Here is a 115,343-nt window from a genome sequence, read left to right as displayed (position 1 = left end):
CGAATGCCAGAAGGTTCGCCAACACAACCACAACCATTATCGCCGGCTTACACACAGCCGGCTGTTGTTTCTCTGGCAACTCAAGTGCCGGTAGTTGACCCATGTTCATCCCTGGAGGCCAAAAAACCGGAGATTGAAACCATTGCCCGAATCATGGGTGAATTCGATGATACCAGTTATCTCATCCAATCCATTCCAGACAGCGGACAAATGGTACAGGTTATTCTGGTGTTACAGCGTATCCGCAGGGATGCCATTGATAATAAGCCGCCGGAATGCCTGAAAAAGTTAAAAGAAGCCCAGGTCAATTTTATGAGTGGTGTGGTGCTGACATCAATCTCCATTATGTCAAAATCGGATAAGGAAGCCATTCAAAAACAACTGGCGCAGACAAGAACCTACCGCAGTGTTTTTGACCAGGAATTAGCCAACCAGCTGGGTCTGAAATACATTACCGCCACACCGGTTCCCACCACGGCGCCTACAGCCGTACCGCCCACAAGCACGGTTTCTCCGGTGACCGCCACAACAGATCAGGATATTTACGTGGTGCAAGGTCCAGGTTTGACGTATCCGGCGGTGGGTACCTTCTTGAAAGGGCAGATCACCAATGTAATGGGCCGCAATGACAAGGGTGATTGGATCGAAATTGAGGTTCCCAGTAATCCGGGTTATGCCGGATGGGTACCCAAACAGTTGATCAAGCTCGCCGGACAGGAAAGCTCACTGCCTGTTATCAATATCCAGCCAACGCAGCCTGCTGCTCAATAAAACAAGTATTCCTTGATAATGGATAAGGCCGCCCTGACTTTTCGGGGCAGGGCGGCCTGTTTTCGTATTTATTCATCATAATGAACGAATTTATTTGTTTTCTTATTCGGAATGACGGGTGTCGGGCTTTTGATCGTCCTTATTTTCGAGCCTGACCCCTTCATTGGCGATTTCATTGGTCTGGATATAGCGCAGCGGCATGGCATAGCTGGCCCAACCGCCGGCATCCATCAAACGTTCCAGAGGGGTGTGTGCGCGGGATGCCTGGGTGGCCCAGGTATGGCGGCAATCGTGGGGTGAGAGATCAACAATACCAATTTGCCGGCCGAGCAGACGCACCCGGTTGAAGATGGCGCGGATACTCAAAACGCCGGTAAGAGTCCCGTTTTTAGAACTTCCGGCGAGCAGGGCGGGTGACGGTTTTCGCATAGCCAGTAAATCTTGCAGACAATACTGACGGGCAGCCTGAAGGGTATCTTCACTCAAACGATGAATCTGCCATTTATCCACTTTCGGGCGGTACACAGAAATGGTTCCGGCCTGAAGGTCAATATCTGCCGATTTGAGGGCGGCGGCTTCACCAACACGCAGGCCGTGATCCAGCAGCAGGCAGATTAATAACCGATCGCGGCGCCCTTGAGGAGTATCGGGTTGATCTTTAAGGGCGGCAATTTGAGCAGCAGTCAGCAGAACCGGTTCGGCTTTTTTGGCACCAATTCGGGTGGGGATATCTTCTTTGCGGCGTTGTTCATCAATGCGTTGACGGTCGCGCCGCTTGCTGCGGGCACGGACGGTTTCTATCAACTGGCTTTCCGCCGGGTCTACCGCACCGGCTTTTATGGCCAACCGGGCATAGGTTTTTATGGTAGACAGGTTGACATTGGCACTGCCCACTGAATAACCCTGCAGTAGCAGCCATTTGTAATATCCGTCTACAAGTCCCCAGGTGATTCCGCGCCAGGCGGCCGGGTCATCGTGCAGGTGAGCTGGCCGCAGTCCTTTTTCGCTCAGATATTCGGCAAAAAGCTCGAGGGCAGCCCGGTGACGGCGCAGCGTATTGGGAGCCAGTGCCAGGCGGTAATCATGGAAAGCACTGGCTGCAGCTGCCTGGTTGGCAGCCTGCGCCACAGAATCACGTAAATTCAACCCCGGGAGCATCACCGGCCTGGGAATATCTGTCATAATTTTCCTGTTGCAATGATTGTACCTTATTAATGCCGATTTGTATAATAAATCGGTATTAAAAACAATAGAAGAATCCTCACCAGAAAGGATTTATCACTCGCTTTCAGTGTTAGAAACGATTTCGTCCAGATTTTGGGTGAAAACCTCAACCACTTTCGGGTCGAAGTGTGTACCTGAATTCTTTATGATATGGTCCAAAACATCCCCGGGATCCCAGGCCGAACGGTATGGACGGTCGCTGGTCAAGGCATCCCACACATCCACAATGGCAAAAATGCGGGCCGCCATAGGGATCAACTCACCTGCCAGCATCTCCGGATATCCTGTTCCATCCCATTTTTCATGATGATATCTTGGTATCACCAGCGCCGGACGGAGGTAATCGATCTCTTTGAGCATCTCATATGCGTAGGTAGGATGTTTGCGCATGATCACCCATTCATTCGCATTTAATGAGCCTTTTTTGAAGAGAATCTCGTCGGGTATCCCCATTTTTCCAATATCATGCAACAAGGCGCCTCGCCGTAGATGAAGAAACTCGCTTGGTTCAATACCAATCTGCTGCGCCAGTCGTAACGTCATTAATGTGACCCGCAGGCTGTGCCCTTCGGTTTCCTTGTCGCGAAGATCAAGCGCTTTTGACCAACCCTCAATGGTGGCATCATACGCCTGAGCCAGTTCCACATTCGCCTGAACCGCCCGTTGTTCTGCCTTGATCCGGGCGGAAATTTCAATGGAAACACCCAGAACCTGATCCACATTTCCATCTGGCCCAAAGATGGGACGTTTGATAGATTGCATAAAATGTTCTGTGCCATGCGTATCTGTGATTCGCTCAACAGGGAGAAAAAGCTCCTGCTTGTTATCCATCACGTTGAGATCTTCATGCCGCCAGCGTAAAATTTGTGAGATCTCATGGTGAAGTTCGTTGTCTGTCTTTCCCATCACATCGTCCACCGTCAGACCTTCAAATCGGGCAGCGGCTTCATTGATCAGTGTATAACGGCCTTTACGGTCTCGGGCATAAATTAATGTCGGGTTTATATCCAACACCTGCCGGAGAAAGCGGGTTTGTTGGTCAAGTTCTCTCTGGGCTACTTCCCTATCCTTGATTTCAGAACGCAGTTCTGTATTCAATTTTTCCAATTCATGTGTACGTTCACGAATACGATTTTCCAGTGCACCCTGTGTGGCAGTCAGATCGCGTTCAGCCATGGCCCTTTTTTCCAGGTCGTTGCGGGCTCGTTCAATCAGATGGGCGTTCTCGATGGCAATAGCCGCCTGATTGGCGAAAATCCAAAGAGCCTGGGGACAAAACACATCGGCATTGGGTGACTCATTTTCGGGAAATTCTCTGCACGGCTCGCTGATTGGGTGGCTCACCCGCAGGTAACCTCCGGTGACGGCGCCATTAAGTTGCACCATTGCCAGAAAAGCACCATCAACTTTCCAGATACTGCCGGAAATACTGGCTGCCGGATCGGAATGTTGGTCATCCCCTGCTCCGAAGGAATCTGCCCCGAATTTGACGGGAATGCGGATTCCCCCAATTTTGACAAGATCATTCGGATTTCGGGTGACGGTCATCAGGATATCCCAGTCATTGCCCGGGTTGGATTGTTTGAAGGATTCATAATTGAGTTTGTTGTTGATATAAGTGGCTACGCGCATTCTATCAGCGTTCGGCTCTTTTAGATACAAACCAGTAAACCCAAAACCCAGCGATTCACCCACCACCCTTACGATCCTGTCTGTCACCTTGTTCAGATCGGTATACAGGCTGAACGTACGTCCCAGTTCAAGGATTTCTGCCAGACGTTTGTTCATCGTTTTCTGTCGGATATATGCCCGATGTAGCTCGTCTGTTTCCAGGCCCACCTGCGGAAGCCGGGTCATCAGGAACAAGAACTTGCCTTCTTCTTCAAGCGGTCCGCCATCCAATTGGATGGACACGTCAATTCCATCCAGACGATGCAACTCAACTGGCACTGTCTTTCGTTCGCCAGTATCAAGCATTTCAGCCAGCATTTGATCAAACGAACCACCATCTTTGGGTGTAATCAGTTCATCCAGATGGTTCTGTTTCAACTGTGCGGCAGTTTCTGCGCCAATAAGTTCGACCGCAATAGGGTTTGCATATTCAATCTGCCCTGCCCTGTTCAGGATAATCGATGCCGCCGGGAGAGAATCAAGAATAGACAAATGGCTGAATCTTTTGGCCATTGGTTTGTTCTTTACCCGCTCCCTGCGTTGAAGAACAGTCATTGGATTGGATCGTTCCCTTTGGGTCTTTCCATAGTGAAATAAGGCGATGATGCCTGGTGGTGGTTTCGGAGATTGGGATTACGTCCAACAGTCTTCCCCGTAACAGCAAACTCGTTGCATTTTCCGGGCCACACATCCCTCTACTAGCCGGAATCCAGATGGCTGCGACGGGCGACAAATGCTCCTATATCATACGTCAACACCCCATAAAATATCCATTAATTTTTGATAGAGAAATATATCAATCAATAGTCAAACCTGATCCTTTCTTCTATAATAATAAATATAACCACAGGTATTAACCTGAACAGGCGAAGTATTTCCATCATGGCCGTCAGGGGGCGAGAAACTTCTTTCCACTCGATAACAAGGAAGCAAAAGGCCATAGTAGAAGGAGTATTTTGCGAAAACCCTCTTCCTTAAGAATTCTTGTTGTAGAAGACGAAGCCATTGTCAACCGACTGATTCAAAGCCAGCTGCAACGTCTGGGGTATCAAATAGCCGGAGCGGCTTTTGATGCTGTCAGTGCCGTGCAAATGGCCGGTGACCTGAAACCCGGCCTGATTCTGATGGACCTGCACATGGCTGATCCAACCACGGGGGAAGATGATCCCGAAGCCGGGATTAAAGCAACCCTGGCCATTCAAAAGATCTGTCCCACACCTGTCATAATGTTGACAGCATACGAAAATCCTCCGCTCATCCAGCGTGCTGTTGAAGCCGGTGTAGGCGCCTACCTTCTCAAACCTGTTCAAGATTCCGAGCTGGAACGAGCCATTATCATCAGCCTGGCCCGTTTTGATGATATGCTCAGCCTGAAGCGAGTCAACTCGGAATTAAACCGGGCCAATCTGAATTTAATCAAAGAGGTGACCGCCCGTATGCAGGCGGAAGACGCTGCCCGGCGACGCGCCCAGCAAATGTCAACACTGTATGACACATCTCTGGTACTCACTTCACAAATTAACCTGGAAGACCTGCTTTCTACCATTGTCGAAAAAGCCGCCTCCCTTATTTATGCCAGTACGGCCGAATTGTATTTAATGGATGAAGATAACCGTAAGCTTAATCTTGTGGTTACGTACAACTATCCAGAAGATATCATGGAAAAAGGGCATGAACTCGGTGAACGGATTGCCGGCCGGGTGGCTGTGAGCGGGCAACCCTTTTTTGTGGAAGATCTGGCCAACTGGGATCAGCCTGCCGGTCACACGGTGACCACGAGTATTCACCGAGTGCTTTCCATTCCGCTAAAAATAGCGGGGCGGATACTGGGCGTTATTAACATCGGAGATACCGATAAGACCGGGCCTTTTACAGAAGAAGAAATCCACCTGATGCAATTGTTCGCCGATCAGACAGCTATCATTGTTGATAATGCCCGCCTGTATGCCAGTGTAATCCGTGAAAAGAACTTCAGAAAAGCCATTGAAGAATCAATCATGTCTGGCATTTCGGTCATTGGTTTGAATGGAAGGATCACCTACACCAATCCCGGATTCTGCCGTATGCTTGGTTACACCAGCACTGAATTGCAGGGAATTGCCTTCCCCTTCCCATTCTGGCCGCCCGAAGATATTGAGCGATTAACGGCGATTTACAAGTCTGCCATGGAAGATGATTATCCCGAATCTGGGGTAGAAGTGAAGCTGCTGCGCAAAGACGGCCAACGCTTCGATGTCCTTTTGTTGCTCTCCCCCACCCGAGATAATAAGGGGCAAACCAACGGCTGGCTGACGGCTGTCACAGACATTTCCGCATTGAAGAAGGCCCAGCAACAATTACGAGACAGTGAAGAACTGTACCGCACCCTGGCAGAAAACTTCCCCAATGGTGTGGTCGGCCTGTTTGACAGGGATTTACGGTGTACTCTCTTGACGGGTGAAGGAACCGCCTTCCTGAACCAGAATAAAATTCTCATGGAAGGAAAAACATTGACCGAAGTTCTACCCGTTGAAAACCATACGTCAGACATTCTGGAACATGCCATTCTGGATGCCTTCCATGGGAAACAAAACAACCATGAAGTGAGTATGTTCGGCCGGATTTTCAACTTCTTCTTTATTCCGGTCCGGTCAACAGCCGGTGTGGTAGACCAGGTCATGGTGATGAGCCAGGATATCACCGAACAACATGAAAGTCGTGAACGGCTTACCGCCAGTGAAGCCCGCTACCGTGCCATTGTGGAAGATCAGACGGACTTGATCTGCCGGATGCTTCCGGATGGAACCTTAACTTTTGTGAATAATGCTTTCTGTGAGTATTACGCCCATCCAACCGAACAATTGGTCGGTCAGTCTATTACCCCATTCCTGCCGCTGGTGATTCCACAGACAGGTGAGGCTTTTGAGACCCTGCTTACCAGCGATAATCCGGTTATCCGGATTGAACAAAGCCAGCATCAACCAGATGGACACATCCGTTGGCAGCAATGGTCCATCCACGGACTGTTTGGATCAAATGGGAATCTGGAGGAAATGCAGGCCGTCGGGCATGATATCACCGATCGAAAATTACTGGAAGAAAACCTGCGCATCCTGGGTTTGCATGATAATTTGACCGGCCTGTACAACCGGGCATACTTCAAAGCAGAAATGGATCGTCTGGCCAACAGCCGCAGTCACCCGGTGAGTATTATTCTGGGTGATGTTGACGGTCTAAAGTTCACCAATGACACCTACGGACACGCCGCTGGAGATGCCCTCTTGCGCCAGACAGCGAATATTTTGAAAAGCGCCTTCCGCCCTGAAGATGTGGTTGCGCGAATCGGGGGTGATGAATTTGCCATCCTGCTGCCGCATACCAATGACAAAATGGTTCTGGAAATACTCAAACGTGTGCGAATGCTGATTGAAAATTACAATAACGAGAACAAGCTGAAACCTAAGGGGAAGCAGCAGATCGAAATCCAGATCTCTCTGGGTGCTGCCACTTCGGAAAACGGGCAGACACTGGAACAGGTCATGGAACGGGCTGACCGGGAAATGTATATGGAAAAAGCCCGGCGGGGCGGCCGCGGGACTGGCCCTCTGCCCGATCACCAAATCACCCCGTTTGCCTGAAATCTCAAACGCTGATTTTATGCCCGTATTTTTCTGCCGCAGGAGTAGATATTACTTCTGCGGCAGGGATAATTTATTTTTCAAACCATTCAGGCGGTTTTTGCCTGAGATGGACCGCCCCAGGATAATGTGGCGCCGCATACCATGCATGTGGCTACATTGGTGCCGTCGTCCATTTTCTTGATTTCCACATCGCCGCCGCAAGAACATTTCCGTTTAACGGTAAGAATTTTTTCACCGAATGTGATGGTTTCCAATTCGCCTTTGGGGGTTGAACCAGTAGTCATATGTCTGCCTCACAACACTGTTGAGAATGAGGTACACAGTGGTACTCTTATTGTACTCCGTTTCAAATACCTGCACATGGATCATATGACATGATCAAACCCGGAACTTCCTCTTAACCCAAAGTTTAACCACTGTTAATCAATATCATCTATAATACAGGCAGTTATTCATCTTTTTTAATGTGCGTTGTTGACCCATTTGCAGCTGGCTGAATTCTCCCTTTCGGATTTTTTAATCATATATCAGACGGTAGATTCCTTCCGATCTGTTCCACTTAATACCCTGCCGCTTCTCCCCATGAGCAGAGGTGTTCAACACAACTTAATGGAGCCGTTGCATGTATACCCTGCAATTTGACGGGCTCTTTCGCCGGATTCATACGGAAACCAGCGAGTTTTCTGGCATTATGTGTTATGGATGGCTGATTTTCCAGGATGAACGGATGGTTGCCCAGGGACACGGAGGATATGCCCACTGGAAACTGGCCACATCGAATGGGGCGGAATACCTGGCACTTATTGCCGGTCTGGAAGCCCTCATGGAATTGAAAGCTTTCAATGAGTTGGTCATCATTCAAGGAGATGCCAAGAGCATCATTGAACAGATGCAAAACCAATCGCTGACCCACTCGCCGCGCATCGAACAATTCCACCGGCAGGCGCGAAAACTTTGCCGCAATTTTAAAAATGTACAGTGGAACTGGACGCCCCGCCGTGATAATCATCCTGCTGACCGGTTGACCCGCCAGGCTCTCAAACAAATCCGCTCCAGCGAACCCGTCTATTTTGCACCCAACGGTGATCAAATGGTGCCGCCAGAATCGCGCAAAGGTCTCAGACCCATTCTCTGTTTATCCACATTTGACCCTAATGCTGTTCTGCAATAACGCGCCTGCCGCAATTTCCCCGGCAGGCGCTTTCTTTCAAACATCAAATACTGTGGTCAGTCTGCGGTCGCAATCTGATAGACAATTTCCAGCGGCATATCGGCCATCCTTTCCGCCTGCTTCTACCCTGCAAAAGGAAATGGGATTTGTGCAGGGTAGAAGCAGGTAAGGAATACCTGTCTGGTCACCATTCCACCATGTAGGTACAAAAATCATAGCCATTTTTACGGCAATGATCGGGTGCCTCATGAGTCACTCGGACGTTTGTCGTTCCAACCGGTTTGTGTCTGAAAGCCACGGCATCGATGATTCCCCGGTCAAAATCACATGGATACGGATTGTGGCAAACCATCACCGCTCGATTGACGGCAATGCGTTTGTATAAATAGTGGCCAATCCCTTCTTTCATCTTTCCGGTCACTGAATCAAAAAGAATTTCACCATTCCGCCGGTGATTCATATGATAGGCCACATCTATAGACTTCAACGCCGCCTCTATACCATCCAGCTCTACAGGAAAATTGGCGCTCTCTGGGATCTTTCGTCCTATATAGGTTAATGTAACAGCGTGCAGTGCGGAAGAAATTTTCTTAAAGCTGTTCAACCAGGCTTGCTGGTCATACCATTCTCCCGCCTGCGGATTGATGATTCCATTTTCCGCCAGGATCTTAATGGCCGTATCCCGAAAATTGGCCATTCCATCCACGATAACAGAAATGGTTTCGCCATTCACTTCGACGCCATCTGAAAGAGTCATAAATTGCGCCAAAAATACGCTCCCCTGTTCCATCACTCTACCGGAATAATTGATCTCCCCGCTTAATCATCACCTGTACATCACCACAAATATGTGCCTATTATAGAATCCGAAAAGAGAAATGAAAAGTGTTTACCGGGGTAAATGTTTATACAAAAAGCCAGTTACAAATTTTTCGAAATAAAAGCCGCCCGTGGAAGGAACACCACAGGCGGCTCTATCGTTTTTTAATCAACTACAGTTTGAAATTTGCGGTAGAGATCTGCATTTCGCGGGCGATCAAACCCAACTTCTGGATGGACCCGGCCATCTGGGCAACCTTCTCATTGACTTCAATGGTGGAGGCGGCAATTTCTTCGGATGATGCCGCATTCTCTTCGCTGAAAGCCGCCACCGATTCCATGATTTCCAGCGTGTTGGAGGCATTTTGACTGATCTCTGCCGAAGAGGCGCTGTTTTGTTCGATTACGGCGGAGACCCGTTCGATGGCTGTATTCAACGATTCCATCACGCTAACCATGTCAGAATTAGCCTTGCTGGCTTCCGCCGATTGAGACTGCATTTCCGCCGCCGAGGTGACGAGTTTTTCCAGTGCCTCTCCGGAACTGGCAGCCAGGCTGCTTCCCCTGGTCACTCGTTCGATGGCAGTCTGCATAGACGTTACCGTTTCAGCAATGTTTTTCTGGGTATTCTGAACAATGGTGGCGATTTCGCGGGTGGCTTCGCCAGATTTTTCCGCCAATTTACGCACCTCACCGGCCACCACAGCAAAACCACGTCCCTGTTCTCCAGCGCGGGCGGCTTCAATGGCGGCGTTTAATGCCAGCAGGTTGGTCTGATCGGCAATATCGCGGATAGTCTCCACAATTTCACCGATCTGCTTGGAATACTGATCCATCAAGCGGATGGAACCGGCAGACGTTTCCACCGCCTGTTGGATGCTGCCCATCTGATCCAATGCCTGTCGGACAGAGGCGGCCCCTTCACGTGCCACCTCAACAGAATGGTCTGCTGTTCTGGCTACTCTTGAAATAGCTTCAGAGGTTTGCTCTACGGCTTTGGAGATTTGCATCGAAGCGGCTACGGCGCTTTCCGCCGCCTGCGATTGTTCCACAGCTCCGCGATTGATCTGCTGGATGTTATCCACAATGGTTTGTACACTATTGTTGGCCCGGCTCATCATAGCCGCTTCATCATTCACCGACTTGGTGATCTGCTGGATGGTGATGGCCACTGTGTCTGTGGCATGCTGGGCATCGCGTGAAACCGTATTCAGAATCTCGCTGGCCTCCAATAATTGGCGGGCGCGGTCTACCAACATCAGCATCAAACTTCGCATACTGCTAGTTTCGGCATTGAATGTGGCAATGGGGACACCCTTTGCCACCAGCTTATTGATGGTTTTATTGATTTCAGAATCAGCAACCATAACCCCGATGGCATCGTAGCCGCTGGCAGCCAGTTTCTCGAGGAATGGGCTGTAGATTTCAGATGAAACGGAAATTCCATGTTTGGTACGAGTTCCCGGCGGCAACAGCCAGTCAGCTTTCGCATTAAACGCTTTCAGTTCTTTAGAGGCAACTTCAACACCTTCACGGACATCATCAAAAAAGGCAAAATCTGCGCCAACCATGGCAATCTTGATGGGTTTATGGTTGGCATTCGGCAATGCTACCGGCCGGTGGGCAATGGCTTCTTCAGATTGAAAAGCTCCCTGGCCGATTTTCCAATATTTATTCAGGTTTTCCCGGTTGACAATATCCGGTTTAATCAACAAACGTTCCACTTGCGGAGTCCACCCGCCGACCAGATGATTGTACAGATGCACAACTGTGTCATATCCCTGGGCAAAGGGATTCTGGCAGACACTGACGGATATTGCACCATCCTGAATAAGCCGGGCAATTTCATCGGAAAGGTCATGGCTGACGATCTTGATCTTGCCTTCCATTCGGCTCTTTTTGACGTAGTGAACCATTGGCATGAACGATTCGATATCCGTCCCATAGAAACCGGCCAGATCCGGATGCTGATCAATCACGGATTGGATTTCTGCAATGATCTGATTTTCATCTTTTCCCGAGGAATCAAGAATATAAACAATTCGAGCCCCGGGGAAATTGGTGGTCAGTGATGTGGTAAACCCGTTAATGCGCAATTTCAAATTATCTTGATGCAGTGCGCTGGAAACCATCACCTTCGCCCGGCTGCCCACCAGATTGCCCATGGCATCACCGGCGGATAATCCTTCCTGAAAGGAATCTGTGCCTTTATAGAACATTCTTTTACAGGGCTCGTCAGTGATCCAGTTGTATGACCGGGCACATTCGCGCAGACTGGAGATGATGGCATTCATGGAACTCTGGAGATTCCGTCCGCGGGCGACTGAATCAGACAGATCTAAAAGCGGTGTTTCAATATGAACCCGATGGGTGAGGTCGCCAGTGGTAAGCGCAGAAAGGGATGACGCCAGTGCAGGGGTATCGACCTCAGCCAGTGAGACACTCATCGAGATGAGCTCTTTGGTTTGTGCGTCTGTTTTCCGTTCGTTTGCCCGCATGACCAGGCAGCTGGCAGCCGACCCCGCTGCTCCGAGGACGATCAAAATTCGGGCAGCCCATATTGTGATACTGTTCAGGGAATCAGATACCAGCGTTTTTTCGAGCAAAAATAGGCCAAAAATTGTGATGAAAATGCAAAGCACGGCCAGGACGGCTGGAATCCTTCCAGCGAATAGAGATACTGAATCTTTTTTCATCGCAGATGTTTTCTCCATCTCCATATCGCCCCTTTGTGTAATGTATTCGTGCAAACGCCAATGTACAGCGTCTGTTGTTAATCAGTATAAATACTTTCAAAAATGTAAGAATGTATTGAGTTTCGTTTCTTTTTGAAACAAATGTAATTTATATTTTTTTTACTATTGTTTGGTTTTGGTTGTTTTTACCGTTATTTTTTATCGCATGGAATACAGGTAAGTTTTCCCCCGATAACCGCAGCCAGATTGGCTTCTGCCTTTGGTGTGAGATGAATTGCGCTGTTTGTAAATTGGTCCATGGGGATCAAATCCCAGGCATCCAGATAGGGCCAATCAGACGAGTCGGTCAATTCCTGCAGGTTTGTACGGTAGGCATCGTATACCCAGCGGGGGTAATAAAAATTGTAACGAATCTGGCTGTTCTCGCCATTGGAAATCAATATGGGTTCGTTTACCAGTAGAACCGGTATGCCTGACCGGGCGGCCAGATCCATACCCTTTTGAAGAACATTCCATGAAAGCGCTGATTTAAGGTCGCTGCCCGGTTTCAAATCATAGTAGGTGTCGTCCGCTTCCAGGTCAATGTCCGCCGGGGTGAAATGGTCCGGGTAATCCTGGTCAACTCTGGTGGCTGCCCAGGGGATGCCGTAAAGCTGCAGCCGCGCCCAATCAGCAAATTCACGGCGGCGGCCAAAGAGAGTTGTACCCCAGAAGGAGACCGGCTCTTCTGCGGCCTTGCCGGAACCTCCCAGAATAGGTTCAACCAGCGCCCGGTTGTTTTCTGCCAGCGGGGAGGCGTATTGTTTATTGACTGGAAAGGCTTCGAGTGTGGTGACCCAGATCACCAAATCTGGCTTTTCCTGCATGGCGCGCTGCAAGATCAATACATCTTTGGTCAGGGAGATGGTCGGGTATCCCAGGTTAAAAAACCGCACCGGTTTCCCGCATTGCTGCAGGGATAGAGCGTTCAAACGCCCGGTCAGGGTTTCCTCCGGTTTGAGCAGTGTTCCCCAGACGGACGAATCTCCCAGTACGATCACACGATATTCCTTCCCCGAATTGGCTTCTCCTTCTATTTCGTGCGATTGAAACATGGCCTCCAGGTTGTAAAGGCTTAAGTTATAGGAACGCTGAGGGGTTTCTCCAAAGGGAAATCGCGGCCTTCCGGGAACCAGATGGTTATAGATGGAAAGCTGACCGAGTGAACTGGCAGGAATATCGCCAATGATCACGGTCAACATCAAGAAGATCACCAGACCTTTGAAGGCTACATTGCGCAGGAAGGAAAATTTCACGCCCGGAATTATACGCGATTCGGGAGGTTCTCCATGATTTCGGTATCCCTTTATTCATCAGGCTGTTTCACCATGCCGGATCGTTCCCTGATCATCGGGAGAAGGTTAATTTATAGATCTTTTATTCAAATAGCAGAATCCTTAACACAGGATTAACACCGGCAGGGATATAAAACAATTGATGAAACACTAAAGGAGCCGCCATGAATGATGTCATCATCCTGGGTTTTTTTCTTTCTATTCTTTTTCTCACAGTTGCCTTTTTCCGTTTATTGGAAAAATTGAAGGACACAAAATGATGTACTGGATTATTGGCATTATCGTGGCCGCTGCCCTGGTGTATCTCTTTATCGCCCTGCTCAAACCGGAGATTTTCTAATGACTTTCATCGGCTGGCAGCAAATCTTATTGTATTTTATCCTTGTGATCCTGCTGGTGAAACCGGTGGGGATCTACCTGGCGCGGGTATTTTCAGGTGAAAAAAACCTTCTCTCGCCGGTGATCCGGCCGGTTGAAGCTTTTTTTTACCGGTTAGCCGATGTTTCCGTAGAAAACGAAATGGATTGGAAAGAATATGGCAAGAGTGTTCTGGTTTTCAATATTGCCGGGATTATCTTTCTTTATGTTATCTTGCGAATTCAACATCTTCTTCCAGTCTCCCTTGGTGTCCCAGAGCCGCTCTCCCCTGACCTGGCCTTTAACACAGCCGTCAGTTTTGTCACCAACACGAACTGGCAATCGTATTCGGGCGAATCAACCCTGGGGATCTTTTCTCAGACAATCGGGCTGACCGTTCAGAATTTTCTATCGGCAGCCACAGGGATGGCCGTTCTGCTGGCGTTTATCCGGGGATTTACCCGCCGGCAGACCAGTCTGCTGGGCAATTTCTGGGTAGACCTGACCCGCAGTGTTCTTTATGTGCTGCTGCCTCTTTCCATCGTACTGAGCCTGTGCCTGGTCGGGCTGGGCAGTGTACAGACTCTGCAGCCTTCCATTTTGTTCACCACGCTCGAAAACCACGCGACGCAATCCATACCAGCCGGTCCGGTAGCCTCTCAGATTGCCATTAAACATCTGGGTACCAATGGCGGTGGTTACTACAATGCAAATGCCGCCCATCCGTTTGAAAATCCCTCTCCGATGTCAAATCTGCTGCTCATGCTGGCAGAGACGGTCATCCCGTTCTCGTTGACCTATATATTTGGCAGGCTGATTGGAGATACCCGTCAGGGTTGGGCAATTTTAATCGTTATGTTGATCTTGCTGCTCCCCTTCACCGGGTTGGCCTATGCCAGTGAATCTGCTGGAAACCCGATCCTCCAACACCTGGCAGCCCCAACCAGTTCCACACCGGCGGCACCTGCCGGGAATATGGAAGGCAAGGAAGTCCGTTTTGGCGTGGCCACATCATCCCTGTTTACCACATTGACCACATCCACCTCATCCGGGGCTGTGATCAGTCTGCATGATTCCTACACGCCGCTGGGTGGAATGGCTGCCCTGGTTTTGATGGAGCTGGGTGAAGTTGCTCCCGGTGGAATTGGCTCCGGATTATACGGTATGCTGGTTTTTGTGCTGGTGGCTGTATTCATTGCCGGTCTGATGGTGGGGCGCACACCCGAGTATCTGGGCAAAAAGATTGAGCCATTTGAAATGAAAATGGCCGCCCTTCTCATCTTGATCATGCCGCTTCTGGTACTTTCACTTACAGCGTTGGCAGTTTCAACTCAAGCCGGCCTGTCTGGCATCACCAACCCCGGGCCGCACGGATTCAGTCAGGTGCTGTATGCCTTTTCGTCAATGGGGAATAACAACGGATCGGCATTTGCCGGAATATCCGCCAATTCACCTTTCTATAACCTGGCCGGGGCTTTCATCATGTTTGCTTCCCGATTCTGGTTGATTCTACCCACCCTTGCCCTGGCCGGTTCACTGGCAGAAAAGAAAAAAGTCCCGGTGGGAGCCGGAACACTGCCCACCACATCCCCGTTGTTCATCATCTGGCTTGTGCTCATTGTTCTGGTGGTGGGTGCTTTGAACTTTCTCCCTGCTCTGGCGATCGGTCCGATCATTGAGCACATCATGATGGCAGGTATGTAATGAAACCCACAGCAACCCTTCATATATCAAAGAAACACATGCCCGGTCTCATCCAGCAGGCTGTCTTTGATGCGTTTATCAAACTGAACCCTTTACGCATGATCCATAACCCGGTTATGTTCATCGTCGAAATCGGCAGCCTCATCACCACCCTCCTGTGGTTGCAGGCGTTATCTGCCAGGGGGGAAGCTCCGGCCTGGTTCATCGGTACAATCGCCGCCTGGTTGTGGTTCACTGTTCTGTTTGCCAACTTCTCGGAAGCGCTGGCGGAAGGCCGGGGGAAAGCCCAGGCTGAAGCCTTAAGGAAAACACGGCAAGACACACAGGCAAAGCGACTTTCCAGTCTTCCCAAAGGACAGACCAAACCGCAGGATTTTTCTCTGACCGTTTCCACAAAACTGCGCCGCGGTGACATGTATCTGGTCGAAACCGGCGATATTCTTCCATCAGACGGTGAAATTGTTCTGGGGATCGCATCGGTGGATGAAAGCGCCGTCACCGGAGAATCCGCCCCGGTGATCCGTGAAGCCGGCGGTGACCGCTCGGCAGTGACCGGTGGCACCCGACTGCTTTCTGACTGGCTGGTTGTCAAAGTGACCTCCGACCCCGGTGAAGGTTTTTTGGACAAGATGATCAACCTGGTGGAAGGCGCAAAACGATCGAAAACACCGAACGAAATCGCCCTGAATATTCTGCTGGCCTCGTTCACCATCATCTTTCTGGTCGTCTGCGCCACACTGCTGCCTTTCTCAATTTACAGCGTCAATCAGGCGGGTCAGGGCAGCCCGATTTCCATCACCATCCTGATCGCCCTGCTCGTTTGCCTGATCCCCACCACGATCGGTGGATTGATTTCATCCATTGGCATCGCCGGGATGGACCGCCTGATCCAGCGGAATGTGATTGCCCTTTCCGGCCGGGCTGTGGAGGCAGCCGGTGATATTGATGTTCTCCTTCTGGATAAGACTGGAACCATCACCCTGGGAAACCGTCAGGCGGTTGAATTCCTGCCTGTGCACGGTGTAAAGGAAGTGGAACTGGCAGAAGCCGCCCAACTGGCATCACTCGCCGATGAGACTCCTGAAGGCCGCAGTGTGGTCATTCTGGCAAAAGAGCGATTCAATATGCGTGGACGCACTTTTTCTTCTTCAGGTGAATACCCTGAAGGCATGAAATTCATGCTATTCTCAGCACAAACCCGCATGAGCGGCGTTGACCTCGACCATACCCGCATTCGCAAGGGCGCCCCCGATACCATGTTCGATCTGCTGGAAACTAATGGAGGATCCGTCCCTGCGGATCTTAAAACCATTGTGGAAGAAATTGCCCATGCGGGTGGAACTCCCCTTGTAGTCACTAAAAATGAAAGACCTTTGGGAGTGATCCATTTGAAAGATATTGTCAAAGGCGGGTTGAAAGAACGTTTTGCCCAGTTGCGCAAGATGGGAATCAAGACGGTGATGATCACTGGCGATAACCCGTTGACAGCTGCCGCCATTGCCGCCGAAGCCGGGGTGGATGATTTTCTGGCGCAGGCCACCCCGGAAAACAAGCTGAAATTGATCCGCGAATATCAGGCAGACGGCCGTCTGGTAGCCATGACCGGTGACGGCACCAACGATGCCCCCGCACTGGCCCAGGCAGATGTGGCTGTGGCCATGAATACCGGCACGCAACCTGCCCGCGAAGCCGCCAATATGATCGACCTGGAATCCAACCCGACCAAGTTGATTGAGATTGTTGAGATCGGCAAGCAGCTGCTGATGACCCGCGGTTCATTGACCACGTTCAGCATATCCAATGATATCGCCAAATACTTTGCCATTATCCCGGCAGCTTTTGCCAACACCTACCCGCAGCTCGGAATATTGAATTTTATCGGTCTGTCTTCCCCGTATAACGCCATACTCTCTGCCGTGATTTTCAATGCCATCATCATTGTGTTGTTGATCCCGCTGGCTCTGAAAGGGATCCCTTATCGGGCTGTTGGTGCGGCAAAGTTGTTGCGAGACAATCTGTTGATCTATGGTCTGGGCGGCATCATTGCTCCGTTTATCGGTATCAAATTGATTGACCTTTTCCTGGTCTTATTGGGTATTCACTGATCGGCAGGACACATCATGAAACTCCAGCTGTTTATCTCCAAATGTATGTTCTGGATGACCATTCCTGCTGTGGCCGGTCTGGAGTATTGGGAGCATTTTTTAACGATTTCCAACCAATCCCATCTATTCATTCAGGCTGCTGTCCTTCTGTCCACCTGCCTGTGGGTAATTTACTGGGACAGGCATATTTTCAGGCTCAATTTGCAGAGAGCTCTGGAGAAAGAAAACCAATTTTCTTCCCGGCAGGGGAAGGAGAAAATTTCAAAATGAACTGGCGAATTGTCAAACAATCCCTCGTATTCCTCTTATCCTTTGCAATCCTGACGGGGTTGGTCTATCCGGCTTTGATCACGGGAATCGCACAGGTGGTTTTCCCCTGGCAATCCAACGGAAGCCCGGTTAAAACAGCCGGTGGTGAAACCATCGGACTGCAGAATATCGGGCAATCCTTCACAGGCCCGGCATATTTCTGGAGCCGCCCATCTTCGACCGAAGGCAGTCCATACAATGCCGGGGCATCCGGCGGATCCAACTGGAGCGCCCTTAACCCGAAACTAAAGGAAGCCGCCAGCCAGCACTTGATGGATCTTGAGGACGGAAACGGGTCAATCAGCCTGTCTGTCCCCATGGATATGCTCACATCTTCGGCCAGCGGTCTTGACCCGCATATTTCTCCGGCGGCGGCATTAATTCAGGTGAGCCGGGTGGCTCGCGCCCGCGGGTTGACGGAAGAACAGGTCCGCAATCTGGTGTATAGTCATATTGAAAACCGCGATTTTTACCTTTTGGGAGAACCGCGGGTAAATGTACTGCAATTGAACCTGGCTTTGGATGCATTGAAATAAACCCATGAACGAAAACGAACGGCCTGATCCAGACGCGCTTCTGGCAAAAATACAATCCGAAGAACAACAAAAAGCTTCAGGAAAATTGAAGATTTTCCTGGGGTATGCCGCCGGTGTGGGAAAAACCTTTGCCATGCTGGAAGCCGCTCAACAGAGAAAAGAACAGAACATTGATGTTGTCATCGGGCTGGTGGAAACCCACGGACGCAAGGATACGGAAGCCCGGCTCGCAGGGTTGGAGGTCATCCCGAGAAAACAGATCAACTACCACGGTACACGTCTCACAGAAATGGACCTCGATGCCATTCTGGAACGCAAACCGCAGTTGGTGATTGTGGACGAACTCGCCCATACCAATGTGACTGGTTCGCGTCATCCCAAACGACATAATGATGTAGAAGAATTGCTCTCCGCCGGGATTGATGTTTATACATCCGTTAACGTCCAGCACTTTGAGAGTATGAATGATATTGTCCGTCAGATCACCGGCGTGACCGTGCGTGAAACAGTTCCGGATAGTCTGCTGGACGAAGCCAATGAGATAGAGGTGATCGACCTCCCTCCCGATGAATTGATACAGCGGCTGAAGGAAGGGAAAGTCTATATCCCTGAGCAGGCCAGCCGCGCCATCGAGAAATTTTTCCGCAAAGGTAACCTGACCGCTCTGCGTGAGATCAGCCTGCGCCGGGCGGCCGAGCGGGTTGACAACCAGATGCGCACCTATATGCGCGACGAGTCCATCTCCGGCCCCTGGCCGGCCGGAGACCGCATTCTGGTGTGCATCAGCTCTCATCCGCTGGGTGAACGCCTTATCCGCGCCGGACGCAAACTCTCAGATGATCTGGATGCCGAATGGATTGTCGCCTTCGTTGAAACCCCGGGTCATACCCATATGCCAGCAGAGAACCATGACCGTATTATTCGAAATCTCAGTCTGGCGGAACAATTGGGAGCCCGCATTGAATATCTCTTCGGGACAACAGTAGCCCGGGCGGTTGTTGATTTTGCCAAAGCCAATAACATCACTAAAATTATCGCCGGGAAACCGTTGCGTCCCCGTTGGTTTGAAATTCTTCGCGGCGGTTCAGTGGTTGACCAGATCATCCGGGAAAGCGGCACAATTGATATCTATGTGATCAGCGAAGAACATAGTGAACCCGTCTCATTCACCCCGTCGACGAATTTCTTTCGATGGAAATGGGAAAATTACCTGAAAAGCATTTTGCTGGTAGGGATGGTAACAGCGGTCAACGCGATGTTTTTCAAAGAGCTGGAGCCCACCAATCTGGTCATGTTTTACCTGGCATCGGTGGTGATATCAGCTCTGTACTGGGGCAGGGGCCCATCCATTCTGGCTTCGCTGGTCAGCGTTCTGACATTTGACTTCTTTTTTATTCACCCCCAGTTCAGTTTTGCGGTAACGGATACCGAATATATCGTAACGTTTGTGGGTCTGCTAAGCGTAGGCCTCATTATCAGTTCGTTTGGCTCCCAGGTGCGCGATCAGGTTGACCAGCTCCGCAAACGGGAAAGAAATGCCCAGGCGATCAACGCCATGAGCAAAGAACTCACGGCAGCCGTAAACCTTGATGGTGTTTTGAATATCGTCGAGAAGAAGCTCAGTCAGACCTTTGATTGTAGTGTCGTCATCCTTCTTCCTGATGAAACATCTCTGCAGATTAAAAAGGCTTCCACGGATTTCGTACTGGAGCAGAATGAAAATGCCGTAGCCCGATGGACGTATCAAAACAGGCGGGTAGCCGGGATGGGAACGGATACCCTGCCCGCTTCCACGATTCGCTGCCTGCCATTGATAACCTCGCGCGGTATAGTGGGTGTGCTGGGATTAAAACCCCTGAACCACAACCATAAGGTTTTCTCCAACGATCGGATGCTGCTGGAAAATTTCACCAACCTGGCAGCGCTGGCTGTAGAGCGGGCCATTTTTGCCGATCAAGCCAGCCAGACTGAATCGTTAAGAGCTACAGAACGCCTGCAATCTGCCCTGTTAAACTCGATCTCACATGAACTTCGCACTCCTCTGGCTTCGATCATGGGTGTATTGACCAGCCTTGAAGATGATGAAAATGATGAAAACGGCGATAAGATGAACCGGGATACCCGGATTGAACTGATTCGATCCGCTGCCGGCCAGACCCGGCAGTTGAACCGACTGGTGGGCAATCTGCTGGATATGACCCGTCTCCAATCCGGCACCGTCAAACTGAACCGCAGCCCGGTGGATGTGCAGGATTTAATAGGTGCCGTTCTCAACCAGATGGAAAACAGGCTGAAAAATCGCCAGATTGACATTCAGATCCCTGAAAATTTTCCGGTCATTCACATGGATATGGTGCTCATTGGACAGGCTTTGGTCAACCTGCTGGATAATGCGGATAAGTTTTCCCCGCCCGAAAGACCTATTTCCATTCTCTGTGAACACGATAGCAATTATGTCAGAATCAATGTTGTGGATCACGGTGCAGGTGTTCCAGAAGAAGAACGGGAAAAAATCTTCGATAAGTTCTATCGGGGCAGCACCACCGGGACATCCACAGGAACCGGGTTGGGTCTTTCCATCTGCAAGGGAATTGTGGAAGCCCATCAGGGTAGAATATGGGCAAAGAATAATCCCGGAGGAGGATTGACGGTCACCATTTCTCTTCCTTTAACATAATGAGCTGGCAGGGAGTTCTTTACGAATGACAGACAGCCTGCGAATTCTGATAGTTGATGATGAAATTGAAATCCGAAGGTTCCTCAGGGCAACCTTATCGGCCCATGGAAATACCATTTTCGAAGCCAACTGCGGTCAAGACGCCATTGAAATGGTCGTGAACCGTCGACCGGATCTTCTAATTCTCGATCTCGGTTTGCCAGATTTGGATGGTGTGGAGGTAACGCGGCGGCTGCGGGAATGGAGCCAGATACCCATCATTATCTTATCGGTGCGCAATCAGGAACAGGACAAGGTTCAGGCGCTGGATGCTGGCGCTGACGATTATCTGACCAAACCTTTTGGCGTGGGGGAACTCATGGCACGCATCCGCGTGGTGATGCGCCGGGTTGTCACCCCGGAGGGAACATCCACCTATTCGGTCGGCGGTTTACAGATCGATTTGGCACGTCACCGGGTGAACCTCGCGGGTCAGGATATCACCCTGACTCCCACCGAATTTGACCTTCTTAAAACCCTCGCACAAAATTCAGGCAAAGTGATGACCCACCGGCAGCTCATCACACAGGTCTGGGGAACCGCCTATGAAGATGAAGACCGGCTCCTGCGGGTGAATATTGCCAACTTGCGTCGAAAACTGGAAAGCAATCCCTCAAAACCCGAATACATCCTCACGGAACTGGGCGTGGGATACCGGTTAAGATCGCTCGAATAAACCTTCAGGCCATCTTCAGCTCTTTTTGAAAGAAAACATCAAGCCGCGCTTCTGTTACATCAACAAACCTGACAAGGCATGGATCCTTCAACCGGTCCAGAATTAACCGGGCTCGGGCGATCATTTCTTTGCTGCAGGTGTAGGTGTCTCGAATGTGCTTTTGATCTTCCCGAAGAATCCGGGCGGTTTTTCCGGGATCATCGTGAAGATTGAGGTATTCAACCCCCAGCGTCACATAGGAATAATGCCCGTTTGCCAGATCATCTTCCAGATCATTCCAGTCATCAATCATCTGAATTGCCGCGCCAAAGAGTAAAAATACTTCCCAGTAATCATCCACCAGAGCGGCTTTGCCAAGTCTCTCCAGGCTGAGCATAAAAGGGGTGACAGAATTGGCGCCTTTGGCTCCAAGTTCTTCCGGTTTGTCCAAACGATATGGACTGGCCACACCTCGCATGGATTTTTCCCTGATCTCTGCTTCCAGGAAAAGTGTGCGCATTCGCTGCATGATATCCAGATTCACACGAGAAATTCCAAAGATTCGCAAGGCCAGGGTTTCATATTCCGAAATCAGAGCCTGAGCCGTCAGAATTTCCACCGGTGAGGGAGACCGGCTGTCTACATTGACATCCAGGATGCCATAACCGGCTACAGCATAGACACCGGCACGTAAAATATCGACAAAATTTTCCAGCAGCTCATCAAGCCCTTCTTCGTCCATCCACACCGCCAGAAAGGCAAACACGGGATAGGCATCTTTGAAATATTGGAGTCGGTTACTCTCCCACGTTGTCACATCCAACCCGAGCGGGGCGCTAAAATCACGCAATACCTGTTTTGCCTGATCATCCAACCCCTTGAATGCAGAGAGAAGCCCGATATCCACTCTCGCATTCTGCAGCCAGGATACAAACGTGGTTTGATTGACCAGGAAAGGCGCCATGATGGCCGCCCAGAAGGCTTCCCTGTTGCGATGAAAGACCTGTAGTATTGCCGGGGCGAACTTTTCAAATGCCGTTTTTTGTGTCATTTTTCTCTCCCCATAAAACCGGATCCCGTAGATTCGCTCTGGAAACCACTTCCAGAAATTACGGCACCCGGCGTTTCGGTTTGGGGTACGGAAGGGTGAAGGCTTCAGTGTCTTTTTCCTGCACCTGCCCCTTTCCATTCACCGCCGCTTCCAGAGACCGGATGACCAGTTCCCGCAGCAGCGCCGGATCGGTTTCAGCGCGTGCATTAAGGAGGAGATTCAGCTCTTTGCCGTGCATATCGGGGATCTGCGCCCGCCAACCTGCCGTATCACCGGCCGTCAGGCTGACCCTTGATTCCGTGTGGCCGCACTTCAACATAATCTTAATATGCCCCACCCCGATGGAATGGTTATGCAATTCACGGTTCAAGCCCGCCACCCAGTCCACCATCAACTGACGCAGGTCTGTATACGACGTCATTGAAATTTGCAGCCGGCTGTCAAGCCAGCCAATCGCCGTCAGACTGGCGGCATAACGGTTGTAGTCAATCTGCAGGGAAGCCGGGGCTATGCCTTGCCGTGCCTGGTTGGATAGTTCGTCCAGCCAGGCATCCACTTGCAGCAGGTCCAGCGAATTCTGGAGGCGGATGGATTTCCCCGGGAATCGACTGCGGGCTGCCTCCATCGTCAAACGGGCTTTCTCCGGTGACACCAGATTGCGTTTGTTCAACACCAGCAATCCGGCTTCTTCGATCTGTTTGCTGTAAAGGTACATGACCGGCTCGCTGAATGGAGTTTCACGGCCGTCCAGCCAATCGGAGCAAAGGCGTGTATCAGCGAACACCGAGTAGGTAGCCTTGCTGCCGATGGTTTTTTCCAGCTCATGCAAGGGTTTGATCACCGTGGCCACCACATCGGCACAGGAACCCACCGCTTCGGCAAAGACCACATCAGGCTGCACGGTGTGAACCAGACGGTCGAGCTTGCTGTTCAGGTCATCATAGTTGCAGCAAAAACAACCGCCGGTTACCTGCACGGCCGGGATTTTCAGCATGTCATAGAAGGCGGTATCCACCAGGTATTTCCCCTGGTCATTGGTGATCACACCGGCCGTCAATTTGCGGGCGGCCAGCGATTTGCAGGCCGTAGCAATGGCTGTCGATTTGCCGCTTCCCAGAAATCCCCCGACCACATGTAGCTGCATGGTTATCTCCCCGATGAATCATTTTGATGCAAATCCAATAATTATGACAAAATTGTACCGCAACCGCCCGTCTGATCAGACCATTCAATAATATCCAGTGTAACAAATATCCATGAAATTTAAGTTGCCGGGTGATGTTTCTGTGACTTTCATCTCTTCGTTTATTCCTATAATGAATAAAGCAACATGTATTTGTTACTTAGTGTCTATACGCAATATCAGAACATCATCTTATTCACAGTTATTTGGTAGAAAAGAGGACACTGGTATGAAGATCGTATGCATGTGCGGTATGGGTGTCGGCAGCAGTTTACTGGTAAAGATGGGGATTGAGAGAGTTCTCGCCCGCCACGGCTATAATGAACGCGATTTCGAATATGAACAGGCAGACCTGCAAACCGGCCGAGGGATCGCCAATTTCAGCGACTTGATCGTCACCACGCCAGCCTTCGAATCATCGCTGGATAAAAACGGCACACCCTATGTGCTGATCAATAACCTGTTCAGTGAGAAAGAAATCGAAGAAAAACTGATCCCGGTTGTGGAACAGATTTTGCAGAAAAAACAATAGAACCGGTTTGTCCGGTTCTATTGTACAGGAAACAAGATTCTCCCTGCCCCGCCTTACCGCAGGGAAGGATCATACATGGCCAGAACATTTTCCAGCGGAGTATCACCCTGCAGGTGATGTGAAGGCGCCAGAATGTAGCCTCCGTCATGCCCGAGGATGTTCACCAGGTCTTTCACACCCTGCCGCACATCCTCAACCGTCCCCTTTGGCAGCAGGTTGACAATATCCACCCCGCCGTGAAAACTGAGCCTGTCGCCAAACTTTTCCTTGAGGCTGGCGGCAGACATATCTCTGGCATTTACCTGAATGGGATTCAACAGCGTAACTCCCAGATCTATCAGGTCAGGAATCAGCTTGATGATAGAGCCGTCGCAATGGTACATCACCGGCAGGTTGTATGACCGCGCCGCCTCAAGCAGTTTTTCCTGCCGGGGTTTAATGATCCGCCGGTAGGCCGCCGGACTCATCAGCAGGTTTTCCATACTGGCCAGGTCATCGTAGTAGTACACCATATCCAGCCGGCCGCCAGATGCCCTGACAGCAGCATCCAGGTTGGCCAGATGCACTTCGAGAATGCGGTCCATCAAATAACCCGGTATGTCGGGTGATTCCGCCAGGTCTATCAGTGTTTGCTCGAATCCGCGCAGTGACCAGGCGGTCTCAAACAGTGAACCGATACGGTAGCGGATGTGAACTTCCCCGGCAGAGTCCAGCTCTTTAATTTCCGCCGATAATCCCGAAAAATCAAACCAATCCGGCGACGGCCATTCATAGGCGGCCAGATCCGCAATCGAATCAGCTTTGGCAAGCGGATATTCCGCCAGTTCCTCATAGACACCGAATGGATTCTCCGCCAACCGGCGGCAGGCACCCCAGATGTCCATCAGACGGTCATTTTTTCGCAGCCGGTAGACCCGCTCCGTGGTGGTACAGGCCGGATGGTCCGTCCAGTCAACCACCCCGCCGGCGGTTACCCGCTCCGGCGGAATGGCATATGAATCATAAGAAACCCGGCGGCAATCCACCTGCAAAGCCCGGAGGACTTCCTCGCGGTTGTGCACATTAAAATGTGCCATCAATTTGTCCCAGATGGATGGGACGGCCAACAGGTCAACCGGCGTACGGTCAGGCTGCCGGTGACTTAATGCGGTCAGAACACGGTTTCGGCTGGTTGTCATGATATTGATTGTAGCCCGGCAGCGGCGAGTTCACCACCATTTTGGCCTGATCATTTGGTCATCCGGGCCAACAGGCGAAAACAGGATCGCACATTGTTTCCGGTTTAATTTTGTATAATCAGACCAGTGAATCCTCAAATAAATGAAATAGCCAGTCTGATACCTGTTTCCACAAAGCTCTACCGACCCGCCCTTCAACCCGGGCGGGTGGTGCGCGACCGACTGATCCGCCGATTAAATGAGGGATTACAGGACGGCCGCCCATTGACTCTGGTATCCGCTCCGGCAGGTTTTGGGAAGACCACCTGCGTCGTCGAGTGGCTGCAAACGGTTGACCGCCCGGTTACGTGGCTTTCTCTGGATGCGTCAGATGATGATCCACGAAATTTTCTCTATTACCTGGTGTCTGCTCTGCAGGCGGTTAAAGCTTCGATCGGCACCGGTTTGGGAAATTTTCAGGCCATCGAAACCCTTCCTCCGGCACTGCACATTGCTTCGATTCTACAGAGAGATATACTTACCTGTGAAAAACCATTTCTTCTGGTGCTGGATGATTTTCACCTGATCCAGAATAATTTCTTGATGGACGTGCTGGAAAATTTGATCTCACGTCAGCCGCCCAATCTCCACCTGGTAGTCATCACGCGGGAAGACCCATTGCTTCCCCTTTCGCGCCACCGCGCCAATAACCAGATCACAGAAATCCGTGCAGATGACCTGCGGTTTACCCGGCAGGAAACCGGAGCTTTCTTTCACGAAATGATGGAGTTGCCTCTATCGGTGGACGAAGTAAATTCACTGGAAGATCGGACGGAAGGATGGGTCGCCGGACTTCAGCTTGTAGGGCTCTCTCTGCGCGGTCAAACCGAACCCGGCAGGATCATCCATTCATTGGGAGGCAGCAAACGGTTCATTTTAAGCTATCTGACCGAAGAAGTGCTCAACCGTCAGACGGAAGAAATTCAGTCTTTCTTATTAAGAATAGCCATCCTTGAGCGATTAAACGGTGATCTGTGCAATGCACTTACCGGCCGGATCGATGGTCAAGCCCTGTTGCAGCACCTGTTCTCCACCAATCTGTTCCTGGTTCAACTGGACGATGAACAGCACTGGTTCCGGTTTCATCACCTGTTCGCCGAATTTCTGCGAAACCAGCAAAACCGTCTACCGCCCGAAGAAGTGGCCAGCCTGCACCGGCGCGCCAGCCAATGGTATGAAAACAACAATATGCTTCAGGAAGCCATCCAGCATGCCCTGGTTGTGCAAGATTATGCTCGTGTTATGGATCTGCTGGAAAAATCGGCGCCCGAAATGATGCTGTACGGGTATGCCCGCCGTCTGGACGATTGGTTGAAACTGATTCCGGCAGAATGGCATAGTCGAAGTCCAAAAACGAACCTGTCATTTGCCTGGATGTATCTGCTCCGCGGAAAATATGCCCTGGTGGAAGAATACCTTGGTATAACTGATTCCGCCATTTCTGCCCTTGAAAATTCTGACGGTCATTCCTCCAGAGAAGCTGTCAAATTGCGGGCCGAATGGTCTGCCCTGCAATCCAACCTCCTGCAATCCATAAAAGGAAAAGTGGATCAAGCCCGGCTGATGGCCGAAAAGGCACTGGAGTTATGCAGGGAAGAGGATAGCTACATCCGGGGAGTGGCATACCTGGGACTGGGGAGTTCCTACCGCCAACTGGGTGAATTTCAAAAAGCTGTGGATGCCTACCAGCAGTCTATGTATTTCAGCCGGCTCAAAGGGAGTATGGTTTCTGAAATACTGGCAGCCTCATATCTCAGTATGATGGGTATACAGTACGGCCGGTTGCAATTTGCCGCCCGGGTGGCAAGTCAGGTCATTGAACGGGTGGAAGCAATTGGTGATAAACAGATACCCATTCTGGGGGCCATTCATTCATCCCTGGGGAGCGTCTATTATGATTGGAACCGGTTGGAGGATGCCCGCCGGGAATTGGAAAAGTGTATTACTTTAAGCACGTTATCAGGCCACAATGCCACTCTGATCGCCGGAAAAGCCGCCCTGTGCCGCATCTTTCTTGCTGAAGGCGACCTGCAAGCAGCGCGGGAGGTTTTTCGCGAAGCAGCTGACCTGATTCCGTTTGGGGTTCCGCAATGGTACCTCCCTGATCTTCTTTACCTTCAGGTTGACCTTGCCCTGGCAGAAAATGACGATCTTTCCGCCGAAATGTTGATCCATCCATACCAGAGACGCCTCGAAGACCGTCCCATCCACCCGGATGAAAACGTTTTTCTGGCAGCGCTCAAACTGGCCATTTACCGGGCTCAACACACCCCGGCCGGAGAGAGGCATTCTTCTGCTGACCTTGCCTCCGCCATGTCATTGGCAGACAGTCTGATGGCTGAAACATCAGCGGCCCAACGCAACGGCTTCTATCTGCATGCCTGCCTGTTGCGTGCCATCCTGCACAGCCTTGCCGGGCAGTCCGAGTCTGCGATGGATGATTTAGACCGGGCGGTCGATCTGGCCGAACCGGAAGGGTATCGCCAGGTATTTCTGGAAGAACAGGCAGTGATTTCCCCGCTTCTAAAACGACTGGTCTCTTTAGAATCAGGAGACCCCCAGAAACGGGCATTTGTCGAATCGCTCGTAAACCTCTGTCGTCCCGTCAACGAAGCAGCTCAGGTTGTGCCGCATCCGTCCAACCTGACACAATCGGTTGATGAACATGATGTACTCACCATCCGCGAATTGGATGTGCTGCGACTGATCGCGGCCGGTTTGACCTATGAGGAAACGGCTGAAAGACTCTTTATCAGCAAAAACACCGTGAGATTCTTTGTGAAAGAAATCTACCGGAAACTGGGAGTTGATAACCGCATGAACGCCGTTGACTATGCCCGTCAGCGGGGATGGTTATCATAAAGGTTCCCTTTTTAAAACTACATTCCTTTCCCTGAAAAAACTACATCTTGATGTAGCCCGCCCTCCGACAGAGACTCGTAAGATTCCAGTATCAAATCTGTATGAGTAAATCGGAGAAATGATGTCAAGGAAAATATTAATAACTTATGCTACAAAAGCCGGTTCGACAAAAAAAGTTGCCGCCCGCATGGCAGAACTGGCTTCTCAACACGGCTTTTCCGCCGACCTGCTGCCGGTTTCAGCCGTCAAATCCATTGATTCTTATGATACAGTCGTGCTCGGCAGTGCCGTCCGGATGGGACGTGTATTGCCGGAAGCACAGTCTTTTGTGGAGAAAAATCAGGCTGGTTTAAAACAAAAAGAGTTCGATACCTTTGCGCTGTGCATGACCCTTTCAACGGTCAACGAAGAGAACCTGAAAAAATCCAATGCCTTCCTCGATCCGATCAAAATGGTGGTGGAACCGGCGCATGCGGCCGTCTTTCCCGGGGAAATCAACCTGAAATCCCTGGGTTGGCTGGATCGAAAGATTATCGGTATGGTCAAATCTCAGGTGGGCGATTTTCAGGACTGGATTGCCATGGAAACATGGATGGAAAGTGTCCTCCAGTCTGATTCACCCAGTGTACGGGCATAAAGCGTGGACGATGTTCGCAGGTACCGCGTTCTGATCCCCGGCGAACTTCGGGCGGCTGATATCGATGCGTTTTGCGTTCCGGGGTATCAGATCAAGCCGGAGGACGGCGGCAACACCGGCCTGTATTTTCAAACAGACCAGGCCGGGATGATCGGTTTGATCCGCCACCTTCATGGGATCGGTCTGGTATTGCTTTCAATTGAAATCTTATCTCAGGAAAATTGAGAATTATCCAAAGGAGGAAAAATGGCAGAGAATAATTCACGACGTAAATTTCTAAAAACTGGATGCCTCACAGCATTGGCCGTAGGTGTGACGGTATGCGGAGGCGGGGCGCTGATAGCCAATATCAAACCCAAAATTGACCTGCCCCAGGTGACATCCCCAGATTCTGGTTCCGGCAAACGGGTCCTGATCGCGTATGCCACCAAAGCGGGTTCCACAGCAGAAACAGCCGCCCGCATGGCAGAAACCCTAACCAAAAAGGGATTGTCTGTCGATGTGCTGCCCATCGACAGAGTAAACGATATTTCACCATATGAGACCGTCATCGCCGGCAGCGCCATTCGCATGGGGAATGTGCTGCCCGAATTTAAGACATTTATTGAAGCCAACAAGGCAGCTCTGGAGAAAAAGACCTTTGGCCTATTCATCATGTGCCTGACCTTAAAGGAAACGGATGAAGCATCCCGAAAGAAAGCAGATACCTTCCTTGATCCGATTCGCGCCATTATTAAACCGAACAGCGAAGGCCAGTTTGCCGGCGTGATGAATCCGGATAACCTGACGTTGATGGACCGCACCATTGCCGTCACCATGATGAAATCTCCGGTCGGCGATTTCCGTGATTGGAATCAGATCGATGGTTGGGTGGATGCCCTGGCCTGACAAAGGTCAATAATCGGTTCTACCCTGCTTCTACCGGTGCCCTGCCCTCACATTCCCCCGGTAGAAGCAGGCCGAAATATTACCCCTTTCCCATCCATCGAACCTCACCGCCTGCTTCTACCCTACGTAAAAAAAACGACACCTGTGTAGGGTAGAAGCAACCGGAATACATCTTATCTATTCACAACCAACCCGTCTCCGGTTGCTTCTACCGGTGCCCTGCCCTAAACCTGACCCCGGTAGAAGCAGGCCGAAATATTACCCCTTTTCCATCCATCGAACCCCGCCGCCTGCTTCTACCCTGCACAGGGTAAATAGAAAAACTAGGCCACCAACAGGCAGATAAATTGATAGGGACTCATCTGAAAATCCACCGGAGGAAACGGGTTGCCGGATAGAAGGTCTGTATACAGGTAACCAAGCCCATACAACCGCAGCAGGTTGGCCGGAACAGGCTGTTCGTGCTCGCTGAAATTGGCCAATATCAACGCCCGCTGATCATCCCCAATTCGCAGAAACCCAAACACATGCGGATTCCCTGTATCGATGATTTCTGTCTGATGGCCGGCAAACACTGAATTGTTCTTGCGGATTTCGACCAATTTCTTCAAACCGGTAAATACCCGCCCGGTGGGTGTAGATGTATTATTGCGGTCTTCGGTTTTTTTCCAATCAAACGACGGACGATGCACCCAGCGGCTGTCCTGTACTTTATGCGGATCGTTCCTGAAGGCATAATCATTGATGGTGGCCAACTCATCACCCAGATAGATCAATGGGATGCCACCGATGGTCATGATAATAGAATGAATCAACAGGATGCGTTTGACGGCCAGGTCAATCGCTTCTTGATTTTGCTCTGCCTCAGCCTGTTCCAAACCGGCCAGCGAAGCGCATGTCCCCGAAATACGGCAGTCACCTGTTTTGGGATTTTCCTGAAAAGGCAGTCCGCGGGCAAAGGAGCCCTCAAACCGGCCGGTATAAAAATCGTTCAAGAAACGTCGGTGATCATACCCGTTCATCCCCAGGTGACCGGCATCTTCGTCAGAAAAGGTCCAGCCGATATCATCATGGCAGCGGACGTAGTTCACCCAGGCACAGGCTGGATCGATGGCAAAACGCCCGCGCATCGAAGCCGTCAGCAAACTCACCTTGCGGGTAGCCAGGCTTTCCCACAGAAGAGCCATCAGAAGCGGATTATAGGAGAGTTGACATTCACGAGGCTTGATATACCTCGCCACCTCATCAGGGTGCACAATGGCTTCTGATTTAAACAACATGGCCGGCGCAGCAATCCGGGCACAGGCGTTGAAAGCCTGAATTAATAAATGCGCCTGGGGCAGGTTCTCGCAGGAAGTCCCCATTTGTTTCCAGATAAATGCTACGGCATCCAGACGCAAAATTTCCACCCCGGCATTGGCCAGACCAAGCATCTCTTGAGCCATGGCAATAAAAACTTCCGGATTAGCATAGTTGAGATCCCATTGATACGAATGGAATGTTGTCCAGACCCAGCGTTTGACATCAGGGAACCAGGTGAAAGCCCCCGGGTGTTCGTCTGGGAAGATTTCACGCAGGGTGCGCTCGTAAGCATCGGGTTTTGATCGGTCAGGGAACATGTAATAATATTGCTGGAATAATGGATCTCCCGACCGGGCTTTAAGCGCCCACTCGTGTTCGTGCGATGTATGGTTGAAGACAAAATCCAATACCAGACTGATCCCATTTTCCCGCAATTTCGCAGCCAGGTCCGTCAATTCCTGCATAGAGCCAATATCTGGATTTACATCCCGGTAGCTGCTGATGGCATAACCACCGTCATTTTCGCCAGCCGGACACTTAAAAAGCGGCATCAAATGTAAATACGTGAGACCTAACTCTTTGAAATAAGGGATCCTGGACATCACTCCAGACAGATCGCCGGAAAAGAGATCGACATAGCAGACACCGCCTATCTGCCGGTTGGACTGGAACCACATTGGTTCCGTCTGGCGAAGACGATCAAGATGTTTAAGATCCGCCGGGCGGCGGCACCAGCTTTCTGCCAGTGCTACCAGCAGTGACTCAAGATGATAATAAAAATCATACTGATCGCCGTAAACCTGTATCAGGGCGTTAAACAGAGCATTAAAATTGCCCGTCAACTGGCGGGTAAATCGTTCCCAGTCTTCCGGAAAACTCTGACGGTATTCTCCGAAGGCGGCTTCTACTCGCGGAAACAGCCGGGCAAAGGTCCGCTCGGCTGCATCCAAAGGAAAGGAGGAAGGATCAGGCATTAACCTGAATTTATCCCTTTACTGAGCCTGCCATCAAGCCGCGTACAAAGTACCGCTGCAGGGCAAAGAAGATGACCAGCGGCAGGACCATACTGATGAAAGCGCCAGATGTGAGCAGGTGCCAGTCTGCACCTTTTTCGCCCACCATGGCCGCCAGCGCCACCGTGACCACGCGATTCTTGTCACCCAGGAAGACCAGAGCCACCAGGTAGTCATTCCAGACCCACAGAAACTGGAAAATGGCGAATGAAGCCAGCGCCGGCACAGACAGGGGGAAGATCAACTGGGTGAAGATGGTGAAGTTCGACGCCCCGTCAATAAAAGCAGATTCAAGGATGTCTCGCGGGATGGTGGAAATATAGTTAAACAAGAGGTAGATAGCCAACGGTAGACCAAAGCCCGTGTGCGCCAGCCACATGGCCATATAGGTACCGTTCAGGCCCAACACAGTGTAATCTTGAAGAATAGGAACCAGCGCCAATTGCAAAGGAACCACGAGCAGCGCCACCACCAGGGTAAAGAAAAACTTGCGGCCGGGAAAGTTTATCCACGCAAAGCCATAGGCAGCAAAAGCAGCAATCAAAATGGGGATGATGGTGGAAGGCACAGTCACCGCAATAGAGTTCAGGAACGCCGCGCTAAAATTACTGCCCTTGCGAATAATGGTATTTCCTTCGGCATCCTTGTAACTGATATCCTGTCCGGTAATTACGTTCTTGTAGTTATCCAGTGTCAAATTGGCACCGAACCAGATCCATTTTGATTCCTGCACATGCAGGGTGCGGGTGCGTTTATTGCCATACCAGGTGATGATGCGTTTATCGGGCATGGTGACGCCCTGCCGCCATTCGGCGAAGGTATGGGTAACCCCGTCGATGGTGATAGGGCCGTTTACATCCACATCTGGCGCAATTTTGATCTCACCGGCATCCACCACACCCCTGTGGGGAAGAACCGTCCACCAGCCGGTTGTAAAGATATCGCGGCTGTCTCGGAACGAGGTGACCAGAACGCCGATGGTCGGGATGGTCCACAGGAGGCAGATCAAAATGAGGACGCCGTTGACAATGATATTGGAGGTGCGTTGTTGACCTGATTTACTTGCAGTTCTGGCAGCCATTAGAACGCCTTCCTTTCGCGGAATTGCCGCAGGTTGTAGACCATCACCGGAATAACGGCAATCAAGAGCACAATGGCGATGGCGGAGGCACGTCCGGGGCTGTTATACGTAAACCTTTCAATATAAAACTCGTTGGCAATCACATTGGTTCCGTTGTTACCGCCGGTCATCACGCGTACGATATCAAACAGCTTGAGACTGAAGATCAAAATGGTGGTTGTAACAGTAATGATCGTCCCCTGAATATAAGGAATGGTGATCTTGAAGAAGGCCTGCACTTCGGAAGCGCCGTCAACCCGCGCGGCTTCCAGCAATTCGGCCGGAATGCCCTTGATGGCAGAAGAGAGCAGTACCATGGCATAACCGGTCTGCATCCATACCATGATGACGATCAACAGAAAATTATTCCACGGCGGGTTAAGCAGCCAGGCCTGGGCCTGTCCGCCACAGGCCACAACAATGGCATTTAGCAGGCCGATTTCCTGAATTCCCACCCCTTCACCTTTGTAGGCGTACACAAATTTCCAGATGACACCTGAACCGACGAATGAAATGGCCATCGGCAGGAAAATGATCGATTTATAGATCGATTCATATTTGGTGCGGTCGGCCAGTACGGCAATCAACAGGCCGAGCACCACGCACACGCTGGTACCCACTATCATCCACAACAGGTTATTGCGGAAGGCTTCGAGCATGATGCGGTCGGTGAACGCATATTTATAATTTTCCAATCCGACGAATTTTGTGCTTGTTTCATCCAGAAGTGACAGGTAGAGAGTGCGGAGGACAGGAAGCGCGAGAAACCAGCCAAGCAGGGCAAGCCCGGGGCCTACAAATACGAATGGCTGGATTCGCCGTACCCAACTGCCGGGAAGTTTCTCAACCAGCCAATTGGTAACATAGAAGAGCAGGGCTACGCCTCCAACCCCCCAGATAATGGCGATTGTCGCGATCACCAGCTTGGGTGCGTCTGAATCACGCAAAAAAATGTATCCCTGCCACAGGATGACGAAAGTTAAGATGGGAACGATCAGGGATACCAGAATTCGCCCAAGGTTCGCACCGATCCAGGTTAATGGACCGGTTTTACCGTTTGGTATCTCGTTGGGATTTTGCATGCCTGCCTCCTGTTTAGTTCGGAATTACAGTAGGTAGAATAGGTCGCGTAGTTTGGAATGAAAGAAAAGGGATAAGTTCAGTATAGCAAAAGTGAGTGAACGCGGCCGGCCAGCATAAGGGATAAAACAAAAAAAATCAGGGGGATTTTGGGGACAGGGAAAAATCCTTCCCTGTCCCCGACGAAATTGTTTACATCAACCGCTCAAACGATTATTTCGGCCAGGAGGCGTCAATATCTTTGAGGGCGGTATCCAGATCAATGGAACCGCTGACGTAGGAGGTCATTTCTTTCCAGAAGGAACCAGCACCCACGGCACCCGGCATCAGGTCTGAACCATCAAAGCGGACGGAGGTGGCATCCATGATCATCTTGGCAATACCACGGTCCACATCATTGGTGTACCATTCCAGTTTGGAGTCTTTGTGCGGAGAGATGGCGCCACCGGCTTTTACCCAACCCTCAACAGAAGCACCGGTCGAGAAGTATTCCATGACGGCGCGGACTTCGGGGCGGTCATTGAACATGGCGTAGATGTCGCCAGCGACCAGAACGGGGCTGCCGTACTTGGGATCAATTCCGGGCAGATAGAAGAAGTCATAATCCACACCAGCTTTAGCTTCCTTGGGGAAGAAGGTGGTGATGAAGTTGCCCTGCTTGTGCAGCCAGCACTTCGGAGGATTCTCGAACATGGGTTTGGGGGCATCACCGAAGGCGGTGGTGGCGATGGCTTTGCGGCCGCCGTACACATTGCCTTCACCGAACCACAGGTCAGAGACTTTCTGGACGGCATTCTTGACTTCGGGGGAGCTGAATTTCAGTTCGCCTTTTACCCACTTGTCATAGTTCTCAAGTGAGGTGGTGCGCAGCATGAACTCTTCGATCCAGTCGGTCATGGCCCAACCAGTGGCAGCGCCGGATTCAATACCAACGCACCAGGGGGTGTCACCATCTTTTTTGATCTGTTCGGTCAGAGCCATCAGTTCGTCCCAGGTCTTTGGCACTTTGTAACCGGCTTCATCGAAGGCTTTCTTGGGATACCAGACAGCGGATTTGCCATTCACACGGCCCCAGACACCGGCCAGAACCTTGCCATTAGGTCCATCCATGGTTCCCATATCGATCCAGGATTGGATGTAATTGGCTTTCAATTTGTCCAGATCCATTACCTTGTTCAGGTCAACAACTTTGCCTTTTTTGACAAACGTAGCCAGCAAACCAGGCTGCGGGAAATCTACGATATCGGGGGGATTGTTGCCTTCAATGGCGATGCCGATGGAGGCTTCGAATTCCTTGGAACCGGAATACTGAATATCAATACCGGTCTTGGATTCGAAATCTTTCATAGAATCATCAAATTTGACGGCATCATTGTCGGTGAAAGGACCGGCCATGGTGACCACTTTGCCTTTGAACTTACCGGCAAAAGCATCTGCCAATTCGGTGCCCTGTTTCTGGGCTGCTACAGGAGCGACCGGCGCGAAGACGGCCAGAACCATAGTAGCAATGATAAGACTGCTGATAACCATTGCAATGCGCTTCATACTTTTCTCCTTAAGGATTTGTTGATAGTTTCCCACTACACATCTCAGGATTACAGATTAAGAATGCGCCTGACGAAACAACCACCTCCTCTCATGCTGTGCCTCTTTCTATGATTTCCAGAGGCAGTTTGGATATCTGTACCGGGCGACCCGGATTGTTTAGACGCGAAAGCAGCATCTCGACAGCAATCTGTCCAGATTCGTCTAGATGCTGCCGGATGGTTGTCAGATTAAAGTATTCAGCCATATCCAGGTCATCAAACCCGATGACGGCAAGATCTTCAGGGATTTTCAGGTCTAATTGCCTGGCGGCCTGGATGATGGATATTGCCTGCAAATCGGTGGCTGCAAAGATCGCCAAGGGGAGTTCCTGATTCTGAAGAAACTGCACAGCCTGTTCGCGAGTCTTGTTAATATCATACGGCGCAATTAAAATTTGGCAATCCGGCAATTTTGCCCCCAACCGGGTCAATTCTTTCCGAAAACCGTTCAGGCGCAACGAAATAGGATGGATACCATATTCGGCTGTGGAAGTATCGCCTACAAAGGCGAAACGACGCAGCCCTTTTTTGTAGAAGTATCCGGCAGCTTGCTTACCGCCATCTTCGTTATCGATTTCTACACTGCAAAGCAGGTCATGCGGATATTCGACCAGCACAGTTTCCAGGTGATAATCCAGCAGACGCTGCACATAATGGTCAGTGAGTTCCAGTGAAAGGATGATCAACCCATCCAGATTGCCCGTCAGGGGAAGGGTATCAAGATAACTGTTCAGGTGTTTGCTGTTGGTGACCGTGTAAATCACCAGTTCATATGGGGTAGGCCCCAGTGCCGCCGCCACCCCGCGCAAACGTTGAACGAATGAAGGTGCGGTGAAGAACGGGGTAATCACTCCAATACGCCGCTGCGTACGAATGGCGCGGGCGCGGGCATCTGCTTTGGGGACAAAACCGAGCGCATCGATGGCTTCCAGAACGGCTGCGCGGGTTTCAGGTTTGACTTTTTCCAGGTTGTTGATCACCCGGGATACTGTGGCAATGCTGACATGCGCAGCCGTGGCGACATCGTAGATAGTTGGGGTCAAGTTCTTTGTCAAAGTGTTATCCGAGTTATACCTGAATATACTTTTATGAAAGGACTTACATAGTATATAGTACAGATTTAATAAGGCAGAGTCAATAGGCAATTTGTCATTGACATGTCACAGGAATTAGAAACCGGCGATTGTGTTTTTGCGTAGGGTAGAAGCAGGCGGTGCAATTGTATGAATGGTAAACGGCCACCATTTCCGCCTGCTTCTACCGGGGGCATGTAAAGGCAGGCATCGTGCGCAAATGTCGGCAGGGCACCGGTAGAAGCAACCGGTGACGGAGCATCTATTAATAGACGAGATGTGTTCCGGTTCCTTCTACCCTGCGTAAATTCCATTATTTTCGCATGGTATTTTTCGGATCGGTTTATTTGGTATGATTAATTCAACTTTCTCATTGTTAATCTGCTCTACCTTTTTTCCACAGGAGAAACCCCATGAAAATCGCTGTTACCGGTGCCCAGGGTCTTCTGGGTGAAGAATTTATCCGTACTTTGGGGACGGAACACACCATGCTGCCGCTCCCATCTCACCGCGAACTTGACCTGGTGGACTTCCACGCCACCCGAAAATGGCTGCTGGATGCCCATCCGGATGTCATCATCCACACGGCAGCCAACCGCGATCCGGATCCGTGTGAAAAGGATCCCGACCTGGCCTGGACGTCAAACACTCTGGTGACCTACAACGTGGTCAATGCCGCCCGCGAATTGAATGCCGTTTTTGTACATGCCTCCTCTGACAGCGTTTTTCCGGGCGACCGCGACGAACCCTACCATGAATTCGACGAAGCCATCAACCCGCCAAACATCTACGGGCAGACGAAACTTGCCTCTGAAAAACTGGTGCTCCAATACCTGCCCAAACACTTCAACCTGCGCCTGCCGCTGCTTATCGGCCGCACCGGCGGACCGACCCGCAACAATCTGCTGAAGGTCAGGCATACGGCCATGTCAGGTCAGAAGGTCGTGGCGGCCGGAGACGCCGTCTCCACTGTGTGCTCGGTGAGAGATGTCGCCCGCTCTGTGGCCATCATGCTCAAAACACCGTTTTATGGAACCTACCATTTTGCCAATGCGGGCGAAATTTCCCGGGCGGGAATCCTTCAGGCTTTCCTGAAAGCCATCGGAATGGACCCAGACTGGGTGACGGTCAGTTCGATCAGTGAAATGAAAAAGCCGGCCAAGCGCAACCATCACATCTGCCTCACCAGCAAACTGCTTCAACCTGTATTCGGCATCACACTCCAGCCGCTTCAATCTGCCCTCGATGAAGTTGTCGCCGACATGAAGGCTGACGGTACCATCTAGCATACTGTCGAATAAATTGATCTCATCCCCGTGGTTCGAAATCCCGTCAAAAGGCGGCATGCGAAAATACATCCCTGTACTCATCCTCCTGCTGGCGCTGACCGCCCGCCTGATCCCCGGACCGCGGGTGATTGACGATGCCTACATCACTTTTCGGTATGCCCGCAACCTGATCGAAGGCCAGGGTCTGGTGTACAACCCCGGCGAACGCGTACTGGGAACAACCACTCCCCTGTTCAGTCTGATCATGGCCGGTTTCGGTATAGTTGGTGGGGAACAAACTCCGTATCCGTGGCTTGCCCTTGTGGTTTCCGCCGCGGCTGACTGCCTGACCTGCCTTCTTTTGCTGCACCTCGGCAGAATCACCTCGTTTGAAAAAGCCGGGCTGGCAGCTGCCTTCATCTGGGCGATCCATCCGTATGCCGTCACATTTGCCATTGGCGGGATGGAAACCAGCCTGTTTGTATTTCTACTCATGGCATCAGGCACAGCCCATGCAGAGAAACGCCGCATACCGGCCGCCCTGTGTGCCTCGCTGGCCTTCATCACCCGGCCGGATGCCGCCATTCTGATCGGGTTTCTCGTGCTGGACCGCCTGTGGGGTATTCTCCGCCGCAAAGAAGAATGGCCTGCCTTCACGGAATGGCTGGCATTGCTTTTGCCGGCCGCTGGCTGGTACGCCTTTGCCTGGTTGTATTACGGCTCTCCTCTACCGCATTCCATCACGGCCAAAATGGCCGCCTACCGGCTGGGAGAAAACGCCGCCTTCATCCGCCTGGTGCAACACTATGCGCAACCGTTCATGGGCAACCGGCTGACCGGTCCCATCGGGATCGGGCTGGGACTGGTGTTCTTCCCGGTGTTTTTCATGCTGGGTGCCCGGCCATTCCTCAAAAAGCTGCCCGCCGCCTGGCCGCTGGTGCTCTACCCCTGGGTGTATCTGGTCGTCTTCTCCCTTCCCAATCCACTGATCTTCCGCTGGTACCTTACCCCTCCCCTGCCCATGCTGATGCTGGTCATCTTGATCGGCATCGAGCGGATCATCAACGGGCTGGCTTTTCTGCAGAAATCCCCGGCGAGCCAAAAATTGGTCAGCATCGTCTGTCTTTTTCTTCTCCCGTTTTGTTCCATTGCCAGCGAGTGGGTGGCCGTTCCAGATCACGGTAACCGCACTCCCTGCCCCGATATGGCCTGGACGAAACTGGAGGATTTATATTCGCAGGCGGCGGATGTTGTTTTGCAAGATTACCGCCCCGGTGATGTGGTGGCTGCCGGAGATGTGGGGGTGCTGGGATGGAAAACCCGCGCGCCTATTCTGGATCTGGTCGGGTTGAATTCACCCGTCACCGGAAAGTATTATCCTCTTCCGGCGGAAGACTACGTTATTAACTACGCCGTTCCGTCTGACCTGATATTGGATGAAAAGCCGGCATATGTGGTGATCCTTGAAGTGTACGGCCGCCTGACCCTGCTGAAAGATGAACGCTTTGGCGCGCAATACCATTTGCTGGAAAAGATTCCCACCGACTTCTACGGTTCAGATGGACTGCTGGTATACGAAGTCAACCGTTGAGGTAACCATACCCGCTGTATCAGAATGTGTGTCAACCATGATCCAAGATATTAAAGCCATTCTCCTTGATTCCGGCCGGGTAATGAACCGACCGGCAACCGGTCACTGGTTCATACCGCCGAATTTCTTCCAGTTCATTCATCCGGATAATTTTGAGAAAATCCGCGATATTGAAAAGAATGCCGCCTTTGCCCAGGCAGCCGAACAATTGACGTTCTACCCGCTGGTGCGGACAAAAGAAGAAGAATTTAACGTTTTTATGGAGTATTACCGGATTTTCTTTATGAGCATTCCCCGCCTGAAGGCCACCAACGAACAGGTGGAAGGGATCGCCCGCGATCTCGTCTACAATCCGGAAAAATATGAGTTCATTCCAGACGCGTTGGATACGATCCCCCGCCTGGCAAAATCGTATAAGCTGGCTATTGTGTCAGATGCCTGGCCTTCGCTGGAAGATGTTTACACCCATGCCGGAATGCGCGATTATTTTTCGGCGTTCATCCTCTCGTCACAAATCGGGGTGAACAAACCGGACCCGTTTATTTACCATGCCGCCCTTGATGCGCTGGGGGTGAATCCGCAAGAAGCGCTTTTTGTGGATGATAATCCCAAAAATTGTGACGGCGCCCGTCAACTGGGAATTCACACCGCATTATTATGCCGCGATAGAACAGAGTATTACCTTATGCGTCTCATCCGCCGGAATCACCCTGTAATTCACAGTCTTTCAGATTTACCGGGATTGCTGAAATCGTAAAATCGATTTTTACCAAAATTCACAGGTCATTTTATACCACCCGGTTGATTTAAACGCGTCCTGGGGCTTCCTGTGAGGCGTTTTTTGACCCTGCCAGAGTGGAAATAGCCAGCCCTGTCCACCTGGATCACAATTACCAGGTGTCTGTGATGGGAATAACGGGGTAATATCAGATCGAAAAACAACCTGACAGGTTTAGAGAGACATAGGGTGGGATCGCTTTTGATCCCACCAAACCATTATTCACCCTGGTACTTGTCCATTAATCGTATTCCGCGAGTGTGTGGTGGGTTGACCGCACAACCAGCCTGGCAGGAATATGCCGAACAGACGGGATATCCGTCAAACCGTTCAACCCACCCTATCGATATGATGAAACGGTCGAATTTTTAAGACATAGGGTGGGATCGCTTTTGATCCCACCAAACCATTATTCACCCAGGTACTTGTCCATTAATCGTATGTCGGCAGTGTGTGGTGGGTTGACCGCACAACCAGCCTGGCAGGAACATGCCGAACAGACGGGATATCCGTCAAACCGTTCAACCCACCCTATCGATAGGTATAAAACGGTCGAATTTTTAAGACATAGGGTGGGATCGCTTTTGATCCCACCAAACCATTATTCACCCTGGTACTTGTCCATTAATCGTATTCCGCGAGTGTGTGGTGGGTTGACCGCACAACCAGCCTGGCAGGAACATGCCGAACAGACGGGATATCTGTCAAACCGTTCAACCCACCCTATCAATAGGTATGAAACGGTCGAATTTTTAAGACATACGGTGGGATCGCTTTTGATCCCACCAAACCATTATTCACCCAGGTCTTTGTCCATTAATCGTATATCAGCCTTGCCACCCCAATCTGACGAATATATTCCTTTTTTTCTATATCCATTAAATGTTGACCACGGCCATTCTGAAACCTGATGCACCAATCTGTGTTTCAGTGGATTGATATGGATGTAATCGATATGATTGTTCAGGTCGTCCTGATCAAGAATAAGATGAGCCCAATACCGACGCTGCCAGATAGCCGCTTCACCCTGAAAAATGCGTGACTCGTTTCGTACACCCCCCGGACCAACTTCTCGCAAATACTCTCTGGTAAAAATCCGTTTAATCTCTTTCCATCGCATCGGGTAATCGGCATCTTCTTCGGGCATTTTCCAGATGACATGAATATGCTCTGGCAGCAAACATAAAGCAATGGTTTCGAATGGATGACACGATTGTACATTCACCCAGGCGGAATGAAGAATATCCCGGCATTGTTGAGATAAAAAAAGCGGTTGCCGGTTATATGTGACGACGGTAAAGAAATAGGTTCCTCCCGGTTGCATAATGCGGCGGTATTCAGGCATGATTAATTGTATGCATAAATTTTGACTGGAGAGTACACATAGGATGGGATCGCTTTCGATCCCACATTACCCCATTGTTCACTCGGCAATCCGGTGGGTTGACCGCACAACCGCCCGGGTGAAAGTATTTCAAAAAGACGGGATATCCGTCAAACCGTTCAACTCACCCTATCGATAAAAATGCAACGGTCAAATTTTTAGGGCACAACATGGGGTGGGATCGCTTTTGATCCCACCAAACCATTATTCATACATGTCCTTGTCCATTAATCGTATTCCGCGAGTGTGTGGTGGGTTGACCGCACAACCGCCCGGGCAGGAGCATTTCGAACGGACAGGAGATCTGTCAATGCGTTCAACCCACCCTATCGATAAAAATGCAACGGTCAAATTTTTAGGGCACAACATGGGGTGGGATCGCTTTTGATCCCACCAAACCATTATTCATACATGTCCTTGTCCATTAATCGTATTCCGCGAGTGTGTGGTGGGTTGACCGCACTACCTGCCTGGCAGGAACATGCCGAATGGACGGGATATCTGTCAAACCGTTCAACCCACCCTATCGATAGGTATAAAACGGTCGAATTTTTAAGACATAGGGTGGGATCGCTTTTGATCCCACCAAACCATTATTCACTCAATACGGTGGGTTGACCGCACAACCGCCCGGGTGAAAGTATTTCGAATGGACGGGATATCTATCAATGCGTTCAACCCACCCTATCGATAAAAATGCAACGGTAAAAATATTTAAGCAAACCGTTTAGTTCGGTTTCGATGAAAATAGTACAATGGAAAAGGTTATCCTGAAATCTGACCGGACTATCGGTATATGAGTGGGATTTTATTCACAGGCGAATTTTCAGGTAACTGATGTGATATCCACGAATCAGGCAGCTGGTATTTCACTGATTGAGAGAGGCGATTATGAATACGGCTTCAGCCAGAAAAGTGTTATCCATTCTCTTTATCGGAACCATCATCGGAGGCCTGCTTTCCGGCTTCAACCTGCCCGGTGAGTATGAGAATGGGCATCCTGTGGGTTATCCTGACCAGAGGAACCAGACCGATTCCACTCCCACTCCCACACCCACAGTCGAAGCCCCCACCCGCTATTTCATGCAATATGACGATATCTCTTTTTACTACATCTCTTCCGTAGCCAGCAAAGTAACCGGTTCGACACTGGATAAGAACCTGGATGTCAACAACCCCATTACCCCGAAATTGGACCAGTTTGAATTCCAGAATTATGCCGCCATTTCTCAACTGAAACCCCGGATTACAGTTTTCGCCCTGCAGGATCTTAAAGATCTGGGCGGTGAATCCGTCAACCGGCAGGCAGACAAATTGAAACAATTGCTCAGTTCACTAACGGCCAACCCGGCCGGTGACCTGCCCATGCTGCTGGGCGAACCGGCCGTCCAGCTGATGCGTGCCAACCTGGAATCTGTCAAATTCCAGAACGGCAGCGGGATTCGGTACATTACCCAGTACGGCGAACAACCCTGGCCGTTCGACAACAGCCGGCTCTTTTACACGTATCAGGGATTGACGGATGACGGCGCCTATTACGTCAGTGCGGTGCTGCCGGTCAACCATGCAGCCCTGGAAGGGGACGACGGCCTGGCCCGTATGCAGGAAGATTATGGCCAGTTCCAGTCCAATTACCCGGCCTATATTGATTACATCCAGAAACAGTTGAATGCTGAACAGCCGAATTCCTTCTCCCCCAGTCTGGCTTCGTTGGACGCCATGATTAAGAGTCTGGTCATTGAGAAAAAGGCGCCGGCCGCAGGCAAACCCACCATCCAGCCGACTGTTACCGTAACGAACTCTCCATCCGGCTGTACGAATCTGGCGGGGTTTGTCGCCGATATTACCGTGCCAGACAATACCACATTTGAGCCGGGAGCTGCTTTTAAAAAGGTATGGCGCCTGAAGAATATCGGCACCTGCACCTGGACCACAGATTACCGGCTTGTGTTCCTGTCTGGCGATGCCATGGGGGCACAGGCGGCCTCCAAATTAACAAATGCCAGCGTGCCACCTAACGGCAATCTGGATGTGTCCGTCTCATTGACGGCACCGGAAAATCCTGGATCGTATCAGGGCTATTTTAAGATGCGGGCTCCCGGCGGTGCGGTTTTTGGAATTCAGCCGAATGGAAGTAATGCCTTCTGGGTGTTGATCAATGTTGCACTCCCGGAGGAAGGGGAAACACCTTCTGCGCCGCTCAAACCCATCAAACCCAAATTGACTCTGATTGTGCCAACAAAACTGGTTCCAATTAAACCTTAAAAACAATATGACAGGCAGGTAAGGGCAAAGTATCCGGAGTAAAGTAAACCTCTTCAGACAGGTCTCATTCCGGATGCTTTGCCCCTATGAAGGGTTATTTCCATCTCTTTAAGCCATTAAGACAAAATCGGGCTCGCCGTCTGCTTCTTCCCCACTTCCATCCGGTAGGCAATAAAAGCCGCCGCCAGATAGGCACAGGTTTTTGGGATCATCAACATCCCCAGTAATGGAACACGGGCAGACCACAGGATTACCGGTGTATAGAAAAGATACGACAGGGCGATCATCCAGCCAATACGTTCAAAGGACCTGTCACCGCTTTTGCGGGCATCCCGCAGGATCAGGTACATGATTCCCACACCCTGATAGACGAGAAACGCATTCCTGAGCAGGCTCCAGTTATAAGGCGGCACCAGAGCCTCCCACTGGTTTTGTGGAAAGAACAAAACAATCAGACGGATTACTCCAGCGGCGATCAGTGACCAGCCAAAGGCGTCCATTTTCTTCCCGAACCGTATACGCCAGACATCCACCAGGATCATGTAGAAGAAGGTCACTGTGATGGCTGTGCTCAACGAACCCAGACCCACCAGTCCGGCATTTGCTTCGAGCCCACCGCGCAGGTAAGCGATCACCCGGAAACCAACATGACCGGTATCGCCCAGAGCCAGCAGGGCAAACATGATAATCATGCGTTGTATCACGGGCCGGTCTGCCCGCTCTGTACCATTAAACTTCTGCAGCATTAAAACCACCAGCGTCCAGATAACCAGCAGGTATGAAATATTAAACGTAATTTCTACAACAGTACGTAATTCTTCCGACATTTCTCAATTCTCCGATCCAGGTTTCCAGGGGGCAACCGACTTCATCTTGACGCCGGAATCATCTGCCTTGTTTCCAGTCAGTTTATGCAGGCCTTCCCGCAACAAGCCCATCAGCATGACGGAGGTTGTAAAGACATTGGCTTCCAGACCGGTTTTTCCATCAGTAGCCGATGATGCCAGCCAGACCGCCTTGCGAGCGGGCACTTCTCCCGGTTTCGCCCACATCCGCACCACAGTGGGAAAGGCTTTCAAACGATCTTCCGAACCGGCAATAACATCATTATGAATAAGCAGGTCGGTCAGAACCATCCCTGGGTTAAGGGCAAATACACCCACACCCGGGCAGTCTTTGTTTTCTTCCGCCAGTGCTTTGGTGAAATGCCGTATCCACACCTTACTTGAACCGTACACGTTCTGCCAGGGGGCCGGTTTGTTATATCCCATCCCCAGCATATTGATCAACTTGCCCGATCCCTGCCGGCGGAAGATATGCATGGCCGTTATCGAGCCGTGATACGTCCCCATGATATTCGTCTGAACTACACCCGCAAAGACAGATGGATCCATCTGAACTGTCGGTCCATATGGACCGGTGGTACCGGCATTATTAACCCAGATATCAATATGACCGCAGGTTTGAATGGCGCGATCTGCCAACAATTGCACCTGGCGAAGGTCAGCCACATCCACAGCCAGACCGGCAGCCTTCCACCCTTCCGCATTCATCGATTCGACTGTCTGTTTAACGCTGTCTGCAGACCGGGAGGAAATGAACACAAATGCTCCTTCGGCGGCATACGCCCGGGCAATGGCCAGACCAAGCCCGCGGGTGCTTCCAGTGATTACGGCAACTTTTCCATCCAGACTACCCATGACAATTCCTTTCTACTAATCCTCTCCAACAACCTGAACAGAGTTCGGAATACGCTCTGAAAAAGAATCGGTGAAAAATTTCAAAGTCAAAATAAGGGCGACAAGTTGGATCAGGGCTCCAGACCAGAAGGACAGTGTTGAATAAAGATCATAGGCAAAGCCAGCCCATAAAGGTCCAATGCCCCTACCGAGCGCCTGAAAGGAATTATTCAATCCCATCGCCTCACCCTGCCCTGACTTTGCCCGTTTGGAAACCAGCGATGTAACCGAAGGTGCCAGTAATACATTCCCCATATTGAACACCAGCGAACTGATGACCAGACCAGCTTTGAATTTAAGCAGCGCCATACCGAGAAAACCGATCACGCTGACCAGCAAGCCGCCCTGGATGATTCGGATTTCCCCGAACTTCCGCGTGAGCGGTCCAATGGCCGCGCCCTGCTCGATGACGGATATGATCCCCAGTCCACCCATGAGCAGTCCGATTTCAGACGGCCCCATGGAAAAATGTTGACCACCGTACAATGCCAACACAGATTCCATATTAGCCAGAGCAAAAGCCAACAGAAAAGCCAGGGCAAGCAAAAAACCGGAAGGTCCTTTCAAGCCGGCAAAAAGCAAAGTCAACCGTGATGTACGCCGGTCAACCTTCTCATGTTTTCGATTCTGTGGAGGTAGTGATTCTGGCAGAAAAACCATAATGAAGGGAACAGCCAGCAGAGCCAGCAGCGCACTGGCAAAAAAAGGAATGGAAAGGTTGATCAATTTTCCGGTTGAAACATCGGTGGTGACCTGCAACAATGGACGAATCCATTCCGGCATCGGAAGAGCAAGTCCGGTCAATAGGCCGCCCAGCATGGGACCGAAAATCATGCCAATTCCCATGGCGGCTCCCATAAGCCCAACCCCTTTGGACCGATCTTCCAGGGGAGTGATATCTGCCACATAAGCCATTGCCGTAGGCAGTGTAGCCGATGAGAGGATTCCCGCCAGAGTTCGGGAAAACGTAAACTCGAACAGGTTTTGTGAAAGACCCTGCAGAATGAAGGCCAGAAAATATCCGCCGATACCGATCAAGATGACCGGTTTGCGGCCGATCCGGTCAGAAAGGCGGCCCCACATAGGTGCAAACAGAAATTGCATCAATGAATAGAGCGACATCATCAAGCCCAGTGCGCTTCCCGATGCTTTAAAATGGATGATATAGAAAGGCATCAAAGGGATGGCAATACCAAATCCGAGCATTACAATAACCAGTGATGCCGCCAGAATTATCTTGGATGTTTTTTGTTGTTCCGATTTCATTTCATTACCTGCAAAGACCAAATTTAGTTAACAATCTTGAATAGTTAAGTAATGTTATATATAATCTGTCTATGGAATCCTGTCAAGAGAATGGTGTATTAGAAAAAGATATGAACTCGATTGAATCAGCCATTATGGATTGGACAGCTATTATTACCCGGTTATGGATGCATGACATCAATCAGTTCACCCGTACATCCGGCCTGTCTTTCGGTCAGATGAATTTGATGCTGCATATCCATTACCGCGGAGCCTGTGAAGTCAGCGGTGTATCTGATCTGATGCAAATGACACCGGCCGGTGCCAGTCAAATGGTGGAACGCATGGTACAGCAGGGGTTGGTCACCCGCAACGAAGTCCCCGGTGACCGACGCATCCGGTTGGTCCATCTGACCAGGCAGGGGGAAGAAATGGTACAGGGATGCATCAGACTCCATGAAAAATGGGTGCATGAACTGGCGGAAACCCTGTCATCGGATGAACAGGCAGAGGCGGAACGGATTCTTATGAGGTTGACGGAAATCGCAGGGCGGTCATAAGAAAATCCCTATTTTTCTGTCGTCTCAAATTTGAATCCAGGTTGGTTAAAGGCACTCATCTGGTATATTTTTATCAATTTCAGTAGGTATTGGCTTGTTTTTCAGTCGGTCGCGGGTAGTAGATTATCCATGCGCTTCAAAATTGTAAGTCCTTACCTGTAATTCCCCGTAGCAGCTTACATTTTTGTCCCATTTTTTGGCATTTTTGAGGCAAAATAAGCATTTTCTTAATATTTTTTTCCCGAAAAAGCACTATTCTATAGTTAATTCTTAATCTTTCCCGACAGCGATTATCGGAGGTATCGGTAAAATGGTCTGCCAGGGATCTTTTATTCACCCGATCACGAATTTTCAGGGGCGTGAGTACGTATTGGGTCAATTGCAGGCAGTCACAGTTTCCGTTTTCCGGTTTATTGGGTTTTGCAGGGTTTTCCGCTCATCTTACAGGTATCCGAATTTTATCCTCCCCGGAGTTATCCGGGCTGCCTTCTTTTCTTTAATGCTGCAGGAATGTCTCATTGGAAAGAAGGGGTTGTATCGGCCTCTGGAGATGATGCCAATGCCGATTTTGCCGGATGTGCCGGACTGAAATTCCTTATCATTAGGAAGAAAACACCAGGATTGGAGAGTCTTATGCAAACACAAGTAAATCCAAGACATAATTCAAAATTAATATTGAAACAACCTTCTGAATACTATGCACAGGTATTCGATACATTGGCTCAATTGGCTCACTGTAAGACAGAAACAGAAGCTATACAGATAATTAACAAGATTTTTTCCACCGTCTTCCAGACGAATAAAACCACCTATATTTCCCTGATGGGTGACCTGATCCTTTCTGTCAACCCGCGTGTGCCGCCGGAGGTTTCCCAGGTGTTGATCCAGCAAGCCCGTGACATACTGACGGGAAAACGTCCATCAGACCTCACGGACAACCCGGTCTTTGCCATTGCCAACGAAGACGATCTCATGGGTGTTCTGGCCATCCAAACCGGCGGCGTGCCTGCATCCGATCTAGAGATTCTGGAAATCGGGCACAGGTTGTCTGTTTATACCGGAGTGGTGATTTCGAATATCCGCTCGCGGCAGAAACTGGTGGAAGATGAACGTCTGCTTCAACAATCCACATCTGCAGATGGTATGACCGGCCTTTCGAGCCGCAGATATTTCTTTGAAATTGCCGAAGCGGAATTTAAGCGCTCAAAACGTTACAACCGCCCCCTGAGCGCCATTCTGGTGGGTATTGATGATTTCAACAACCTGAACAAGATGCACGGCGCTCACACCGGCGACCGGGTATTGATGGAAATATCACGGATTTTCAATAAAGAACTGCGCGACTCAGACATCCGGGTGCGGATGGGTGGTGAAGAATTGCTCATCCTGCTGCCTGAAACCACCCTCAGGTATGCCCAGTCACTCGCTGAACGCCTGCGCCTGCGGATCGCCGATTTCCCATTTGAGGTCGATTCCGTCCCACTGCCCGTTACCATCAGTCTGGGGGTGGTCGGTTTGGACCCCTCCGTCCGGTCGTTGGAAGAATTTATTAATAATGGCGATCATGCCCTCTACCAGGCCAGGAAACGCGGCAATAACCAGGTAGCCGCCTGGGGCAAATCAATTCCAGAATACGAACCGGTTTTTCATATTAAAAAAGAGACCGATCATCGGATTGGATTCTATTGATCGGATTTCCACTTCACCATCTGTTTCTATCTGGTTAAAATAGACTGGTTTTCACTCCCCTGAAACGAATTAGCGTTTTAGAGGATGTTACACTATACGCAATATGCGTTGAATAATTATTTCGTCTGTTGAGAACCCGCAGAAGAGAAAAAGAGGGGAAAAAGCCATTAATTTCATCACTTCGCGGTATGCTTAATAAAATTTCTTTCAAGGATACCTGCCATGACAACCATCCCCGACCGGATTCTTCAAACCGTTGCTCTCGCCCGCCCCTGCCTGCTGTCTATTCCACCTGAAACCGCCCGGATAAAACCGGCGCCCTCTGAATGGTCAAAACAGGAAATCCTCGGTCACCTGATCGATTCGGCTATGAATAACATCCAGCGGCTGGTGCGTGGTTCATACAATGCAGCCAGAGATTTCCCGCCCTACCGGCAGGATGACTGGGTAGCCATTCAGGGGTACAACGAACGAGACTGGCACGAGATCATTGAAATGTGGGTGATGACCAACCGGCATCTGTGCGCCGTAATGGAACGGCTGCCGGAAGAATGCCTGCAAAATCTATGTGGTATCGGCCGCGACGAGCCGGTCACCCTGGACTTTGTCATCACCGATTATTTGCGTCATATGAATATGCACCTGAACCAGGTATTGGATCAGGGTCAAGATAACGGATAGAAATAGAGAACAACAGCACCGGTTGTTCTGCCAGTGTTGTTCATGACTGGAAATGCCAAAGACGGACCCGCGGGATGGATTTATACACCTCCATCCCGCTATAGGAAATCATCTTGCACAAACCGTCTTGATAATGACCTGGTATGGTTTTAACCCCCAACGTACTCTTTCCATAGGTAGTAATAATGATTGCCTGATATTTAGATTACGCAGTCTAACTTGATCGTATCTTTGCCAGAAAGCACAATAGCTAATTCTTTTTTGTGCAATACTATCCATGTCATTGGATAGATCGTGACAAATTTGAGAGTAAAGGATTAATCATGGCAGACAATTCGATCATTATTATTGGCGGTGGAATCGCAGGACTGGCGGCCGGCGTTTACGGCCAGATGAACGGCTATAAAACCCGTATTTTTGAAATGCATTCCCTGCCCGGCGGCCTGTGCACCTCCTGGCAACGCAAAGGATTCACCATTGATGGGTGCATCCACTGGTTGGTCGGTACCAATCCAAAATCCAGTTCCCATGTGATGTGGGAAGAATTGGGTGCATTGAAAGATGTTGAAATCGTAAACCACGAAGAATTCATGTCATTTTACGATTCTGACGGCAAGGCATTCCACCTGTATAACGATATCGACCGCCTGGAAAAACACATGCTCGAGCTTTCGCCGGTGGATGTAAAGGTGATCAAAGAGCTCTGCTCTGTCATCCGCAAAGTGAGCGCGCTGGATATGTCACCAGATTCCGGACCGGGCAGCCTGAAAAAAACGATTTCCATGATGACCATCTATATGAAATTCGGCAAAATGTCTGTGGCAGATTTTGCCGCAAAGTTGAAGGATCCCTTCCTTAAAGAAGCCTGGCAGACATTCTTTGATATGCCTGACTTTCCCATGATGGGGCTCATCTTTACCCTGGGATGGATGAATCAGAAAGATGCCGGTTATCCGATTGGTGGAAGTCTGGCTTTCTCCAAATCCATCGAAAAACGGTATAAAGACCTGGGCGGAGAGATTCTTTATAACGCCCGGGTAGAAAAAATTCTGGTGGAAGATGGTCAGGCTGCAGGCATCCGCCTGACGGATGGGCAAGAGTTCCGAGCAGACCGGGTCATCTCGGCGGCTGACGGTTTCAACACCATTTATAAAATGCTCGACGGCAAATTCCTTGAACCCGAATTGCAGGAATATTATAGGAAGAGTGAGATCTTTGAACCGCTGGTGATGGTCACACTGGGTGTGAACCGCGACCTCTCAGACCAGCCTCATACGGCCATTCATTCACTGAAAACACCCATCACCATTGCCGGCAATGAGGAGACATACATCCAGGTGAAACACTATGGGTATGACCCGACGCTCGCCCCGAAAGGGAAGTCGGTGGTGATGTCTATGTTTAGCTCCACGTACGACTACTGGAAAAAACTGGCGGAAGATCCCGAACGATATGACGCCGAAAAGAAACAGGCCGCCCTGACGGTCATTTCGACCATCGAAAAGATCATTCCCGGCTTTGAGAAAGACGTGGAAATGGTGGACGTGGCTACCCCGCTGACAACCGAGCGGTATACCGGCAACTGGCAGGGATCGTTCGAAGGCTGGCGGATCACGACGAAGAACATGAATAAATCTATCTCCGGTGGTCTGGCACATACCCTGCCGGGGTTGAAGAATTTTTACATGGTCGGTCAGTGGGTTGAACCGGGCGGCGGTTTACCCACGGCGGGCATGTCAGGTCGCAATATGATCAAACGAATCTGCAAAGAAGACGGAAAAACCTTTACAACCACACGGGTTTAAGCCCGAACAAAATACACCTTGCAGGGCAGAAGCAACCGGACGAAACCTCGTTCAATCAAAGGCACCTCGTCTCCGGTTGCTTCCACCGGCCCCCTGCCCTCACATGCCTCCGGTAGAAGCAGGCGAAATCATTGACCCGTTCCCATCCATGAGAACCTCCCGCCTGCTTCTACCCTGCGCAGGGTGTGAGAAAAACACTCCCTTCTATTTCGACAAAATGGAGATGGCTTATTCCCTGTCAAAATAAAAATGATCGCAACAATCGCTGCCTTCCATTAATGTCTTTGTACGTTTAAAACCAATCTGCGGATTAAACGCCGCCGTTAAATCGGCATCGGCCGCACAATAGAGCGCGTATCCCCATTCTGTACCGCCCATCGCTTTATACATGGCGGCAAATGGACAGGCTGTGCAATGCATCTGAATTCCCGTCCCTGTGTTTTCACGGGTGAAAACATATCCCTTTTGTCTCAATGGTTCCCATAATGCATCCACGAGGTCATCTATGGAACGTTTTCCGCTTTTTTCTGCCAGTTCATGATACACCGCGCAAACATCCCGGCTGCCAGCCTGACGAACCACCTCAACCACGCGCGGACCAAATTCTGCCTTCAGGGCATTCAGCAGCGAAATTTGCTGCCCGATATACATGCCGTGCACTGCCTTCAATGCCTGCTTCAATCCATCTTCACCGGTTTTCTGGTCTGACATATTTCATCCCTCCACGTTTTTCGCCAACTATACGGGAGGGTTGAAAAACTGTCATTTACATTTGTTGAGACATTTTGACAGATTTCTCCGGAGAATTGCGGATGCGGCTTAACTGGGTGGGAGTCACCCCGATATAAGACGCCACCAGATATTGCGGGATGTTTTCTTCCAGGTCTCCAAATGTGGATTGAAACAGGCTGTACCGTCCGCGGGCATCCAGTGTTGACATTTCTTCCAATCGGTCGCATATAGCCTGATACCGATGCTGCATCCCCCGCTCTGCCAGAAAATGGAATTCCGGAAAGCGCTCGTTTAACATCTGGATGTCTGAATAACGGGCTTCCAGAATCCGTGACTCCTGCAGCGCCTGAATGGTCACCAGATTCTCGGATTGCGGGTCAAATGTGGCCAGCAGAAAATCGCCTTCCTTCAGAAAATCTTTGATATAGGCGGGAAGCCCCGGCCTCTCAACCTGCATGGCAAACAGCCCGTTGACCACGAACCCCAGGCGGTCTTTGATCTCCCCCGATCGGGCAAAATACGCGTTCCGCGCCAGGACTTTGATCGAAAAACAATTCAGCACACTCTCCACCGCCTCTTTTGACAGGGGCAGGTTGAGTAGATACCGCTCCAAAGCCAGAAAAGCGCTGTTCATCTACAATTCACATCCCAACAGAAATCTGTTCCCATTTTACCGGAAAGCATCCGTTTACACAGCAAAGCGGGCTGCCAAATGACCCCGGCAGCCCGCATAGTCTCTGCAATCTGTAGATTTTCAAGCGGCACAATACATACAGCCGCGTTTTTCCGCATCGACAATAGCCTGGTCTGCCGACCAGAAGATATTTTCCGCGCCGATCTGGTCTTCAAGACCGCCGCGAATCAACATCTTATGTACGGCGGGCTGTACACTGGCAAGCATCAACACAATCCCGGCTTTTCTTAAAGTCTGGTGCAATGTGTTCAATGCCTGCATTCCTGAAGTGTCAATTAATGGAACACCCCGCATTGAAAGGATAAGGACATGGGTATCTGTGATGTTGGCAAAGGCTTCATTAAAATTCCCTGTTGCCGCAAAAAAGAGCGGACCGGTCAGGTAAGCTACGCGGACGTGCCGGCAATGACCGGCATTTTCAATCCCGCGCGCACGGAGTTTGCCGGGGTCAACTTCCTGGATTTGAATATCCATGCTGGCACTGTCATTAAGAAAGATCATGGCTGAAAGCAAAGCGCCCATCATAATGGCCTGGGTCAGGTCAAGCGCCACGGTTGCCAGCAAAGTGACAAGAAACGTAATGATAGCTGTTTTGAATCGATTGCGGAAAATATATCGGATGGCTTCCCACTCGTTCATCCGCCAGGCTGTCACCACCAGTACGCCGGCCAGGGCGGCCAGCGGTATGCGCGACATTACCGGTGCCAGGAAGAACATGGAAGCCATTAACACCAGGGCATGTACCAGACTGACCATGCGCGTCTTGCCGCCCGATTTGATGCCCACACTGCTGCGGGCAATGGCAGCCGTGGCAGGAACACCGCCAAAGAAGGGAATGATCAGATTGCCCACCCCCTGAGCGATCAATTCCTGGTTGGCCTGCAAGCGGATACCCGTCATATTGCTGGCTACAGCCCCGCATAACAGGCTTTCAACGGCACCCAGGGCGGTAATCGTCAGCGCCGAGCCGATGAATTCCTGAAGATGACCCCAGGGAATCGTCTGAAATGTCAGGCGGTCTTCCAGAAGCAGAGATTGCGGGATCGCACCGATCACCGCTACCGGCCAGTTGACCAGGGCATTCAATCCGGTGGCGGCTATGATTCCCACCAGTGATGACGGGAAATGTGCGTTCCATTTTTTTGGCCAGGCAACCATCACAACCATCACCACAGCACTGATCACCAGGGTATGCCAATCGGGCATATACCCGCCTTTGAAATACCCCAGCAGCTTAACCGCCGATGAATCGCTGGCGGCCGTCTTGACCCCCAGCAGGTTATCAATCTGTCCGATGGCGATAATGGCAGCTATACCGGAGGTGAATCCGGTGATGACCGGCGCCGGGATGTAGGCAATGAAGCGCCCCAGCCGCAGCAAACCGATGATGAGCAGGGCAATACCAGCCATGACACCCGCCACCCAAACGCCGGGAAGGCCGTACTTCTGGGCCAGCACAATCAGAACAGCGCTCATGGCGCCGGTGGGACCTGAAATCTGGTACGGAGCGCCGGAAAGCCCGCCGATGATCAGGCCAGAAAGGATGGCCGTAACCATCCCGGCAGATGCCGTGGCTCCGGAAACCACTCCGAAAGCCAGCGCAAGCGGCAGGGCTACGGCAGCCACCGTCAGCCCGGCCAGGAGGTCTTGCCGGAACTTGTGTAATGTATATCCGGTGAATTCCTCCCTGTACATTTGAATCAAAGTTCGTTTAGTCATGTCTCTTCCCATGGTTAATAAGCCAATTTGTCATTGGCTCGTGATATGTTGTGTAATATGAATCGTATTTTTCCCATCAGCCGTGCAAAAACACGCATCTTTACAGAAATCAATTGAACATCGAATCAATTGACCGGCCAATTTCAGTATTTTTCTGCATCTTCCATTAGCGAGATCTGCCTGTCCGTCTGTAGTGGGGCACCCCGCTGAACACGGATAGGGCATTTCTCGAAGTTTTCCCGATCAAAACCGGAACATCCGGCCAAGTTTATCACCAAATTATGCGGTCAACAGGATTTCAAGAGTATTTTTTTATATTTATCTGGAAATTCGAGAACCCCCATCCTGATTTTCCTCCAAAACCAGAAAGTGGGTCTGGAGGATGTGATTTTCTTTTTCGTTATTAACCAGATTACCGGCCGTTCTGCCGGATCCATTCCTCCACCTGTCCAAGGTGTTCAAGTTCCACAAATCGGTCTGACAGGCCTTCAGGAAGATCGCGGTGTTCATGTACCCAGATCAATTTGCTGGGGACGTAAATGGCATGCCCGCCTAATTCCAACACCGGCAGAATATCAGATCGCATGGAATTTCCGATCATCAGAAAGCGGTCCGGGGTAAGATGATGCCGTTCAAAGATGGCACGATATACCTCCGGGGTTTTATCTGCCACCACCTCCACATGTTTGAAATATCCGCTCAGGCCAGAACGCGTCAGTTTGTTCTGCTGGTGCATCAGATCGCCTTTGGTGATGAGCATTAACGGATAGGATTCAGATAAATGCCGCAGAGTGGGTTCCACATGGTCAAACAGATCAACCCGGGCATCCAGCATATTTTTGGCAATGTCTAAGATCCGCTGGATATCCGCCGCAGAGACAGTTTGTTCTGTAACCGAAATGGCCGTTTCAATCAGAGAAAAGACAAAACTGGTCACGCCATATCCGAAATATGGGATGTTGCGGTTTTCTGTGGCATCGAGGCGGTCATCCAGATCGGCCGGCAACGGATACGATGCCAGAATCTGATGGAAGGTCTCGCGGCCTGATCGGTAATACGCTTCGTTTTCCCACAGGGTATCATCAGCATCAAAAGCAATGACTTCAAACACAGGCGGCTCCTTAATACTGTCAGAACGGGTACAAATACTGTTTCTTCAAAGCGTTATCCACAGGCAAGGTGCTTGTATTGTATCCGATGATCTATTGGAAAAAAAAGCAACTCCCCGAATTAAATCAGGGAGTTGTGAATTGTTGATGTCTGATGGAAAAACTTCGCCGGCTGGATCAGTGCTTTTTCAGGAACTCACGGGCTGTGCCGGCAATTCCATTCGCATCCATCTTGTAGAGCGCCAGCAGCTCGGGGTACGGTGCTGCCGTGGTGAAGTGATCGTAGATGCCATGCCGTTTGAAGGGAATGGCGACACCCGCCTCCGCCAGAACTTCGGCCACAGCCGTGCCCAGTCCGCCGATGATATTATGCTCTTCAACCGTCATGATGGCAGAAGAATTCTTCGCAGCTTCCAACACGGCGTCAATATCCAGCGGTTTAATGGTGGCCATATCCACCACCCCGGCGTGAATGCCATCCGCCTTCAGTAGTTCAGCGGCGTTAAGAGAGTATCCCACTGAACCGCCATAGGCGATAAACGTCAGGTCTTTACCGGTGGTAACACGGCGGGCTTTCCCAATGGCGAATGGTTCATATGTGGTGTAAACAGTGGGTTCTGTCGGGCGGCTCAGGCGAATATACGAAGGGCCGGGCAGGTCCATCACAGCGCGGACGGCTGCCGAGGCTTCCACTCCGTCAGCCGGAACGATGACCGTCATCCCTGGCATGTTCCTGTAGATGGCTATATCTTCCAATGCATGGTGGGTGGCACCACCGACCGCCAGACCAAACCCACCGTGACTGGCGCAAATGCGCACCGGCAGGCTGTTGTAGGCAATATCGGTGCGAGCCTGTTCGGCTGCCCGCAGCGAGGCGAACACGGCAAAGGTGGTCACAAAGGGGATTTTGCCCGAAAGTGCCAGACCGGCTGCCGCGCCCATCATATCTTGTTCGGCAATACCAAAGTTGAAGACCCGTTCAGGGGCAATTTTGATCATATCTGCCAGACGCACAGATGCGGCCAGGTCGGCCGTCAATGCCACAATGCGCGGGTCATTTTGAGCCAGGTCAGCCAGAGTCAAACCAAAGGCGTCACGGCTGGAAATACCAATAAGTTTTTCAGTATCGATCATGGGTTCCTCCGTTATTTTATCGCCGCACGGGCAGCAGCCAGCTCTTCAAGAGCGATGGCAGCTTTATCTGGCTTCAACTGGGTGAAATGGGCACCAGCCGTATTTTCGAGGAAGGAGACACCCTTTCCTTTTACCGTATTGCACACAATCACGCGCGGACGGTCGTCACCGGGTGCTTTATCGGCAAAGGCTTTAAGCAGGGCGACTACATCATGCCCATCAACAGAAATCACCCGCCAACCAAAGGCGCGCAATTTATCTTCAAATGGTTCCAGGCTCATGATAGTTTCGGTAGGCCCATCGAGGCAGAAACGGTTGCGGTCCATTACCATGGTCAGATTGTTCAACTTGTAATGGGCGGCCGCCATCATGGCTTCCCAGCAGGAGCCTTCCATGATCTCGCCATCGGAAACGATAGCAAAAACCCGCCAGGGGGCTTTGTCCAGTTTACCCGCCAGTGCCATACCCACAGCCACAGGGAGCCCGTGCCCGAGTGAACCGGAACTGATCTCCACGCCCGGCATGCGATGCATGTCTACATGCATGCTCAACGGAGCGCCCAACTGGTCAAACCGTTTCAATTCATCCACTGAAAAGAATCCCCGGTGCGCCATGGCTGACGATAAACCGATATTGGCATGCCCTTTGCTGAGAACCAGCCGGTCGCGGTTGGGATCCTTTGGATCTTTTGGGTTTACTTTTAATTCAGAGAAAAATAATACCGATAAGACTTCTGCCAGCGATAAACTTCCCCCGGCATGAACACCCTCGGCGCAGTCGCGCGCTGTGGTCACAATATCCACCCGAATGGTATTGGCCATCAATCGCAAATCACGTATTCGTTTGTCATCTTCTGCCATTAGGATTTCCTCCAGGTAAGAGGTATATAAAGGTTCATATACTACTCTACCACAAAACAGGATGACTCACAATGCAATTAGTCGCCGAATCGAATGACAAGCATCCACAATGTCATTGGAGTATGTATAATAGTCTTACATCATTATTGCTTCCTTAACGTTTTTGCTTTTGATAATTTTCTGCAATAACTACATCCTTTTTTTCATTGACCAACCGTATCAATCATCGTTGGTCTGATATTCACTCTCACACGATGTACAGCATCCCCTTCCAGGCCTGTCTTATCTGATGGGCATTGCTCGCAAGGATCCGGTATATGCACAAGATACCTGAAAAGACGCTGTACCATTCAACCTATCCTGACCTTCGGAAACACTTCTGGGATCAGAATCCGTTTATTTTTCGCTATGTATTCCTGTCCTTTTCGGATGCCTGGCAGCTGATTCTTGCTGTCGGGTGCGCCTGTCTGTTTTCTTATTATTTCTCCCACTATTCCATCCCGATGGATCTTCCAATGGTTGTGTCATTGGTAGTTCTCTTCATTTTCATCTTATGGATAGCCGGGGCATATTCTATAGACATTTCCCCCATTCAGGAATTGCAGCGAATCACTCTTGGAATCCTGTTCTTTTTTCTATTGATAGCGTTTTACTTCAACTTAACGGTAATGAAAGATGAAAGATTTCTACTTTTTTTGATTTCTGGCTGGGTATTTTCTGTCATACTTATTCCTTTCGGGCGCGAAATTACCCGACGGATCTTTTCCGGTAGTTCCCTGTGGAATATCCCGGTGGTGATATTCGGGTACGGACCCGCCGGGTATGAAATTGCTGATTACCTCATCCAAAATTCCACCTCCGGGCTCTTTCCTGTTATTGTTGTCGACCGGCGGATGTATGACCGCAATGAATCACCCCGGGTTCCCCTGATTCGATCCGCCGATTTATTGGAACATCCCGAGATGGTCGAGCTATTCAAAGCCGTCCCGATAGCCATTCTGGTGACCGGTGAGATCAATGAAGAATTCGTCACGATGATTCAATTGGAAAAGAGGTTGCGTTTCCGGCATCTGGTGATCGTCTCTCAGGCAAACCAGATTAAAAGCCTGTGGCTGCGGCCATACAATATTGGCGAGATGCTCGGGTATGAAATTGGTCAGAATCTTCTGGGTCTCTGGGGAAAAACAGTCAAACGGCTGGGTGATCTTTTGATACTCCTGCTCACCCTTCCTGTATTCATCCCCGTTTTCCTTATCCTTTGCCTGCTTTTGAAGCTGGAATCTCCGCGCGGCATTTTCCGCTCCCGCTCCATCATCGGGCGTAACGGAAAAATGATAAAAATCCGATTGTTCCGGACGTCTCTGGTTGACCGGTCCGATAATCTGCCGGATACAGATATGGAAACCTCCGCGCGATTTTCAAGGCAGGCTACCAGCAATCCACCGGAGAATACGCCACCCTCCACACGCCTGGGCAGGTTTTTACTCCGCTCCAGGCTCGTGACCCTGCCACAATGGTGGAATGTTGCCAAAGGCGAAATGAGTCTGACCGGACCAGGCTATTTGACCGTTGATTCATCTATCTTAAAGGAGTACCATAATCTTTATAAAGAAGTCCTGCCTGGCATCAACAGTCTGGCGGATTGTACGGGCAGTCAGAGACTGACCGCAGCAACCCGCATACACCTTGACGAATATTACATCCGCAACTGGTCTGTCTGGATGGATTATTACATTCTATTCCAATCCACTGTACGAACCGTTCTGTGCAAACACGCAGAATGAGTTTTTTACACCGGTATTATGGTTTATCCCTCTTACGGGTTGGTACAATAAAAGTCAGCCTCTAGCAGGCAAAAGTACTTTAATGAAAATAAGGACGTGCGGATGGATTCTCACCCTCATGGATGCAAGTTTTTCCCGGCAATTCTGATCGTTCTACTTCTTTTGATTTCCGGTTGTTTATTGGAAACTTCGCAACAACCACCGCAACCATCGCAACAGGCAACGGAACAACCTATCAGAAAAACCCCCATACCTTCGATAAAGCCAACTGTTGCGGATGCCACAGTGCCTCATCCCACACTGCAACCACCAACACCGGTCGTAAACTATGGAAATGATTACAGGGCGATCCAACTGGCCTGGTTCTACAACAGTCCATCCAACAGTGACCTGGCGGCAGTGGCACAGACATATTCCAGGTTTATCCTTACACACGGAGACGAAAATATCCGTGATACCATGAAATTGGCGGGTATAAAGACGCCCATTCTGCAATACCTCTATCTTGCTGCCATTAAAAATCCAGGATCCTGCACATCTGGGCCTTCACCAGATCAGGTGGCAACAGAAAGGGGTGATTACTGCCAGATCCTTCAGCAACATCCTGACTGGTTCTTGAAGAGTGCGTCAGGCGAAATCATTGACAAGCACAATGGCAGTGTCTTAATGGACCCATCCAACCAGGGTTGGCGGGATTTCTGGCTGCAGCGCGCCAGGGTGTTCATGGAACAATACGGTTGGGACGGAGTATTTCTGGATAACGTGGAAGCCAGTATTTACAAACCGTATGAATACGGATCAGAACCCGATCCTTCCCTCACAGACGCATCTTATGTGGATATGATCGAAGATAACCTCCGGTTTCTCTATACAGGGTATTTCCAGCCGAACAACCGTCCGTTATATGCCAACATTATTGCGGTTAAAGATCCATCCGTCTGGTTGCGGTATATGCAATATCTTGACGGCGCCATGCTGGAAGATTTCGCTGTCGGATGGAACGACGAGTACAGGGATCCACTGGAATGGCAGATGCAATTGGATTTGGCCGAGAAAACCCAGGCTATGGGAAAGACGATCATTCTGGTCTCACAGGGTGAACAATCTGACACCTCAAGACAGGTATTTTCTTTAGCCTCATACCTGCTGGTGAACAATGGAAATGCATATTTCCGGTATATTAATGGCTCATCGTACAATCACAACTGGTACTACGATAATTACAGTTACAATCTGGGCGTTCCACTGGGTCCCTATCAGTCTGACGGCCAGACCTGGAGCCGGGATTTTACCAACGGCAAAGTATGGGTTAATCCGTACAGTCACGCAGCCGAGATTAATCCAAAATAGATAGAAATCTTTAAGAAGACATCCAATTGATCAATGGGGTCAATCGCAGGTGAAACTGCGGCAAGGTCTGATCTGGCCACATAGCCAGCCGCGGGAGGGTGTGGAATCTGTTTTCGGGATGCAATCTGGCACGCCCATCCTGTAAAAGGAAGACCAGTTCAAAGCCTTCAGAATTCAACATGTCGATCAGGTTTTGATTAACCGCCCGCATCTTTCCATCTGGAAAGGCAAAAACCGGCAGAGCTGTACCGAGCTCCCTCTTTATCAATTCTTGAGAAACTTTAACTTCTCGCCGGGCTTCTTCCAATGAGATGCGAGTCAATAAGGGATGGGTATGGGTGTGAGATGCCACAGCCACGCCTTTGGCACGCAGTTCACGTAATTCATCCCATGTAACAGTATTGTGTTCCTGGTCTTCAGAAAGATGCACGAGTTCCGAATGGATTGGATCCACCCATTCGGTTAATTGGCTGAAGGAAACATTTTTTAATGCCTGCAATAATTCCCGCAAGACATACTGTTTTTCCTTCAACGTAGCAATAGACCGCCGTCCGATGGGAGTATCCAACTCATTAAGACCGGAAAGAAAAACTATCTGATAAACCTTATCCCACCAGAATGTTCCTTTTTCAACAAAAGCAGTGGAAACGAATAATAATGGTGAAATACCGTAGGTCTGGCACACGGGTTGAATGGTGTCATAAAAACTACGGTAGCCGTCATCCACCGTCACCAGAACAGCATCTCCGGGCAGCGGGGTCCCTCCATGCGCGGCATCCAACACCTCTTCGATGGACACAGGATGGTACCTGGCTGATAGAAACTTCATCTGTTCTTCAAACATTTCGGGGGTTACGTTGATATCAGCCTCACTTAACCACGGTATTTCAGCAGGCCTTTCCACCCGATGGTAGGTCAATATGTAAAGAGAATTGCGGTCATTCGACCCGGTTCTTTGAAGAAGGTTAATCACACCCACCCGTTCCATTATGGATAGGAGTGAATTTTTCCAGGCGCTTGTTGTCATGTTGTTCTCTTCGTTAATATAAAGATTGGAATAGTCTCCAGTCATTGGACTGGAGACTATTACGTACTATTGATTATATATAGTTTTTACAGGTTCTTTCGCCTGGATGTCAGAATAACAACAACGATGATCAGCACAGTCAAAATGGAGAAACCAGCTACAGCCGGTAAAATCCAATCTGTACGGTTCGCAAATGGAATCGCTTCCTTTGGTGCCAGTGTGGGCAGGTCGGTGGGAACCTGAGTCAGTATGGTGGCTCCAGGTATCAGTGTGGATGAAATGTTGCCGGTTCCAGTACCCAGGCGCGTATCGCCGGTGAGAACCTGATCATTACGAATAACGGCAAAATTGCCACCCAGTTTCTTCTGGGTTTGATCTACCAGCAGTGCATTGGCAGAGTAACCCAGACCTTCATCTGTTGATCCAAGAACTGCCAGAATGTTGCGCGCCGAATTCCACGGGGTTGCAAGTAATTCCAGGTACCCGACACTGATATTGGGCGGAATTCGATAAATAACCCGGAACACCGTTTCCTGGGCTACATCACTTCCCTTATCAAACTGGGCCGGGAGGTTGCTTCCCAGATCAGCCAGAATAGGCAACTGACTGGCTCTTCCAATAATGACAAGGTCGTGATCTTTTTTGAATTCCTCCGGAACAGCATCTGCATAGGCCGCATCCAATTCCACCATGTCACCAGTCATCACGCTGCCAAGTTGATAGGCAATCTGGGCAGCCGTTTTAATCGCATCGGGAGAATTTTTGGCCACAATAAATCCGGTCGATTCCAACGTGGGCGAAGTGCTCAAGAAATCAAGGAAATTGGCCAGGGTGGTTTGCTTGACAATTCCCGGCGTCACCGGAGTAAGGGGAATATGCAGGAGTGATTGGTTGGAGATGCTCGTCCAAAGATTGGAGGTAACTGAACCAGAGCAGTAATTCATCGGTTTGTGATCTGTTTCTATGGTTAACTGGTTCATACCGGCCCGCAGAAGGTAACCGGGAATGTTGATCTGTTCTGTTACAATGGACCGTGAGCTTTCAACCGAGTAACGAACTCCGCCGATAGCCTGGTTATTGATATACACAGATAATGCCGATTGGCCCTGGTCAAGGAACGGAGAATTCGTGAAAGACAGCTTCAGGTAAGCATCATTCCGCAGCATCTGTCCCGGTGGAATCAGGAACAGATATTTGTAGTTACGCACCCCGGTTCCATCCAGCCTGATAGTGTCATACTTGAGATCCGCCAGTGTGCGATCATCATTGACGGTGGTTATCAGCTTGCCCGGGATGACGTTGGATACAATCGCCAGATCATTGCGGTCACTCGGCATGATGACACCTGAACTGACCGCTTTGGCCGCCTTCAAGATACCGGCATCACTGTCACCACTCACAATCAAGATTACTTTCGATGTATCCCACGGCGATACCACTTCCGGAATCAAGCCGTCATCTGCCACAGCTTTCGGGGTTTTAAACGAAACGCCATCATACACTGTTGGCAGATTGGCACTCTTTAATACAGAAAATTCAGGTCCCTTTCCCACAAAAATCAAGTGGGCAGATTTCTTGATGTCTTCAGTCAATTTGCTGATGGGTATGGTGGTCAGCGGTAAATTGCCGTTAGAAATTCTTCCAAGTCCGGCATTGATGATCAACGCCGATTGCAGCTCGGCCAGATCCGGGTTGTCGCGTGTGACCATTACGGCGGGGGGTACAGCAACCTGGGTGGTGGCACTGAACAGGCCTGTATTAATATTCTGGCCGTTCAGGCTGGCCGTCGGGGTAGGCGCAGCGGCGGCAGAAGGTGCAATAATGGTATTGGCAAAGAAGGCGCTGTCTTGATACAAAGGGATGGGGAATTGCGAAAGGTTCACCTTCGGCACAACCATATCATGAGACAATTTCAGGCTTGAATCTGACAGTACTGCCACAGTAGTCTGATGATCGATGTTGCAGTCAATGGCCGCATTCAGGTAAAGAGCTACATAATGTTGACCATTGGTGCTGTTGAAAATGGAACGGGGGCTGATGGGAACATTGATTACTTTTTCTCCGCTCCAGTTGAGCAGCAACGTTGTCAACCATACACCATTGAATTCAACGTCTAGGGTGGCACCCGTGGCTTTAATCAGTTCAGCTTCACTTAATGTTGACGATGTGTTGAAGCTGTTATTCAAATGCAATTGAATGGAAGCACCATCGTTTAATTGCCAGTTGTTGGGTACGCTGAAATTAACCCACAGGGAATCGTACGGTCCATTCATAATCTGATCAATCTTGCCCAGATTGCTGAATGAATATACATCCGTACCCTGTTGCAGCGGGAATTTTGTGGGAGTTGGGCTTACCCCGGGTGTTGGTGTAGAAATCGGCACCTGGGCGGCAGCAGGTACAACAGAAAAGACCAGGAGTACCAAAATTGTAATAATAGAAATTGGGATTATTCTTCTCATATTCTTCCTGCGTTTTTATACGCACCTCCCGTTTGAGTCAATTTATGAACGAATGGCCGATATGACAATTGGAACCAATTTTTTTGAAACAACTTCCCATGTATACAGCGTTTCAACACGCTCGCGAGCGGCAGAACCATATTGTCTGGCATTCTCCCTGTTTGATAGCAGCCATAGGAGAGCTTTTTCCAATGCGTCTTCATCGTTAGGAGGAATGACCAACCCGGTTCTGCCGTCTTCAATAATCTCACTCATGGCTTCTCCGGAAACCCCGATGCACGGTAGTCCAAAAGACATGGCTTCCAGAATGACATCACCCCATGTTTCCAGACGTGAGGGCAGGACAAAACAATCTGCTCCACGGTATAACTCACAGATCTTTTCGCGGTTCCAGGTGGGTTCAATGATTTCAACCCCGGTCAGATCATACTGCTCCTGTGGGATTCCGGCCGTCATCATCACCAGCCGGGCATCCGGTGCTGATTTGCGGACTTTCTGAAAAGCACGAATAAGCACATCTCCACCTTTACGAAGAAAATCTTTGCCAATAAACAAAATGGTCGGTGAAGACGATAAAGGTCTGTTGGATGGTTCAGGAAGGGCACCAAAATTGACCCCTCCGCCAATGGCGGTTACTTTTGTTTCTGGAATTCCATAATCGTTGATGACAGATTGGCGCACATATTGACCACGTGTGCAAATGTGGGATGACCGCTGGTAGGCCTTCTTCTCCATTGACAGCCAGGCTGCCAGATCAGCCGGGCTCAAAGGGCTGCGTCCCCATTCGGGTTTACGGCTGGCCAGAGTGCTCGTGTAATCTGTGTAAATCACACTGGGTATCGGAGCATCCTTCCACAGGGTATCCCATAAAACACCGATCTGGAAAATGGCATCCACACGGCCGATTTCCTTTTTCAGGGCGGCGGCCATTTTTTCAGAGCGCATTTTGAACGCAGGCACATTTTGATAAAACCGCTCTTTCCACAGGGTTATATCAGGATGGAAAACCTGCATCTGATTGACTAACCGTGGAAATCCGCGGAGGGTGGCATCATAAACGACCAGTTTAAATTGGGTTTCTAACGCTTTCAAGAAATGCCCATACTTCACCTGGGCAGAAGGTTCATTCTGAATATCACCGATTAATGAAACAAACAACCGCGGAGTTGAACTAGGCATTGATCTGTTCCCCATTGTCAGCCCGCTTCACCTTTTCCCATAAAGCGGTCTCATTACCCTTAATGAATTGAAGGAAGCCTTGAAATGAGGCAATATTGCTATTTACCAGAAACGTGGGTAGATAAACGAGTTTCCCCTGCTTACCGGCAGATATGTTTCCGATGACAGACAGTAGATAAAACAGGCTTTGTATACTAAAGATTATCCAATTAAAAGGAAATGTCAACCGTAAGATAGAAGGTTCGCCCTTACTTAACCCGGGAACAAGCGCCAGTCCGTTGGTTAAGAAGGCGACAATCATGGCAAATGGCAGCAGCAGGCGGAAAACTTTGTGAGAAATCACCTGCCACATGAGCCGTGGATATTTAAGGGGAAAGATCTGTCTGAAATACCGCAAAGCCTGGTAACGGCCAGCGTTGATGCGTTTGCGGCGGATGATCTCATCTTTTTTCGAGTAAGATGTCCGTTCAAAGGATCGGGCCTGAGGCACATAGACAATGCGATATCCCCGGCGTAACAAACGCATGGCCAGGTAGAAATCATCATTGATGATGTGGCGGGGCGCCGGCTCATACAAAGCCCGCCGGATGGCGAAGATTTCTCCGCTCACACCGCTACAAGAACCCAGGCGGGTTTCCTGCTTCTTTATGAAGGATTCATATTTCCAATACAGTCCTTCTGATTCTCCCAGTGTATTTTCATCCTTGATGATATGTTTGGCTCCACTCACTCCACCAACAGTTGGATCAGAGAATGGAACAACCAGGGATTTCAACGTTCCCGGTTCATAAATATTGTTTGCATCAGAAAACAGGACAATATCTCCCCGGGCAAAAGCCATAGCCCGGTCAATGGCAGCCAGTTTTCCCTGCCGCTGAGGTTGGAAACACAGTTCCACATGCCTGCTTTCATAGGTTTGCACAATTTCGGCTGTTTTATCTGTCGAACCATCTGCCACAACCAGAATCTGTAACTTTTCTGACGGATAATCCAGGTTGAGAGAATTATCCAATTTGCGGCGGATAAAATCTTCCTCATTATAGGCAGCAATTAACAATGTGATGGATGGTTCGTAGTCTTCATATTCCTTCGTTTTCCTGCAGGCTTTTCCCAGTAGATAGAGCAAAGCCGGGTAACCGGCATAGGTATAGACAATGATGAAGATGGATAACCAGAAAAAGAACACGATCATGGCATCCCCCTGTTGGCAATCAATGTTTCATAAAGGCTCTTCAAACGAAGCGCCATAGTATCAACGGTGTATTTTTCAAGAATAGTTTCCCGCGCATGTTTGCCTAATGCCAGCCGCAATGCCGGATCATTGAACAACAATTGCACAGCCAGTTGAACGGCTTCAACATCACCAGCCGGAACCAGCCATCCGGATTTCTCATGGGTGATGACATCGGGGATACCCCCAACGGCAGTGGCCAGGCAGGGCAATTCGCAAGACATGGCCTCTAAAAGAGACACTGGAATGCCTTCTGAATCAGACGTCAGGATAAACAGGTCAGATGCTTGAAGGTAGGGTGCCACATCTTCATGGCTGCCGCAGAAAAGCACACCGGCAGGTGCATCTTTTTTCAATTCGTCTTCCAACGGTCCACTGCCTATCAGCAAGAGCAGCGCCTGTGGATCTATGCGGTTCACATTTTTCCATGCAGCAAGAAGAATATCAATGCGTTTGATGGGAACCAGCCTGCCGACAAACACCGCAATCCGGCTGTCTGCCGGTAAACCCAGTTTCCGTCGGCATTCCAATCGTTCGGCATCATCAAGTTTCTTAAACCGTCGGCTGTCAATGCCATTTGAGATTTGCAGCCGCCGGGATCGGGGAACCCCCAGACCGGCCAGTTCGGCATCAATCTCGCCGCTGATCGCAATGAAAGCAGCGGCTTCCTGGCAAAACTGCTTTAGCCGCCATTGCCCCAGAAATTTGTGATTCATTTTTTGAACATCACCAAATGGCCCGCTTGAATGCGGATTAAGGACAATGGGTTTTTTAAACAGGTAATGCGCCAGTAATGCTGTAGTGGATGGAGAAATCAACTCATGGGCATGAATAATATCAGGGTTAATTTTTCTCAGTGTCTTCAAACCGAAAAAGGTGAATGCCAGGGAGGCCAGTGCTTTGAATCCTGGTACGGGCAGACGGTATACCGGTACACCGTCTATCACTTCGTATGGTTCAGTTCCCGGAAGTTGACGGGTAAGTACAGAAACATCTATTCCTTTTTCCTTAAGCACAGGAGCAACCGCACCCAACTGACGTTCGGCTCCTCCAATTCTGGGTGCATATCCGTGTGAAATCATGGCAACTTTCATTTGTTTAGTCTCTCAATGGGTACTGGCTCTCTAAAGTTGCATAGTAGCAGAAAATTGATCGTCAGGATAAAGAAAAAATTCTCCGAAATGTGGCAAAACTTTCCTGAACAATGGAATGGTCCTGCCAGTTGAGCATTACCCCGTAAACTCCCAGGCCAACCAGGATGGATACAATGATCTGTGCAAGAGGAGCAATGGAACCACAGATTTGAAGAAGCCCCCAGACAACAATTGACATGACCAGAGTGCTGATAACGGATGGCTGCATGATTTTCATGATTTCATGGATCGAAATCTTGATGAGCTTCGTTGTAACCACCATGTTAATCACGCAAAGGATGAACGCCGCCCCGGCCTGTGCCCAGGCGACGGCTTCAATAGAACGGATCACTGTGGTGGCAAAGTAAAGGGCGGGAGCAATCATAATCAACCGGATCAGGTAGAGCTTGATCATGGTTCGCAGTTTTCCCATGGTTTTGTAAACCGATTCCGATCCAATCACCAGAGTAACCATGATGGTGTACACAGTGATGATGCTCATAACAGGCACCGCTTCAAGCCATGTATCAGGAAAGAAGGTTCGCCAGAAAGGTTCAGATACAAGAATAATTCCAGCTCCGGTCGGCAGAATCGCCGCACAGATAAACTTCAATGTAATAACAAATCCATGTGCCAGACTCTGTTCCTGATCACGGATATTAACAAATGCCGGGAATGTGACTCTGTTAATTACCACACCAAACTGAGTAATGATCATGTCTGGGATGCGGAAAGCCAGTGTATAAACACCCAACTCTTCCGCGCCCAGATAATGCCCGGTGAAAAGATAGTCAATGTTAAGAAGCAGGGCGATCATTAAATTCAAAAAAGATGTTTTTATCCCGTAAAGGAGCAGGGATGGCACCAGCGATCGGTTGATTGTGAAAACAGGACGCCAGGGAACCACAACCCAATAAGCAATTGTTGAAACTACGGCACCGATCACTTGCCCGAAAATGATGCTCCAGTACCCAAAACCAAGGAGAGCCAGAACGATGGAAATAATCCCTTTCACCAGAGAACTGGCTATTGTAGGAACCATATTCTGTTTGAAGGCAAGGCGTTTGCGAAGGATAAACTCATGGGTATTCCCAAGTGCTGTGACCGGGAAAAAGACAGAATAAATATGAATGACATCGATGGCCCGGTTATCATTAAAATAAGCGGCCACCAGGGGGGCGGTGATCCAGACGATTAAAGCGACCAGCAGAGAATATAAGACCGTCAACCAGAAGGCTGTATCGGCCAGACCATCTTCATCTTTATGATAGATATATGCCGCTCCAATCCCCAGATCATAGATTGAATCCAGAACACTGGTGATGATGAAGGTGTAACCGATTACGCCAAAATCGCTCTTGGTGATCAGGTTGGCCAGAATGATGGTGGTGATAAAAACAAGTACTTTGCTGGCATAGGTTGCCAGGTAAATCCACAACGCGCCGCTAACTATTTTGTCAACCAGTTCATGTTTTTCACTCATTTAGGCTTCCATCGATGACAGGTGTTGTTATCCCAATCTGAGGATTTTTAATTTCATTATCAGCAATCTTTTCGAGCGAGAAAGCAATTCCAATCAACATCCACAGATAATACGGAAAAATATTGTGCAGAAAAATTGACGCCGTGCAATATCCGGCAAATCCAATCATAAGGGCGATGGACATATCGGCTAATCCCGGTTGGTTTAATTTTTTAAACTTGCGTGATGATCGGACCAAGCCGGCAAACACGGAATAGAGAATGAACAGAAAGATTGTCAATCCTACAATTCCCTGTTCAGAGGCCACCTCAAGGTAGAGATTGTGCGCACCACGGGCTTCTACCCGCGGATCCCACCCCAGTTGGCGTGAATAATTCATATATTCAGAATTGTAATTGCCTGGCCCAACACCAATGATCGGATGATCGCGGAACATAATCCAGGCTACACCGGCTTCGCTGAAACGTCCACGGAACGACACCTCATTACGCATTTCAGTTGTATCCTGGCTGAATACATCTGTCAGGGTAGCCATGCGCTGAGTGTATGACGGCGGAAGGATCGAGAAACTCAGAATGAATAAGACCAGCCCTATTAACAGGTACGTCAACGGTGGCTTCTTCCATAGAACCAGAAAACCAATCACTACCAGCAGTGAAAGAAATCCGCCTCGTGAAAAAGTAAAAACGATGGTCATTACAATCACAATCAAAGCATATATGGCCAGGATTTTTAATATTTTTTTCTTTTCTGTAAACGCCCTTTCCAAAGCCAGCGGAACCAGTACAACCATGACCATGGCAAACAGATTGGGATCTCCCAGTGACCCTGACAGGCGGTAATCATTGGTACCACCCACAATATTTTCGACAACGGCCGTACCAAATCCCCAGAAATCATTGGTAAAGGAAGAGGTTAAATACTGGAAAACACTGACTGAACCGAGGATACCTCCGACCAGGACTAAGGTCCATACGATTCCCCGCATATATTCCTTTTTGGTAAAAATTAAGCCAACAATTACGGCGACGCTTCCTCCTTTAATAAATGTTTCCAGAGCATCCTGGGCATCTACCATGTTTCCTGCATACAGATAAGACAGAAACGTACTCACTCCAAAAATGGAAAAAAGCACCACCAGCTTTATAGAAATTTCGGGAAAATGCCGTTCAATGACCCAGTGAATCAGAATCAAGAGAACTAAGAATGCCATAAACGGTAATTGTAACGAAGGGCCGCCATGTAATTCTATGATGTTATACAGCCGGATATAGGTCATGAAGACAAAGGCCAGCAACCCGAATTCAAGGTTGGCCAGGGTAAGAATCGCCACAATAAAACCCACAGCAGCCGCAATGGGTAAATACACATTCGGCGAATACCCCACAATCATCCCAATGAATGCGCCAAAGCTGATAGCCAGCACACCGATGACGATTATCGGCCACTTAAGCGACGATGATTTCTCCCATGGTTGTATTGTCATATTATCCCTCCCCGGCAGTTCTCCAGGAAAGATCAGCCTGGATTATCTAGGGGTTTTTTCGATGGGAGCTCGGCGGGGTGCGAGCAGAGCTTCAGCTCGTTCAGTTACGTCAGCAGTTGTATCCCCTGCATGATACGATGAAACACTGACACAGGGATCAAGTTCAATGGTTTCACCATAGTTTTCCAATGTCACAGGTTTGTCCAATGCCAGACGGATACGCTCCATAGTCCGTTGCGCAGCCGTCTCATTGGTTGACGGCAGTAACAAGGAGAAGGTTGTCTCATTCCAGCGGCCTACGAGATCGCTTCCGCGCAATTCCTTGAGGAGTGTTGCGGCCACCTGACGCATGAGTTGTTGGACAACATTTTGCGGCATGATATCGATTAGATCTCTCAGGTTGTTCAAACGGACCAGACCGACGGAAACAGCCTCAGATGGATTGCTGGCAATTAATTCATCAATCCGGCTGACAAAATAGCGGTGATTCAAAACCATCGAAACCGGATCAAGACTGGCACGCTGACGGTATGATTCAAGGGGAAGGCGGATCTGCTCACTGGAAATAGCCAGCGCAGCACCAATAACCAGACCGAGAAGAGCGGCTACACCGGCATCTTGAAGGGGTTTCGGTGAAATGGGGATGGTGGGCACCAGTGCAGGATCCAGCACATTGATGTCATAGACCTTGTAGAGCTGCTTAATATGCGTGATGGCATTCAGGCCAGTATTATTTGCCAGTAATGCCACCAGTTTGGGGTCATATCCCTGCATTGTCAACTCAAGGATGTTGGCATCAGGAAGAACCACCGTTGTTCGCGTGTAATCATTAAGACTGGCTGGATCAAGGTTCATGGATTTTACGGTTTCGTCGTAAATTCGATCGCTGTTGAGGAATTCAGCAAATGTTTGTACTATGGTTCGAGAATCAAGTGTTCCGAGGCTGTCAAGTGTTTCCTGCCCTGTAGCCATTTCTGTTGCACTTGGACTGATGGAAAAACGGACGCTGGTCTTGTAGATCGGTTTAGTAAAATAAGCAGAAATAAGAGCTACATTCAAGGCCACCAGAATTGTGATCAACACAACCCACCATCGCCGTTGAAGCATTTTTAGATAGAATTTAATTTCCATTTTACGCTCCGTTGCAACCTGACAAAAAGGAAAACCCTTACAAGAAACCCTGGTACGAATACCCTGGATAATTTGAATAAAACGAATTTATTACCGAACTACCTGCCTTTCTGCGTTATTGTCATCGTCAAACTTTCTTAAAACTTGAACTGTTTTTTTCGAAAACCAGCCGGATTAACTTTCTTTTTATGGTAACATTTTGAAGAAAATACTATTGTAAAATTGGGTGCTTTGTTAAATCACAAATAGAACTCATTCAAAACCCTGCTTATGTCTGCATCAGTTCAGAGACGAGTCCTATTCGAAGTTTTCTGCTACGTCGATCGGTTCCTCGATAACAAGTATCAATTTCTATCAACTTGCATTTTATTCCGGGAACCAACAAATCATTGCATCCTCATTACAAAGTTGATGGCGTGGAAATTGAAAACCCAAATCCTATTATCCACTGCTGTCTACCTATTCACCAACTGTCGATTTAACCTTCAAAAAAGGTGAAAGCTGGTTATATAACACTTGCAGCATTATCTATATGTAATTGTCTTCGTACTAGTGAATCTTCTCCAACAATATTTTACATTAAAACTAGTCAACGCACAACTTAAATTCAATTCTGTATAACGTCAATACATCCTGAATTAAATAATTACCCTTTAATTTATCCGATTCGTTTGATTATTTGAAATATTTCTGCTTTACTGAAGACAGTTACCGTATAAAGATCAGCTGATGGATGCATGCATGAGAGTTGTTGTATGTATAATTACCAGAGAAGTAAAATCTGGTAGATGGTTTCTTCTTTCATTATCTGGCAATACCGGGTAGATAGTACTGAATTGGGTAAACTTTCCTCGATGTGCGGATAATAACTTTTTATATAGAAGTACTACGATCTATTGCGGGGTTTTATTTTATGGAAATAAGAGAGATACCTTATAGCGAAATTACTCTCTGGGACAATCTGGTCTCATCTTCTCCTGAACAATCTGTCTTTCTTTCAGATAGTTTTCTGAAAACCTGGGAAAAAACTGATCCAGAATTAAATCTATTCAGACTTGGGTGTTATAAAGATGGTGAATTGGTGGGTGGAATTGCCATTCTTCATAAAAAAGCTTTAAAAAAGATCCGAATTCAAAACATACTGAGTATTTTCTACACCAGTTCCCCGATTATTTCGGGGAATTATCCCAACCATAGTGCCGGGTATTACGAAATCCTATCGAACCTGGCAAGCGGGATACGAAAATTTTTCCCATATCTTCGTTTGGAATGCAGTCCGCATTTAGACGATGCCTCTGCTTTCTTTGATCAGGGTTGGAATGGAAAACCGCGCTATGCCCATATGTGGGATATCCGCGATCCAGAAGAAATGCTCAATACCATGCATCGGAAAAAACGTTACGTCCGGCGTGCTATGAAAGATTATCTATTTTCTGTTGAACAGGAAGGGGATTTTGAGGACTTCTTGTCCCTTTACCTTCGCGACCTTGACCGGTTTTCCTGGCAGCCGACTAACAGTTGGATTAAAGCATTTCGTGCACGCGTCGAATGGATGAAATCTCAAGGAATTTTCCGTCTTTACACCTGTCGAACACAAGAAGGTCAACTGGCCAATTCCATAGCCTGCATTCTCAGTCCGTGCAACAAAACTGCCTACGGCTGGCTTGTTGCTTATGACCGCACGATTCAAGATAATGCAATTTCGCCCTAAATATATTACTTCGCAGCACTTGATCTGTGCCGAGACTATACCTGTCTTGATATTGGTGAAGCAGCGAATCAGTCTATCTATTCTTATAAAGATTCAATGGGAACTTCCATGCACCCATTCTGGGTTTTAGAAACTCCCAATGCCCAAAAATGGTTGTCATTATATAAGAATCTCCAGAGAGCAAAATGGGCTCTTACCCGGCAATCTGAACGGTGAGGTTTTGCAATGAAGTGTAACTTTCCTGAAATTGATCCATCGCTTCAAGAGAAATGGGATTTGCTTCTGCAAACCTCTCCTCAGGCTACATTGTTTCATTCACCAGAATGGTTCCAGATGCTTATTGAAACCGAACCCGAGGCAAGTTCGGTTCACCCATTTTTTTATGAAAACGAGGGGAACCTTTCTGGAGGCCTGATTTTAAGGTCAACTGTCCGCCGGGGAAAGAAAATCGCTGATCTGCACTCGTGCGGATACAACGGACCGTTATTCAGTCCTGAAATCCACTATCAAGAAACATCTCACACGTATGCATCTTTTTGTGTTTTTTCCTGCCTGCTACAAGACGCTGCGAAAGAATTGGAAACTATTGTCATTGAAAATTCCCCGGACATATGGAATGTAAGTCCATACAATTTCAACCAGTGGAAGATAGTGCCCTCTTACAACCATATATGGGAGAAAAAGTCTGAGGAAGAAGCATGGCAGGCTATTAATCCACTACAGCAGGAAAAAATCCGGGGTATTGAAAACAGATATCATTTCGATGAGGATCAATCAGACCGGCGTTACAATGAATTGTTTACACGACTCACCCTTCGGAGTGAATTGACGTGTGGGATTTTTAAAGGAAATGTTCAGGTTTTAAGAAATAGGATTCAATGGATGAGAGATCACAACCTCTCTCATTTATATTCACTGGTGGATCAATCTGGTAACAGCGTTGAGACTATCCTCACAGTACATAGTCCTCACAATGGCGCAGTCTATCTGTTGTGTGATTTCTCTGCAATCAGGGATTACACTCCAGAAATTCTGGCTGCCCTTTACTGGAAAACATACACCCACCTGGAAGATACCACCCGGTTTTTTGATCTGGGGAAATCGCACAGTCCGGTGTGCGCTCAATTGCGCAACGACCTGGGATGCCGGTTGGTTCCCCGATTCACATGTAAGTATTTCGCAAAGAATTAATCGCTTTGAATCATCCGCCTATAGGGGTGAAACTCCAAGCGAATCATTTATCGGCGTGGTGGGGAATCGCCCGAAAATCAGTACTCTCTGGTAATCGATCTTTGTTGAGTTGAAATCCCTGCAGCATGTTCAAGAAATAACCGACTTTGTTATTTAGCCGTATTCGAGCATTCCGTATATACCGCAGGTTGTGCTCCTGGCTGCCTGGTGGAACAATCTCATAATATGGTTCGAGGTCAGTTCCCATCCGGTCTTTGAAAATACTTTGCCCGTGTGTCATCCCTTCTTACCAATCGATCCGTGTACAATCTTCTGGAACAGCCTGGTAAGATTTATAACACAGGGCAGGCATTATGCCATCTTTAATGTAATCTGGATCATAGGTAATCTTCCAAAAATACGCTGTATGATCTTCGTTACTTACAATACATATTATTGCACCGATTAATACTCCGGTACAGTCACGAGCCGTTATGATGCGGCTGATGTTATGGGTATCCATCCATTTCATGCGTTCGCAAAAGATATCCATCCATGTTTTTCCCGGTGTCCATCCCAGGCGTTGATAACAGATTTTTAAAGTACGCAAGAATTCAACCTTTACTTCATTCCAACACTCAGTATTAAACGTAAATTTCTCTTCTCCTGTTTTAATCATTCGGCGTTCACACCGACGGATACGATTCCAAACATCACGATCTTGCTCAAGGTGCCAAACATGGGTGTAATGTAAATTTGCTTTCCACCCGAGTCGAATGAGGGGACGAAGATCTGTTATGGATGGGTGGGTCACATGGGAAATATGAGGAAACCGGCGGCTTATTTCATTTCCGAGCAGGGTCAGATAAGTGTTTTCAATCTCTGCTTTTTGAGCTCGGCTGTCATAGTTGACTAGTGGAAGAATCGGTCCATTGTAGAAAAAAGAGGAATCATAACCAATGCATATTCCCAAAAAGTTACGATACACCAGAGCCTGACCGGCTCTCAAATCTCCCTTAGAAGTAAAGCATCCGATAATCTTCAGGTTCAATGTTGGATCAGATTGACAGAGCATCTGCAAAAAATCAGACCGCAGGAAAACAGAACCCTGTGAAGATCGGCGAATTAAATCATCCCACTGAGGGAATTCAGAAGACAATACATCTCTCACAAATAATTCATCCATTTTTTCACATCCACCGTAATTTTAAGATAATTCCCCCTGGCTGGAATGTGATTTTTGATGTGATGTAGTTTTTCAGTTTGAGATGGGGGTCGTCATTGATTCTTGAATCAGCGACGCCAACTTTTGTACATTCGATATCAGTGAAAATTCCCTCAATACCAACTGCCGGCCATTTTCGGCCATTTCGCTGGCTTTCATGCGATCATTATATATGGTTTGTATAGCGGTAACAAGTGCTTCTTCGTTTTCAGGTGGAATCAGCAATCCCGTTTTCTGATCTTGCACCAGTTCAGGAACACCGGAAATATTTGTGGCGATGACGGGCACTTTACAGACCAGAGCTTCCATCAGGCTGACAGGGATTCCTTCCATCTTCCCGCTGGGTGTGATGATGCTGGGTTGGATATAACAATCCGCCCGGGGCAGCATTTCTGCCACCTCCTCCTGAGTGCGGGCGCCCGCAAGTTCAACTGTTTTTTCCAGATGCAGAGATGAAATCAGTGCGGCTAATTCATCTTTTAATTCTCCGCCGCCAATTATCGTGCAATGGATGGGAATGCCCTGTTTAACCAGACTGGCACACCCGCGAATAAGATACTTCTGGCCTTTGTACGGCTGCAATGACCCGATATTCAGTACGTGAAAAACATTATCAGACGTGTTCTCTTGATGTATGGAATAGTCATCGGGATTTACCCCGCAGTGAATTACGTGGATTTTTTCCCGGATTGAGTTTCCAAGATAATTGGTTATGTAGTCACGATTGAATTGAGAGATGGCCACAATAAAGGCGGCATCTCTCAATTTGGTTCCCAGCATTGGTTTTTCTACATAAATATCATGCGCATGCGCGGTTACACTGTAGGGAATGCCCGTTAATTGGTGGATAATCCAGGCAGCCAGAGCCGGGTGAGTGGCATAGTGGGCGTGAATATGCTGAATCCCCTCTTTTTTCATCAGCCTGGCCATAAGCACACATTTGGGGAATACAGCCAGAGCCCGAATAAGGAACTTGACACTTGATATATTCCCGTGGATTATGGACCCAAAGATACGAAAATATCGAATGGGATGACGAATCAGTTCGGAAAAATTGGCGAAAAGGATGGTGCCTGAGATAAACGGCAGTCGATGGGCACGCGCCTCAAATTTACTGACCGCCGGGTGAGAAACTGGCTGTTTCTGTACGACCAGCGGGTAGAGGGCAATCTCCCAGCCCAGGTTCTCCATTTCGAGCATTTCACGAAGTATGAAGGTTTCCGGCAGATGGGGAAACCTTGACATGATGTAGGCCACTTTCCCTGTGGTCAATGAGCACCCCGTTGTGAAAATACCGCCCAGACAGTTTCAAACAGGATGTTGATATCCATCCAGATCGAGCGTCTGTCAATATAAGCGATATCCAGGCGCAGACGGTCATCAAATTCATACGCAGCCCGGCCAAAGATTTGCCAGAGACCGGTTAACCCGGGGGTCACGTCCAATCGTTCGGTCTGCCATAGTCGGTACGTCTTTGCACTGAATGAGGTAGGCCGCGGACCGACCAGGCTCATTTCGCCTTTAATGATGTTAAACAACTGGGGTGTTTCGTCAAGGCTTGTTTTCCGAAGGAATTTTCCAACCCTGGTGATACGAGGGTCGTTTGTGATCTTAAAATCGGGCCATTGCAGTTCATTGCGGTCGGCATATTTAATTTTCAACTCTTCTGCATTGGGTACCATTGTGCGGAATTTATACATTTTTATCCGGCGCCCGCCTTTTCCAGTACGCTCTTGAATAAAGAGAACTGGTGCGCCGGGAGAATCAATTTTTATGGCGAGTGCTACCAATGCCAGAACAGGTATCCAGAAAGGGGCTGAAAGAAAGATTATGGATAAATCCATAATCCGCTTAAGTACCAGATATGTTTTCCCTTTAAACATTCTCTTTTCAGGAGGGAATTTATCTAACCAGGCTGCAATGGCTTCCGGTGGAAGAGGCTGCTTTTTACTCATTACTTGATTATAAGGGGAAAAAGATTATTTGATTCTGTTCGCTTCCTCGTAGACAAGGGAAGAAGGCTCAACGACCTTAATATCGGTGGGAACATTATTCATCTGGAATATGGCTCGTTGAACCATTTCTTCAAAGGTATAGGCTTCTTCGGGGAATGAAGCCATCCCGTAATTAATTTGCAAACCCAGGTGCTTTTCGGCTGCCTTTCGGATACGCTCTGCGAGGACGAGGCTGCTGGTCCCCTTGGTTTCCGGGCACAGAATCAGGAATTGACCGTCTTCTTCACGGCTTATGATCAGGTCAGACCGGCGGGCTTCACTGGTGATGATTTTCGCAAGACTGGCGGAAATAAATCGACTGGTCATATGACGTTGAATTTCTGCCACAGTCCTTTTAATCTCTTCCTCGTCTTTTTTCGAGGATGAAGAAGGCTGAACGGCGAGCAGAGCCATGGGTGTTTGATGCCGCCGGCTGCGAATGAATTCTGTCTTTACTTCCTCAGAAGCCGATTCCATGTTGAGAATCCGTTTCCCGAGATTGGGAATGTAAACTTCTTCCACAAACTTCTCAAATTCCCCCATATATTTTGTGCAACGGTAAGCCAGTGTTATTCCCAAAATCAAAAAGGCTAATTCCGTTATGGTCACATACGTTGACATGCCCTCAAAGATGGGAGCATCGTTGAAAAACGTAAGTCTCAAGGCAAAATATACAACCGAAGTAAGGAAGAAGAAAATAAAGATCGAGAACCGCTGGATCTGTGGAACAAGGAATATCACCAAAATGGCGGAAATTAAAAGGGCATAGACAAAAGAATGCACACCCACACCGCTGAATCCGGCCTTATACTCCAACCGCTCAAAATTGAAGGTTAGAGTCAGATAAATTAATAATACAACCAGAGACAGCTTTAGTTTTCTCAACTTGATTTCCCAGCCATTTAAGAATCCCGTAGATGGAATCTCATTATAGGATTAATTCTGCCAAGATGCAAGAACCCACTTCTAACCAATTTTAGCGGGTAGAAATCTGGTTTGTTACTATTTGCTATCAAATTACTATTAATATCTATCCATAACCATATATTTCAATACCAGGCTAACCTGTTAATGGTTATATTTCTGTTGTTTTTTCATTGTCTCTTACAAAATCAACTCACGCAATTTATCCACCACCATGTTCAGATACCTGTCTTTCATCATGGTGTTATGGTTGCCTTCAATTTCGATAATCTTGATATCGCCTGTGACGTACTTCCCCCAGCCCATCGTCGGGTCAGGAATGCATCCTTCGGGTTGCAACTTGGCTTTGAAAACTACAATATCTCCCGAATACCCCTTCAAGTGATATCGATCAACCGCGTCTAATAACGTCTGCCGTACCACAATATACCGTACGCTGTGCGGCATGGTCATGTTTAATTTCTGCATGACAGCGCCGATGATTGGAAAGAATGTCACCTGGAGTCTGTCTTTTGTGCGGTGCGAAAAATAGACGAACTTTTCCCGCATATTTTTCAACCCGAGCGAGATTAAATGCACGCTGATCTTATGCCAGATTTTCGCAGACTGACGGGGGAATTTCGGATAATCGGGACTCCCGGCATCAAAGAAGGCCACCAGCCTGACTTCTTCACCAGCCTCGCGGAGCTGCCGGGCCATTTCGTAAATAAACGCGCCGCCCAGAGAAAATCCACACAAATGATATGGACCGTGAGGCTGCACGGTTCGCATCTCGGTGATATAGTGCCCGGCAATTTCCTCTACACTCCCCAGGGGTTCAGTTTTCCCGTCCAATCCCTGCGCCTGCAAACCGTAAACTGGATAATCTTCACCGAGCAACTTGGCGATGGAACGGTATATTAACACGCCGCCGTCTGCATGGACACAGTATAGAGGATGTTTTGTCCCTTTCACCTGGATGGGTACCAGTGATGACCAGGTTCCCTGTGTTTTCTCTCCCCGCAGGATTTCGGCTAATTTCGCCACGGTATCTGCCTGGAAGATGATATCAATAGGCAGATCGCGGCCGAATTCACTTTCTACCTGCACCAATATGCATATGACTGACAGCGAATCACCACCCAGATCGAAAACACTGTCATTGGTGCTGATTGGATGGATTCCCAAGATCTCTTCCCAGATTTTCAGCAGCTTTTCTTCCGTTTGATCTTTGGGAGGAATGATGACAGTATCTTTTTGTATCTGTTCAATCTGCGGTTCCGGCAATTGTTTGCGGTCTACCTTTCCATTGGGATTCAATGGAAAGGCTTCCATGGGAATAATGAATGCAGGTATCGCATATTCTGGCAGACGGGATTCCAGAAAATCGCGGATTTCTTTACCCGATTCTGTATGTCCAGACTGCCGGACAATATAAGCAACCAGCCGGTCAAAACCAGTTTGTTGGTTGGGTGATTTGTACGGGACAACGACAACTTCTTTGACTGCCGGATGCTGGCGGATTTCACCTTCAACTTCCTGAAGCTCTACCCGGAAGCCGCGAATCTTTACCTGGAAATCCTTGCGCCCCATATACTCGATATTGCCGTCAGGCAAATACCGACCCAGATCGCCCGTTCTGAAGAGCTTGTTGTTGTCTCCCGGTACAAACAAATCGTCAATAAACCGTTGGGCATTTATCTCTGGAAGATTCAGGTATCCTCGGGCAATTCCGTTACCGCCGATGCAGATCTCGCCGATTACCCCCACCGGCACTGGTTGGAGGGCAGAATTCAGGAGATATACACGCACATTCGGTGCCGCTCTCCCGATGGGAGGGTTAGAAGAAAATGGGTGAGCCTTACCGGTATCAAACAAAGTTCCATCTCCTTCGGTAAGGCCATAGTAATTAATCAGTCTGGCGTGGGGAAGCTGCCTGTGAAATTCCTGCGAGAGGGCTTCTTCCAACATTTCTCCACCGATGATCCAGTTAGTAAGGCGTTTTAATCGGGTTTCCACATCTTCAGTAATTTCAAGGATCATCCGCAGCAGTGAGGGTACCAGCAATATATGGGTGACCGCCCGTTTTTCGAGAATCTGTACCAGCAACCGCGGATCCTTTACTGCCCCACCTGACACAATGGATGTGGATGCACCCCAGAAAAGCGGAAACAGGATTTCATCGATGGCGTCAATCGAACTCAGGGGAGATGACTGCACAAACACATCCGTCTCTGTCATGGGAACATTGCCCATCAGAGAATAGAACCGGTTGATGATGTTCCTGTGGGTGTGCAGTACACCTTTTGGTTTTCCTGTAGAACCGGACGTGAACAGGATAAAACAGATATCTGCGGGACTGACGGGATTTTCAGGAATCTGATTTTGATCGGGATCATGGTTGAACGATTCAGAGGAGAAATCGATGGGTTCTATAATCTTAATTTCCTGATCGCGCAGACTGGAAGGTTTTATCTGACCGGAAACAAGAAAACGGACATCTGCTTCCTTTAATATAAGGTTTGTACGGGCATCCGGTTGAGCGGGGTCAAGCAGCACAAAAGCGGCGCCATTCATCATCACAGCCAGCATGGAACCGATCATCTCGATCGATGATTCAAAATTCAACCCGATGATCTGACCCGATGTGATGCCTTCCAATTTTAATTTTTCAGCCATTCGGCAGGCATATCCCCATAATTCCCTGTAGGTGGCTTTACGATATTCTTCTTGTATGGCTGTATTGTCGGGGGTAAGGTGAACCTGACGGGCGATGTGTTGATGAATCGTAGTCTCAGACTCCGGCAACGCAGATTCAGTATTGTTCCATTGATGGATGATTTTGTCCCATTCATCGTGTGTCAAAAGGGGATATCGGATAACGCTCAGAGATTCTGTAGAAGTGATTCCCTGCAAGAGAACCGAGAGATGCCCGGCCGCCTCATCTGCCGTTATGAAGGGATTGATTCCGGCAGTTTTTTGAATTCCGACGCTCCAATTTTTCGTTAAATCATGAAGGATCAGGTCAAAGCCCTGGTCAGAATGGATGACCTGTTCCATCGCTGTAGAATTTGCTTCTGCGAAAGGTCGGAACTGATCCAGAAGACCAGAAAAAAGAGTGTCATCCGAGAGGCTGATAATCGTTGGTTTTTCGTCCGTTTGCTCTGCTGTGCCGCAACCTGTGAGAGCAATGTTCTCGTTGCCAGTATACCGGTATAACAGGGCAGAAAAAGCAGCTACCAGAAGTTGCATCAGGCTGATGCTATTCGTCTGGCAATAGCGCACTATCGCCGATTTTTCGAGATCTGTAAGCCTCAATGTGGATGGTATTGATGCCATATGCCCGATTTTCGACCCTTCTTAATGACCGATTGTCAACATAAAACCTACGGATTACGTATTATAACCAGTATTGCGTGCTGTGATTCTGATGAGAACACCGTGTAAAATGTTTTCACCCGGTTTTTTGTGCCAGCATCGTTTAGAATAATCAGATATCCGCCGGTTTCAATGATGGCGGTCATATCTTCTGAAATGGTCAGGTGATTTCAATGGCATTTTACAATGTATCTGCCCGATGGAATAACTATCTGTTTACCAGCGGCCTGTCACGGCTGGCCAGACCGTTTGCTCCGTATATGGGTGCCTTATTAATGTTCCATCGAGTGGTCGTGCCTGATGGATTGCCGCGCATCCGCCTCAACCAGACATATGAGGTGACTCCCGATCATCTCCGAACGGTGATCGCTTTTTACCGCCAGCGGGAATTTGATTTCATCTCTCTGGATGACATGATAGAGCGGTTGCAGAAAAAAGAAAAATCCCCCCGGTTTGTCTGTTTCACATTTGACGATGGGTACGCCGATACCCTGACCACAGCCTATCCTATATTAAAGGAAGAAGGCATTCCTTTCTGCATCTATCTCACGACAGATTTCCCCGATCGTAAAGCCCGATTCTGGTGGAATATTCTCGAAGACACTCTACTTAGCAGGCCGGAAATCCATTTTTCTCTCGATGGGAAAGAACACACCATTATCTGCAACTCGCTGGAAGAAAAAGAGACAGCCTTCCAGTCCATCTGTCAGATTGTGCTGAAAGCCGGCTGTGGAGTCTCGGCAGCCTGGAGGGCTGTCTTTGAACCATTGAGCATTGATGTTGAATCAGCCACTCAAAAACTGGCCTTATCCTGGGAACAAATCAATACTCTGGGGCATGATCCTCTGGTGACCATAGGAGCGCATACCTGTTCTCACCCACCTCTCGCCGGATTGACTGAACAGGAGGCGCAGGATGAGATGCAGAATTCCAGGCAGATCATCTGGGAGAAGACGGGCCTGCGGGCAGAACACTTTGCCTATCCGTACGGTTCCCCGCTGGAAGTGACTGACCGTGAGATAAAACTGGCCTCCCGGTTGGGTTTCAAAACAGCAGCCACCACAAATCAAGGGAATGTGTATGCCTATCACCGGAATAGATTACTGCAGCTGCCGCGAATTAACATCAATGAATCAGAAGGGCTACAAACTTTGACTTTGGCAGCCGATGGTTGCATTGCTCAAACAATCAGACGGTTCTGAAATGATCGTCACTTCTTCCTTTTAAATATATATTTCAACATACCCTTCACCAACCTGATAATTGCTGGTGTCAGCAACGTAAATTGCCCGTAGCGATCGCGAAACATTTTAATACGCAAAAACAACGGCCTTTCCCCCCGGCCGTTGTTTTTCGCGCTCCCCCCTGAAATCGTCTTGTCCGGAACGATCAGGAAGCTTTTTTCTTACCACCCAATTGGAAGAGCATCTGAATGCCGATGAATAGCAGCGTCAAAACACCGACGCCAATGCGTGTCCACCAGGAGCTCAGAGTTCCATTGAATTGCAGTACACTCACAATCGTTCCATTGATCAATACACCAAACAAAGTACCAATCACATTGCCCACACCACCGGTCAACAGAGTGCCGCCCATAACCACCGAAGCGATGGCATCCATCTCCATGGTGGGTGCATACTGACCATAACCAGAAAGCAGGGCCAGGCTGAAGGCAATTCCGCCCAATGACGAGCAGAAACCGCTGAAGGCATACACCAGGATACGGGTGCGTTCCACCGGCAGACCCATCAACCGGGCACTCTGTTCATTGTTCCCAATGGCGTACATGGTGCGGCCAAACCGTGTGTATTTGGCAATGTAGATGGCGGCCAGAAAAACGATGATGGCCACTACAGAATACAAATACACGTAGGTTTTTCCAAAACCGGGGATCAATACTTTTTGCAGACCCAGCGATTTGTAAACCGGATCTGTAATTGTGACGGAGGTCAAACTGATGATATAGGCCATACCTCGGCAGAAGAAACTGCCCATCAGGGTCACCACAAAGGCTTCTACCTTCAAGCGCTGAATAATGAAGCCCTGAAAAGCGCCGAATGAAATACCCATCACCAGCATGAGGGGCATGATGACGTAAGGGTTGACATTGGCCTTTAATAAAGCCGCCGAGGCAACTGTGGTTAATGCCAGCATGGAAGCCACAGAAAGATCAATGCCATTTGAGATCACCACAAACGTCATACCGATGGCCAAAAGCAAAAGACTGGCATTGTTGATGAACAGGTTGAAAAACACTTGCGGCTTCTGCATAGCCGGGTAGATACGGCCGCAGATGAAGTAACCGACCACAAAAATTAAGATTGTGAACAGTAATGTACCGTTGTTCAGGAGGAAGAGTTTAATTCGATTCCACATTGCTTCCACCTTTCTTTGTTCCCAGACGGTTAATCAAGCCGCGAACCTGGTCTGAATAAAGCAGAATGACGACCATGACGAGAACAGCTTTGGCAGCCAGCAGCGTATTTGCCGGAATACCAATTGTGTACATCGTTAAGGTAAATGTCCAGATGATCATGGCACCCAGAATGCTGGAAGCCATTGAAAAACGTCCGCCGGCCATTAGTGTTCCGCCGATAACCACCGAGAGGATGGCGTCCAATTCATACGCCAGACCGATGTTGTTGGCATCGCAGCTATGCACATAAGAACTTAAGATCAGACCGGCGATAGAACCACAAAATCCGCAGAAAGTATAGGCAAACAGTTTTACGTTCTTTTCACTGATGCCGCTATAGTGAGTGGACCGCGAATTGATACCCACCGATTCGATGAACAGACCGATGGACGTCTTACGCACCAATAACCAGGCTATCACGAACACCAGCGCCACAATATATATGGAAACCGGCAAACCCAGGATAAACCCGTTCCCGAACCAGAAGTATGGTGTGTAATAAATCGTCATGATCTGGCCGTTGGTGATTAGCTGGGCAATCCCACGGCCTGCCACCATCAGGATCAATGTGGCAACCATCGGTTGAATGCGAACACGGGAAACCAGCAGGCCGTTCCACAAACCACATAATGTACCGGCTGCTATGTCAGCCAGAACAATCAACCCGAGGGGGGTATTTGTTCTGTCGGCGGTGAGGATGTCATTGGTGATCAATTGATTTCCCAGAGCCGGGTTAATCAAAACGGCACCCATGGCGGCAGAAATGGCAATCACAGCACCCACAGAAAGGTCAACACCACCCGTGGCAATGACCAGTGTCATACCGATGGCCACAATCGCAAGAGGTGCGCCGTCGTTCAACACATCAATCAGGTTTCCGTACAGGTGACCGTTTAAAACGCCGATCTTAAAAAAGGAAGGGGCATAGAAGGCATCAAAGATCAATAGAATGGTCAGAGCCATCAACGGCCAGAAAAGCCGGCTGTGGCGGAATTTATCAAACAAATTGCTTTTTTTCATAGATCACCTGCCATGGTGTGCATAATGGTTTGATCATCCACTTCTTCGCCAAACTCAGCAACCAGTTTGTGATCACGGAGAACCATCACGCGGTGACTGCAGCGTAAAACCTCTTCAAGTTCAGATGAAATGAAGATGCATGATTTTCCCTGACCGGCCAGGTCAAGCACCAGTTTCTGAATTTCGGTTTTGGCGCCTACGTCAATACCGCGGGTGGGTTCATCCAAAATGAGCACCTGCGGATCGGTGGCCAGCCAGCGGGCAAGGATGACTTTCTGCTGGTTGCCGCCGCTGAGGTTTTTCGTCAACTGGTCGGGTGAAGGGGTGACGATACCCAGCAGTTTGATATACCGGTCAGCGATTTCATATTGCTTCTGTAATGGAATGAATTTAAACCAACCATACCTGGCCTGTAACGCCAGGATAATATTCTCGCGAATTGTCAGGTCGCCGACAATACCCGCCGCCTTGCGGTCTTCCGGGCACAGGGCGATCCCATTTTTTAGTGAATCCAGCGGTGAAAAACTGGTGACTTTCTTGCCATTGATCAGCAATTCACCGGTATCAGGTGTTTCAATGCCAAAAATCAAATTGGCCAATTCTGTACGGCCCGAACCAAGCAGGCCGGCCAGGCCAACAACTTCGTTTTTCTGCAGACAAAGATCGGTGGGCTCAAGATAATTCGCCTTACCCATCTCTTTTGTTTCAAGAACCGCCTGACCTGCCTCAACTTTTGTAACCTTCTGTTTGCTTCTGGAAAGGTCATCCAGGTCAGAAACACTGCGGCCAAGCATATTGGCAATTAGCTTCACCCGGGGAAGCGAGGAGGTTTCAAATGTTCCCACATATCTTCCATTGCGAAGAACAGTAATTCGATCTGTCACTTCGTATACCTGGTCAAGGAAGTGTGTGATGAAAACAATACCGATACCTTCGCTTTTTAACTTGCGCATTACATCAAAGAGCTGTTTTGTTTCATGGGCATCCAGCGAAGATGTTGGTTCATCAAGGATCAGCACTTTTGCCGACTGGAATTCCAGGGCGCGGGTGATGGCCACCATCTGTTGAATGGCCACGGAATATATGCCTAACGGTTTTGTCACATCAATAGCGACGCCCAATTTAGAGAGCGATTGGGCAGCCTGCTCATTCATTTTCTTCCAGCTGATATTACCCAGAACGCCTTTGGGTTCATGCCCGAGCATCACGTTCTCAGCCACAGAAATATTGGTGCACAGGTTCACTTCCTGGTACACCGTGGCGATCCCAATTTCCTGGGCATGCTGCGGAGAATGAACTACAACCGCGGCCCCATCGAACTCAATAGTTCCCTTATCGGGTTGTTCTACACCCGTAAGGCATTTGATTAGAGTCGATTTTCCTGCCCCATTTTCACCCATCAAAGCGTGAACTTCACCGCGCTTGAGTGAGAAATCCACGTTTTCCAGAGCCTGAACCCCTGGGAAGGTTTTCGTAATACCTTTTGCACTCAATATATAAGGAGTTTCCATCATAACGTCTGCCTTTTGAAGCTATTCGATTATTTCGTGTATGCCGGGGATTTCCGTAGAGAAGCGGCGTTGGGTTTGGCAACACCGCTTCTCTTATTATAGGAACAACCTTACTGTAAAGCTACAACGTTGCGAGGAAATTCTAGTACTTGCGGGAAGGAAGCAGTTCGGCAGCCTTGTCAGGATAGTAGACTTCTTCTTTGGTCAGGGTTTCAGCATCGAAGGGTTTGCCGTTGAGGATGTTCAAAGCAAGTTCCATGGTCTGGGGGCCAAGGAGGGGATTGCATTCGACATCAGCCTGCACCCAGCCATCCACCATAGCCTGGAAACCACCGCGGGTACCGTCAACAGAGACGATCTTGATATCGCCCGGTTTGAAACCGGCGGCTTTGATAGCTTCGATAGCGCCAATGGCCATGTCATCATTGTGAATGAAGGCACCTTTGATGTCTTTGCCATATTTCTTCAAGAAGGCTTCCATAACGGGTTTGCCTTCGGCGCGGGTGAAGTTACCGGTCTGGGAATCGATGATTTCGATGTTCTTATTCAGGGTCTTGCGGAAACCTTCAGCACGGCCAGTGGCAGCGCCGGAACCGGTTGTACCGGAGAGTTCAACGATCTTGCCGCCATCGGGCAGGAGTTTGTTCATTTCGTTACCGGCTTTTTCGCCTTCCTGAACCATGTTGGAGCCGATGTGGGCAGCGTACATGGATTTGTCAGCTTTGACGGAGCGGTCGACAATGATCACGGGGATACCGGCATCTTTGGCTTCCTGGAGAACAGCGTCCCAACCATCTTCCACTACAGGAGGCAGAGCGATGATATCAACACCCTGCTGGATGCAGGCGCGCATAGCGGAGATCTGGTTTTCCTGTTTCTGCTGGGCATCGGAGAAGATCAAGCGGACACCAAGTTCACCGGCGGTTTCCTTGAAGGAAGCGGTGTTGGCTGTGCGCCAGTCAGATTCAGCACCCAACTGCGGGTAGCACATGGTCATGGTGCTGTAGGTGAATTCTTTCTTTTCTGCTTTGGTAGGTTCAGCAGCGGCAGGTGCAGCGGCTTCGGGGGCTTTGGTGGGTTCTACCTTGGCGGGTTCAGCAGCAGCGGGGGCAGCAGGTGCGGGGGTCGCAGGGGCTGCGCAGGCAACCAGTGAAAAAGCTAAGACGGTCAGTAAAGCAATGTTCGCAAAAACTTTCAAGACTTTCATCCCATTTCTCCTTCATAGATTACGTACGAGTTTAAAGTGTTTCATGCAATGAATGATGAGCAAGTCGTATCGTGTTCTCTCTTTTTTCCTCCTCCCGAGTTTTTCGGAATACTCAGAAAACCTTTTGCCTGCGGTTGTGTCAGCGTTGACAGGAAAGTTGCCGCAAGACAACAGAACTGACAAATGAGACTGCTTATAAAGTTGTGGAGTGGAAAAGCACTAAACCACCCGATCACCTTGCGATGAAATCCATTTTGAAGTCCCGAAAAATGCCGGGGTAAATCACTCCCTGATGTTTAGTACTACCGTCTGGGCTTTCGGATATCAGAAAACCAATTCTGTTATCCATTGTGATACATCGTTGATAACGATCCCGTTATCGTTCACATTGAGATATTAGCAAATGAAAACAGCAATGTCAATAGGATTCCTTTGAAATCCTGACCTTTGTAATGAAAATCCTGATTTTAATCACCTCTTTAACACACTTTTGTCAGCTTTTCTTGGGTTTTGTCCCGTATACAGGGACATTCTAGGCTTATTTCAGGGTATAACCCCCCACAAATGGTGATATTTCTCCCTTTCTTATGATAAGATAACTTGACAAACGAAAACGCATTTGCTACGATGTTATCGTTCCCGTGACCGTTACCGGGAATTTTCAGCAGGAAGGGACTGCGCTTTGTATTTCACCAAACGACCCACAATTAAGGAAGTTGCCCAGGCAGCGGGTGTTTCTACCCAGACTGTTTCCCGTGTTATCAATGACCGGCCGGATGTGGCGGAGGATACCCGCGAGAAAATCCACCAGGTCATTGAAAAACTCGGGTACCAGCCCAGTGCCCTCGCCCGCAGCCTGATCCAGCAGCGTTCCTATACGCTGGGGGTGGTCACCGCCGGCCTTAAATTCAATGGCCCTTCCCGCACATTGAACGGTATTACCTTCCAATCGGAAAAGATGGGGTATTCTCTCCTGTTAAAAGAACTTCCTCGATTCGATACGGAAGACATTAAACCCCTGTTGCAGAATTTGACCGCCCACCACGTAGATGGGATCATCTGGGCTGTTCCTCAAGTGGGCGATAACCGCTCATGGATCGATGAGGAACTCAACGATCTCCCTATTCCCATTGTTTTCCTTACAATGGAAAACCACCCCGGGCTGACGATCATCAGTTTTGATAATTATCTGGGTGGAAGAATGGCCACCGAACACCTGCTTCAACAGGGTTACCGCCATATCGGCCATATCACCGGTCCGATGGACTGGTGGGAAAGCCGCCAGCGTAAAGCCGGTTGGAAAGCCGCTCTTGAAAGTGCCGGCTTGAGTCCACAGGATCATCACAGTACAGAAGGCAACTGGTCGTCTTCCAGCGGTGAGGTGGCATTCAAACAACTGTTAAATCAATACCCTGAAATGGATGCCGTTTTTGTCGCCAACGACCAGATGGCACTGAGTGTCATCCAGGTATCAGATCGGGGCAATGTGAATATCCCCGACAGGCTTGGCGTTGTGGGTATGGATGGTATGCCCGAAGCTGCCTATTTCAAAACCCCGCTCAGCACAATTGTTTTAGACCAGTACCTTCTGGGATGCACGGCCGTCGAAGAGATCGTGCATTCTATTGAAAAATCTCGTGAACACTCTGAACATGAAAACCAGCGGACGATCATCCTCAGCCCGGAATTGCTGATCAGAGAAAGCTCCGTGCGATCTTCACGATTTGATATTGAATCCCCATGAAAACTATCCGCATTGTTTCCACTGGCAACCTGCAACAATTTGAAGAACCCATTCCCGCCCCTCGCGGGAATGAAAGTTTATTGCAGGTAAAGTCAGTGGGAATATGCGGTTCAGACCTTCACTGGTTCACAAACGGCGGGACGGGGGGAAATGCCAGGCTTGACCGGCCGCTGGTGCTGGGCCATGAATTTTCTGGTGTAACAGAAGACGGAAAACGTGTGGCCGTCAATCCGGCCATTCCCTGTGGAACCTGTGAGCAATGCCGTAACGGACACCCGAATATCTGCCCGCATGTCATTTTTGCCGGCCATGCCGGGCAAGATGGCGCTCTGCGCGAATGGATGACCTGGGATACAACCCGCCTGCATGAACTTCCCGAATCAATCAGCCATGACGAAGGCACTCTGCTTGAACCACTGGGTATCGCCTTGCATGCCCTTGACCTGGCTCATGTCAAAATCGGGATGACGGTCGGCGTTTTTGGTTGTGGACCCATCGGGCTGCTCATTATTCAACTGGCCCGGTTGGCGGGCACCCGGCAGATTATTGCCACTGATCCTTTACCCCACAGGGTGGAAGCCGCCCTCAAGTTTGGTGCAGACCGGGCGTTTCAAGTTCATTCAACCACCTGCATTGACGAATTGTTTGATGCTACCGGCGGCCGCGGAGTGGATGCGGCTTTTGATGCCTCCGGCGAGGCAGATGCCGTCAACACGGCCTTTCATCTGGCCGTTCCGGGCGGCAAGGTCATGCTGGTGGGCATCCCTGAAGATGACCATACTGAATTCAATGCCTCCCTCGCCCGCCGCAAAGGTTTGACCATCAAGATGGTACGGCGTATGAAAGATTCATACCCACGAGCCATTGAGCTTGTGGCTTCAAAAAAGGTGGATGTGGCATCCCTGGTCACCCACCGGTTTCCGCTCGATCAGAGCAATCAGGCATTTCAACTGGCTTCCCGGCGGGAAGGGTTAAAAATCATTATTTCTGTATAGGAGGGTCTATGCCCAGATACACCATTGGAGTTGATTTTGGAAGTGAATCCGGACGGGCAGTTCTGGTGGATATCAGTAACGGGAAAGAAATTGCCACATCTGTCTATCCGTATTCTCATAGCGTAATTGATGAAAAATTACCCGATTCGGATATTCGATTAGACCTTGATTGGGCGCTTCAGGACCCGGATGACTATATCCGCACCTTTCAAAAGACCATTCCAGACGTATTGCGCACCTCTGGAGTAAAGCCAGAAGATGTAATCGGTCTGGGCATCGATTTCACCGCCTGCACCATGCTGCCCACAAAGGCAGATGGCACTCCCCTGTGTGACCTCCCCGAATATCGCAAAAATCCCCATGCCTGGGTGAAGCTCTGGAAACACCACGCTGCCCAACCCGAAGCAGATTTGATCAACAAGACAGCCCGTGAAATGGGCGAATCCTGGCTTGACAGGTATGGCGGAAAAATTTCTTCCGAGTGGTTCTTCTCCAAAGCCCTTCAAATCGCCAATGAAGCTCCAGACATCTATAAAGCCGCTGACCGGCTTATTGAAGCCGCCGACTGGGTGGTATGGCGTCTGACCGGTGTTGAAACCCGCAATTCCTGCACAGCCGGCTATAAAGCCATCTGGTCAAAACGTGAGGGATTCCCCTCCAAAAAGTTCTTTAAAGCCCTGAATCCTTTGATCGAGAATATTGTGGAAGAAAAAATGTCTACACATATCGTTCCTATCGGTCAAAAAGCCGGCGGGTTGAGTGATGAAGCGGCTGCCTGGACCGGATTGATTCCGGGAACGGCCGTAGCTGTGGCGAATGTGGATGCTCATGTGGCCGTTCCCGCCGCCACGGTGACCGAACCAGGCCGCATGGTGATGATCATGGGAACATCCACCTGCGATATGGTGCTGGGAACCGAAGAACACATTGTCCCCGGTATGTGCGGCTACGTGGAAGATGGCATCATCCCCGGGTATTTTGGCTACGAAGCCGGTCAATCCTGCGTGGGGGATCATTTTGCCTGGTTTGTTGAGAACTGTGTTCCAGCCGCTTACCAGCAGGAAGCCGCCGAACGCAAGATCGATATCCACAATCTGCTCGAAGAAAAAGCCGCCCGGTTGAAACCCGGCGAAAGCGGCCTGGTCGCCCTGGATTGGTGGAACGGAAACCGCTCTGTGCTGGTAGATGTCAACCTCACTGGTTTGATGCTGGGTATGACTCTGTCGACCAAACCCGAAGAAATGTACCGGGCACTCATCGAAGCCACCGCTTACGGCAAACGCATGATCATCGAGACCTTCCAGAAAAATGGTGTACCGATCAAAGAACTGGTGGCCTGCGGCGGGCTGCCGGATAAAAACCATCTGCTGATGCAGATTTATGCAGATGTGATCGGCGTTCCGTTGAAGGTCAGTGCGTCCAAACAGACTCCTGCTCTGGGTTCTGCCATGTTTGGCGCTGTGGCAGCCGGTAAGACAGCCGGCGGATATGCCAGCATTGTGGATGCCGCCAAAGCCATGGCCGCCATCAAAGATGTTGTGTACACACCTATCCCTGAAAACCAGAAAGTGTACGAAAAGCTCTACAGTGAGTACGTAATTTTGCATGACTATTTCGGCCGCGGTGCGAATGACGCCATGAAACGGTTAAAAGCTATTAAAGCCAGTGTTCATTAGCCGTAAAGGAGAATTTAATGTTAGAAAACTTGAAAAAAGAACTGGTTGATCTGCACATGAAGCTTGTCGAAAACCATCTGGTTGTCTGGACGGGCGGCAATGTTTCCGCCCGTGACCCGGAGACCGGATTGATCGTAATCAAAGCCTCTGGTGTGCCCTATGAAGGCATGGGGCCAGAACATATGGTGGTGATGGATCTGGATGGCAAAGTGGTTGAAGGCAAGTACAAACCATCGTCTGATGCATTCAGTCATATTTATGTTTACAAACACCGGGCAGACGTTTTTGGCATGGTACATACACATTCCAACTATGCCACCGCTTTTGCCGCCGTCGGGCAACCCATTCCCTGTGTCCTTACCTCTATGGGAGACGAATTCGGCTGCGATATTCCCTGCGGCGGTTTTGTGCTGATCGGGGATGATGCCATAGGCAAGGAAGTTCTGGATAACATTGGCATGTCAACCGCCTGCCTGATTCAGAATCATGGTGTATTCACCATTGGAGATTCCGCCAGGGCGGCTGTCAAGAGTGCCGTGATGGTAGAAGATGCCGCTCACACCGTTTGGATCGCGAAACAATTGGGATCGGTCATTCCGATCTCAAAGGAAAATGTGGAAAAATTGCATTACCGCTACACGCATATCTATGGCCAGTAGGCGAGTGAGGAAATGATGATCGATCTAAAACAATATGAAGTTTGGTTCGTAACCGGCAGCCAGCACCTCTATGGACCAGAGGTATTGAACGAAATCGCTGCCCACTCCAAAGAAATGGCTGCTGCTTTAGATGCCAGCGCCGTGATCCCCACACGGGTAATCTACAAACCTGTAATGACCACTGTGGAAGATATCACCCGTTTGTGCCTTGAAGCCAATGCCGATGACAAATGCGCCGGCATTATCACCTGGATGCACACCTTCTCACCGGCCAAGAAATGGATCAACGGCTTGAAGGTTTTGCAGAAACCCATGGCTCACCTGCACACCCAGTATTACCGTGAAATCCCCTGGTCAGAAATTGACATGGATTACATGAACCTGCACCAGTCTGCCCACGGCGACCGCGAATTCGGGTTCATCGGTGCACGCATGCGCCTTGACCGCCATGTCATCGTCGGCCACTGGCAGGATCAAGCTGTGCAAAAAGAAATCGGAGACTGGAGCCGCTCTGCCTGCGCCCTGGCTGATGCCAAAAAGATGAAACTGGCCCGTTTCGGCGATAACATGCGCGAAGTGGCCGTCACAGAAGGCAACAAGGTTTCCGCTCAGATCCAATTCGGGTATTGCGTAAACGGATATGGCATTGGTGATCTGGTCAAAGTGGTGAACGAAGCCAGCGATGCCGATGTTGATAAATTGGTTAAAGAATACCTGGATACCTACGAAGTCGCCCCCAACCTCATGCCCGGCAAAGAAAAACATGCCTCTGTGCGGGAAGCCGCCCGGATCGAGATTGGAATGCGCCGCTTCCTGGAAGCCGGTGGATTCACCGCTTTCACCACCACATTTGAAGACCTGCACGGACTGGTACAGCTGCCCGGTATTGCCTGCCAGCGTTTGATGGCCGATGGATATGGTTTCGGTGCAGAAGGCGATTGGAAAACTGCCGCCCTGGTACGTACCATGAAAGTGATGAATGCCGGTCTCAAAGGCGGCGTCAGCTTTATGGAAGATTACACCTACCACTTCAGCCCCAAAGGCGACCGCATTCTGGGCGCACACATGCTGGAAGTCTGCCCCTCCATTGCCACCGGAAAACCCCGGCTGGAAGTTCTTCCCCTGGGTATTGGCGGCAAGGCTGACCCCGCCCGTCTGATCTTCGATTCACAAACCGGCCCGGCTGTGGCTGCCTCTCTCATCGATCTGGGTGACCGCTTCCGTCTGATCGTCAGCCAGGTAGACGTGGTTCCCACCGAGCATCCGCTGCCTAAACTGCCGGTTGCCCGCGCCCTGTGGGCTCCCCAGCCCGACCTTAAGCGCGCCGCTGCCGCCTGGATCTATGCCGGCGGTGCCCATCACACCAGCTTCAGCTATTCACTCACCCAGCAGCACCTGCGTGATTTCGCTGACATGGCCGGAATTGAATATGTAGGCATTGATAACAGCCTAGACCTCGACCGCTTCAAACAAGAATTGAAATGGAATGACCTGTATTATCATCTGGCCAAAGGACTCTGATCTTCCTCTTGAAGAATATTGACCTCGCTGGATGATGGTATATAAAAGGGAGTGCAGACAGAGTGCACTCCCTTTTTCTTTAAATCATCGGGAATTAAACATATCAGCCCGGCTGACTACCGGGCTGATGTAGAGGGAACCAACACCTGATGTTGTGAAATGGTTAGACCTGATAAGGTACCTCAATAATAACCAGGCCAGGTTTAAAAATGAAACCCATGCGCAGCATCAGCGCCGTCTGGTTATGCAGGAAGTTTTCCCACCAGTGTTTGGGTACAAATTGAGGAACCACAACGGTAACAATCTCATTCGGCTGGCGCATTTCTAGCAGTTTTGAAATATAGTCCATCACCGGCTCCACCAACAGGCGGTAAGGGGAATCAAGTATCACCAGCCGCGTACCTTCGCCATACAATTCCCATTTTTCTTTTACTTTTTTGGATTCCACAGGATCGGTTGATACGTGTACAGAAGTCACATCTTCAGACAGAGTGCGTGCGTAGGATAAGGCTGCCAGAGAGCCGCGGTGAACACCGGCAATCAAAACGATCACACGGTGGCGTTTTATGGTCGTCGAATGATAGTTTTGCAATGAGAGCTTCTTCGCCAGATTCTTATAATGATGATGGATTGAGAAAAAGATGGTCACAAGTACGGGGATGAGAATAATGATGATCCAGGCGCCGTCTTTAAATTTTGTAATTCCAAACACCACCATCACTACAAAGGTGCAGAGGGAACCGAAACCATTAATAAAGAGTTTCCCCAGCCATTTCTCATCGTGGGTGACAATGGAACCAGGCTCGACAATCTGTTCACCATCTTTCAGGTGACCGGATTTCCACCAGCGCAAGGCCATACCTGCCTGTGACAGAGAGAAGGAGAGGAATACGCCGATGGCATACAGGGGAATCAGCCGGGTAACACTGGCCTGAAAAATAATGATGAGCATGCTGGATACAGCAGCCAGAGTGATGATTCCGCGGGAATACACCAGGCGGCTCCCGCGAAAGGTCATCTGCCGGGGCAGGAAGCCGTCTCCCGCATGCAGAGCGGAAAGCCGCGGAAAATCTGCAAAAGCCGTGTTGGCAGCCATGATCAAAATAACGGCCGTTCCAGAGATAAGCGCCAGATAAAGCGGACCCTGGCCATCAAACACAGTACGGGCAAGCTGCGAAATCACCGTTTCTGATTCCGATGGAACAGCATGGATCGGGCTTACCAGGAAGGATATCCCCAGGAAGAGTGTAGCCAGAATGGATGACATCCAGATCAATGTGATGCCGGCATTCTTGCTGCGCGGTTCCTTAAATGCAGTAATGCCGTTGGAAATGGCTTCAATACCGGTAAGGGCAGAAGTGCCGCTGGAGAAGGCATGTAATAACAGGAAGGGAGTTACAGCCGTCAGGAGACCGGCAGTTTCAAATGCAGGCGGGTTGACAACAGTTCCCAGAGTGCCGGTGAGATACTTGAAGAACCCGACACCCACAGTGATGAACATGGTTATGACAAAGAAATAGGTAGGGATGGCAAAAGCCGTTCCTGATTCCTTTACGCCGCGCAAATTGATCAGCATTACAAACAGAACCATACCTACCGCAATTTCAACGCGGAAGGGGAATAATACCGGGAACGCCGATGTGATCTGCGCCACCCCGGAAGAGATGGAAACAGCCACCGTAAGGATGTAATCTGTCAAAAGTGCTGCACCGGCCGTCTGCGCAGGGAGTTCGCCCAGGTTGTCACGAGCTACAATATAGGCACCACCGCCACCCGGATAGGCATGGATAGTCTGCTCGTAAGAAATGGACACAATGACCATTAACGTCACGATCGCCAGCGAAATCGGGAATACATACGTTAAAGCCGATGCACCGGCGTACGCCAGGATCATCAGGATTTCCTGGGTGGCATAGGCGGTGGAAGACAGGGCATCAGAGGCAAAAACCGCCAGACCAATCAATTTGCCGATAGTCTGATTGGGTGCATCCGCTGTTTGGAGTGGATTTCCAATCAGCCAGTTACGCCAGGTTTTTGGAGGTTTGGTAAAACTACCGGGCTCCAGAATTATGGCTCCATTCGTACTTTCAATTTCCATAACAGATAATTCTTTCTTGTTCTACTGGTATTCTTGACCAGAGTAATTCAAATGCAGAATGTTTCAACACATTATGCTAACCCGCCGATATAAAGACGGCATGAGGGGTTTGACAAAAAATATAAAGAAAAAATAAAGATTAGAACCGGTTAATAATCTGGCATATTAAGGATATAAACTGGTTTTTCCGATAAAATCCATATCAGAAATTTTCTTTATTCGGAGTTTTCTTTGGATACTGTCTCCACCCTGATTATCTCCATCGGTCTTGCGATGGATGCCTTTGCCGTGTCGCTGGGAGTGGGCACCAGCCCATCTGACTGTGCAGAAGCCTCCTGGCGGCGTGTTCTGCGTATCGCCTCTCATTTCGGCCTGTTCCAGGCTGGCATGACGCTGTTTGGCTGGCTGGCAGGTTCCACCATTGCCGGCCTGATCAGCCATTTTGATCACTGGGTCGCCTTCGCCCTGCTCGCCTGGGTCGGCGGACGTATGATTAAAGAAGGGTTTGGACCCGAAGAAGATTGCCATAGTGACGATATTACCCACGGAAAAACCATGGTGGTGCTGTGTGTAGCCACCAGCATAGATGCGCTGGCCGTTGGTCTGTCGCTGGCCATGCTTCAGGTGAATATCTGGTCTACATCAGCCGTGATCGGTGTGGTTACCCTGTTCCTGTCGCTGGTCGGGGGTTTTGCCGGTCATGTGCTCGGGTCAAAATTCGGCCAACGCATGGAAGTGATTGGCGGTGTCATCCTCGTAGGGATCGGTTTGCGCATCCTCATCACCCACCTGATGGGTGGGTAATCACCATGTGGCGGGTTTTATATCTCGGAGTTTTTCTTTTTCAGCAAATTTAAGAATACTTCAACAATCATCGGGTCAAAGTGTTTACCTGATTGTTCTTTGAGATATTCCAACACCTTTTCTTCCGGCCAGGCTTTTCGATACGGTCTGTCAGACCGCAAGGCGTCCCACACATCCACAATGGCAAACAGGCGGGCAGCCAACGGAATTTGTTCGCCCTTTAATCCGCGCGGATACCCCGTGCCGTCCCATTTTTCATGGTGGCAGCTTGGAATATCCAACGCCCGATGCAGGTATCCGATTGGAGAAAGCATCTCATAGGCAAATTGCGGATGTTTGCGCATGATCAGCCACTCTTCATCAGTGAGCGGACCGGGCTTATGCAAAATTTCATCGGGTACACCCATTTTCCCGATATCGTGCAGCAGGGCTCCCCGTTTAATGTGAATCAGGTCGTCGTTTTTGATTCCCATAGCGGCAGCCAGTTCAAGGCTGGTTTCCACCACACGCAGGGTGTGATACTCGGTTTCATTATCGCGCAGGTCAAGCGCTCGTGACCAGCCTTCAATGGTGGCATCATAGGCTATGCGCAAGTCAATATTGTTGCGTTGCAGTCCTTCAAACATTTCTGAGCTGTCTATGGCAATGGCTGCCTGCCCGGCCAGGGTTTCCAGGTAAGCATACCATTCCTCATCAGGTTCAAACGGAGTGCGTTTCATGACCTCTAATACTCCCTTGACCTCACCACGGGCAATCAGAGGAATTCCCCAGTAGGCTTTTAAGCCTTCCACTCGCCATATTTCTGCCACTTCAGGCGAAAGGGTTTTTTCAATATCTCCCTCCACATGGATCAACCTGCGTTCCATGATGGCTTTTTCGGCAAAAAACATGCGCTGCCGCATCTCATGGTTCTCTTTGGGCCGCGAGTTGTATCCGATACCTGCCCCGTATTCATAGGTCATGGTATACCGATTGTAAATAATAATATCCGAGGAGTCGACAGAAAGCTGCTCCATCACCTGAGCAAGCACCGTATTCAATGTAGCCCGCAGATCCATATTGCTGTTTATGGCTACATCAATGTTATGCAATGCCGAGAGACGATCTAATTGTTTTTGCACTCTGTTCTGGTTATTCTGGTTTTCAATGGCAATAGCCAGACTGTTGACCAGCGCCGTTAGGTCCTGTTCGTCGCTTGAATCAAAGGCATTTGGTTGTTGACTGAATAACGACAGAACACCTCGAATGTTTTTCTCATAGATTACGGGAATAAACAAAGCGGAATGGATCGATGTATCCAGAGGGATCCATCGTGGATCGGCGGTTGTCTCTGGAATATTTACAATTTTTCCGGTGAGTGCCACTTTTCCAACCAGGCCGGTTTCTTCACCCAGTGAGAAAACCAACCGGTCGTGGTAGGTTGTTTCTGTTTCTTTTGAAAAACCGAAAGAGGCACTTAATACCAGTTTTCTCTCATTTGGCAGGTAATCAAAATAATTAACTTGCTCGTATCCAGCCGTCTCTACAATGGTGATAAGGATTTTTTGAATCATATCAACCGTGGGCATGAGAGTTAAAAACTCACAGGATGCTTTGTAAAGGGCTTCCATCCGTTTATTGGCCCGTTCCAGTTTCAGACTCTTTTCTTCCAGTTTGCGAACCAGTGTTTCACTATAGGTTTTGTAATAATCGTTTCCATTCGTAAGAACTTCAGTTGGGTGGGATTCTTCACTGATTGCCTTCTTATCAAAAACCTTTTTCATTGAACTCAACAAATCTTCGGGCTCTAAAGGTTTTACGAGAAACTCATCAGCACCCAGACTGAGGGCAAAGGCTTCATCTTTGGGATCGGTATAGGTGGCAGTGTAAAAAATAAAGGGGATATTATGCAGTGTTTCACTTTTGCGCCACTCGCGGCACAGGCTGAAACCGTCCATGGTGGGCATCAGGATATCCGATATGACCATATCGGGATGGTCAGAATTCGCCAGGTCTAGCCCGATTTTTCCATTGCTGGCTTTCATAACCTCATATCCGTTGGATTGCAGCAGCATCTCCAACATATACAGGTTCTGAAGGTTGTCGTCAACAATCAATATCTTTTTCATGGCTATGCCTTTGATTAATTATAGGTGTTGTGAAATCTGCGACATGAACGTATCGGGGTCAATCGGTTTTTCGATATACCCGGTACAACCGGCTGCCAGAGCATTTTCCCGGTCACCCGGCATGGCAAACGAAGTGACGGCAACAATGGGAATAGATGCCAAAGATGGCATTTTCCGTAATTCACGTGCCACGGTATACCCATCCATCACTGGCAGTTGAATATCCAGCAAAATCAAGTCCGGTTTGGATTGACCGGCCAGTTTGACCCCCTCGTCACCACTGCGCGCTTGAATCACATCAAATCCATTCTTTTCAAGGATAAAGGTTACCAGGTACAGATTCTGCTCATTGTCTTCAATGACGAGGATTTTCCGATTCATGATTCTTTTCCTTTTCGCGGCAAGGTGAAGCGGAAGGTGCTTCCTTTGCCATATTCGCTTTCTACCGATATTTGGCCGCCCAGTAATTCCACCAACCGTTTGCAAATGGATAATCCGAGGCCCGTACCTTCATATTGTCGGGTAATGCCGGAATCAATCTGTTTGAAAGGTTTGAATAATAATTCCAGATCTGCAGGTTTCATACCAATGCCGGTATCACTCACACTGAAAACCATCCATTCATCTTCCGCTTGGCAGGTCAGGTCTACCTGACCCTGTTCGGTGAATTTGATGGCGTTGTTTAATAGATTCAACAGGATCTGTTCAACCCTTCGGCGGTCGCTGAATAATTTGATTTCCGGCGGATCAATTGTCCACGATAATTGCAATCCTTTTTTGTCGGCCATCGGTCTGACTTTATCCAGACTTCGCTGCATGGATTCGCCCACATCAAATTCTTCTTTAAAAAGAACAATCTGATCAGCTTCAATTTTGGAGATATCTAATACATCATTGATTAAATCGAGCAGATGGCGGGCACTCCCCTGCACCATCTTGAGCTGTTTCTCCTGTTCTTCACTCAGCGGACCCACCATTTTTTGCAGCAGTATGCCGGTAAACCCGATGATCGAATTTAACGGGGTGCGTAATTCGTGTGACATGGTAGCCAGAAACGCTGATTTCAACCGATCGGCGCTCTCGGCTTTTTTAACGGCTTCTTTCAGACTCTCATTTAGTGTCTGGGTTTCCCGGTTTAATGATTCAACCTCTGCCACCCGCCGCGCCAGCTCTTCGGTACGTTCAGCAACGCGCGCTTCCAATTCTTCCGCATGTTTGCGTAATTGCGCATGCAGCCTGGCATTCTGGATAGCAACAGCGGCTTGAGCGGCCAATGATTCAGCCAGGCTTTGATATTCGGGAGTGAAAAAATTCTCTGTCTTTTTATCCAGCGAAAACAATCCCACCACCTGCATCCCTGCAATCAAAGGGACTCCCATCCAGCTCTTTCCCCGGTCTTTTCCCCCAATTTCTTCCCACCCGGGGTAAGCATGGACGTTGGACACCACGGCCGTTTTCCCTTCGGCAATCAATTGCGACATAAGTGGATTGCTCTGGAAGTTTGCCAGGGTTGTGGAAACGATTTGATCATCACATTCCTGTGAAAATCCTCGTGAGGCTAATAGTTCCAGCCGGTTATCGTCATTGACCAGGATCACTCTGGCACGGTCATACGGAACGATTCGCGCCAGATAGTCCAGCATAATTTTCAGTACTTCATTCAAATCAAGGGACTTCGATAAAGCCAGGTTGGCAGCCTGGATGGTCTCTTTAGCATCCACAGCCGCCTTTTCTGCCTGAAGGGATCGTTTCAGGGCAGTCTCAGCTTCTTTGCGGTCAGTGATATCCGTAATGGTGCCTACATAGCCCACAATCTGATTATCGGCATTCAATTCAGGAACCGCCTGACCTATAACCCAGGCAATCGAGCCATCCGGCCGGATAAAACGATAATCTGCCTGAGAACGCTGGTGTTCCGATGACGCTTTTTCCCAATCGCGGCTAATGGCATCCCGGTCTTCAGGATGCACAGCTTTTAACCAGCCGTATCCCATGGCTTCTTCCGGAGATAGACCAGAAATCTGGCTCCAGGTCGGGTTGACATAATTGGTTGAACCATTTACATCGGTTCGGAAAATTCCCACTGGTGATACGCGGGCCAGGGTGTGGTAACGTTCTTCGCTTTCATACAGGGCGCGTTCCGCCTTTTTCCGGTCGGTAATATCCCGAACAATGGCGATTACTTCTGAATCTCCACTGGCAGAAAAACGCACTTCATAATCATGTTGACCATTTTGTCCTGGCAGCACATATTCACGCACTACAACTTCATGTGAGTTTAATGCCTTTGTGATGCATTCCATCACCGATTTTGCCACATCAGAAGAGAAGATTTCGCCCACATTGCGCGACATAAATGACCCCGGTGATGTGGTGAACGTACTTTCATCGACAATGTGATAGTCCAGGAAAACACCCTCACGACTGATACGAAGAATCAGATCAGGGTAGTTTTCGAGCAACGCCCGATACCGAATTTCACTGGTGCGCAATTTTTCGGTTTGGCGGCGAATTTCAACTCTGGATATCACAATGGCTATCAACAGAACCAGAACAATGACACTGGCCACCGGCAGACTGGTTGTCACCCAGGCTGGTGTCACCTCGACCGGTTTTTCTCCCAGATAGGTGTAGAGTGCTTTGTAATACGCTGAGTCATTGACGGATTTAAGCTGGGCAATATCTTTATCAATGGTGCGGGTCAGATATGACGTAAATGAACCGTTTTTTGGAAGCGCGAAGCGAATCTGGGCTGGCTGTAAAATGATGGGAGAATGTTCTAACCCGAATTTTTCTTCATTCAGATCACCGAAATCTTTATTGGCAATCCCGGCATCGGCCTGGCCGTTCTTTACGGCATTAAAAACGGCGGAATAATTACTGTAGCTGACAAAAGAGGCTTGTACGCCAAATTTCTCGGTCAGAACTTTAATGCCTTCTGATCCGTCGAAATTTAAGCTGCCCTCCAATCCGGCAATCATTTTTCCTTTAAGATCAAGGATGGTCTGAATGCCTGAATGTGGCCGTACGTATACGCGAGCCCAGCTGGTGAGCACGGTTTCCTGTGTGAAGGTAAATCTTTCTGCACGTTCAGGCGTCCAGCCAACATCGGGCATAAGGTCAATCTCATTCCGGTCCAACCGGTTAAGGCATTCATCCCACGTTCCCGGCACCCATTGAATAGTCCAACCTTCTTTGGCTGCCAGATACTTTATTATCTCCGGCCAGAATCCTGCCGGTTTGCCGTCGCTGCTGGTGTAGATTTTAGGCGCATTTTCATAGAGCCCTACCCGAATTGTGTAATTCTGGGGTATTTCCATCGATCCCATCAGGCCAAGACTGATGAATAAAATGAAAAGGAATGAAAAAAATCGACGCATAAAATGGGCTCTACCAATCAACGAAAAAGTATGGAAGAAGGAATTCTAAGAACCTGACTGGTTGTGGTCTGTCATGATTTCGGTTCCTGATTACGGTTTGCACATACCTCCCGGGAAAGAGACTATACCCAATTCAACATGATAATAGTAACAAAAATACAGTCAAACGGATTAACAGACCTGCAAATAAATGGGTAATCTTTTATGCCTGTATTGTGGCGGTTTGCCTCATTTTTCTGTAGCAATTCTCTGCTACACAGTATTCAGTTGTGATTTGCACACCAGGGCAGCCGATATTTTCCTGGCCATCAGGATACCAGCCAGTCCATGGCTGCCTGTCGGTCATCAAAGGGGACTGTTTTGTTCTGCGTGAATTTGCTGACAATTTCAAGAAATACTTTGCGGGGACCGCTCATTCCCAGAATAGCTGTTTTTGCGGTGATTTTCCCTGATACATGCGAAGATACCTCTTTGAACTGGTTTAAGACTTCAGGTGAGACGAGTGTGCCGGTGGCATCAACCATTACGAGGGCAATCTTCTCCGGGGCGCTGGCAACATATTTCTTAACCGCATCTACTTCACTCTTGACCTCTTCCGGTGTCATGTGATCATACCGGGCAATAAAAACTTTTTTTCCTTTATATTCTTCGAGACCTGATTTCATGTTTCCCTCTTCAGATTTTGCAGATTTAAATGTTATACAGTGATGGCTTTATGGAGAAAATTCCATCATTAAGTAGATTAATGCGGAATCTTCTCTTTTATAATAAATTCATCATTAATAAATTGACGAGATGTATCAGTGCGGGCATTCCTCTTTTTTCGTGAAATCCCACACCATCCTTCAGACTCAGATCAGCTTTCAGAATGCCTCAAAATCCTTATTCCCCCTTCTCTTCCTTTATTCATTTCATTTCTCTTGCCCGCCAGGGAAAGGTCAGGTTTCCTAAAGGGCTGAAAGGCACCCGTATCCGGCTGGACGACGGGGAATGGCTCGTTCTACGCGAACTGGTCATTTCTCCTGAATTGAATTCACCCGAGCCAGAGGCTGTTTTCAGGCCGCGTTTTCATATAAAAGGCATGAGCGCCCGTCAAAATGAATGGTTTTCCTGGCTGCCCATTCCTTTCTTTGCCGGGCTGCCGGGATTCCGTCGAAAACTATGGCTGCTTGACCCCGCCAGTGGAGATTTTTCGGGTTATTACGAATGGCAGACAGAATCCGATGCTAACGCCTATGCGCAATCTTTCGCCATGCGTTTTATGACCGCTCGGTCTATCCCCGGCAGTGTTTCTGCCCGGATTCAGAACTGCTCTGCCCTGTTTCGCTAATGGGCCAGTTTCAGGCCATGACGGCTGCGCCAGGCCAACAGGTATAGCAGCCCGGTGAGGATCGTGGGGGCAGTGATGACGGCATGCACCGACCAGTGGGCATCCAGATTCCACAGCATATAGGCCATACCGAGAAGCACAAAGACTACCGCTCCCAGCCATTCACGCTTCCAGGCCGCCCAGATTACCACCGCCAGAACCATTGACGGGATGTTATGAATGAGAAAACCGCCTAGAACTCTCCAGATATCGCTCGTTCCATCAAAAACATCCAGCGAAAACACCGCTATAAACAATGCCAGAAAAATGGCCATCACCCGAGGCGCCCATATGATCAACGAGTTGGTTTTTTGATCCATTTCCACCTCCCCTGCCCTTGCAGGCTGATTCCATATTCATCATAGCGCAGGCCGGACTAAATTCAATACCCCAAAGGTCACCCCTTGATCACCGCCAGCGGGCGCAGTTTGACCACAATCTTGACCAGGTCTTTCTGCTGCGCCATTACCTCGTCTATGTCCTTGTAGGCACCGGGAGCTTCATCCAAATCGTGCTTTGACCGCAGTCCATGGATGATGCCCTTCATTTTCTGCTGTTCACGTTCAAGGTCCAATTTGCGGGAGGCTTCGTTGCGCCCCATACGCCGCCCTGCCCCGTGTGAAGAGGATGTGAAACTCTCTTCACAGCCCAATCCCTCGGTGATGTAGCTGGAGGAGCCCATCGAACCGGGGATGATACCAGCCTGCCCTTTGCGGGCGGAGGTAGCCCCTTTGCGGTGCACCAACACTTCATGGCCGAAATGGGTTTCCACAGCGGCATAATTATGGTGGATGTTCACGCTTTGGGTGCCGGTTCCGCCGGTGACGGCTGTGATGGCGCCCAGGCAGCGTTCCACCATCAGCGCACGGTTGGCGCGGGCAAAGTCAAGACAGTAATTCATGGCCTTCAGATACTCACGCCCGTCCGATGAATCAACTGGCAGGAACGAAAGATCAGGGTCCGGCAGGTTGACCCGGCCTCGGGCGCACAGGTTCCTGGCCAGACGATGGTATTCGCTGGCTGTTTTTAATCCGAAGTTTCGGCTGCCCGAGTGAATCATCAGCCAGATGAAGCCATCGTCACCCTGCTGGATCTCAATAAAATGGTTGCCTCCGCCCAGTGTGCCCAACTGGTGCCGGGCGGAATACAGTTCCTGCTGGATGATGGGGATATCGGGGGCACGGTCGAAACCGTCCCACGGCTGCGGGTGGGGGTGATGTTTAAACCCCACCGGCACCTCTGACCGAATGATGGTCAGAATCTCCTGTAGTTCATCGATGCTGATGCGCGTCAGACTGGTGCGCACCGCCGCCATGCCGCAGCCGATATCAACCCCCACGGCATTGGGGATGACCATGCCATCGGTGGCCAGCACGCCGCCAATCGGCATACCGTAACCGGTGTGCGCATCGGGCATCACCGCCACCCAGCGGAAGGCAAAAGGCAGGTTGGCCAGGTTGCGCGCCTGCTGCAGGGCAGCCGCGTCAATATCTGACGCCCACAGTTTGATGGGAATTCGCTCTGACGTGATGATCTGCATACTAACAGGATAACACGGTGAGGGCGGGTTGGCGCAGTCTTCTGCCAGTTGACCAACGACTGCATGATTAAAGAATGAAGTCAGACAGGTTCGTCGATGACTGTCTGACTTCCGCTTCCGGTTATTCCCCCATAACAATCTGCCTGCTGCTTGAAGGATTTTGTGGGATTAAATCAACAGGAGTTTCCGGTTCGATGTCTGCCATGAAAGCTATAGACGCCATTATAGGGAATCAAACCGAATTAACCCATTCCCCAAACGGGTTAATTCTGGAAAATATCGGTCTGAATACACCGGCAGGGTGCCGGAAGAGGCGCCCGGACGGGAGGTTCAGGCGTCAATAGTACGCTGAAAAAAAGGGTGCTTCGGCGGCTTAGTCTTGCCCGCGGTCTTGAAAGCGCATCACCTGATAGCGAGACACAAATTCATCCACCGTCATGCGGATGAAGGAATCGCGCAGGCGGTGTTTTTTGCCGCACAACGGGCAGGGAACCTCGTCGGCATCGGCTGGAGCCACCAATAACATACTGACACCGGTTGTGCATTGAAAGATACCGAAGAGGTGCATTTCACCATTGGCGAAGATCGGGGCAGAAGTCGCGTACAGGTCTTGCAGGGTGCAAAGAGACTGGTCTTTTTCGTCCATCGTGCTCCTCCTTCTTGCAGGTATTCGATTGGTAAGGCTTCTAATATCATTCTACCGTCAAACCGGTGCGTATTTCAAGCGGGGGTGTTTCGCGGGCTGAGCGCTGTCGAAGCCGCGGGGACGGGCCCTCGACAGGCTCGGGCAGCGGGGGATGCGCTCGGGCAGCAGGGGATATTCCGCTGGCTGAGCGTAGTCGAAGCCATCGGGGAGAAGGAGTGGTTTTCTCACCAGGTTATTATTGGAATCATTCTGGGAATCCGGATTTCTTGTGATCATCTTACGAATGAATTGCCGTATATATAGCGGCTAGCCCGGTTATCCAGTTTTTCATCTCTTGCTTTGCCAATGCAGACTCAGTCAATTCTTTCTCTTGATGTGCAATATAGGTATTCCGAAAAGTTCGAATGTGATCAAGGCGTTCACCAAGTTGACTCTCATTAAATTGTGAAAACTGTGTGCGTATTGCCTCGTATAATCCGCCGGTCTTGTCCTTAGCCGTTTTTGCATATTCCAGACAGAAACCCAACTGTCCAAGCGGCATGATAAAAGCCTTATACACCAGACCCTTTTTTAATCCTGCGGCATTCTTTCTCATCCAATCTTTTTCTTTTTCAGATACTAACAAGAAAGGAGGATCAAAGAAATCCTGCTGGTCTACCTGTTTTTCTGGAATTAATGGTTCTAATAACGTGATGACCATGCTTTTGGCAGCGTCATCCATTACACCCAGCAAGGTTGTAAAACAAGGTGACAGAGAACCTCCTTTATTTTCCAGAAAGGTCAATAACGCCACAGATTCTTCGATGGCTTTTCGATATCGTGATGGAAGACTTTCCAGCGTATCACGATCAATATACAAATCGACAGCCTCTTCCCTGCGGGCAATTGAAACTTCGTAAAATGGTAACTCCGGTTGTAAAGTTTGTACCTCGGCTAGTAAATAACGCAGAGTCGGTTCACAGGCATTAACCAACATAGCCATTGTTGAACCGTGTAAGTTCTGGAAAACACCTTCTGGAATATACAGATAATTCCATTTCGTTCTACCGGTGGAGGCAGATTTGCACCATGATACAGCTGCCCTGACCTTGTTTGGTACTTCGGCATCTTCACGCCCTTTTGTCTCTACAAGCAGATAGTTTCCATCGGTCAAACGAACAAAGAAATCAGGCGTATAGAAAGCCAGGCGATTTCCACTGGCGAGATAATCTATGCGCAGTGCCTGGGGGCCGGCATTTTTACTGAATGCAGCTACATCTTCACTCCGGTCGGCAAAACGTGCAAATGCCACTTCCAATTGACGGTTACAGGGTACAAGATTGAATGGTGTTCGAGCAGCCAGAAGAGTTGGATGAAGCTCAGAGCTGGTAACCTGGAAAGGACGCCAGTTGATTACCGGCTGTTGTTGACCACCGGCCACCCGCTCTTCCGTCATAGTTGTTTTTGCCCGCAGAACAGGCAAGAAAACAGCCCGGATATATTCACGAACATCATCATCCCCCAGCCGGGCGATCAGCTTGGGATCAAATAATGTCGTCTTACTTTCGAACAGATCATTTTCTAGATACTGTTGGATTAGAGGAGCCAAAACCTGGTGGGTTCCGCTTAATCCACAGGCATGTTCAAGTTCTTCACGATAAAACGCTACGGCACCGATTCCGGATTGCAGTAAGGGAAGCTTAAACTTCATCTGTTCCACTATTTCATTGGTGATCAAAGAACGACCTTCGTATTCAATTTCTTCCCTCCGTAAACCAGAAAAAAGCAATTTAGGGTATCGGGCAGATGCTGCTTTAATTTCCTCGTACGATAAACCATCAAGATTATTAATGATGGTATAGGCAGGGCTGATACCAGGAAGAATAATATTCAAAGCCTGTAAATCTTTATTCAATTCGTCTGGGAAAATGCTGACAGTCGTCCGGGGTACCTGATCTGTATCAACGATTTCGATCGGCAAACCTTCCTGATCCAGTTGTTCCTGGTACATCTTTGTAAAGGCTTCATGCTCTACAACTGTCACAGTTTCTAATGCCTGACCCGGCAAGGTCATACGCCGTAATCCACGACCGAGTGTTTGTTCGGGCAGAATGTTGGCTTTGGAACTATATGGCCGCAAAGGTACGATGGTGGTGACGTTACGAACATCCCAACCTTCCCGCAGCATCAGGACGGAAACAATACAGCAATAGGGACTTGTGTCGGAATCCAATTCACGACTCAGCTGTCGAAGAGCTTTCAGATCATCATCACTGATTTCTTTTTCATTGATTTCAAATTCATAGTAGGCTTCTTCGCCTCTTCCACGTTTCTTCAATTGCCCTTTTAAATTCGTATGAAGATTGATGGTTTTCTTATTTAATTCCCGGAATTGTGGGTCAGTATTCAACCGGCGGGTAATTTCATCAGCCGATTTTGTATCCTCTGTCATCACAAATAACAACGCCTTTTTGCCGCTATGCTCCCATTCTTCACGACTTTTCAACCAGCGTTGATATCCCAGCATTAAATGTTCTTCAAAGCGACGGTCTGCCGCTTCATCAGCTCTTTCATGCAGGTTTTGTCCCCGGCCAATAATGGGTGTCTTAACAATACCTGACTCAACGGCCTCACCAAGAGGTGTGTCACAGATGATATGTTTAAATAAATTTCCCTTATTGTCTTTTGGAGTGGCAGAAAAATCCAATTGCGCTGTTATTCCCGTTCCGTGCATTCGCACAGATTCATCCAATGTGAATAGAGCTTCATTCCAGGCAGAATCAGGATCCCAGACATGGTGAGCTTCATCATTCATGACCATGATTTTGGGGTGGGCTGAGATACGGGCTCGCAATTCAGCGCCAGTTTCCAACGCCCGCGCACGGCTGACGGTAGGACCTGCCCAATCATAATAATCGTCTCCACGTGTTGTTTTACGTGGGGCAAATAAACGGTGTATGTTCGTCAGGTAGAGCACGCCCCCTGTAGCTGACCCACTGGCTTCATCCTGTAAGACTGTGGTCATGTTCCAATCACCCAACCAGGCGGGTGGTATCAATGGGTCTTGGTCAAATATTTTTCCTTCGGCAAAATCCATTTTAAGGCGCTCAAATACGGTGAGGTTGGGTGCTATGATGACAAAATGCCGCGCCATGTCAGAATCCGATTCGCGCAGGGCATGGAAATAACTCCAGACCAATGCCAGACTCATGATTTTCGTTTTTCCGGCACCGGTTGCCACTTTGAAGGCATAGCGCGGCCAGCGATCTTCGTCCGGGGTGATACCAGCAGCAGCTATCTGGGCGGCATTTTCCGATGTTTCCTGATTTCCGTCCAGGCTGAAAAATTCACCTATCAGAGAAGAAAGGCTGGTAATGCCGCGAACTTCGCGCAGGTATATCAGTGTTTCGATGGCTTCTCGTTGGCAGAAGTAATAGTTGAATGGATATGTTTGCCCGTCTGGGGTGGTAATGCGATGATCTGACCAGAACCAGTGAAACAATAATTCACGCGATGTCTGGCTAACGCCGGGGTATTCGGCTTTCCGCCATTCAGACGTGAGCAAACGCAAATTTTGAACTATAGGAAGTGGGCTGGGACGGCGACCTTTTTCGACTCTGGATGGCTGGCCCTGTTCAGCCCGGACTCGGTGACTGGTTGGCTCTTGCCAGGGTTTATGAAGTGGTTCAAGTGCATTGGTGTTGATGGTATCCGTCATTTTCCCTCTCCTAACCTCCCCCTGAGGGGGAGGAATTTTCCTGTGCAATTCCTATTTCACAGCATTATTTTTATTCTTCCCCCTTCGGGGGTGGAACAACCTCTTGTGTTTTCCCTTCCCCGTTCAGGAGAGAGCAACGATCTGTTGCGTTCCTCCTTCCCCCTTCGGGAGAGAGCAACGATCTGTTGCATTCCTCCTTCCCCCTTCGGGAGAGAGCAACGATCTGTTGCATTCCTCCTTCCCCCTTCGGGAGAAGGCCGGGATGGGGGCATCTTTCCTGACAAACTCGTAAAATCTCTTCCATCACCCCATCCAAATTCTTCAACACATCATCATTGGTAAATCGAATCACCCTGAGTCCCTGTTCTTCAAGCCATTCAGTTCGGTTGGCGTCATATTCTTCCTGTCCGGCATGTGAATCTCCATCCACTTCCACCACCAGACCGGCTTCATGGCAGAAGAAATCCAGAATGTAGATCCCTTTGGGATGCTGCCTGCGCCACTTCCAACAGGAGATCTCCCGGTCACGTAGTACAGACCACAATCGTCGTTCCGGGTATGTCATTTGACGGCGTAATTCTCTGGCTCTTGATAAGGATTCTGTTGTGTGATCTTGCATTGAAGCTCCGGTTCTTTTCCCCCTCCTTGCCTCCCCCAGAGGGGGAGGTTACAAAAAGTTTTTCCAGAGTGGGGGAGGTTACAAAAAGTTTTTCCAGAGTGGGGGAGGTTATAAGGAGTTTTTCCCAAGTAGAAGATATTGGAAGGCCTTCCGATGGAGTTATTTTATTAATGAAAGTTCTCCTCCCCCTGTGGGGGAGGCTGGAGGGGGTTTTACCCTTCAACCTCCAGCGTAATGGAAGTATCTACACCGAATACATCAACCACTTTGACACATACCGTATGACTGCCAGAATCCGCATATACAAACGGGTCGGTAATTGTGGGTAGTTTCCGGTCTTTCCGGGTTCGATAAGCCTGCCAGTGATGATTAAAAGGTTGACCAGGATGAAAATCAAAATCGACGGCCCAGAAATCGATGAAATCAAACGGGGTTTTAGTTGCCCGTTCCTGCAAGGCTTCCACCTCTTTGAAAGGCACTTCGGTCAGGGACGGCAGGAATCGATCCAACCGGATACGGATGGCTTTATTCCCCCTCCTAACCTCCCCCACAGGGGGAGGGAGTTTGGAGCTATCTCCCACAGGGGGAGGAACAACAGCACCTTCCCCCTCCGGGGGAAGGCCGGGATGGGGGCTAATCACCGGTTCATCACCATTGGCCGCATTGACCACCGCCGATGCCGCCAGATTGGCCATTTCAAAAAACGGCGGCGGAGTGGTGCGATTTTTCTCCATAATTTCGCGCGGAATGTGGAACAGGCGGATGCGTACGCCCAGTTCCTGCTGCAGAGCATCGCAGGCCATGCGCAGGTCCATTTCGAATTCCCAGGCCAGGCAGTGCAGTTCGCGGGCTCCGGCGGTCAGCGCCGCCTCGGCGGCCGCGCGTGCTTCGGCCCGGGTGAAGATCGAATCGATGGCATCCACATGCACCAGGGCTGGACCCTTGCGTCCGTGCAGCAATGGTGACACAGGGTTGGGCAGTACTTCGGCCCGGTAGAATTCGAGCACCACCCGGCGGTGTTCGGAATCAGCGCCGTGCAGACGTTCTTTCTGCCACCATTGGCGTTCATACCGGCCCAGGTTGTACACATCAAACGAGCGGTACGGCTGGTTTTCACTGTGCAATTTGCGCTGCAAATCGATCAGCCGCTTGCGGCTGGTGTGGATGGCAAACCGGCCGAGATCAGCCATGATCCAGCGGCGGCCCAGGCGTTCGGCCACCGCGCCGGTGGTGCCGCTGCCGCAGAAAAAGTCTGCCACCAGGTCGCCTTCGTTGGATGAGGCTTTGATGATGCGCTCCAGCAGGGCTTCGGGTTTTTGGGTGGGATAATCTACTCTTTCCATAGAAGATGTGTTTACAATTGGAATTCTCCAAACTGCATTGAGACATTTCCCATTCTTAACAACTTCATCTATAAAGATTTTATAATCATGGCTTTTACCTTTTCCAGAATGCCCCCAAATCCATTCTCTACCATCAGGATCAGTATGTACTTCCTGTTTTTTCATTTTTATGTATTCTTCACGAGTTATTTCTTCGGTTACTTCGTTTATTTTATGAAGGCTACTATTTGAGTAAAAAAATATAGTATTATGTTTGACATTAAATTTTTGTTCTGTATACATCAAACGGCCTGTAAAACTCCAAATAATTTCGTTTCTAAAATTATCTTTACCAAATACTTCATCAAGAAGCAATTTGAAAAAACTATTTACACGCCAATCACAATGAACATAAATGCATCCATGTTCAGAAAGAAGCGATTTCATTAACAGAAATCTCTCATACATTAGCTGGATAAAACTATCTGTACCATTCCCCCACATATCCTTGTAAGCTATCATCTCAATTGTTGATTGATCTTTTTCGATTTCTTCCTCTTCCCCCAGCGGTACATTCATGGTGAAATCGGCGCCCACATCAAAGGGCGGGTCTGGAATAGGTCAAAAAAAGTGGACACATTTAATGTCCTGAAATTTGCTCGAAATCCGCTGGGCTACGATAACCCAGGGAAGAGTGCAATCTTTGGCGATTGTACCAAACCTCAATATACTCGAAGATAGTAGATTTAGCTTCGGCTCTGGATGAGAATTGCCGGTAAGCACATTCGCTTTTCAATGTGGCATGAAAGCTCTCCATAGCCGCATTGTCATAACAATTCCCGGTTCTGCTCATACTGATCTGGCATTTCGCAGCTTCCAACAACTTCAAATAGGCTTCGCTCGTGTACTGGCATCCGCGGTCGGAATGATGCAGTAAATCAACCTGCGGATGCCGGTTGACCACGGCCATTTTCCAGGCTTTCTCAACCAGTTGTGTGTTCATCCGGTCTGCCATAGCCCACCCCACGATCTTGCGAGAGTACAGGTCCATGATGGATGCCAGATAAAGCCAACCTTCGGCCGTGTCGATATAGGTGATGTCACCCACCCATTTCTCATTAGGTTTGGTTGCCTGGAATTTCTGGTTCAATATGTTAGGGGCTATCCTGTCGCCATAGTGCTGTTTGGTGGTCTGTGGATGCCACCTGCGGGCTTTCAATGGGATCAGATGGGCCTTTCTCATCAACCGTGCCACCCGAAAACGGGAATAGTTGTACCCTTTTTGAAGCCAATACTTGTGTATCCGCTGACTGCCATAGGTGTACCGGCTGAATAGAAAAGCTTCTCTGACCTTTTCCAGTAATTCGGCATTGGCCCGCGATCTGGCACTTTCGGGCCTCTGTTTCCAGGCGTAGTACCCGCTGCGATGTACTTCCAGTACTTTACACATTCGTTTGACGGAGAATATCTTCTCATGGGCCGCTATGAAGGCGTACTTCAATGGCTTTTTCGTGAGAAGATGTTGATCGCTTTTTTTAGGATATCTCTTTCCTCCTCTGCGTTGGATAGTTCTTTCTGTAACCGGCGAATTTCTGCTTTCGCGGCTTCCAGATCACTGGGTACAATTTGGGCAGGTTCTCCTGCTCTCTCCATGATCTGATATCGGTCACGCCACTTTACCAGCATCCCAGGTGTTATTCCCAATTCCCGCTCGATCTGCATGGCGCTTTTATCTCCCCGTTTCAGCAATTCAAGCGCCTGGATCTTGAAATCCTCTGAATACTCCCTGTACTTCTTGTCTCTCATCTCGTCTCTCCTGATCTTGTTAGTCTACTTGATCAGGACATTTTTCGTGTCTACTTTTTCGCTCGTTTCCAGT

The 115,343-nt window shown here is 49.3% G+C and carries 92 protein-coding genes (1 of these 92 running past the window's edge); 36 read left to right on the top strand and 56 right to left on the bottom strand.

Going from position 1 to position 115,343, the window contains the following annotated elements; translation table 11 throughout:
• On the top strand, positions 1 to 771 hold the 3' portion of the coding sequence (locus LTAR_RS14765; protein ID WP_062423045.1) for an SH3 domain-containing protein. 75 nt of this gene lie to the left of the window's left edge; only the last 771 of its 846 coding nucleotides appear in the window; its start codon lies beyond the left edge, outside the window; the stop codon is at positions 769 to 771.
• A gap of 102 nt (positions 772 to 873) precedes the next feature.
• Here the strand turns inward: LTAR_RS14765 and LTAR_RS14760 are convergent, their stop codons facing one another.
• Both LTAR_RS14760 and LTAR_RS16930 read right to left on the bottom strand, forming a co-directional pair.
• Complete coding sequence (locus LTAR_RS14760; RefSeq protein WP_062423044.1) at positions 874 to 1,953, bottom strand: tyrosine-type recombinase/integrase; 1,080 nt, start codon at positions 1,951 to 1,953, stop codon at positions 874 to 876.
• A 96-nt stretch (positions 1,954 to 2,049) separates the two neighbouring features.
• Positions 2,050 to 4,221: an HD domain-containing phosphohydrolase gene (locus LTAR_RS16930; RefSeq protein WP_081420015.1), complete on the bottom strand. Its 2,172-nt coding sequence runs from the start codon at positions 4,219 to 4,221 to the stop codon at positions 2,050 to 2,052.
• A 401-nt stretch (positions 4,222 to 4,622) separates the two neighbouring features.
• Here LTAR_RS16930 and LTAR_RS14750 point away from each other — a divergent pair, with 401 nt between their 5' ends.
• Complete coding sequence (locus tag LTAR_RS14750; protein ID WP_062423043.1) at positions 4,623 to 7,283, top strand: PAS domain S-box protein; 2,661 nt, start codon at positions 4,623 to 4,625, stop codon at positions 7,281 to 7,283.
• 89 nt (positions 7,284 to 7,372) lie between these two features.
• Here the strand turns inward: LTAR_RS14750 and LTAR_RS14745 are convergent, their stop codons facing one another.
• Positions 7,373 to 7,570, bottom strand: a complete 198-nt coding sequence (locus LTAR_RS14745) for a hypothetical protein (protein WP_062423042.1) — start codon at positions 7,568 to 7,570, stop codon at positions 7,373 to 7,375.
• Positions 7,571 to 7,908: 338 nt separating this feature from the next.
• Between LTAR_RS14745 and LTAR_RS14740 the strand changes: the two genes are divergently transcribed.
• Positions 7,909 to 8,457 (top strand): ribonuclease HI family protein, encoded by a 549-nt coding sequence (locus LTAR_RS14740; RefSeq protein WP_062423041.1) that lies wholly within the window; start codon positions 7,909 to 7,911, stop codon positions 8,455 to 8,457.
• Between the two features lie 184 nt (positions 8,458 to 8,641).
• On the opposite strand, the gene LTAR_RS14735 is transcribed toward LTAR_RS14740, so the two are convergent.
• The 3 genes from LTAR_RS14735 to LTAR_RS14725 all read right to left on the bottom strand — a co-directional run bounded on the left by LTAR_RS14735 (position 8,642) and on the right by LTAR_RS14725 (position 13,267).
• The gene (locus LTAR_RS14735) at positions 8,642 to 9,214 is read right to left on the bottom strand and encodes a hypothetical protein (RefSeq protein WP_158423453.1); all 573 of its coding nucleotides are present in this window, start codon (positions 9,212 to 9,214) and stop codon (positions 8,642 to 8,644) included.
• Positions 9,215 to 9,449: 235 nt separating this feature from the next.
• Entirely contained in the window at positions 9,450 to 11,972 is a 2,523-nt protein-coding gene (locus tag LTAR_RS14730) for a methyl-accepting chemotaxis protein (protein ID WP_062423039.1), read from the bottom strand.
• 191 nt (positions 11,973 to 12,163) lie between these two features.
• Positions 12,164 to 13,267 carry an SGNH/GDSL hydrolase family protein gene (locus LTAR_RS14725; RefSeq protein ID WP_062423038.1) on the bottom strand — a complete coding sequence of 368 codons (1,104 nt, stop codon included), beginning with the start codon at positions 13,265 to 13,267 and terminating at the stop codon, positions 12,164 to 12,166.
• A 295-nt stretch (positions 13,268 to 13,562) separates the two neighbouring features.
• On the opposite strand from LTAR_RS14725, the gene LTAR_RS17660 reads away from it, so the two are divergent.
• The 7 genes from LTAR_RS17660 to LTAR_RS14695 are packed head-to-tail and all read left to right on the top strand — an operon-like array spanning position 13,563 to position 21,709.
• Complete coding sequence (locus tag LTAR_RS17660; RefSeq protein WP_139044594.1) at positions 13,563 to 13,646, top strand: potassium-transporting ATPase subunit F; 84 nt, start codon at positions 13,563 to 13,565, stop codon at positions 13,644 to 13,646.
• Positions 13,646 to 15,367, top strand: a complete 1,722-nt coding sequence (gene kdpA, locus LTAR_RS14720) for a potassium-transporting ATPase subunit KdpA (RefSeq protein WP_062423037.1) — start codon at positions 13,646 to 13,648, stop codon at positions 15,365 to 15,367. The genes LTAR_RS17660 and kdpA overlap by 1 nt, the downstream gene beginning before the upstream one ends.
• Positions 15,367 to 17,472, top strand: coding sequence for a potassium-transporting ATPase subunit KdpB (kdpB, locus tag LTAR_RS14715; protein WP_062423036.1), 2,106 nt, complete (start codon positions 15,367 to 15,369; stop codon positions 17,470 to 17,472). Before kdpA ends, kdpB begins: the two co-directional genes overlap by 1 nt.
• Before the next feature lie 15 nt (positions 17,473 to 17,487).
• Positions 17,488 to 17,742 (top strand): hypothetical protein, encoded by a 255-nt coding sequence (locus LTAR_RS14710; protein WP_062423035.1) that lies wholly within the window; start codon positions 17,488 to 17,490, stop codon positions 17,740 to 17,742.
• Complete coding sequence (gene kdpC / locus LTAR_RS14705) at positions 17,739 to 18,317, top strand: potassium-transporting ATPase subunit KdpC (protein WP_062423034.1); 579 nt, start codon at positions 17,739 to 17,741, stop codon at positions 18,315 to 18,317. The genes LTAR_RS14710 and kdpC overlap by 4 nt, the downstream gene beginning before the upstream one ends.
• 4 nt (positions 18,318 to 18,321) lie before the next feature.
• Positions 18,322 to 20,994 (top strand): DUF4118 domain-containing protein, encoded by a 2,673-nt coding sequence (locus tag LTAR_RS14700; protein ID WP_062423033.1) that lies wholly within the window; start codon positions 18,322 to 18,324, stop codon positions 20,992 to 20,994.
• A 25-nt stretch (positions 20,995 to 21,019) separates the two neighbouring features.
• Positions 21,020 to 21,709 (top strand): response regulator, encoded by a 690-nt coding sequence (locus LTAR_RS14695; protein ID WP_062423032.1) that lies wholly within the window; start codon positions 21,020 to 21,022, stop codon positions 21,707 to 21,709.
• A gap of 4 nt (positions 21,710 to 21,713) precedes the next feature.
• On the opposite strand, the gene LTAR_RS14690 is transcribed toward LTAR_RS14695, so the two are convergent.
• Positions 21,714 to 22,739, bottom strand: coding sequence for a hypothetical protein (locus LTAR_RS14690; RefSeq protein ID WP_062423031.1), 1,026 nt, complete (start codon positions 22,737 to 22,739; stop codon positions 21,714 to 21,716).
• Between the two features lie 58 nt (positions 22,740 to 22,797).
• On the bottom strand, positions 22,798 to 23,883 hold the full coding sequence (locus tag LTAR_RS14685; protein ID WP_062423030.1) for a GTP-binding protein: 1,086 nt from the start codon (positions 23,881 to 23,883) through the stop codon (positions 22,798 to 22,800).
• A 268-nt stretch (positions 23,884 to 24,151) separates the two neighbouring features.
• Between LTAR_RS14685 and LTAR_RS16925 the strand changes: the two genes are divergently transcribed.
• A complete protein-coding gene (locus tag LTAR_RS16925; protein WP_158423452.1) occupies positions 24,152 to 24,454 on the top strand; it encodes a PTS sugar transporter subunit IIB in 303 nt (100 codons plus the stop codon).
• Positions 24,455 to 24,507: 53 nt separating this feature from the next.
• Here LTAR_RS16925 and LTAR_RS14675 read toward each other — a convergent pair whose 3' ends face one another.
• Positions 24,508 to 25,632: a uroporphyrinogen decarboxylase family protein gene (locus LTAR_RS14675; RefSeq protein WP_062423028.1), complete on the bottom strand. Its 1,125-nt coding sequence runs from the start codon at positions 25,630 to 25,632 to the stop codon at positions 24,508 to 24,510.
• Between the two features lie 126 nt (positions 25,633 to 25,758).
• Between LTAR_RS14675 and LTAR_RS14670 the strand changes: the two genes are divergently transcribed.
• The 4 genes from LTAR_RS14670 to LTAR_RS14655 all read left to right on the top strand — a co-directional run bounded on the left by LTAR_RS14670 (position 25,759) and on the right by LTAR_RS14655 (position 30,058).
• The gene (locus tag LTAR_RS14670) at positions 25,759 to 28,533 is read left to right on the top strand and encodes a winged helix-turn-helix domain-containing protein (protein WP_062423027.1); all 2,775 of its coding nucleotides are present in this window, start codon (positions 25,759 to 25,761) and stop codon (positions 28,531 to 28,533) included.
• Between the two features lie 118 nt (positions 28,534 to 28,651).
• Positions 28,652 to 29,170: a flavodoxin domain-containing protein gene (locus tag LTAR_RS14665; protein WP_081420013.1), complete on the top strand. Its 519-nt coding sequence runs from the start codon at positions 28,652 to 28,654 to the stop codon at positions 29,168 to 29,170.
• 3 nt (positions 29,171 to 29,173) lie between these two features.
• The gene (locus tag LTAR_RS14660; protein ID WP_062423025.1) at positions 29,174 to 29,395 is read left to right on the top strand and encodes a DUF8691 family protein; all 222 of its coding nucleotides are present in this window, start codon (positions 29,174 to 29,176) and stop codon (positions 29,393 to 29,395) included.
• 21 nt (positions 29,396 to 29,416) lie between these two features.
• The gene (locus tag LTAR_RS14655; RefSeq protein WP_062423024.1) at positions 29,417 to 30,058 is read left to right on the top strand and encodes a flavodoxin domain-containing protein; all 642 of its coding nucleotides are present in this window, start codon (positions 29,417 to 29,419) and stop codon (positions 30,056 to 30,058) included.
• 323 nt (positions 30,059 to 30,381) lie between these two features.
• Here LTAR_RS14655 and LTAR_RS14650 read toward each other — a convergent pair whose 3' ends face one another.
• From LTAR_RS14650 to LTAR_RS17060, 6 genes are all read right to left on the bottom strand, one after another.
• Entirely contained in the window at positions 30,382 to 32,334 is a 1,953-nt protein-coding gene (locus LTAR_RS14650) for an alpha-amylase family glycosyl hydrolase (protein WP_062423023.1), read from the bottom strand.
• A gap of 10 nt (positions 32,335 to 32,344) precedes the next feature.
• A complete protein-coding gene (locus LTAR_RS14645) occupies positions 32,345 to 33,454 on the bottom strand; it encodes a carbohydrate ABC transporter permease (RefSeq protein ID WP_062423022.1) in 1,110 nt (369 codons plus the stop codon).
• Positions 33,454 to 34,575: a carbohydrate ABC transporter permease gene (locus LTAR_RS14640; protein ID WP_062423021.1), complete on the bottom strand. Its 1,122-nt coding sequence runs from the start codon at positions 34,573 to 34,575 to the stop codon at positions 33,454 to 33,456. Before LTAR_RS14640 ends, LTAR_RS14645 begins: the two co-directional genes overlap by 1 nt.
• A gap of 211 nt (positions 34,576 to 34,786) precedes the next feature.
• Positions 34,787 to 36,073, bottom strand: coding sequence for an ABC transporter substrate-binding protein (locus LTAR_RS14635; RefSeq protein ID WP_413784834.1), 1,287 nt, complete (start codon positions 36,071 to 36,073; stop codon positions 34,787 to 34,789).
• A 136-nt stretch (positions 36,074 to 36,209) separates the two neighbouring features.
• Positions 36,210 to 37,214: a LacI family DNA-binding transcriptional regulator gene (locus LTAR_RS14630; RefSeq protein ID WP_062423019.1), complete on the bottom strand. Its 1,005-nt coding sequence runs from the start codon at positions 37,212 to 37,214 to the stop codon at positions 36,210 to 36,212.
• Positions 37,215 to 37,279: 65 nt separating this feature from the next.
• Positions 37,280 to 37,546, bottom strand: coding sequence for a hypothetical protein (locus LTAR_RS17060; protein ID WP_139044584.1), 267 nt, complete (start codon positions 37,544 to 37,546; stop codon positions 37,280 to 37,282).
• A gap of 99 nt (positions 37,547 to 37,645) precedes the next feature.
• Here LTAR_RS17060 and LTAR_RS14625 point away from each other — a divergent pair, with 99 nt between their 5' ends.
• From LTAR_RS14625 to LTAR_RS14615, 3 genes are read left to right on the top strand one after another with little or no spacing between them, the layout of a single operon-like run.
• A complete protein-coding gene (locus LTAR_RS14625; protein ID WP_062423018.1) occupies positions 37,646 to 38,518 on the top strand; it encodes an SDR family oxidoreductase in 873 nt (290 codons plus the stop codon).
• Between the two features lie 58 nt (positions 38,519 to 38,576).
• Complete coding sequence (locus tag LTAR_RS14620) at positions 38,577 to 40,091, top strand: DUF8728 domain-containing protein (protein ID WP_062531861.1); 1,515 nt, start codon at positions 38,577 to 38,579, stop codon at positions 40,089 to 40,091.
• 37 nt (positions 40,092 to 40,128) lie between these two features.
• Entirely contained in the window at positions 40,129 to 40,848 is a 720-nt protein-coding gene (locus tag LTAR_RS14615) for an HAD family hydrolase (protein WP_062423120.1), read from the top strand.
• 814 nt (positions 40,849 to 41,662) lie between these two features.
• Here LTAR_RS14615 and LTAR_RS14610 read toward each other — a convergent pair.
• On the bottom strand, positions 41,663 to 42,214 hold the full coding sequence (locus tag LTAR_RS14610; protein ID WP_062423016.1) for an REP-associated tyrosine transposase: 552 nt from the start codon (positions 42,212 to 42,214) through the stop codon (positions 41,663 to 41,665).
• Positions 42,215 to 42,257: 43 nt separating this feature from the next.
• Between LTAR_RS14610 and LTAR_RS17575 the strand changes: the two genes are divergently transcribed.
• Positions 42,258 to 42,392 carry a hypothetical protein gene (locus LTAR_RS17575; RefSeq protein WP_269079275.1) on the top strand — a complete coding sequence of 45 codons (135 nt, stop codon included), beginning with the start codon at positions 42,258 to 42,260 and terminating at the stop codon, positions 42,390 to 42,392.
• A 752-nt stretch (positions 42,393 to 43,144) separates the two neighbouring features.
• A complete protein-coding gene (locus tag LTAR_RS14605; RefSeq protein ID WP_062423015.1) occupies positions 43,145 to 44,518 on the top strand; it encodes an NBR1-Ig-like domain-containing protein in 1,374 nt (457 codons plus the stop codon).
• Between the two features lie 116 nt (positions 44,519 to 44,634).
• Here LTAR_RS14605 and LTAR_RS14600 read toward each other — a convergent pair whose 3' ends face one another.
• From LTAR_RS14600 to LTAR_RS14590, 3 genes are read right to left on the bottom strand one after another with little or no spacing between them, the layout of a single operon-like run.
• Complete coding sequence (locus LTAR_RS14600; RefSeq protein WP_062423014.1) at positions 44,635 to 45,345, bottom strand: hypothetical protein; 711 nt, start codon at positions 45,343 to 45,345, stop codon at positions 44,635 to 44,637.
• A 3-nt stretch (positions 45,346 to 45,348) separates the two neighbouring features.
• Entirely contained in the window at positions 45,349 to 46,218 is an 870-nt protein-coding gene (locus tag LTAR_RS14595) for an SDR family NAD(P)-dependent oxidoreductase (protein WP_062423013.1), read from the bottom strand.
• Between the two features lie 15 nt (positions 46,219 to 46,233).
• The gene (locus tag LTAR_RS14590) at positions 46,234 to 47,523 is read right to left on the bottom strand and encodes an MFS transporter (protein ID WP_062423012.1); all 1,290 of its coding nucleotides are present in this window, start codon (positions 47,521 to 47,523) and stop codon (positions 46,234 to 46,236) included.
• Between the two features lie 110 nt (positions 47,524 to 47,633).
• Here LTAR_RS14590 and LTAR_RS14585 point away from each other — a divergent pair, with 110 nt between their 5' ends.
• The 4 genes from LTAR_RS14585 to LTAR_RS14565 all read left to right on the top strand — a co-directional run bounded on the left by LTAR_RS14585 (position 47,634) and on the right by LTAR_RS14565 (position 52,237).
• Complete coding sequence (locus LTAR_RS14585; protein WP_158423451.1) at positions 47,634 to 48,062, top strand: MarR family winged helix-turn-helix transcriptional regulator; 429 nt, start codon at positions 47,634 to 47,636, stop codon at positions 48,060 to 48,062.
• Between the two features lie 633 nt (positions 48,063 to 48,695).
• The gene (locus tag LTAR_RS14575) at positions 48,696 to 49,751 is read left to right on the top strand and encodes a GGDEF domain-containing protein (protein WP_062423009.1); all 1,056 of its coding nucleotides are present in this window, start codon (positions 48,696 to 48,698) and stop codon (positions 49,749 to 49,751) included.
• A gap of 222 nt (positions 49,752 to 49,973) precedes the next feature.
• Positions 49,974 to 50,432: a DinB family protein gene (locus tag LTAR_RS14570; protein WP_062423008.1), complete on the top strand. Its 459-nt coding sequence runs from the start codon at positions 49,974 to 49,976 to the stop codon at positions 50,430 to 50,432.
• Between the two features lie 323 nt (positions 50,433 to 50,755).
• Complete coding sequence (locus LTAR_RS14565; protein WP_062423007.1) at positions 50,756 to 52,237, top strand: phytoene desaturase family protein; 1,482 nt, start codon at positions 50,756 to 50,758, stop codon at positions 52,235 to 52,237.
• A 228-nt stretch (positions 52,238 to 52,465) separates the two neighbouring features.
• Here LTAR_RS14565 and LTAR_RS14560 read toward each other — a convergent pair whose 3' ends face one another.
• From LTAR_RS14560 to LTAR_RS14535, 6 genes are all read right to left on the bottom strand, one after another.
• Positions 52,466 to 52,948, bottom strand: a complete 483-nt coding sequence (locus LTAR_RS14560; RefSeq protein WP_062423006.1) for an L-2-amino-thiazoline-4-carboxylic acid hydrolase — start codon at positions 52,946 to 52,948, stop codon at positions 52,466 to 52,468.
• A gap of 55 nt (positions 52,949 to 53,003) precedes the next feature.
• Positions 53,004 to 53,603, bottom strand: coding sequence for a Crp/Fnr family transcriptional regulator (locus LTAR_RS14555; protein ID WP_062423005.1), 600 nt, complete (start codon positions 53,601 to 53,603; stop codon positions 53,004 to 53,006).
• A gap of 120 nt (positions 53,604 to 53,723) precedes the next feature.
• The gene (locus tag LTAR_RS14550; protein ID WP_062423004.1) at positions 53,724 to 55,382 is read right to left on the bottom strand and encodes a SulP family inorganic anion transporter; all 1,659 of its coding nucleotides are present in this window, start codon (positions 55,380 to 55,382) and stop codon (positions 53,724 to 53,726) included.
• A 412-nt stretch (positions 55,383 to 55,794) separates the two neighbouring features.
• Positions 55,795 to 56,493, bottom strand: coding sequence for an HAD family hydrolase (locus tag LTAR_RS14545; RefSeq protein ID WP_062423003.1), 699 nt, complete (start codon positions 56,491 to 56,493; stop codon positions 55,795 to 55,797).
• A 175-nt stretch (positions 56,494 to 56,668) separates the two neighbouring features.
• Complete coding sequence (locus tag LTAR_RS14540; protein ID WP_062423002.1) at positions 56,669 to 57,625, bottom strand: transketolase family protein; 957 nt, start codon at positions 57,623 to 57,625, stop codon at positions 56,669 to 56,671.
• Between the two features lie 11 nt (positions 57,626 to 57,636).
• Positions 57,637 to 58,485, bottom strand: coding sequence for a transketolase (locus LTAR_RS14535; protein ID WP_062423001.1), 849 nt, complete (start codon positions 58,483 to 58,485; stop codon positions 57,637 to 57,639).
• Positions 58,486 to 58,802: 317 nt separating this feature from the next.
• Between LTAR_RS14535 and LTAR_RS14530 the strand changes: the two genes are divergently transcribed.
• Together LTAR_RS14530 and LTAR_RS14525 are read left to right on the top strand one after the other, a co-directional pair.
• Entirely contained in the window at positions 58,803 to 60,269 is a 1,467-nt protein-coding gene (locus LTAR_RS14530; protein ID WP_062423000.1) for a sugar transferase, read from the top strand.
• 102 nt (positions 60,270 to 60,371) lie between these two features.
• Entirely contained in the window at positions 60,372 to 61,619 is a 1,248-nt protein-coding gene (locus tag LTAR_RS14525) for a putative glycoside hydrolase (RefSeq protein WP_062422999.1), read from the top strand.
• Between the two features lie 10 nt (positions 61,620 to 61,629).
• Here LTAR_RS14525 and LTAR_RS14520 read toward each other — a convergent pair whose 3' ends face one another.
• The 8 genes from LTAR_RS14520 to LTAR_RS14485 all read right to left on the bottom strand — a co-directional run bounded on the left by LTAR_RS14520 (position 61,630) and on the right by LTAR_RS14485 (position 72,751).
• The gene (locus tag LTAR_RS14520) at positions 61,630 to 62,646 is read right to left on the bottom strand and encodes a polysaccharide deacetylase family protein (protein ID WP_062422998.1); all 1,017 of its coding nucleotides are present in this window, start codon (positions 62,644 to 62,646) and stop codon (positions 61,630 to 61,632) included.
• 86 nt (positions 62,647 to 62,732) lie between these two features.
• Positions 62,733 to 65,108, bottom strand: coding sequence for a cellulose biosynthesis cyclic di-GMP-binding regulatory protein BcsB (locus LTAR_RS14515; protein ID WP_062422997.1), 2,376 nt, complete (start codon positions 65,106 to 65,108; stop codon positions 62,733 to 62,735).
• Between the two features lie 42 nt (positions 65,109 to 65,150).
• Entirely contained in the window at positions 65,151 to 66,287 is a 1,137-nt protein-coding gene (locus tag LTAR_RS14510; protein WP_062422996.1) for a glycosyltransferase family 4 protein, read from the bottom strand.
• Entirely contained in the window at positions 66,280 to 67,479 is a 1,200-nt protein-coding gene (locus LTAR_RS14505; RefSeq protein WP_062422995.1) for a glycosyltransferase family 2 protein, read from the bottom strand. Before LTAR_RS14505 ends, LTAR_RS14510 begins: the two co-directional genes overlap by 8 nt.
• Positions 67,476 to 68,612, bottom strand: coding sequence for a glycosyltransferase family 4 protein (locus tag LTAR_RS14500; RefSeq protein ID WP_062422994.1), 1,137 nt, complete (start codon positions 68,610 to 68,612; stop codon positions 67,476 to 67,478). Before LTAR_RS14500 ends, LTAR_RS14505 begins: the two co-directional genes overlap by 4 nt.
• 61 nt (positions 68,613 to 68,673) lie before the next feature.
• Positions 68,674 to 70,134, bottom strand: a complete 1,461-nt coding sequence (locus LTAR_RS14495) for a lipopolysaccharide biosynthesis protein (protein WP_062422993.1) — start codon at positions 70,132 to 70,134, stop codon at positions 68,674 to 68,676.
• Entirely contained in the window at positions 70,127 to 71,620 is a 1,494-nt protein-coding gene (locus LTAR_RS14490; protein WP_062422992.1) for an O-antigen ligase family protein, read from the bottom strand. The genes LTAR_RS14495 and LTAR_RS14490 overlap by 8 nt, the downstream gene beginning before the upstream one ends.
• Positions 71,621 to 71,662: 42 nt before the next feature.
• Positions 71,663 to 72,751, bottom strand: coding sequence for a diguanylate cyclase domain-containing protein (locus tag LTAR_RS14485; protein ID WP_062422991.1), 1,089 nt, complete (start codon positions 72,749 to 72,751; stop codon positions 71,663 to 71,665).
• Between the two features lie 913 nt (positions 72,752 to 73,664).
• Here LTAR_RS14485 and LTAR_RS14480 point away from each other — a divergent pair.
• Together LTAR_RS14480 and LTAR_RS14475 are read left to right on the top strand one after the other, a co-directional pair.
• The gene (locus LTAR_RS14480) at positions 73,665 to 74,462 is read left to right on the top strand and encodes a GNAT family N-acetyltransferase (protein WP_062422990.1); all 798 of its coding nucleotides are present in this window, start codon (positions 73,665 to 73,667) and stop codon (positions 74,460 to 74,462) included.
• A 225-nt stretch (positions 74,463 to 74,687) separates the two neighbouring features.
• On the top strand, positions 74,688 to 75,653 hold the full coding sequence (locus LTAR_RS14475) for a hypothetical protein (RefSeq protein ID WP_062422989.1): 966 nt from the start codon (positions 74,688 to 74,690) through the stop codon (positions 75,651 to 75,653).
• Positions 75,654 to 75,696: 43 nt separating this feature from the next.
• Here the strand turns inward: LTAR_RS14475 and LTAR_RS14470 are convergent, their stop codons facing one another.
• From LTAR_RS14470 to LTAR_RS14445, 6 genes are all read right to left on the bottom strand, one after another.
• On the bottom strand, positions 75,697 to 75,933 hold the full coding sequence (locus LTAR_RS14470; RefSeq protein ID WP_062422988.1) for a hypothetical protein: 237 nt from the start codon (positions 75,931 to 75,933) through the stop codon (positions 75,697 to 75,699).
• Positions 75,934 to 75,939: 6 nt separating this feature from the next.
• Positions 75,940 to 76,818: a hypothetical protein gene (locus LTAR_RS14465; RefSeq protein ID WP_062422987.1), complete on the bottom strand. Its 879-nt coding sequence runs from the start codon at positions 76,816 to 76,818 to the stop codon at positions 75,940 to 75,942.
• Between the two features lie 72 nt (positions 76,819 to 76,890).
• Complete coding sequence (locus LTAR_RS14460) at positions 76,891 to 78,102, bottom strand: glycosyltransferase (RefSeq protein WP_062422986.1); 1,212 nt, start codon at positions 78,100 to 78,102, stop codon at positions 76,891 to 76,893.
• Positions 78,103 to 78,125: 23 nt separating this feature from the next.
• Positions 78,126 to 78,812, bottom strand: a complete 687-nt coding sequence (locus LTAR_RS14455; RefSeq protein ID WP_139044580.1) for a sugar transferase — start codon at positions 78,810 to 78,812, stop codon at positions 78,126 to 78,128.
• A gap of 24 nt (positions 78,813 to 78,836) precedes the next feature.
• Positions 78,837 to 79,736, bottom strand: a complete 900-nt coding sequence (locus tag LTAR_RS14450; RefSeq protein ID WP_062422985.1) for a nucleotidyl cyclase domain-containing protein — start codon at positions 79,734 to 79,736, stop codon at positions 78,837 to 78,839.
• 219 nt (positions 79,737 to 79,955) lie between these two features.
• Positions 79,956 to 83,093, bottom strand: coding sequence for a non-ribosomal peptide synthetase (locus LTAR_RS14445; RefSeq protein WP_062531857.1), 3,138 nt, complete (start codon positions 83,091 to 83,093; stop codon positions 79,956 to 79,958).
• Between the two features lie 212 nt (positions 83,094 to 83,305).
• On the opposite strand from LTAR_RS14445, the gene LTAR_RS14440 reads away from it, so the two are divergent.
• Positions 83,306 to 84,334, top strand: coding sequence for a polysaccharide deacetylase family protein (locus tag LTAR_RS14440; protein WP_062422983.1), 1,029 nt, complete (start codon positions 83,306 to 83,308; stop codon positions 84,332 to 84,334).
• A gap of 187 nt (positions 84,335 to 84,521) precedes the next feature.
• Here the strand turns inward: LTAR_RS14440 and LTAR_RS14435 are convergent, their stop codons facing one another.
• From LTAR_RS14435 to LTAR_RS14420, 4 genes are all read right to left on the bottom strand, one after another.
• A complete protein-coding gene (locus tag LTAR_RS14435; protein ID WP_062422982.1) occupies positions 84,522 to 85,508 on the bottom strand; it encodes an ABC transporter permease subunit in 987 nt (328 codons plus the stop codon).
• A complete protein-coding gene (locus tag LTAR_RS14430; RefSeq protein WP_062422981.1) occupies positions 85,492 to 86,568 on the bottom strand; it encodes an ABC transporter permease in 1,077 nt (358 codons plus the stop codon). Before LTAR_RS14430 ends, LTAR_RS14435 begins: the two co-directional genes overlap by 17 nt.
• On the bottom strand, positions 86,565 to 88,082 hold the full coding sequence (locus LTAR_RS14425; protein ID WP_062422980.1) for a sugar ABC transporter ATP-binding protein: 1,518 nt from the start codon (positions 88,080 to 88,082) through the stop codon (positions 86,565 to 86,567). The genes LTAR_RS14430 and LTAR_RS14425 overlap by 4 nt, the downstream gene beginning before the upstream one ends.
• A 139-nt stretch (positions 88,083 to 88,221) precedes the next feature.
• Positions 88,222 to 89,286, bottom strand: a complete 1,065-nt coding sequence (locus LTAR_RS14420) for an ABC transporter substrate-binding protein (RefSeq protein ID WP_062422979.1) — start codon at positions 89,284 to 89,286, stop codon at positions 88,222 to 88,224.
• Between the two features lie 682 nt (positions 89,287 to 89,968).
• Between LTAR_RS14420 and LTAR_RS14415 the strand changes: the two genes are divergently transcribed.
• Genes LTAR_RS14415 through araA form a run of 5 tightly spaced genes read left to right on the top strand, consistent with a single transcriptional unit; the run spans position 89,969 to position 95,881 of the window.
• Positions 89,969 to 91,030: a LacI family DNA-binding transcriptional regulator gene (locus LTAR_RS14415; RefSeq protein WP_062422978.1), complete on the top strand. Its 1,062-nt coding sequence runs from the start codon at positions 89,969 to 89,971 to the stop codon at positions 91,028 to 91,030.
• On the top strand, positions 91,027 to 92,025 hold the full coding sequence (locus LTAR_RS14410) for a zinc-dependent alcohol dehydrogenase (protein ID WP_081420007.1): 999 nt from the start codon (positions 91,027 to 91,029) through the stop codon (positions 92,023 to 92,025). The genes LTAR_RS14415 and LTAR_RS14410 overlap by 4 nt, the downstream gene beginning before the upstream one ends.
• Positions 92,026 to 92,033: 8 nt before the next feature.
• Complete coding sequence (araB, locus tag LTAR_RS14405) at positions 92,034 to 93,701, top strand: ribulokinase (RefSeq protein WP_062422976.1); 1,668 nt, start codon at positions 92,034 to 92,036, stop codon at positions 93,699 to 93,701.
• A 17-nt stretch (positions 93,702 to 93,718) separates the two neighbouring features.
• Positions 93,719 to 94,360: an L-ribulose-5-phosphate 4-epimerase gene (locus LTAR_RS14400; protein ID WP_062422975.1), complete on the top strand. Its 642-nt coding sequence runs from the start codon at positions 93,719 to 93,721 to the stop codon at positions 94,358 to 94,360.
• A 15-nt stretch (positions 94,361 to 94,375) separates the two neighbouring features.
• On the top strand, positions 94,376 to 95,881 hold the full coding sequence (gene araA, locus LTAR_RS14395) for an L-arabinose isomerase (protein ID WP_062422974.1): 1,506 nt from the start codon (positions 94,376 to 94,378) through the stop codon (positions 95,879 to 95,881).
• 163 nt (positions 95,882 to 96,044) lie between these two features.
• Here the strand turns inward: araA and LTAR_RS14390 are convergent, their stop codons facing one another.
• Entirely contained in the window at positions 96,045 to 97,979 is a 1,935-nt protein-coding gene (locus tag LTAR_RS14390) for an APC family permease (protein ID WP_062422973.1), read from the bottom strand.
• Positions 97,980 to 98,210: 231 nt separating this feature from the next.
• Between LTAR_RS14390 and LTAR_RS14385 the strand changes: the two genes are divergently transcribed.
• Positions 98,211 to 98,783: a manganese efflux pump MntP gene (locus LTAR_RS14385; protein WP_062422972.1), complete on the top strand. Its 573-nt coding sequence runs from the start codon at positions 98,211 to 98,213 to the stop codon at positions 98,781 to 98,783.
• Between the two features lie 17 nt (positions 98,784 to 98,800).
• Here the strand turns inward: LTAR_RS14385 and LTAR_RS14380 are convergent, their stop codons facing one another.
• The 4 genes from LTAR_RS14380 to LTAR_RS14365 all read right to left on the bottom strand — a co-directional run bounded on the left by LTAR_RS14380 (position 98,801) and on the right by LTAR_RS14365 (position 104,936).
• Positions 98,801 to 100,891 carry an HD domain-containing phosphohydrolase gene (locus tag LTAR_RS14380; RefSeq protein WP_062422971.1) on the bottom strand — a complete coding sequence of 697 codons (2,091 nt, stop codon included), beginning with the start codon at positions 100,889 to 100,891 and terminating at the stop codon, positions 98,801 to 98,803.
• Positions 100,892 to 100,909: 18 nt separating this feature from the next.
• Positions 100,910 to 101,272, bottom strand: coding sequence for a response regulator (locus LTAR_RS14375; protein ID WP_062422970.1), 363 nt, complete (start codon positions 101,270 to 101,272; stop codon positions 100,910 to 100,912).
• On the bottom strand, positions 101,269 to 104,271 hold the full coding sequence (locus LTAR_RS14370; RefSeq protein ID WP_062422969.1) for a PAS domain S-box protein: 3,003 nt from the start codon (positions 104,269 to 104,271) through the stop codon (positions 101,269 to 101,271). Before LTAR_RS14370 ends, LTAR_RS14375 begins: the two co-directional genes overlap by 4 nt.
• Positions 104,272 to 104,579: 308 nt before the next feature.
• A complete protein-coding gene (locus LTAR_RS14365) occupies positions 104,580 to 104,936 on the bottom strand; it encodes a hypothetical protein (RefSeq protein WP_062422968.1) in 357 nt (118 codons plus the stop codon).
• A gap of 203 nt (positions 104,937 to 105,139) precedes the next feature.
• On the opposite strand from LTAR_RS14365, the gene LTAR_RS14360 reads away from it, so the two are divergent.
• The gene (locus tag LTAR_RS14360; protein ID WP_062422967.1) at positions 105,140 to 105,601 is read left to right on the top strand and encodes a hypothetical protein; all 462 of its coding nucleotides are present in this window, start codon (positions 105,140 to 105,142) and stop codon (positions 105,599 to 105,601) included.
• On the opposite strand, the gene LTAR_RS14355 is transcribed toward LTAR_RS14360, so the two are convergent.
• The 8 genes from LTAR_RS14355 to LTAR_RS14320 form a co-directional block, all read right to left on the bottom strand.
• Positions 105,598 to 105,960 carry a DUF7670 domain-containing protein gene (locus LTAR_RS14355; RefSeq protein WP_062422966.1) on the bottom strand — a complete coding sequence of 121 codons (363 nt, stop codon included), beginning with the start codon at positions 105,958 to 105,960 and terminating at the stop codon, positions 105,598 to 105,600. The genes LTAR_RS14360 and LTAR_RS14355 overlap by 4 nt on opposite strands.
• Positions 105,961 to 106,037: 77 nt before the next feature.
• The gene (locus LTAR_RS14350; RefSeq protein WP_062422965.1) at positions 106,038 to 107,180 is read right to left on the bottom strand and encodes an RtcB family protein; all 1,143 of its coding nucleotides are present in this window, start codon (positions 107,178 to 107,180) and stop codon (positions 106,038 to 106,040) included.
• A 373-nt stretch (positions 107,181 to 107,553) separates the two neighbouring features.
• Complete coding sequence (locus tag LTAR_RS14345; RefSeq protein WP_062422964.1) at positions 107,554 to 107,826, bottom strand: hypothetical protein; 273 nt, start codon at positions 107,824 to 107,826, stop codon at positions 107,554 to 107,556.
• A gap of 277 nt (positions 107,827 to 108,103) precedes the next feature.
• Entirely contained in the window at positions 108,104 to 111,523 is a 3,420-nt protein-coding gene (locus LTAR_RS14340; protein ID WP_062422963.1) for a DEAD/DEAH box helicase family protein, read from the bottom strand.
• A 70-nt stretch (positions 111,524 to 111,593) separates the two neighbouring features.
• A complete protein-coding gene (locus LTAR_RS16920) occupies positions 111,594 to 112,142 on the bottom strand; it encodes an endonuclease domain-containing protein (RefSeq protein ID WP_081420006.1) in 549 nt (182 codons plus the stop codon).
• A gap of 212 nt (positions 112,143 to 112,354) precedes the next feature.
• A complete protein-coding gene (locus LTAR_RS14330; RefSeq protein ID WP_269079276.1) occupies positions 112,355 to 114,082 on the bottom strand; it encodes a DNA methyltransferase in 1,728 nt (575 codons plus the stop codon).
• Positions 114,083 to 114,104: 22 nt separating this feature from the next.
• Complete coding sequence (locus LTAR_RS14325) at positions 114,105 to 114,965, bottom strand: IS3 family transposase (RefSeq protein WP_236686617.1); 861 nt, start codon at positions 114,963 to 114,965, stop codon at positions 114,105 to 114,107.
• Positions 114,962 to 115,270 (bottom strand): transposase, encoded by a 309-nt coding sequence (locus tag LTAR_RS14320; protein ID WP_062422960.1) that lies wholly within the window; start codon positions 115,268 to 115,270, stop codon positions 114,962 to 114,964. The genes LTAR_RS14325 and LTAR_RS14320 overlap by 4 nt, the downstream gene beginning before the upstream one ends.
• Positions 115,271 to 115,343: the final 73 nt, after the last annotated feature.

This window comes from Leptolinea tardivitalis (assembly GCF_001050275.1).
Lineage (GTDB): Bacteria > Chloroflexota > Anaerolineae > Anaerolineales > Anaerolineaceae > Leptolinea > Leptolinea tardivitalis.
This window is presented reverse-complemented; position numbering and strand designations above follow the sequence as displayed.

Excerpts from the sequence above, each read along its gene's own strand:
- LTAR_RS14760 (WP_062423044.1), bottom strand. The coding sequence starts at position 1,953 with ATGACAGATATTCCCAGGCCGGTGATGCTCCCGGGGTTGAATTTACGT.
- LTAR_RS16930 (WP_081420015.1), bottom strand. The coding sequence starts at position 4,221 with ATGACTGTTCTTCAACGCAGGGAGCGGGTAAAGAACAAACCAATGGCC.
- LTAR_RS14745 (WP_062423042.1), bottom strand. The coding sequence starts at position 7,570 with ATGACTACTGGTTCAACCCCCAAAGGCGAATTGGAAACCATCACATTC.
- LTAR_RS14740 (WP_062423041.1), top strand. The coding sequence starts at position 7,909 with ATGTATACCCTGCAATTTGACGGGCTCTTTCGCCGGATTCATACGGAA.
- LTAR_RS14735 (WP_158423453.1), bottom strand. The coding sequence starts at position 9,214 with ATGACTCTTTCAGATGGCGTCGAAGTGAATGGCGAAACCATTTCTGTT.
- LTAR_RS14730 (WP_062423039.1), bottom strand. The coding sequence starts at position 11,972 with ATGAAAAAAGATTCAGTATCTCTATTCGCTGGAAGGATTCCAGCCGTC.
- LTAR_RS17660 (WP_139044594.1), top strand. The coding sequence starts at position 13,563 with ATGATGTACTGGATTATTGGCATTATCGTGGCCGCTGCCCTGGTGTAT.
- kdpA (WP_062423037.1), top strand. The coding sequence starts at position 13,646 with ATGACTTTCATCGGCTGGCAGCAAATCTTATTGTATTTTATCCTTGTG.
- kdpB (WP_062423036.1), top strand. The coding sequence starts at position 15,367 with ATGAAACCCACAGCAACCCTTCATATATCAAAGAAACACATGCCCGGT.
- LTAR_RS14710 (WP_062423035.1), top strand. The coding sequence starts at position 17,488 with ATGAAACTCCAGCTGTTTATCTCCAAATGTATGTTCTGGATGACCATT.
- kdpC (WP_062423034.1), top strand. The coding sequence starts at position 17,739 with ATGAACTGGCGAATTGTCAAACAATCCCTCGTATTCCTCTTATCCTTT.
- LTAR_RS14700 (WP_062423033.1), top strand. The coding sequence starts at position 18,322 with ATGAACGAAAACGAACGGCCTGATCCAGACGCGCTTCTGGCAAAAATA.
- LTAR_RS14695 (WP_062423032.1), top strand. The coding sequence starts at position 21,020 with ATGACAGACAGCCTGCGAATTCTGATAGTTGATGATGAAATTGAAATC.
- LTAR_RS14690 (WP_062423031.1), bottom strand. The coding sequence starts at position 22,739 with ATGACACAAAAAACGGCATTTGAAAAGTTCGCCCCGGCAATACTACAG.
- LTAR_RS14685 (WP_062423030.1), bottom strand. The coding sequence starts at position 23,883 with ATGCAGCTACATGTGGTCGGGGGATTTCTGGGAAGCGGCAAATCGACA.
- LTAR_RS16925 (WP_158423452.1), top strand. The coding sequence starts at position 24,152 with ATGAAGATCGTATGCATGTGCGGTATGGGTGTCGGCAGCAGTTTACTG.
- LTAR_RS14675 (WP_062423028.1), bottom strand. The coding sequence starts at position 25,632 with ATGACAACCAGCCGAAACCGTGTTCTGACCGCATTAAGTCACCGGCAG.
- LTAR_RS14665 (WP_081420013.1), top strand. The coding sequence starts at position 28,652 with ATGATGTCAAGGAAAATATTAATAACTTATGCTACAAAAGCCGGTTCG.
- LTAR_RS14655 (WP_062423024.1), top strand. The coding sequence starts at position 29,417 with ATGGCAGAGAATAATTCACGACGTAAATTTCTAAAAACTGGATGCCTC.
- LTAR_RS14650 (WP_062423023.1), bottom strand. The coding sequence starts at position 32,334 with ATGCCTGATCCTTCCTCCTTTCCTTTGGATGCAGCCGAGCGGACCTTT.
- LTAR_RS14645 (WP_062423022.1), bottom strand. The coding sequence starts at position 33,454 with ATGGCTGCCAGAACTGCAAGTAAATCAGGTCAACAACGCACCTCCAAT.
- LTAR_RS14640 (WP_062423021.1), bottom strand. The coding sequence starts at position 34,575 with ATGCAAAATCCCAACGAGATACCAAACGGTAAAACCGGTCCATTAACC.
- LTAR_RS14635 (WP_413784834.1), bottom strand. The coding sequence starts at position 36,073 with ATGGTTCTGGCCGTCTTCGCGCCGGTCGCTCCTGTAGCAGCCCAGAAA.
- LTAR_RS17060 (WP_139044584.1), bottom strand. The coding sequence starts at position 37,546 with ATGGAATTTACGCAGGGTAGAAGGAACCGGAACACATCTCGTCTATTA.
- LTAR_RS14625 (WP_062423018.1), top strand. The coding sequence starts at position 37,646 with ATGAAAATCGCTGTTACCGGTGCCCAGGGTCTTCTGGGTGAAGAATTT.
- LTAR_RS14620 (WP_062531861.1), top strand. The coding sequence starts at position 38,577 with ATGCGAAAATACATCCCTGTACTCATCCTCCTGCTGGCGCTGACCGCC.
- LTAR_RS14615 (WP_062423120.1), top strand. The coding sequence starts at position 40,129 with ATGATCCAAGATATTAAAGCCATTCTCCTTGATTCCGGCCGGGTAATG.
- LTAR_RS14610 (WP_062423016.1), bottom strand. The coding sequence starts at position 42,214 with ATGCCTGAATACCGCCGCATTATGCAACCGGGAGGAACCTATTTCTTT.
- LTAR_RS17575 (WP_269079275.1), top strand. The coding sequence starts at position 42,258 with ATGGGATCGCTTTCGATCCCACATTACCCCATTGTTCACTCGGCAATC.
- LTAR_RS14605 (WP_062423015.1), top strand. The coding sequence starts at position 43,145 with ATGAATACGGCTTCAGCCAGAAAAGTGTTATCCATTCTCTTTATCGGA.
- LTAR_RS14600 (WP_062423014.1), bottom strand. The coding sequence starts at position 45,345 with ATGTCGGAAGAATTACGTACTGTTGTAGAAATTACGTTTAATATTTCA.
- LTAR_RS14595 (WP_062423013.1), bottom strand. The coding sequence starts at position 46,218 with ATGGGTAGTCTGGATGGAAAAGTTGCCGTAATCACTGGAAGCACCCGC.
- LTAR_RS14590 (WP_062423012.1), bottom strand. The coding sequence starts at position 47,523 with ATGAAATCGGAACAACAAAAAACATCCAAGATAATTCTGGCGGCATCA.
- LTAR_RS14585 (WP_158423451.1), top strand. The coding sequence starts at position 47,634 with ATGAACTCGATTGAATCAGCCATTATGGATTGGACAGCTATTATTACC.
- LTAR_RS14575 (WP_062423009.1), top strand. The coding sequence starts at position 48,696 with ATGCAAACACAAGTAAATCCAAGACATAATTCAAAATTAATATTGAAA.
- LTAR_RS14570 (WP_062423008.1), top strand. The coding sequence starts at position 49,974 with ATGACAACCATCCCCGACCGGATTCTTCAAACCGTTGCTCTCGCCCGC.
- LTAR_RS14565 (WP_062423007.1), top strand. The coding sequence starts at position 50,756 with ATGGCAGACAATTCGATCATTATTATTGGCGGTGGAATCGCAGGACTG.
- LTAR_RS14560 (WP_062423006.1), bottom strand. The coding sequence starts at position 52,948 with ATGTCAGACCAGAAAACCGGTGAAGATGGATTGAAGCAGGCATTGAAG.
- LTAR_RS14555 (WP_062423005.1), bottom strand. The coding sequence starts at position 53,603 with ATGAACAGCGCTTTTCTGGCTTTGGAGCGGTATCTACTCAACCTGCCC.
- LTAR_RS14550 (WP_062423004.1), bottom strand. The coding sequence starts at position 55,382 with ATGACTAAACGAACTTTGATTCAAATGTACAGGGAGGAATTCACCGGA.
- LTAR_RS14540 (WP_062423002.1), bottom strand. The coding sequence starts at position 57,625 with ATGATCGATACTGAAAAACTTATTGGTATTTCCAGCCGTGACGCCTTT.
- LTAR_RS14535 (WP_062423001.1), bottom strand. The coding sequence starts at position 58,485 with ATGGCAGAAGATGACAAACGAATACGTGATTTGCGATTGATGGCCAAT.
- LTAR_RS14530 (WP_062423000.1), top strand. The coding sequence starts at position 58,803 with ATGCACAAGATACCTGAAAAGACGCTGTACCATTCAACCTATCCTGAC.
- LTAR_RS14525 (WP_062422999.1), top strand. The coding sequence starts at position 60,372 with ATGGATTCTCACCCTCATGGATGCAAGTTTTTCCCGGCAATTCTGATC.
- LTAR_RS14520 (WP_062422998.1), bottom strand. The coding sequence starts at position 62,646 with ATGACAACAAGCGCCTGGAAAAATTCACTCCTATCCATAATGGAACGG.
- LTAR_RS14515 (WP_062422997.1), bottom strand. The coding sequence starts at position 65,108 with ATGAGAAGAATAATCCCAATTTCTATTATTACAATTTTGGTACTCCTG.
- LTAR_RS14510 (WP_062422996.1), bottom strand. The coding sequence starts at position 66,287 with ATGCCTAGTTCAACTCCGCGGTTGTTTGTTTCATTAATCGGTGATATT.
- LTAR_RS14505 (WP_062422995.1), bottom strand. The coding sequence starts at position 67,479 with ATGATCGTGTTCTTTTTCTGGTTATCCATCTTCATCATTGTCTATACC.
- LTAR_RS14500 (WP_062422994.1), bottom strand. The coding sequence starts at position 68,612 with ATGAAAGTTGCCATGATTTCACACGGATATGCACCCAGAATTGGAGGA.
- LTAR_RS14495 (WP_062422993.1), bottom strand. The coding sequence starts at position 70,134 with ATGAGTGAAAAACATGAACTGGTTGACAAAATAGTTAGCGGCGCGTTG.
- LTAR_RS14490 (WP_062422992.1), bottom strand. The coding sequence starts at position 71,620 with ATGACAATACAACCATGGGAGAAATCATCGTCGCTTAAGTGGCCGATA.
- LTAR_RS14485 (WP_062422991.1), bottom strand. The coding sequence starts at position 72,751 with ATGGAAATTAAATTCTATCTAAAAATGCTTCAACGGCGATGGTGGGTT.
- LTAR_RS14480 (WP_062422990.1), top strand. The coding sequence starts at position 73,665 with ATGGAAATAAGAGAGATACCTTATAGCGAAATTACTCTCTGGGACAAT.
- LTAR_RS14475 (WP_062422989.1), top strand. The coding sequence starts at position 74,688 with ATGAAGTGTAACTTTCCTGAAATTGATCCATCGCTTCAAGAGAAATGG.
- LTAR_RS14470 (WP_062422988.1), bottom strand. The coding sequence starts at position 75,933 with ATGACACACGGGCAAAGTATTTTCAAAGACCGGATGGGAACTGACCTC.
- LTAR_RS14465 (WP_062422987.1), bottom strand. The coding sequence starts at position 76,818 with ATGGATGAATTATTTGTGAGAGATGTATTGTCTTCTGAATTCCCTCAG.
- LTAR_RS14460 (WP_062422986.1), bottom strand. The coding sequence starts at position 78,102 with ATGTCAAGGTTTCCCCATCTGCCGGAAACCTTCATACTTCGTGAAATG.
- LTAR_RS14455 (WP_139044580.1), bottom strand. The coding sequence starts at position 78,812 with ATGAGTAAAAAGCAGCCTCTTCCACCGGAAGCCATTGCAGCCTGGTTA.
- LTAR_RS14445 (WP_062531857.1), bottom strand. The coding sequence starts at position 83,093 with ATGGCATCAATACCATCCACATTGAGGCTTACAGATCTCGAAAAATCG.
- LTAR_RS14440 (WP_062422983.1), top strand. The coding sequence starts at position 83,306 with ATGGCATTTTACAATGTATCTGCCCGATGGAATAACTATCTGTTTACC.
- LTAR_RS14435 (WP_062422982.1), bottom strand. The coding sequence starts at position 85,508 with ATGTGGAATCGAATTAAACTCTTCCTCCTGAACAACGGTACATTACTG.
- LTAR_RS14430 (WP_062422981.1), bottom strand. The coding sequence starts at position 86,568 with ATGAAAAAAAGCAATTTGTTTGATAAATTCCGCCACAGCCGGCTTTTC.
- LTAR_RS14425 (WP_062422980.1), bottom strand. The coding sequence starts at position 88,082 with ATGATGGAAACTCCTTATATATTGAGTGCAAAAGGTATTACGAAAACC.
- LTAR_RS14420 (WP_062422979.1), bottom strand. The coding sequence starts at position 89,286 with ATGAAAGTCTTGAAAGTTTTTGCGAACATTGCTTTACTGACCGTCTTA.
- LTAR_RS14410 (WP_081420007.1), top strand. The coding sequence starts at position 91,027 with ATGAAAACTATCCGCATTGTTTCCACTGGCAACCTGCAACAATTTGAA.
- araB (WP_062422976.1), top strand. The coding sequence starts at position 92,034 with ATGCCCAGATACACCATTGGAGTTGATTTTGGAAGTGAATCCGGACGG.
- LTAR_RS14400 (WP_062422975.1), top strand. The coding sequence starts at position 93,719 with ATGTTAGAAAACTTGAAAAAAGAACTGGTTGATCTGCACATGAAGCTT.
- araA (WP_062422974.1), top strand. The coding sequence starts at position 94,376 with ATGATCGATCTAAAACAATATGAAGTTTGGTTCGTAACCGGCAGCCAG.
- LTAR_RS14390 (WP_062422973.1), bottom strand. The coding sequence starts at position 97,979 with ATGGAAATTGAAAGTACGAATGGAGCCATAATTCTGGAGCCCGGTAGT.
- LTAR_RS14380 (WP_062422971.1), bottom strand. The coding sequence starts at position 100,891 with ATGAAAAAGATATTGATTGTTGACGACAACCTTCAGAACCTGTATATG.
- LTAR_RS14375 (WP_062422970.1), bottom strand. The coding sequence starts at position 101,272 with ATGAATCGGAAAATCCTCGTCATTGAAGACAATGAGCAGAATCTGTAC.
- LTAR_RS14370 (WP_062422969.1), bottom strand. The coding sequence starts at position 104,271 with ATGCGTCGATTTTTTTCATTCCTTTTCATTTTATTCATCAGTCTTGGC.
- LTAR_RS14365 (WP_062422968.1), bottom strand. The coding sequence starts at position 104,936 with ATGAAATCAGGTCTCGAAGAATATAAAGGAAAAAAAGTTTTTATTGCC.
- LTAR_RS14360 (WP_062422967.1), top strand. The coding sequence starts at position 105,140 with ATGCCTCAAAATCCTTATTCCCCCTTCTCTTCCTTTATTCATTTCATT.
- LTAR_RS14355 (WP_062422966.1), bottom strand. The coding sequence starts at position 105,960 with ATGGATCAAAAAACCAACTCGTTGATCATATGGGCGCCTCGGGTGATG.
- LTAR_RS14350 (WP_062422965.1), bottom strand. The coding sequence starts at position 107,180 with ATGCAGATCATCACGTCAGAGCGAATTCCCATCAAACTGTGGGCGTCA.
- LTAR_RS14345 (WP_062422964.1), bottom strand. The coding sequence starts at position 107,826 with ATGGACGAAAAAGACCAGTCTCTTTGCACCCTGCAAGACCTGTACGCG.
- LTAR_RS14340 (WP_062422963.1), bottom strand. The coding sequence starts at position 111,523 with ATGACGGATACCATCAACACCAATGCACTTGAACCACTTCATAAACCC.
- LTAR_RS16920 (WP_081420006.1), bottom strand. The coding sequence starts at position 112,142 with ATGCAAGATCACACAACAGAATCCTTATCAAGAGCCAGAGAATTACGC.
- LTAR_RS14320 (WP_062422960.1), bottom strand. The coding sequence starts at position 115,270 with ATGAGAGACAAGAAGTACAGGGAGTATTCAGAGGATTTCAAGATCCAG.